The organism is Geodermatophilus sp. SYSU D00696 (genome assembly GCF_054050235.1).
This window is the reverse complement of the sequence record NZ_JBJGYY010000002.1, coordinates 169,374-282,256: the sequence shown is the minus strand read 5'-3', so window position 1 is coordinate 282,256 and position 112,883 is coordinate 169,374. Positions and strand designations below refer to the sequence as shown.

Sequence of the window (112,883 nt, the reverse complement as noted above, 5' to 3'; positions counted from 1 at the left end):
GTGAGCAGGGCGCCGAGCGCCGCACGGGCGCCGGGGCGCGGGCGGGGTGTCACGGGCCCGCGGACGGGACGCACGATGCGGCCAACGGACGGTGTCGCGCCGGTGTTCCGGCGGTGGCGGTGCGGTGTGTCGCGGTCGGGCGTCAGGGCCGCCACTCACCGGTGAGGACGACGACGAGGCCGGGGTCGGCCACGCCGGGGACGTCGAAGAAGCGCTCGGCGGGCCCGCCGACCACGCCGGGGAAGGCCTCCATGAGCTGCAGCGCCGACTGCCGCTGCTGCTCGTCGCCCGCGGTGACGAAGACGGTGGTGACGGCGACGCCGGGGCCGTCGTACTCGCCGACGCCGTTCGGCTGCCAGCCCTGGCCGCTGAAGGCCTCGGCGGCGTCCCCGGCCAGGCCGCCCACGTCCGTGGCGTTGAGCACGGTCACCGGAACACGGACCGGCGTGCTGGGCGCCCCGGCGACCGGGGGCAGCGGCTCCACCGACAGCGGCGGCAGGACGCCGGTGGGCGGGGCGACGGTCGCCGGGGGTGCGGCGGTGGTCTGCGGAGCCGTGCTGGTCGAGCCGGCCTCCTGCGTCGCCGAGGAGGTGAAGCTGTACACGCCGAGCACGACCAGCGCGACCACCACGACGGCGAGCAGTGCCGGCACGGCCCGGCCGCGGCGCGGTGGGGCGTCGTCCTGGGTGGCGGCGCGCAGGGCGGCCCGGGAGACGCCGGCCCGGCGCGCGGCCTTGCGGCGCTCGGACTCCATCGCCTGCCGCTCGGCCTCCCGCGCCTGGCGCTCGGCCCGCATCGCGGCGCGGTTGCCGACCACGCCGGTGGAGTCGCTCGGGGGCCCGGTGGGCGGCCCGGTCTCCGGCTCGGGCGCGCGGTCGCGGACCCGCTCGCGGCGGCCATCCCGGGCGACGTCCCGGTCGGGGATGGCCTCGGTCGACGGCGCCGCGGCGCGGCCCCGGACGACCTCCCGGTCGGGGATGGCCTCGGTCGACGGCGCCGCGGCCCGGCCCCGGCCGACCTCCCGGTCGGGGATGGCCTCGGTGGCAGGGGCGGCCGCGGCGCCCTTGGGGCGGGTCCAGTCGCGGTAGGGCGTGGCACCGGCGGCGTCCGGGGTCGCGGACGGGCCGGCCGGGCTGGGCCGGGCCGCGGCCGGCGGTGCCGCCGGGGGTGCCTGCGGCGTCCGGCTCCGGGCGGCGGGGCGGGCGGGCTGGTCCCACGGGTCCAGCGGCGCGACGGCCGGCTCGGCGACGTCGGCGTTCGGGGTCGGGACGGCCTGGAACGGCGCGACCGTGGTGAGCGGCGCCGCCGGCCGGACCGGGGCCGAGGCGACCGGCGGGCTCGCCGCCGGCGGAGCCGCGGGAGGGGCCACGGGCGGCGGCGCGGGCAGCCGCGCGGCGGTCGGCGGGACCAGCGGCGGGGCGGCCGACGGCGCGGGTGCGGGCTGCGCCGCCGCGGGGCGCGGGGCGGCGGCCGGCCGGCGGGTGGGTCGCTCCGCCGGCGCGGACGGCGTCGGAGGTGGGCTCTGCTGCGGGGCGGGCGCCTGGCGGGTGACGCCGTCGACCGGCGGGCGGGCCCACGACGTCGGCAGTTCCGGCTCGGCGGCCCGCGCGGGGACGTCGGGGCGACCCGGCCGGCCGGTCAGCCGGCGGCGCCGCTCGGTCTCGTCGCCGAGCAGGGCGTCGCGGCGGCGCTCGGCGCGGCTGCGCAGCGGCCCGGTGAGGGTCGGGGCGTCGCTCCAGTCGGTGCCGTCGGACGCGTCGGCACCGTCCGGGACGGGATGCCCGGGGGCAGGGTCGGTGCGCCGGCGTCCACCGGCCACCGGGGCGGACGGCCGGTCCGGTTGGTCACCACCTGACGCCGCGTGCCTGCCCACGGTGACCAAATCTAGATGGCGGACGAGCCCTTGCCCAGGAGCGACGGGGAACGCCGCTGGCGTCGCGCGCTGCGCAGGCGGCGCAGCCGGCGGACCAGCAGCGGGTCGGCCTCGAGTGCCGCAGGCCGGTCGACCAGGGCGTTCAGCACCTGGTAGTACCGGGTCGGCGGGAGGCCGAACTGCTCGCGGATGGCCGTCTCCTTGGCGCCGGGGTGGCGCCACCACTTGCGCTCGAAGGCCAGCATCTCGTGCTCGCGCCGGGTCAGGCCCGCAGGCTGCGCGGGATCCTCACCGGACACCGAGCCCCCCGGCGGGGAGACCGCGGGGTCGGGGTCGGGGGTCATGGTCGGGTCCGTTCGATCGGGGGGAAGCCGTCACCGATGACGGTATGCCCCGTCGCCGACCTTTTCCGCGTGTCGCGCCGCCGGTCTCAGGCCGGGGCGGCGACCTGCTCGGCCGCGGCGCGGCGACCGGCCGCCGCCCGGGCCGAGCGCAGGCTGTCGACGGTGAACACGGCCAGGGCGGCCCACACGATGGCGAAGCCGACCAGCCGGGCGGGCGGCATGGGCTCGTCGAAGACGAAGACCCCGAGCGCCAGCTGCATCAGCGGCGTCACGTACTGCAGCAGCCCGACCGTGGACAGCGGGATCCGCCGGGCGGCCGCGGCGAACAGCAGCAGCGGCACCGCCGTGGCGATGCCCGAGGCGAGGAGCAGGAGCAGGTGGCCGGTGCCGGCCTCCCCCGCCGTCCCCCGGCCGGTGGCGTGCAGCACCCCCAGGAACACGACCGCGGGGAGGAAGGTCACCGCCGTCTCGACGAACAGCCCCGGCGCGGCCTCCACCCGGACCAGCTTCTTGAGCAGGCCGTAGCCGCCGAAGGTGGCCGCCAGCGCCAGCGCGATCCACGGCGGCCGGCCGTAGTCCCAGGTCAGGACGGCGACGGCGACGGCCGCCAGCGCCACCGCCGTCCACTGCAGCGGGCGCAGCCGCTCGGCGAACACGACGACGCCGAGCAGCACGCTGACCAGCGGGTTGATGAAGTAGCCGAGCGAGGTCTCGACCACGTGGCCGGAGTTGACGCCGTAGACGAAGACCAGCCAGTTCGCGGCGATGAGCACCGAGGCGCCGGCCAGGACGAGCATGGTGCGCCGGTCGGTGACCGCGGCCCGGACCAGCGACCAGCGGCGCAGCACCGTCAGCAGCAGGGCGACGAACAGCAGCGACCAGACCACCCGGTGCGCGACGATCTCGACGCCGCCGGCGGGCTCGAGCAGCGGGAAGTACAGCGGGAAGCAGCCCCACAGCAGGTAGGCGGACAGGCCCGCCGCCGTCCCCAGCCGCCGCTCGTCCACGGCGGCACGGTACGCCGGGGGACCCTCCGGGCCGGGGCGCGACCCGAGACCCGTGGCTAGCCGGTCTGGATGTACTCGACGAGGTGGGCCCGCTCCTGCTCGAGCTCGTCGAGGCGGGCCTTGACGACGTCGCCGATCGAGACGATGCCCAGCAGCAGGCCGTCCTTGGTCACCGGGACGTGGCGGACCCGGTGGTCGGTCATCGTGCGGGCCAGGTCGTGCACCGAGGCGCTGGGCGGGCAGGTGTGGACGTCGGCGGTCATCAGCGCCGACACCGGGCCGTCGAGCACCGCCGGCCCCGACTCGTGCAGCCCGCGGACGACGTCGCGCTCGGAGACGATGCCGTCGACCGCGCCCCCGCCGGAGGAGACGACGAGCGCGCCGATCCGGTGGCGGACGAGCAGGCTGAGCGCGTCCCGGACGCTGGCGGCCGGGTCGACGGTGACCACGTCGGGACCCTTGTGGCGGAGCAGCTGGGAGATCTGCACGGACGTCCTCCTCACCTGGGGGCGGCGGCAGTGTCCTCCCGGACGGCGCCGGGGGGCAACGGTGCACGGCGCGGGACGGAACCGTCCGCCCGGTGGCCGGACGGGCCTACCGTGGACGCGTGCGCACCACGCGGCACGACGCCCGCCCGGCGTCCCCCTCGGTCCTCCAGTGGCTCCGCTACGCCTTCGGCGGGGGGCTGCCCCGCCGGCTCTCGCCCTGGGTGCTGTCGGACACCACCCGGCCCGGGTGGGTCCGCCGGCACGTGGCCCGCTCGCTGGTCCAGCTCTCGCCGCTCGTCGTGATCTGCCTGGTCGCCGTCCCGATGGCACTGGCCTACCGGGTGACCGCGGCCGCCGGCGGCCTCATGGTCGGGCTGGTGTACTCGCTGGCGTTCATGGTGGAGACCACCGAGCACCGCGTGGCGAAGGCCGGCTACCCCGCCGGCACCGCCGCCCGGCTGCGCGAGGAGCGCGCCGAGCGGCGCCGCGACGCCCGGGTCGAGGAGCGCTTCCCCTACCGGGTCGGCGGAGCCGGCAGCTTCGACTGAGCCGACGGGGGGACTCGAACCCCCAACCGCCCGATTACAAGTCGGGTGCGCTACCAGTTGCGCCACGCCGGCGGGACATGGGAACAAGTCCCGGGACGAGTCTAGGGACAACGCAGGGGACAACTCCGCGGCGTCCGCCGGCGATCCGGCTCGGCGGTCCCGCGCACCCGCGGGAACCGGACGCGCGCCGGGTGGGCCCCTACCGGTCGTCCGGCGAGCCCGGATCCGAGTTGACCCGGATGGCGCGGCGCGGACCGCGCACCAGCCATCCGAACACGGCGGGCCAGATCACCCACCACACCACCGCGTCCCAGGGGAACTCCCCCTCGCGCACGGTCATCCAGTACAGGCCGGCCGCGAGGACGCCGATCAGGCCGAGCAGCACGGCGACCCGTCCCGACCGGGAGCGGAGCCGACGGCGTGCCTCGGTCTGCTCGATGAGCTGTTGAGCCCACTGCACGGCGGCCCGGCGCAACCGCTCGTCCTCCAGCCGGCGCCCCCACGTCACCGCGGACTCGACCTGCGCCGCCTCCTGCGGCGTGAGGCCGAACTGGCGCATGGCGTCGCCCCACGGATCGGGATCGGCCCCCGGACGCAGCCGCGACCACACCCGACGGCTGCCGACCCACCAGGCCAGCAACGGCAGCCCCAGCAGGATCGTCACCACGGCGATCACCGCCCCGGTCACCGGCGCGGACTTCCACCGGCCGGCAGGTCCGCCTGCAGTCGTTGCGCGACCCGGAGCCGGCGCCCGGACCAGCGGACCGCGGCCAGGCTGACCACAGCCACGATGGTCGCGACGGCCCAGACGCCCCAGGCGTTGTCGTTCGCGACCACGGCCGCGAGGCCGATCAGGGAGGCGACGACGGCGCCGTAGACCGCGGCCAGCCACCGCAGGCCGTGCCACTGTCGGACCTCAGCGGCCAGCACGCGCCGCCACAGCTCCGGCTCGGCATCAGCCGGGAGCGCACCCGACCGCGTCGCCGGTGCGACGAACCTCCGCCGCGCGGGGCCGACCGGCGTGGCAGGGCTCTGTTGACGGAGGGAACGGTCGGCTGCTCGCCAGGCCAGCCACATGACCGGTGGCCCGAGCACCGCCCACCCCACGACGTACACGGCCATCTCGGCCCAGTTCCACGGCTCACCGCCCACGAGGCCGCGCACGGCCTGCTGGGAGCCCCCGACGACGATGCCCGCGGTGACCCCGAGGACCAGTGAGAGGCCCCACCACTGGCCCCGTCCCTCCTCGGTCACCCGGTGATCGTCGAGAGGACGCCACACGATCGCCACCGGCCGGCTGGGTGGTTCACCCGACCAGGCGTCCGAGCGGCGGCTGCACGAGCGGCGTCCGGGCCGGCCGGCCCGCTCCTGCGGTGTTGCCCGCCCTCTTGCGGCGTCACGGCACCGCAGGAGCGTCAGGGACACCGCAGGAGCACGAGGCAGCCTCCGCCCGGCTCAAGGCGCGCCCCCGGCGGCCGATGCTGACGGCGTGGCACCGACCGACGACGTCGCCGCCCTCCTGCCGCTGGACCGCTCGCAGCTCGACGCGCTGCGGGAGCACGTCGAGTCGCTGCTGGAGGCCGGGGCCTGCGACCAGACCCGCCGCGCCACCGACGCCTGGGCCGCCCGCCACGGCATCGCCCTCGACCGGCTGCACGAGGGCCTCGAGGAGTTCGGCGGGTTCTGCGACTGCGAGGTCGTGATGAACGTCGACCCCGCGGTGGTCTTCCCGGGGGCGGGTCAGGCGGCGCCGGTACCGGCGGAGGGTCCCTCGCTCAGGTAGCCGGCCGGGTCGCTGCGCGGGGACCCCTCGGCCAGCCAGCGGGCGAAGCCGGCGGGATCGCGCCGCTCGAGCTCGTCGAGCGTCTCCTGGCGGCGCCGCACGATCGACTGCCGCGCCGTCGGGTGCAGCTGCCCGGCCAGCGCCGTCGTCGTGCTCAGCCACTCGCGGCCCAGCGCCGCGGTGGTCATCGTCGTCACCGGCGGCAGGAAGGTCACCGTGCCGACGGTCTCCCCCGGCCGGCCACCGCCCGCCGGCCGCGGCACGGCGGCCGGCGTCCCGGCGGTCGACCCCGGAGGCGACGCGAGGGTGGCGTTGCGCCGCGGCGGGCGCCCGGTGTGCGCGAGCCACAGCCCGAGGCCGCCGACGGCCAGGACCGCGCCGGCGATCACGGTGAGCACCGGGCCGCCCAGCGCCGCCGTGCCGGACAGGAAGAGCAGCACCGCCATCGTGGCCGCGCCGACGCGCCAGGCGGCCTCGAGCGGCGAGTGGCGGTCGAGGACGCCCAGGTCGGCACCGGACCCGCCCCCCGACTCGCGGGCCACACCGGCGGCCAGGCAGGCGGTCACGACCGAGGCCAGCCCGATCGCCAGCAGCCCGGGAGGTCGCAGGGCCAGCCCGCCGACGACGGCCACCGCCGTCGCGGTGAGGGCGGCCAGCCCCAGGAGCAGGCGGGCGGGGACTCCGCGGTCGGACACGAGCAGCCTCCTGGAGGACAGGCCGGGCAGGGGGCCCCGTCCGCTCCGCGAGGACCGGCCGGGCTCCCCCTCTACCCCGCGACGGCCCGATCGCACACCGTGCACGGCGTGTCGCGGGTCGGCGGACCGCGCAGGGCAGGATCGCCGCGCGTGGGGACCTCCGTCGTCGAGCTCGGGCCGCGCCTGGCCGTCGTCCTGGTGCTGCTCACCGCCCTGGCGGCGGCCGTCGGCCGGCTGTCCGGGCTCGGCCAGGAGCGGCCGGTCGTGGTCGCCGCCCTGCGGGCCACGGTCCAGCTGGCCGCGGTGTCTGCGGTGGTGCTGCTGGTCGTGGGCTCGCTGTGGCTGTCGGCGGCGTTCGTCCTGCTGATGGTCGTCGTCGCGGCCGGGACCGCCGCCGGGCGGGCCACCGGACTGCCGCTGCGCGCCCCCGGGGCGGCGCGCCGGGTGGCGACGGCGGCGCTGCCGGTGGCCGGCGGCGCGGTGCCGGTCGTGGCGCTCGTCCTGGCCAGCGGGACGGTCCCGCTGCGCGGCGCGGCGGTCGTCCCCGTCGCCGGGATCCTCGTCGGCGGGGCGATGACCGCGACGTCGCTCGCCGGGCGGCGGCTGCGGGAGGAGCTGACCACCCGCCGGGGCGAGGTCGAGGCGGCGCTGGCGCTCGGCCTGCTGCCCCGCGACGCCGTCCTCGAGGTCGGCCGCCCGTCGGCCGCGACCGCCCTGCTCCCGGCGCTCGACCAGACCCGCACCGTGGGCCTGGTCACCCTGCCCGGCGCGTACGTCGGCGTCCTGCTCGGCGGCGGCAGCCCGCTGGCCGCCGGCGCCGCGCAGCTGCTCGTGCTGGTCGGCCTGCTGGCGGTGCAGGTGGCCGCGGTCTGGATCGTCACCGAGCTCGTCGCCCGCGGCCGGGTGCTCACCGGTCTCCCCCGCTGACCGCGCCGCCGGCGCCCAGAGACCTCACAGGCGCTCGGCAGCGCTCCGCCAGACGCCCGGCCGACAGTCGGTCCCGAGGCGGTGGAGCGCCGCCACGCGAGGAGGACCACGACGATGACCGGCACCCCGTACCCGACCCCCCAGCCGCCGCAGCAGCCGCCGCAGCAGCCGCCGCAGCAGCCGCCGGCCGGTGCGGCCCCGGGATGGACCCCGCCGCCCTCCGGCGGCACCTGGTACTCGCCGGCCCACACCGCGCCGCTGCCCCCGCCGACCTCCCCAGGGCCGGCGCCCCGCCGCGCCGGCCGGCTGCGGATCGGCGTCGCGGGCCTGCTGGCCGGCGCGCTGGTCGGCGGCGGGGCGGGCGCCGGCGTGGTCGCCCTGACCACCGACGGCGCCGGCACGGGAGGGACCGCCGCCACGGCCCAGCCGGTGGTGATCGAGGACCCGGAGAACGCCACTGCGGTGACCGCGGCCGCCGCCGCGGCGGCGCCCAGCGTGGTGACCGTGTACGTGTCCAGCGGCTCGGGCTCGGGCAGCGGCTCGGGGGTCGTCCTCTCCGAGGACGGCTACGTGCTGACCAACGACCACGTGGTGAGCCTCGACGGGGGCACCACCGGCGCGGCCGTCCAGGTGCGCACCGCCGACGGCGCGCTCCACGACGCCACCGTCGTCGGGACCGACCCGACCTCCGACCTGGCCGTGCTGCGGCTCGAGGACGCCGACGGGCTGACCCCGGCCACCTTCGCCGACTCCGACGAGGTGCAGGTCGGTGACCTGGCGGTGGCGATCGGCGCCCCGCTGGGCCTGTCCGACACCGTCACCGACGGGATCATCAGTGCGACCGACCGCGCGGTGACCACCGGCTCCACCCAGGACGACGCCACCGTCCTCGACGCGCTGCAGACCGACGCGGCGATCAACCCGGGCAACTCCGGCGGCGCGCTGGTCGACGCCTCGGGCGCCGTGATCGGCATCAACACCGCCATCGCCTCGGTCGCGTCGGGCCTGCCCGGCTCGTCCGCACAGAGCGGCAGCATCGGCGTCGGCTTCGCCATCCCGAGCAACGTCGCGCAGCGGATCGCCGAGGAGATCATCGAGACCGGGTCGGCCACCCACGCCGTCCTCGGGGTGCGGGCGCAGACCGCCGCCGACGACACCAACAGCGAGGTCGGCACCGGCGCGCGGCTCGCGGAGGTCGAGGCGGGCAGCGCCGCCGCGGACGCCGGGCTGCAGGCCGGTGACGTGGTGACCGCCGTGGGCGACCGCGTCGTGACGACGTCGGCCGAGCTCACCGCCGCCATCCGCAGCCACGCCCCCGGCGACGACGTCTCGCTCACCGTCGACCGCGGCGGGCGGACGACGACCGTCGAGGTCACGCTCGGCAGCAGTGCCGGCTGACCCGGCGACCCCGACGGGCACCCTCCTGCGCCACCTAGGCTCGGGAGGGTGTCGTCGTCGCGCAGACCGCCGGGCAGCATCCCGCTGACCTCCTCGCTCGACGACCCCGCCCGCGCCGAGGGCCTGCGGCGGATGAAGCGGCTGGCCACCGGGCTGTTCCTGCTGGCCGCGGCGGTCTTCCTCGCCTGCGTGCTGGTCGGTGAGGACGCCGGCCCCTGGGTGGGCTACGTGCGGGCCACCGCCGAGGCCTCGATGGTCGGGGCGCTGGCCGACTGGTTCGCCGTCACCGCGCTGTTCCGGCACCCGCTGGGGATACCGATCCCGCACACGGCGATCATCCCGCGCAAGAAGGACCAGATCGGCGCGAGCCTGGGCACCTTCGTCCAGGAGAACTTCCTGACCCGCGCCGTCGTCGAGGACAAGCTGGCCACCGTCGACGTCCCCGGCCGGCTCGGCGACTTCCTCGCCGCCCCCGGCCGTGCCCAGCGGCTGGCCGGCGACGCCGCCGTCGCGCTCAGCGGGGTGACCGACCTGCTCCGCGACGACGACATCAAGGACGCCGTCGCCGGGCTGGTCGACCGCAGGCTGCACGAGACGCCGGCCGCGCCGGTGCTCGCCCGTGTCCTGGAGCTGGTGGTCGACGGCGACCGGCACCAGGAGGTGCTCTCCGCGGCGCTGCGCTACCTCGGCCGCTTCCTGGAGGAGAACCGGGTCGTGTTCCGCGCCCAGCTCGGCGACGCCTCGCCGGCCTGGGTGCCCGACTGGGTCGACGACCGCGTGTTCGACCGGCTCTTCGCCGCGCTGCAGGGCTTCCTGCACGAGGTCGGCGCCGAGCGGGACCACGAGCTGCGGCGGGTCTACGACGCCCGGCTGCGCGCCTACGTGCACGCACTCCGCACCGACCCCGACACCGCGGCGAGCGTCGAGGCGTTCAAGAAGCAGCTGCTCGATCACCCAGCGGTGCGCACCTGGTCGTCGTCGCTGTGGACCAACGCCAAGACGGCGTTCCTCGCCGCGGCCGCCGACCCCGACTCCGAGCTGCGGGCCCGGGTGACCGGGCTGGTCCTCGACGCCGCCCGGCTGCTGCGGACCGACGAGCGGGTGCGCGAGCGGGTGCAGCGGCAGTCGGTGCGGGTGGCCGGCTACCTGGTCGAGCGGTTCGCCGGCGACGTCGCCGACGTCGTGGGCACCACCGTGGCGCGCTGGGACACCGAGGAGACCAGCCGGCGCATCGAGCTGCAGGTGGGCCGGGACCTGCAGTTCATCCGGATCAACGGCACCGTCGTCGGCGGGCTGGCCGGGCTGGTCATCTACACCGTCGCCCAGCTGCTGGGCTGAGGCGCGCAACGATCAGCCTCCCTGATCCCGGCGGAGGCGCTACCCCCGCGCGCGGGCGGCGGCGTACAGGGCGATGCCGGCGGCGACGCTGACGTTGAGCGACTCGGTGTCGCGGGCGATGGGGATGCGCAGGACGACGTCGCAGCGCTCGCGCACCAGCCGGGACAGGCCCGTGCCCTCGGCGCCCACCACGAGCGCCACCGGGTCGGCGAAACCGTCGTAGTCGTGCAGGTCCAGCTCGCCGTCACCGGCCAGGCCCACGGTCTGCAGGCCGGCGTCCTGGTAGGCCGCGAGCGCCCGGGCCAGGTTCACCGCGCGTGCCACCGGCAGCCGGGCGGCCGCTCCGGCGCTCGTGCGCCAGGCCGAGGCGGTCATCCCGACCGCGCGCCGCTGCGGCACGACCACGCCGTGCGCGGCGAACGCGGCCGCCGAGCGCACCACGGCTCCCAGATTGCGCGGGTCGGTGACGCCGTCCATGGCCACCACCAGCGGGGGGCGGCCGGAGTCGCGGGCGAGCTCGAGCAGGTCGTCGGGGTGCGCGTAGTCGTAGGGCGGGACCTGCAGGCCGATGCCCTGGTGCAGCGCACCGCCCGACATCCGGTCGAACTCGGCCCGGCCGACCTCGAGCAGCGGCAGGCCGCGGTCGGCGGCCAGCTGCACGGCCTCGGCGACCCGCTCGTCGGTGCGCGTGCTGTCGCCGGTGACGACGTACAGCGCGGTCGCCGGGATCTCCGCGCGCAGCGCCTCGACCACCGGGTTGCGCCCGAGCAGCAGCTCGGGGGCCTCCTCGGCGCGCTGGCGGCCGCGGTCGCGCTCGGCCCGCCGGCGGGCGTCGGCCTGCGCCCTGCGCTGCGCGGGGTGGCCCTTGCGCATCTCGGCCGGCGGGGTGGCCCCCCGGCCGGCCAGGGCCCGGCGGTTCTTGCCCCCCGTCCCGGCCGTGGCGGTCTTCTTGCCCGCACCGCTCGTGCGGCCGCGGCGCTGGCTGTTGCCGGCCATCAGCGGGTCAGCTCCCATCGGGGTCCCTGCGGGGTGTCCTCGACCTGCACGCCGAGGGCGGTGAGCTGGTCGCGGAGGGCGTCGGCCGCGGCGTAGTCCTTGCGGGCGCGGGCGGCCTGCCGCTGCTCGAGCGCGAGCCGCACCAGGCCGTCGGTGACCCCGGCGAGCCGGCCGTCGCTGCTGCCCTCGGCCCAGCGCGGGTCGAGCGGGTCCAGGCCGAGGACCTGCAGCATGCCGCGGACGGCACCCAGCGCGGCGGCCGCGGCGGCGTCGTCACCCTCGGCCAGGGCGGTGTTGCCCTGCCGGACGGTCTCGTGCAGGACGGCGACCGCGGCCGGGGTGCCCAGGTCGTCGTCCATGGCCGCCCGGAAGTCCTCGGGCAGGGAGGTCCCGCCGTCCGCCCCGACCCGCTCGGCGGCCCGGTGCACGAAGGACTCGACCCGCCGGAAGGCGGCGCCGGCCTCGGCCAGCGCGGCGTCGGTGAACTCGATCGTCGACCGGTAGTGCGGGGCGACCAGGTAATAGCGCAGCTCGATCGGCCGGACCCGGCGGACGACCTCGTCGACCAGCGCGGTGTTGCCCAGCGACTTGCTCATCTTCTCGCCGCCGAGGGTGACCCAGCCGTTGTGCACCCAGTACCGGGCGAAGCCGTGGCCGGCCGCGTGCGACTGCGCCTGCTCGTTCTCGTGGTGCGGGAAGCGCAGGTCCAGACCGCCGCCGTGGACGTCGAAGTCCGGCCCGAGGAATCGTTCGGCCATGGCCGAGCACTCCAGGTGCCAGCCGGGCCGGCCGCGGCCCCACGGTGTCGCCCAGCCGGCGGTGTCGGGCTCGCTGGGCTTGTGCGCCTTCCAGAGCGCGAAGTCGCGCGGGTCGCGCTTGCGCTCGTCGGTGGCGCTGTCGGCCGCTGGCTCCATCTCCTCCGGCTTCTGCCGGGTCAGCGCGCCGTAGCCGGGGAAGGAGCGCACGTCGAAGTAGACGTCGCCGTCGACGGCGTAGGCGTGGCCGCGCTCGATCAGCCGCGCGATGAACTCGACCATGTCGGGGATGTGCCCGGTGGCCCGCGGCTCGTAGGTGGGCGGTCGCACGCGCAGCGCCTCGTACGCGCGGGTGCTGGCCAGCTCGTTCTCGTAGGCCCAGGCCCACCAGGGGACGCCGTGCTCGGCGGCCCGGGTGAGGATCTTGTCGTCGATGTCGGTGATGTTGCGGACCAGCGTGACGTCGACGCCGTGGCCCCGCTCGAGCCAGTTGCGCAGCAGGTCGAAGACCAGGCCGGCGCGCACGTGCCCCAGGTGCGGCCGGCCCTGCACGGTGAGGCCGCAGACGTACATGGAGGCCTGTCCGGCACGCAGGGGCGTGAAGTCGCGGACCGCGCGGGCGGCCGTGTCGTACAGGCGGAGGCTCACCGCGCGGAGTCTACGGAGCCCGGCGCGCCGGTCTCCCGGACCACCAGCGCCGTGGCGACCGCCGCCCGGCCCTCGCCCCGGCCGACCAGCCCGAGCCCGTCGGTGGTGGTGGCCGTGACGCTCACCGGGGCACCCAGCGCCGCCGACAGGGCCGCCTCGGCCTCCGCCCGGCGCGGTCCGAGCTTCGGGGTGGGCGCCACCAGCTGCACGACGGCGTTGCCGACCCGCCAGCCGACGGCGGCCAGCGTGGCCCGGACGTGCTCGAGGACGGCGACGCCGCGGGCGCCGGCCCACCGGGGGTCGTCGGTGCCCAGCAGGCCGCCGATGTCGCCGAGCCCGGCCGCCGACAGCACGGCGTCGGTGAGGGCGTGGGCGACGACGTCGCCGTCGGAGTGCCCGGCGCAGCCGTCGGCACCGGGCCAGGACAGCCCGGCCAGCCAGCACTCGCGGCCGGCCTCGACCGGGTGCACGTCGACGCCGAGGCCGACCCGGGGCAGCGCGTCGCTCACCGGGCCACCTGGAGCTCGGCCAGGTGCAGGTCGTGCGGCACGGTGACCTTGGCGGCGCGCTCGTCGCCGTCGACCGTGCCGACCGGGATGCCGGCGGCGCGCACCACGGCGGCGTCGTCGGTGAGCTCGACGCCCTCGGGCAGCGCGGCGTAGGCGGCCACCAGCGTCGCCCGGTCGAAGCCCTGCGGCGTCTGCACCCGCCGCAGCGGGGCGCGGGGGACGGCGGAGGTGACCACGCCGGCCTCGTCGACGACCACGGTGGTGTCCACGACCGGCAGCACCGGGACGACGGCCGGGGCGCCGGCGGCGAGGGCGGCCAGCACCCGCGCGACCACCTCGGGCGGGGTGAGCGGGCGGGCCGCGTCGTGCACGAGGACGGCGTCGGCGTGCGGGCCCGCGACGGCCAGGCCGGCGCGCACCGAGGCGGTGCGGGTGGCCCCGCCGTCGACGAGCTGCACGGCGCCGGGCAGGACGGCGGCGAAGGCCGCCCGGTCGGCGGCCGGCACGGCGACGAGGACCTCGTCGACGCCACCGGCCAGCAGGACCTCCACCGCCCAGGCGACGAGCGGGCGTCCGGCCAGCGGCACCAGCGCCTTGGGTCGGTCGGCCCCCAGACGCGAACCACTCCCGGCCGCTGCGACGATGCCGACAGCGGACACGGGAGTGGTCGGGTGGAGCGGGTGCGCGGAGGTGGGAGTCAGTCGGCCCGGCTCAGCTCGCCAGGACCTCGTCGAGGAGGACCTCGGCCTTGTCCTCGTTGGTGCCCTCGGCGAGCGCCAGCTCGCTCACCAGGATCTGACGGGCCTTGGACAGCATCCGCTTCTCGCCGGCGGAGAGGCCACGGTCCTTGTCGCGGCGCCACAGGTCGCGGACGACCTCGGCCACCTTGTTGACGTCGCCGGAGGCCAGCTTCTCGAGGTTGGCCTTGTAGCGGCGCGACCAGTTGGTCGGCTCCTCGGTGTGCGGGGCCCGCAGGACCTCGAACACGCGGTTGAGCCCGTCCTGACCGACGACGTCGCGGACGCCGACGATCTCTGCGTTGTCGGCCGGCACGCGCACGGTCAGGTCGCCCTGGGCGACCTTCAGCACGAGGTAGGCCTTCTCTTCACCCTTGATGACCCGCGTCTCGATCGCCTCGATCAGAGCGGCACCGTGGTGCGGGTAGACGACGGTCTCGCCGACAGTGAAGCCCATGTGTGTGTGACCCCTTTCGCTGTACCCAGGTTAGCACGGCACACTGACCCCCGGAACGGCCTGATGGCGGATAAGCGCAGGTCAGCGGCCTGATGAAGTCCAGGAGAGGGGTTGACACGGGCGTGGTGGGTGTGCGTGCGCGGCCCGCCCGGGCGGCCTCGGTGGGCGCCCTGGTGCGCGCGACGCACGCCCCGCCGGCGGCCGCGGTGACCGTCGTCGCGACCCTGCTCGCGGTCGCCGCCGGGCTGTCCCCGGGCCGCGCCGCGCTCGTGGGAGCGGCCGTCCTCGCAGGTCAGGCGTCCATCGGGTGGAGCAACGACTGGCTCGACGCCGACCGCGACCGCGTCGTCGCGCGCGCGGACAAGCCGGTGGTGCAGGGGGCGGTCGACCCCGGCGTGCTGCGCGTCGCGGCCCTCGCGGCGGCCGCGGTGGCCGTCGTCCTGTCGCTCGCGCTGGGCTGGGTGCCCGGTCTCCTGCTCCTGCTGCTGGTGGCCAGCGGTTGGGCCTACAACGCGGGTCTCAAGCGCACGGTGATGTCGGGACTGCCCTACGTCACCGGCTTCGGTGCCCTGCCGGCCGGTGTGGTGGCGGCCGCGCCCGGTTCGCCCGCCGCGCCGTGGTGGCTGCCGGCGGCGGGGGCGGCCCTGGGGGCCGCGGCGCACCTGGCCAACGTGGCACCCGACATCGAGGAGGACCTCGCCACCGGGGTGCGGGGGCTGCCGCACCGCCTCGGCGCGCGGCTGTCGGCGGTCCTCGGCGCCCTCCTCCTCGGCGGGGCCTCGCTGGTGCTCGTCCTGGGCCCGCCCGGGCCGCCGGCGTGGTGGGGCTGGGCCGGGCTGGTGCTGGCGGTGCCGGCGGTCGCCGTCGCCGCGCTGGCGGGGACGCACCGCCTCCGCCGGCTGGCCTTCCCGGCGGTGCTGCTGCTGACCGTCCTCGACGTGGTGCTCCTGCTGCTCGGCGGGGCCGCGCTCACCTGAGCGCGGCCCCGCCGAGGGCGTCACTTCCGGCCGTTGCCGTTGCCGTTCCCGTTCCCGGGGGCGACGGGGGCCGGCGCCGGCGCGGGGGCCGCCTCCTCCACCACGGGCGCGACGGGCGCGATCACCGGCGGCTGCGCGGCCTGCTCGCGGGCGGCCTTGCGCTCGGCGTTGCGCTGGTGGGCCTGCCCGCTGACCCGCTCACCGGTCACCCAGCCGTTGCGGGCGCCCTCGCTCACCCAGTCGCCGTGGGACTGCCCGGCGGCCGGGCCCTCCGTCGCCCACTCCTCCTCGGTCCGCTCCGGGGCGGCCACCGGCGCCTCGACGACGGGCTCCTCGGCGACCGGCTCCTCGACGGGCGCCTCGGTCACGGGCTCCTCGACCACCGGCTCCTCGACCACCGGCTCCTCGACCACCGGCTCCTCGACGGGCGCCTCGGCCACCGGCTCCTGGCCGTCCTCGCCGTCGTCCACGGTCCCCTCGGCGGCACCGCCCTCGGCGGGGTCGAGCGGGTCGACGGCGGCCGGATCGCCGCTCTCGACGGACGCGGGGGGCTCCGCGGTGGAGAAGGTGCCGGTGGTGGCCGCACCGGTCAGGGCGACGGCGACGACGCCGGTGGCGGCGGCCGCCTTGGCGGCGATGCCGGCCGCGGCGAGCTTGGCGGTGAGGGTGGTCAGCAGCATGCGGGGTCTCTTCCGTGAGGCCCGGGCGGGGTGCCCGGCCGTCCGCGTGGACGGTTCCGACTGGTCGGTGAGCAGACCGGTCGCCAGCAGCTCGGCCAGGGCCGCGTTCGGCCGCCCGGGTGCGGTGGCGCAGGCCCGGACCGCGTCGGAGAACGCGGCCAGGGCCTGCTCGTCGGCACGGGCGTCGGCTGGCGTGGTCATCTCGCCCCCGTCATCGCCGGACGGGCCGGGAGGGGTGCGCGTGCATCCTCGATCTCACCCGCAGGGGTGGTGCCGGCCGGCTCGAGCTCCGCGCGCAGCCGGCGCAGGCCGCGCCGCTGCAGCGCCTTGACCGAGCCCACCGAGCGGCCCATGACCGCGGCCACCTGCTCGACGGTGAGGTCGGCGAGCACCCGCAGCAGCAACACCGAGCGCTGGTCGGCGGGCAGTCCCGCGCACAGCCGGTGCACGGCCTCGGTGCCCAGCCGCGTCAGGACGTCGTCCTCCACGTCCCCGCCGGAGGTCTCGGGCAGCAGGTCGCCGGCGTCGTCGGCCAGGTGCGGACGGCGGCTGCGCCGGCGCCAGTCGTCGACCAGCCGCCGGTGGGCGATGGTGAACACCCACGAGCGCAGCGCCTCCTCGTCCCCGCGGAAGCCGCCCAGGCCGCGGAAGACGGCGAGGAAGGTCTCGCTGGCCAGGTCGTCGGGCTCCAGCGCGCCGTGCAGCCGCAGGTAACCGGTGACCACCGGCGAGAGGTCCCGGTACAGGACCTCGAACCCCCACGCCGCGCCCGCCCGGGCCGCCGCGAGGACGTCGTCGAACGCCGGTCCGACCGCCATCCGCGCCTCCCTGCCGTGTCTCCGTGTACGGAGAGGGCATCGGCAGGGACGCCGCGGAACTGGACCGCCGTCCCCCGATCAGGGGCCTCTGTCAGGGGGCGCTGGTGCCGCGGGCGGTCTCCTGCTCGACGACCAGCGACAGGTCGCGCAGCCGGTCGAGGCCCTGCAGCGGACGGCGCATCCGCTGGTTGCCGGCCAGCCGCTCGCGGTTGCGGTCGAGGAAGGCCCAGTAGCCGGCGGTGTAGGGGCAGGCGTCGTCACCGAGGCGCTGCCGGGGGTCGTAGGGGCAGCGGCCGCAGTAGTCGCTCATCCGGTCGATGTAGGCGCCCCCGGCGGCGTAGGGCTTGGTGGCCAGCGCCCCGCCGTCGGCGTGCTGGCTCATGCCGACGACGTTGGCCACCATCACCCAGTCGTAGCCGTCGACGAAGGTCCGGTGGAACCAGTCGGTCAGCTCCCGCGGGTCGATGCCGCGCTGCAGCGCGTAGTTGCCCAGCACCATCAGCCGGGGGATGTGGTGCACCCAGCCGTCGCGGCGCAGGTCGCCCAGCACGCCGGACAGGCAGGCGGCGTCGACGGCGGAGTCGTCGAGCTCGGCCATCCACCCGGGCACCGGCTCGAGCGCCCGCAGCGCGTTGGCGTGCCGGTAGTGGCGGCCGAAGTGCCAGTAGGTGTGCCAGGTGTAGTCGCGCCAGCCCATGACCTGCCGGACGAAGCCCTCCACGGAGTTCAGCGGCAGCGGGTCGCCGTCGGCGGCGCGGGCGCGCGCGGTGGCCTCGGCGGCGCGCACGACCTCCAGCGGGTCGAGCAGGCCGAGGTTCATCGCCGGGGAGAGCAGCGAGTGGGCCAGCCAGCGCTCGTCGGCGAGCATCGCGTCCTCGTGCGGGCCGAAGGCGCCCAGCCGCGCGGCGAGGAAGTCGTGCAGCCGGGTGAGCGCCTCCTCGCGGGTGACCGGGAACAGCCGAGGGCCGTCGTCACCGACGAAGGAGACCTCGCCGTCGGCCTCCCAGCGGTCGAGGTCGGCGCGCACTTGCTCGTCGATCTCGTCCTCGGCGGGCCACCACGGCTCCGGCGCCGGCGAGCGGCCGTCCCGCGGCGGGGGCTCGCGGTTCTGGGCGTCGAGGTTCCACGTCCCGCCCAGCGGCTCGGCGCCGTCCATGAGGACGTCGAGGCGGCGGCGGGCATCGCGGTAGAAGTCCTCCATGACCAGGCGGCGACGGCCGCGCCCCTGCGCCCACCGCGCGAACTCGCCCTGCGAGCTGACGAACCCGCGGGCGGCCAGCACCTCGACGCCGGGGCGCGCGAGGACGAGGTCGCGGCCGCTCCAGGTGGTGGGCGCGCAGACGCTCAGCGGCTCGTCGTAGCGGTCCAGCGCCTCGGCGTAGGTGGCGACCCGGTGCAGGTGCGCCTGCTCCCCCAGCTCGGCGGCCCGGTGGCGCAGCGCGGAGAGCACCAGGTGCGCCTTCTGCCGGTGGAAGCGGCGCCGGGCGAACACGGCCTTCGACTCGACCAGCAGCACCGGCTGGTCGGGCCGGTCGAGGAAGTGGGGGCCGAGCTGGTCGGCGAACAGCCATCGTCGCGTCGCGGGCGACCGCTCGGGGAAGTCGGCGAGCGCGGGGTCGTGCTCCTCCGCGCCGGCGCCCGGTCCCGGGCCCCGCATCGGCCTCACCTCCCGGCGGACATGGTGGGTGGACCGTTACGCTCGGCGCGACTCGGGCCATCGAGACCCACGGTGGCCGGCACGTCTCTCGCTGGAGGTCGACCGCCGTGAACCGCGCGCTGCGCGCTGCCCTGACGGGTGCTCTCGTGATCAGCCCCGTCGCGCTCGGTGCGTGCAGCGCCGGGCAGGTCTCGCAGACCGGCACCCAGGACCGCGACAAGGTCGGGCCGCAGGCCCAGGTCGAGGACGTCCTCCTGCGCCAGGTGCTGATCGCCTACCCGGACGAGAACGCCTACGAGGAGGGCGACGACGCGGTGCTGGTCATGACCATCGTCAACGCCTCGAACGAGGACGAGACCCTCACCGGGATCGAGGGCGAGGGCTTCTCGGGCATCCGGGTCTCCGGCACCGGCCCGACCCCGTCGCCGTCGTCCCCGGCGGGCAACCAGCCCACCACCGCGCCCGCGCCCGGTACGACCGGCGCCACGGGCGGCTCGGACCTGTCGCTGGAGATCCCCGCCGACACGGCGCTCTACATCGGCCAGGACGGCGACGCGACCATCACGCTGCAGGACCTCGCCGAGCCGCTGACGCCGGGGCAGACGCTGCCCCTCACGCTGACCTTCGAGCAGGCCGGGGAGATCGAGATCGAGGCGCTCGTGGGCCAGCCCGAGGAGGAACTCGAGCGCGGTGAGGCCTTCGACTTCCACGAGGGCGAGGCCGGCGAGGCCGAGAACCCGGAGAGCGAGGAGGACACCCAGACGGAGTGAGGCGGGACTGTCGGTCCCCCCACCTACCGTGACGGGGTGCCCCCCTCCGGAGTGAAGCCCGCCCGTCCCGCCCACCGCTGCACCGAGTGCGGCTACGCGTCGGCGAAGTGGGTCGGCCGCTGCCCGGAGTGCCAGGCCTGGGGCACGCTCCAGGAGGTCGGCGCCACGGCGCCCGCGCTGCGGGCGGTCGCCGCCGGCCCGGTCACCGCGCCGGCCCGGCCGATCGCGCAGGTCGAGCTCACCGGCGCCCGCGCGGTGCCCACCGGCATCCCCGAGTTCGACCGCGTCCTCGGCGGCGGCCTGGTGCCCGGCGCGGTGGTGCTGGTGGCGGGCGAGCCCGGGGTGGGCAAGTCCACGCTGCTGCTCGAGGTCGCCCACCGGGTCGCGGCGGCAGGCGGCCCCACGCTGGTGGTGTCCGGCGAGGAGTCCGCGGCGCAGGTGCGGTTGCGCGCCGAGCGGATCGACGCGCTGCACGAGCGGCTCTACCTGGCCGCCGAGACCGAGCTGTCGGCCGTCCTCGCGCACGTGGAGCAGGTCGCCCCCTCGCTTCTGGTGCTCGACAGCGTGCAGACCGTCCGCTCCCCCGCCGTCGACGGCACCGACGGCGGCGCCTCTCAGGTCCGCGCGGTCGCCACGGCGCTGACCGCCGTCGCCAAGTCGCGCGGGATGACGACGATCCTGGTCGGGCACGTCACCAAGGACGGCGCGATCGCCGGCCCGCGGGCGCTCGAGCACCTGGTCGACGTGGTCGTCTCCTTCGACGGCGAGCGGCACTCCACGCTGCGCCTGGTCCGGGCCACGAAGAACCGCTTCGGCCCGGCCGACGAGATCGGCTGCTTCGAGATCGGCGACCGCGGCGTCGTCGGCGTCCCCGACCCGTCCCACCTGTTCGTCTCCCGCCGCACCGCGTCGGTGCCCGGCAGCTGCGTCACGGTGACGATGGAGGGCAGCCGGCCGCTGCTGGCCGAGGTGCAGGCGCTGGTGGCCACCAGCGCCGGCGGCGGCTCGCCCCGCCGGGCGGTGAGCGGGCTGGACTCCCAGCGGGTCGCGATGGTCAACGCCGTCGTCGAGCGCCGCGGCGGGGTGCGGCTGGCCGACGCCGACGTGTTCGCCGCCTCGGTCGGCGGGGTGAAGATCGCCGAGCCGGCGGCCGACCTCGCACTGGCGCTGGCCATCGCGTCGGCGTCGAAGGACACCCCGTTGCCCGAGGGGATGGTGGCGCTGGGCGAGGTGGGCCTGTCCGGCGAGATCCGCCGGGTCGGCGGCACCGGCCGGCGGCTGGCCGAGGCGGCCCGCCAGGGGTACCGGCTGGCGCTCGTGCCGCCGGACGCCGGGACGGCCCCCAAGGGGATGCGGCTGATGCAGGTCCCCGACCTCGGTGCGGCGCTGGCCGGGCTGTTCCCCGGATGAGGCCGGCTGTGCCGCTCGGCGTCCGGGCGCCCGCACCCCGCTCCCGACCCGCCGCGACGCGGGACCCGTAGACTCGGCGGTCGAACCGCGACGACGTCAGGAGCGCCCGTGCCCCCCGCTGTGGACTCCGAGGTCGCCCTGCGCGGACTCCTCGGCCGCATCGCCCCGGGCACGGCGCTGCGCGACGGGCTGGAGCGGATCCTGGCCGGCCGCACCGGTGCGCTGATCGTGCTGGGCTACGACCGGGTCGTGGAGTCCATCTGCACCGGCGGGTTCGCCCTCGACGTCGCGCTGTCGGCCACCCGGCTGCGCGAGCTGGCCAAGATGGACGGCGCGGTCATCCTCTCCTCCGACGGCCTGCGCATCGTGCGGGCGGGCGTGCACCTCATGCCCGACCCGACGGTCCCCACCGAGGAGTCGGGCACCCGCCACCGGACCGCCGAGCGGGTCGCCGTGCAGACCGGCTTCCCGGTGATCTCGGTGAGCCAGTCGATGCACATCATCAGCGTCTACGTCGCCGGCCGGCGGTACACCCTCGAGCACCCGACGACGATCCTCGCCCGCGCCAACCAGGCCCTGGCGGCGCTGGAGCGCTACAAGCTGCGGCTCGACGAGGTCGCCAGCACCCTGTCGGCGCTGGAGATCGAGGACCTGGTCACCGTCCGCGACGCGATGAGCGTCAGCCAGCGGCTGGAGATGGTCCGCCGGATCGCCGACGAGATCGAGGGTTTCGTCGTCGAGCTGGGCACCGACGGCCGGCTGCTCGCGCTGCAGCTCGACGAGATGCTCGCCGGCGTGGAGGAGGACCGCGCACTGCTGGTGCGCGACTACATGCCCGGCGGTGCCGCCCGCCGCCCGCGGACCATCGAGGACGTGCTGGCCGAGCTGCGCACGCTGTCGGCCACCGAGCTGCTGGACCTCTCCGCGGTCGCCCGCTGCTACGGCCTGCCCACCTCGGCCGACGCGCTGGACTCCCCCGTCAGCCCGCGCGGCTACCGGCTGCTGGCCCGGGTGCCGCGCCTGCCGGCCGCGATCATCGACCGGCTGGTCGAGCACTTCGGCGGGCTGCAGAAGCTGCTGGCGGCCACCATCGAGGACCTGCTGGCCGTCGACGGCGTCGGCGAGGCCCGGGCCCGCGGCATCCGCGAGGGGCTGTCCCGGCTGGCCGAGACCTCGATCCTCGACCGCTACAGCTGAACGAAGGCCCCCCGGGGGCCACAGGTCAGGTGACCTGCAGGGGGGCGTCCGGGCTGGTCTTGGTGTCCAGCCGCGCTCGCACCACGTAGGTCCCCGGCCCCACCGGCACGCGTGCCGCGGTGCAGGTCGGCTCGCTGGTCAGGCCGCTCCAGGTCAGCGGGAAGACGACCTGCTCGCCGGGTGCCAGCGTGCGGGTGTCGCTGCTGGTCTCGGGCCGGCAGTCGTTGCTGCCCCACAGCCGGGCGCCGGCGCCGTCGAGCAGCACCATCTCCTGCAGCTGCTTGTCCAGCACCCGGGTGCACGGCACGGGCGCGGTGTTGGTGACGACGAGCTCGAGCACCGGGGCGGACCCGGCGGGCACCGTGCCGGGCGTGCGGACCTCGAGGGCGATGACGTCGTCCCCGCACGGCGCGTCGGCCTGCTGCGCCGGCGGGGCGGGCTGCTGCGGTGGCGGCGGCGTGGTGCTGGGCGCCGGGGTCGGCGTCCGGACGCTGGCCAGCGAGGGGACCACCCGGTCGAGCGCGGGGGTGCCGGCCGGGGAGGACGACGAGCCGGCCGCCGCGGCGCTGTCCCCGGAGCCGGTCAGCAGCGAGACGCCGAGCCAGCCGCCACCGCCGAGCACGGCGAGCAGCACGGCCAGCACCAGCAGGCGCCGTCGCCAGTAGACGGCGGACGGCAGCGGTCCGACCGGGTGCAGCACGAGACGGACGGTAGTGCCCCCTCGTCCCGCCGCCGCACGGGGCACGCCGCCGACCGGGCCGGGCACACTGGACCCCCGTGAGCAGCACGGCCGGACTCGGGGACGCCCTCGTCGACTGGTACGACACCGCCGCCCGGGACCTGCCGTGGCGGCGTCCCGGTGTGGACCCGTGGGCGGTGCTGGTCAGCGAGGTGATGCTGCAGCAGACACCGGTGGCGCGGGTCGAGCCGGTGTGGACGGCGTGGATGGCGCGCTGGCCCACGCCGGCGGACCTGGCCGACGCCTCACCGGCGGAGGTCATCCGCGCCTGGGGCAAGCTCGGCTACCCGCGCCGGGCGCTGCGGCTGCGCGAGACCGCCGTCGCCCTGACCGAGCGGCACGGAGGGACCGTCCCGGCCGACGTGGCGGCCCTGGAGGCCCTGCCGGGCGTGGGGACCTACACGGCCCGGGCGGTGGCCTGCTTCGGCCACGGGCAGCCCCAGCCGGTCGTGGACACCAACGTGCGCCGGGTCGTGGCCCGGCTGGTGCACGGCCGCGCCGAGGCGGGCACCGCGCGGGCGTCCGACCTCGCCGACGTCGCGGCGCTGGCGCCGGCCGACCGGGAGCGGGCCTGCCGGTTCTCGGTGGCGGCGATGGAACTCGGCGCGCTGGTCTGCGTCGCCCGGACGCCGCGCTGCGCCGTCTGCCCGGTGCGCGAGCGCTGCGCCTGGCGGCTGGCGGGCTCTCCGGCCGCCGACGGGCCGCCGCGGCGGGTGCAGCGCTTCGCCGGGACCGACCGGCAGGTGCGCGGCCGGCTGCTCGACGTCCTGCGGGCCGCGGACGGCCCGGTGCCGGCCGAGGTCCTCGACGCCGCGTGGGACGACGCCGTGCAGCGCGCCCGCTGCCTGGACTCGCTGCTGGCCGACGGGCTGGTCGAGCAGTCCGCCGACGGGAGGTTCCGACTCCCCCACTGACCGGCCCGCGACACCTCGCGCCACCGAAACCGGTCGTGCGACGGCCCCGCGGCGCGGTTCACTGGGCCCGTGCAGCTGCCCGGGGAGCTCACCGCCCGACCCCTGACCGCGGGAGACGCCCGTGCGGTCTACGAGCTGATGGCCGCCCAGGAGCTGCACGACATCGGCACCGTCGAGATCGAGGAGGCCGACATCGTCGGGGACTGGCAGCGTCCCAGCTTCGACGTACCCGCCAGCACGCTCGGCGTCTTCGACGGCAGCCGGCTGGTCGCCTACGCCGAGGTCTCGGGCGAGGGACGTGGTGATGCCGCCGTGCACCTGCAGTACCGCGGACGGGGCATCGGCACGGCGCTGGCGGCCTGGACCCGGCAGCTGGCACGCGAACGCGGCGCCCCGGTCCTCGGCATGTCCGTGCCCCAGGGCTCCCCCGCGGACGTCCTGCTGGCGCACCTCGGCTACGACGTCCGGTGGACCTCGTGGCTGCTGGAGCTCCCCGAGGACACGCGGATCGAGGCCCAGCCCCTGCCGGACGGGTACTCCATCCGGACGGCGGCCGGCGAGGCGGACCACCGGGCCGCCTGGACGGTGGTCGAGGACGCCTTCCTCGAGTGGTCGCAGCGGGACCGGCGGTCGTTCGAGGACTTCGCCGCGACGACCGTGCGCCGCCCCGGTTTCGAGCCGTGGCACCTGCGGGTCGTCGCGGACCCGCACGGCGATGTGGTCGGTGCCTGCTTCCTGGTCACCGGTGGCCCGGACGGCTACGTCGACAAGCTCGCGGTGCGCCGGGACCGGCGCGGGCTCGGGCTGGCCCGGGCCCTCCTCGCGGACGCCTTCGCCAACGCCCGCCGGCACGGCGCCACGCGCTGCGAGCTGTCCACCGACTCCCGCACCGGCGCCCTCAGCCTCTACGAGCGGGTCGGGATGGTCGTCACCGGCACCTGGGTGCACCGCGCCGTGGACCTCGGCCCGGTCGCCGCCGCCCGCTGACCGGATCGCCGGGAGACGGAGACCACACCGGCCGGCGACGTCGTCGCGGGGTGGTCCGTGGCGGGCAGGTGGCCGATCGTGCGGGAGACGGTCACCGCTCCCGGCACCGTGGCCGGTCCACCCTCCCCGCCTGACCCCGCCGCCCGCCGTCCTCCCTCACCGCAGCGCGTCCTCCCTCACGTCCCACCGTGCGGGAGGACGCGCCACGATCAGGTCACCTGATCGTGGCGCCGACTCCGGACGCGGCGAGGGCCGCCCCCCGCGGTGCGGGAGACGGCCCTCGTCGGTGGTGCGGTGTGGGACTACTTCTTCTCCAGGGACGTGGGGCCGCCCTGGCCGTCCTCGTCGTCGCCGACGGTGAGCGCCACCGGGGGCGTGTCGGGCACGTCGATCGGCTTGGCCTCGCCGCGGAAGGTGAACTTCGCGGTCGGGCCCTCGCCCTCGACGTCCACCACGATGATCTGACCAGCGGTCAGCTCGCCGTAGAGGATCTTCTCCGACAGCGCGTCCTCGATCTCGCGCTGGATGGTCCGGCGCAGCGGCCGGGCGCCCAGCACCGGGTCGAACCCGCGGGCCGCCAGCAGCTTCTTGGCGTCCTGCGTGATCTCCAGCGACATGTCCTTGTTCGCCAGCTGGCTCTCCACACGGGCGACCATGAGGTCGACGATCTCGATGATCTCGTCCTCGGTCAGCTGGTGGAACACGACGATGTCGTCGATGCGGTTGAGGAACTCCGGCCGGAAGTGCTGCTTGAGCTCCTCGTTGACCTTGTTCTTCATCCGCTCGTAGTTGGACTGGGTGTCGTTGCCGACCTGGAAGCCCAGCCCCACCGCCTTGGAGATGTCGCGCGTCCCAAGGTTGGTCGTGAGGATCAGGATCGTGTTCTTGAAGTCCACGATCCGGCCCTGACCGTCGGTGAGCCGGCCGTCCTCCAGCACCTGCAGGAGCGTGTTGAACACGTCCGCGTGCGCCTTCTCGATCTCGTCGAAGAGGACCACCGAGAACGGCTTGCGCCGCACCTTCTCGGTCAGCTGGCCGCCCTCGTCGTAACCGACGTAGCCGGGAGGCGCACCGACCAGACGCGACACGGTGAACCGGTCGTGGAACTCGCCCATGTCGATCTGGATGAGAGCGTCGTCCTCACCGAAGAGGAACTGCGCGAGCGCCTTGGCCAGCTCGGTCTTACCGACACCCGAGGGGCCGGCGAAGATGAACGAGCCACCGGGGCGACGCGGGTCCTTGAGGCCCGCGCGGGTGCGCCGGATCGCCTGGCTGACGCTCTTGATGGCCTCTTCCTGGCCGATGATCCGCTTGTGGAGCTCCTCCTCCATGCGGAGCAGACGCGTGGTCTCCTCCTCGGTGAGCTTGAAGACGGGGATCCCGGTCCAGTTGGCCAGCACCTCGGCGATCTGCTCGTCGTCGACCTCGGCGACGACGTCCATGTCACCGGCCTTCCACGCCTTCTCGCGCTCGGCCTTCTCGCCCAGGAGCTGCTTCTCCTTGTCGCGCAGCGAGGCGGCCTTCTCGAAGTCCTGCGCGTCGATCGCGGACTCCTTCTCGCGCCGGATGCCGGCGATCCGCTCGTCGAACTCGCGCAGGTCCGGCGGCGCGGTCATCCGCTTGATCCGCATCCGGGCACCAGCCTCGTCGATCAGGTCGATCGCCTTGTCCGGCAGGAAGCGGTCGGAGATGTACCGGTCGGCCAGCGTGGCGGCGGCGACGAGTGCGCCGTCGGTGATGCTGATCCGGTGGTGCGCCTCGTAGCGGTCGCGCAGGCCCTTGAGGATCTCGATCGTGTGGGTGAGCGTCGGCTCGCCCACCTGGATCGGCTGGAAGCGGCGCTCGAGGGCGGCGTCCTTCTCCAGGTGCTTGCGGTACTCGTCGAGCGTGGTGGCACCGATCGTCTGCAGCTCACCACGGGCCAGCATCGGCTTGAGGATGCTGGCGGCGTCGATCGCGCCCTCGGCGGCACCGGCACCGACGAGGGTGTGGATCTCGTCGATGAACAGGATGATGTCGCCGCGGGTGCGGATCTCCTTGAGCACCTTCTTCAGGCGCTCCTCGAAGTCACCGCGGTAGCGCGACCCGGCGACCAGCGCGCCGAGGTCGAGGGTGTAGAGCTGCTTGTCCTTCAGCGTCTCGGGGACCTCGCCCTTGACGATGGCCTGCGCGAGGCCCTCGACGACGGCGGTCTTGCCGACGCCGGGCTCGCCGATGAGGACGGGGTTGTTCTTGGTCCGCCGCGAGAGGACCTGCATGACCCGCTCGATCTCCTTCGACCGGCCGATGACCGGGTCGAGCTTGGAGTCGCGGGCGGCCTGCGTCAGGTTGCGGCCGAACTGGTCGAGCACCAGCGACGTCGACGGGGTGCCCTCGGAGGGGCCGCCGGCCGCGGCCGGCTCCTTGCCCTGGTAGCCCGAGAGCAGCTGGATGACCTGCTGGCGGACGCGGTTGAGGTCGGCACCCAGCTTGACCAGGACCTGCGCGGCGACGCCCTCGCCCTCGCGGATCAGGCCGAGCAGGATGTGCTCGGTGCCGATGTAGTTGTGACCGAGCTGCAGGGCCTCGCGCAGGGACAGCTCGAGGACCTTCTTCGCCCGCGGCGTGAAGGGGATGTGCCCGGACGGGGCCTGCTGGCCCTGGCCGATGATCTCCTCGACCTGCTGGCGGACGCCCTCGAGCGAGATGCCGAGGGACTCGAGGGCCTTGGCAGCGACGCCCTCACCCTCGTGGATGAGGCCCAGGAGGATGTGCTCGGTGCCGATGTAGTTGTGGTTGAGCATCCTGGCCTCTTCCTGCGCCAGGACGACCACCCGTCGGGCTCGGTCGGTGAACCGTTCGAACATGCGCTGCTTCTCCTCTGACCGGCTGGTCCGGCACTGCCCTCCCCGCTCGTGGAGAGGAGCACCCGACGTCCGTCGGCGCGCTGGGGCACCGGTCTTTCCACTGTAGTCACGGACCACGCCGTCCTGTCGGCCTCGACCGGCGGGCGGTGGGTGGCTGTCCGGGTCAACCGATGGTGCACGGACGGTGTTCCGATCCGGTTTACGCCGACAGCGGACGGCGCGTCGCGGCAGGGACGCCGACGGCCCGGCACCCGAGTGGGTGCCGGGCCGTCGGTGACCTGCTGGATCAGCCCCTCGCAGGGGCCCACCCCGAGCGGGGTGACGTGCTGGAACGGCCCCCTCGCAGGGGCCCACCCCGAGCGGAGCGAGGGGTGGGGGGCGAGGGGGTCCTTCCTCAGTGGGCCGCTTCGTAGGCCTCGACGACGCTGGCGGGGATGCGGCCGCGGTCGCTGACCTCGTGGCCGTTCTTGCGGGCCCACTCGCGGATGGCGCCGGCCTGCTCGCGGTCCATGCGACCGCCGCCGGTGGCGCGGGAACGGCCGCCACCGGAGGCCCGGCCGCCGCTCCCGCGACCGACCTTGCGGGCGGCCTGCACGTAACGGGAGAACGCGTCACGCAGTTCCTTGGCGTTCTTCTCCGACAGGTCGATCTCGTAGTTCGTGCCGTCGAGGGAGAAGCTCACCGTCTCGTCGGCGGGGACGTCCTCGTCGAGGTCGTCGCTGAGGATCACCTGGACCTTGCGTGCCATTCCTTCTACCTCACTCCTTCTCGGCCCCCGTGGCCGGACGATTGGTCGCCGTCCTCGCGGACAACGCGGCCATTCCACCACACGACGGCACAATAGGACGAATTGCACACCGCGGTTCGCCCAATTCGGGGAGAAAGTGTCCGATCGGGACGCGCGGTTCAGGAAATCGGCCGCACCAAAGGGAACAGGATCGTCTCCCGGATACCGAGACCGGTGAGCGTCATCATCAGCCGGTCGATGCCCATCCCGACCCCGCCGCTGGGCGGCATGCCGTACTCGAGGGCCTCGAGGAAGTCCTCGTCGAGGACCATCGCCTCCGGGTCGCCCGCGGCGGCCAGCAGCGCCTGCTGGGTGAACCGCTCGCGCTGCACCACGGGGTCGACGAGCTCGGAGTAGCCGGTCCCGCGCTCGACGCCCCCGATGTAGAGGTCCCACTTCTCGGCCAGGCCCGGCGTCGTGCGGTGCGCGCGGGTCAGCGGCGAGGTGTCCACGGGGTAGTCGACGACGAAGGTCGGCGCCTGCAGGGAGTCCTGCACCAGCGCCTCGAACAGCTCCTCCACCACCTTGCCGGGGAGCCACGCCGGGTCCACGCCGACGTCGTGCCGCTCCGCGAGGGCCCGCAGGTGCTCGACCGGCGTCTCCGGGGTGACCTCCTCGCCGACGGCGTCGGACACCAGGGAGTACAGCGGCACCTGCGGCCACTCCCCCGACAGGTCGATCTCGGTGCCGTCGTGGTGGCGGGCGGTGTGGTCGCCGAACAGCGCCGCGCAGCTCTCCTGGACCAGCTCCCGGGTGGTGCGCGCGACGCCGGCGTAGTCGGTCCAGGCCTCGTAGAACTCGAGCATCGCGAACTCCGGCGAGTGCGAGCTGTCGGCGCCCTCGTTGCGGAAGTTGCGGTTGATCTCGAAGACCTTCTCCAGCCCGCCCACGATGCACCGCTTGAGGAACAGCTCCGGTGCGATCCGCAGGTACAGGTCGAGGTCGAAGGCGTTCATGTGGGTGCGGAACGGCCGGGCCGCGGCACCGCCGTGGACCGTCTGCAGCATCGGCGTCTCGACCTCGAGGAACCCGCGGGCGGTGAGGCCGGCCCGCAGCGCCGCCACCACCGCGGCCCGCTGGCGGACGGTCCGGCGCGCCTCGTCGCGGACGATGAGGTCGACGTAGCGGCGGCGGACCCGCAGCTCCTCGCTCATCGGCTTGTGCGCCACCGGCAGCGGCCGCAGCGCCTTGGCGGCCAGCCGCCAGGAGTCGGCGAACACCGACAGCTCGCCCCGCCGCGACGTCCCGACCTCGCCCTCGACGACGACGTGGTCGCCGAGGTCGACGTCGGCCTTCCAGGCGTCGAGCGCCTCCTCCCCGACCCGGTCGCGGGAGAGCATGACCTGCAGCTCGGCGTCGCCCTCGCGCAGCGTCGCGAAGCAGAGCTTGCCGGTGTTGCGGCTGAAGATGACCCGGCCGGTGACGCCGACCCGCTCACCGGTCATCGTGTCGGGCTCGAGGTCGGGGTGCTCGGCGCGGACGTCGGCCAGCGACGTCGTGCGCCCCACCGTGACCGGGTAGGGGTCGGTGCCGGCCTCGCGCAGCCGGTCGAGCTTGGCGCGCCGCACGCGCAGCTGCTCGGGGAGCTCGTCGTCCGGGGGGCCGGGAGGCAGGTCGCTCACGGCGCCCGAGCCTACGGGCGTGCGCCCCACCACCCCGGCGGCTACCGGCGGCCGGCCGCCTGCTGGCGCGCGAAGGCCAGCCGCAGCCCGTGCACCGTGAGGTCGGGCTCCCGGGCGCCGATGGACCGGCAGCTGTCGGCCACCAGGGGCGCCAGCCCGCCGGTGGCGACGACGACCGGCGCGCGGCCGAACTGCGCCTCCAGCTCGGCGCCGATCCGGTCGACCAGCCCGTCGACCAGCCCGGCGAAGCCGAGCACGACCCCCGACTGCAGCGCGGCGACCGTGTTCTTGCCGATGGCCTGCGCCGGGACGGTCAGCTCGACCGAGCGCAGCTGAGCGGCGCGGGAGGCGAGCGCCTCCAGGCTGACCTCGAGGCCCGGCGCCAGCGCGCCGCCGAGGAACTGCCCGTCCGGTCCGACGGCGTCCACGTTGGTCGAGGTGCCGAAGTCGACGACGACGACCGGCCGGGAGCGCCCGTCGGGCGCGGTGCCGAACAGCTCGTGGGCGGCCAGCGCGGTGACCACGCGGTCGGCGCCGACCTCGCGCGGGTTGTCCACGTGCAGCGGGACGCCGGTGCGCACGCCGGGGCCGATGAGCACGACCGGCACCTCGAGGGACTCCAGCAGCCCGCGCAGCGCCGGCAGCAGGGCCGGCACCGTCGAGCAGGCGGCGACGCCGGTGACCTCGGTGTCGCGCAGCAGGCCGCGCCAGAGCATCCGCAGCTCGTCGGAGGTGGCCCGCGGGTGGGTGGTCACCCGCCAGCAGCCGACCCGGCGGGCGCCGTCGAAGGTGGCCAGCACGGTCTGGCTGTTGCCGACGTCGACGGTGAGCAGCACGGCCGGTCAGCTCCGCAGGTCGAGGGCGAGGTCGAGGATCGGCGAGGAGTGCGTGAGCGCGCCCACCGACAGGAAGTCCACCCCGGTCGCGGCGACCTCGCGGGCGACGGCGAGGGTCAGTCCGCCGGTGGCCTCGAGCTCCGCGCGGCCCCCGACCAGCGCGACCACCTCGCGCAGCCGCGCGGGGGGCATGTTGTCCAGCAGCAGGAAATCGGCGCCGGCCTCGACCGCCTCGGCCGCCTGGGCCGGGGTGTCGGCCTCCACCTGCACCGGCACCCGCGGCGCCCGCTCGCGGACGGCGGCCACCGCGGCGCCCACCGAGCCGGCGGCGGCGACGTGGTTGTCCTTCACCATCGCGACGTCGTAGAGGCCCATGCGCTTGTTCGACCCGCCGCCGCAGCGCACGGCGTACTTCTCCAGCGGGCGCAGGCCGGGCGTGGTCTTGCGGGTGTCGAGGACGACCGCCCCGGTGCCCTCGACGGCGTCCACCCAGGCCCGGGTCGCGGTGGCGATGCCGCTGGCGCGGCTGGCGATGTTCAGCGCGCTCCGCTCGGCGGCCAGCAGCGCCCGCACCGGCCCGCGCACGGTCAGCAGCACGTCGCCCCGGGTCACCCGGTCGCCGTCGGCGGCCCCGGCGGTGAGCGTGGCGCCGGGGGCGAGCCTGGTGAACACCCGGGCCGCGACCGGCAGGCCTGCGACGACGCCGTCGGCGCGGGCGACCAGGTCGGCGGTGCCGTACTGCGCCGGGGGGACGGTGGCGGCGCTGGTGACGTCCAGGGCGACGGCGAGGTCCGGCTCGCTCGGCAGCACCGCGCCCCCGGCGAGGTCCTCGGCCAGCGTGCGCTCGACCAGCTCCTCGACCCACGCCTCCGACAGGCCCGTGCCCTCGAGCGAGCGCGGGTCTCCGCTCACCATGCCTCCCGTTCGCTCCCGCGGGGCGCTCCGCTCCTCGCTCGTTCCTCGCTGCGATGCTCACGCCCCTGTCCGCTCACCACGGGGACACCACCGGCGCGCCCACCGGGCGGCGGGTCAGCGACAGCCGTCCGTCCCCGCCGAGGCGGACGTCGAGGTGCACCCGCCACCGGTCCTCGCTGTCGGGGTGGTCCTCGCGCCAGTGGCAGCCGCGGGTCTCCTCCCGCGCGGTGGCCGCCGCGGTCAGCGCGCTCGCGACGGTGAGCAGCCCGGTGGCCTCCCAGCTGTCCACGCCGGGCGCCGCACCGGGCCCGCCGGCCAGCGAGGCGGCCAGCCCGGCCAGCGTGTGCGTGGCCTCGGCCAGCCCGGCGCCCGAGCGCAGCGCCGCGACGCGGCCCGACATCGTGTCGGTGACCACGCGGCGGCCGGCCGGGTCGAGCAGCCCGCCGGTCGCCGGCGCCGCGTCGACCGCGGGGGCCGACGGCGGCAGCGAGCGGGCCAGGTCCGCGCCGATGCGGGCGGCGAAGACCAGCCCCTCGAGCAGCGAGTTCGACGCCAGCCGGTTGGCCCCGTGCACGCCGGTGCAGGCCACCTCCCCGCACGCGTAGAGGCCCGCGACGGTGGTGCGCCCGGACAGGTCGGTGACCAGCCCGCCGGAGGCGTAGTGCGCCGCGGGCGTGACCGGCACCAGCTCGGTGACCGGGTCGACGTCGCCCGCCCGGCAGCGGGCGACGATCGTCGGGAACCGCTGCGCCAGGCCGTCGATGCCGCGGGCGTCGAGCCAGACGTGGTCCACCCCGTCGCGCAGCTGCACCCGGGTGATCGCCTTGGCGACCACGTCGCGCGGGGCGAGCTCGGCCAGCGGGTGGACGCCGAGCATGAACCGCTCCCCCGCGCCGTCGCGCAGCACCGCGCCCTCGCCGCGCAGCGCCTCGCTGACCAGCGGCTGCTGGCCGCGCACGCCCGGGCCCAGGTACAGCGACGTCGGGTGGAACTGCACGAACTCCAGGTCGGTGGCGACGGCCCCCGCCCGCAGGCCCAGCGCCACGCCGTCACCGGTGGACACCGGCGGGTTGGTGGTGGCGGCGTAGACCTGCCCCATCCCGCCGGTGGCGAGCACGACGGCGCGCGAGCGCACCGCGCCGACGCCGTCCTCGGTGCCCTCGCCGAGGACGTGCAGGGTGACCCCCGCCGCCCGCCCGGTGGCGTCGGTGAGCAGGTCGAGCACCATCGCGTGCTCGACGAGGGTGATGCCGGGGTCGGCGTGCACGGCCTCGCACAGCGCCCGCATGACCTCGGCCCCGGTGGCGTCGCCGCCGGCGTGCACGATCCGGTCGGCGGAGTGCCCGCCCTCGCGAGTGAGCAGGAGCCGGCCGGAGGGGTCGCGGTCGAAGCCGGCGCCCCAGTCGATGAGCTGGTGCAGCCGCGCCGGGCCCTCGGTCACCAGCGCGTGCACCGCGGCGGGCTCGCACAGCCCGACGCCGGCCACCTCGGTGTCGCGGGCGTGCGCCTCCGGGGTGTCGGCCGGGTCGAGGACCGCGGCGATGCCACCCTGCGCCCAGCGGGTCGAGCCGTCGTCGACCCGGACCTTGGTGACCACGGCGACCGACAGGCCCGCGGCACGGGCGTGCAGCGCGACGCACAGCCCGGCGACGCCGGAGCCGACGACGCAGACGTCGGCCGACAGCTCCCACCCGGGCGCCGGCGCGGCCAGCCGGGTGGGCAGCCCGACCACCGGGTCGGCCGCCAGCGTGGTCACCGGACCGGCACGCCCAGGTCGCTGCGCCGCTGGTCGGTGGCGCCGGGCACCGGGGCGGAGGGGTCGCCGCCGAGCTCGACGACGCGGTTGGCGCCGTCGACGTGCACGACCTTCGGGATGTACGCCTTGGCCTCGGTCTCGTCCATGAGGCCGTAGCTGATCAGGATGACCAGGTCGCCGGGGTGCACCAGGTGCGCGGCGGCGCCGTTGATGCCGATGACGCCGCTGCCCCGCTCGCCGGGGATGACGTAGGTCTCCAGCCGGGCGCCGTTGGTCACGTCGACGATCGCCACCTGCTCGCCGGGCAGCAGGTCGGCGGCGTCGAGCAGGTCCTCGTCGACGGTCACCGAGCCCACGTAGTGCAGGTCGGCCTGGGTCACCGTCGCCCGGTGGATCTTGGACTTGAGCATCGTGCGCATCATCGGGGGCCTCCCAGTCGGACGGCGGTGTTGTCGAGGAGTCGGGTGCTGCCGGCGCGGACGGCGACCAGCAGGCGGGCGGGGCCGGCCGTGGGGGCGCGGCCGAGGTCGGGGTCGGTGAGCTCGAGGTAGTCGGGCACCAGCTCGGGCGCGGTGGCGAGGACCTCCCGCGCGGCGGCGAGGACGGCGCCCGCGCCCCGCGGCCCGGCGTCCGCGCCGGCGCACAGCGCCCGGTGCACCGTCGCGGCGCGGGCCCGCTCGTCGGGCGCGAGGTAGCGGTTGCGGCTCGACAGCGCCAGGCCGTCGTCCTCGCGGGCGGTGGGGACGCCGACGACCTCCACCGGCAGTGCGAGCTCGCGCACCATCGCGCGCACGAGCGTGAGCTGCTGGTAGTCCTTCTCGCCGAAGAACGCCAGGTCGGGCCGGGCCAGGCCGAACAGCTTGGCGACGACGGTCAGCACGCCGGCGAAGTGCCCGGGCCGCACCGCGCCCTCGAGCACGCCGCCGAGCGGGCCGGGGTCGACGGTGACGCCGAGCGCACCGGACGGGTAGACCTCCCCGACCGGCGGGTGGAAGACGACGTCGGCGCGCTCCTCGGTGAGCGCGGCGAGGTCGGCGTCCCAGGTGCGGGGGTAGCGGTCGAGGTCCTCGCCGGGCCCGAACTGGGTCGGGTTGACGAACACCGAGACGACGACGCTGCCGGCCCGCTCCCGGGCGGCGCGCACCAGCGTCCGGTGCCCCTCGTGCAGCGCGCCCATGGTGGGCACCAGGGCGACCGGGCCGGGCAGGCCGGCGACCACCTCGCGCAGCTCCGCGGCGGTCCCGGCGACGGCCGGAGGAGAGGTCACCGGGAGCCCGCCGGGTCCGCGGCCTCGTAGAGCAGGTCGAGCAGGGGCGCACCCTCGTGCCGCTTGAGCCGGCCGGCCGCCAGCGCGCGCTCGGTGGTCCGCTGGGCCATCGCCACGTAGGCGGCCACCGACGCCGGGGCCCGGTCGGTGAGCGTCTCGAGGTGGTCGGCGACGGTACCGACGTCGCCGCGGCTGACCGGGCCGGTGAGCCCGCGGTCGCCGCGCCGCAGCCCGTTGTCCAGCGCGGCGGTGAGCAGCGGGGCGAGCACGCGGGCGGGGCTGTCGACGCCGGCGCTGCGCAGCAGGTCGGCCGCCTCGGCGACCAGGGTGACCAGGTGGTTCGCGCCGGTGACCAGCGCGGCGTGGTAGAGCCGCCGGTCGGCCTCGGCGACGAAGAACGGCTCGCCGCCCATCTCGAGCACCAGGGTCTCGGCGACCGCCCGGTGCAGGGGCCGGCTGGTGACGCCGAACGGCGCGCCGGTGAGCCGGTCGGCGTCCTCGGGGGCGCCGGTGAAGGTCATGGCCGGGTGCAGCGCGAGCGGCAGGACGCCGGCCTGCTCCGCGGGCCCGAGCACCGACAGGCCGTGCGCGCCGGAGGTGTGGAAGGCGATCTGGCCGGCCCGCCAGTGGCCCGTACCGGCCAGACCCGCGACCAGGCCGGCCAGCGTGTCGTCGGGGACGGCGAGGACGACGAGGTCGGAGGCGGCGACGACCTCGTCGGCGGGCAGCAGCGGGACACCTGGCAGCAGCCGGGCCGCGCGCTCGGCGGAGGCGGTGGACACACCGGAGGCGGCGACCACGTCGTGGCCGGCGGTGGCGAGGGCGGCGCCCAGGACCGACCCGACACGGCCGGCCCCGATGACCCCGACGCGGAGCCGGGCGGGAGCGCTGTCGGCGGGCGGGAGCCCGGCAGCGCGGGGGGTCCTGCGGGCAGCAGGCATCGCGGTCACCTCTCGTTCCAGTCCCTGGCGGGTACCGGACTCGGTGGCCGGGCCGACGTCGTCGTCCCGGGTGTGCGGGGTCGTGCGGGGTGGTGCCGGCGGGAGGCCTGCTGCGACCGGGTGTGTCACGCGGGCGACGCGCTGATGGCGAGTGTGTGACGGCCCGCCGTCGCCTGCAACGCGCCGGGCCTGTGGAGTGGGTCACTCCGCCTCCGGGGGTGGCGCGGGCGGTGGACGGGCCGGTCCTTACGGTGTGCGCGGCACCGGCGCCGACGCGGTGGCCGGCGGACACGAGGGGGTTCGGTGGGCACGTTCGAGGGACGCACCGCGCTGGTCACCGGCGGCAGCCGCGGCATCGGGCTGGCGATCGCCCGCAGCCTGGTCGACCGGGGGGCCCGGGTGGTGCTCACCGCCCGCAAGGCCGAGGCGCTGGAGGAGGCGGTCGCCGCGCTCGGCGGCCCCGAGGTGGCGGTGGGGGTGCCGGGCAATGCCGGCGACGCCGCGCACCGCGCCGAGGCCGTGCGCACCGCGGTCGAGCGCTTCGGCAGCCTCGACCACCTGGTCGGCAACGTCGGCATCAACCCGGTCTACGGCCCGCTGGTGGACCTCGACCTCGACGCCTTCCGCAAGATCCTCGACACCAACGTCGTCGGCACGCTGGGCCTGGTGCAGGAGGCCTGGCGGGCGTGGATGGGCGAGCACGGCGGCTCGGTGCTCGTGGTGGCCTCGGTGGCCGGGCTCAAGGCCTCCCCGAACATCGCCGGCTACGGGGTGAGCAAGGCGGCGCTGGTCAACCTGGTGACCCAGCTCGCCGTCGAGCTCGGCCCCACGGTGACGGTCAACGCGGTGGCCCCGGCCGTCGTGAAGACCCGGTTCGCCGGCGCGCTGTACGAGGGCCGCGAGGCGGAGGCCGCCCGCGCCTACCCCGTCGGCCGCCTCGGTGAGCCCGAGGACGTGGGCGAGGCCGCGGCCTACCTGCTCGGCGCGGGCTGGGTCACCGGCCAGACGCTGGTGCTCGACGGCGGCGCGCTCTCCCGCGGCCCGGCGTGACCGGCCGCTGCGCGGTGGCCTACTCGCGGTAGCGCCGGCGGCGGCCGCCGGGGGTCACGCCGCTCTCGGCGAGGATCCGCGCGAGCCGGGCGGCGCCGGGGTCGTCCGGGATGTCCGCGGCCCGGCCGGGCGACGGGGTGCTCGCACCGGCGTGGCCGGCCGCGACGGCGTGCACGGCGGGCCGCTGCACGGTGGGCCGCTCGGTGGTCACGGGGACGGGCAGGTCGACCGGCAGGTCGGTGCGGCGGCGGCCCAGCGGCGCCCGGTCGGCGGGCGCGGGGACGGCCGGGGCGTCGTCGAGCATCCCGCGCGCGGCCAGCCACTCGCGGGGCGAGTCGGCCGGCCGGGGCGGCGGCGGGGGGACGGCGGGCAGGGGGCGGGCGACCGGCGCGGGCGGCGGCGGGGGCGGGGGCGGCGGCTCAGGCCAGGGGTCCGGCCGGGGCTCGTCGCGGGCGGCCTCGACCGTGACGGTCGACGCGGGCACCGCGGGCCAGCTGCCCGACAGCCCCCGGGCCACGTCGGCCGACCACGCGGCGGCGGCCGGCTCCAGCGGTTCGAGGCCCGGCCCGGTGCGCACCGACTGGGCGTGCATCACCACCCGCTCGACCCGCATCTCCCCCGACAGCGGGCCGCCGAGCTGGCCGGTCAGCTCGGCGCGCAGCCGGCCGACGTCGGCCCGCAGTGCGCCGAGCCCGGAGAGTTCCGCGTGCAGCTCCCGCTGCAGGGCGCCGGCCGCGGTGACCTCGCGACGGAGGTCATCGAGCCCGGACAGCCCCTCCCGCAGGCCGGCGAGCTCGCCGCGCAGTGCATCGAGCTCGCGGCGCACGGCGGCCTCGGCGTCGCGGCGGGTCCGGTCGGTGCGCTCCCGCTCGGTGTCGCGGACGGCGGCGAGCTCCCGCTGGTGGGCGGCGTGCAGGTCGGCCCGGTCGGCGGCGGCCGCGGGCTCGTCGTCGTCGCGGGCGGGGCGGGCGGTGGCGAACGCGGCCAGCAGGCAGGCCCAGGCGACCGAGACGACGGCGATCCGCAGCACCTGCGGGTCCTCGCTCAGGAAGACCACGGCCGTGGCCGCGACGGCGGCGAGGCAGCCGAGGGCCAGGCCCGCGACCCGCCGGGACGACCCCGCTCCGCTCGCCGCGCGACGGGCTCTGCCGTCCTCTCCCGTCGTCCGCACGGCGCTCAGCGTAACGCTGCGCGAGCCCTCGACTGCGTCACGGAGTCGCCCCGTGTCCGCCCGCGCGCGGCACCCTCCCGACCCGAGTGGGCAGTTGCGGTCCACGACACGCGCCGGCACGTCGTGTCGCGGACCGTCGACTGCTCACTCGGCACCGCGAGTCGTCAGCCCTGCGCCAGGGCGCCGTCGGAGCTGAAGACCAGGCCCATGGAGACCTCGCCCTGCTGGATCGCGGCCTTGGTCAGCGGGCCGCCGGCGTCGAACTCGCGGAACTCGGCGAACTGCAGACCGTAGGTCTCTTCGAGGCCCGGCTGGCAGAACGGCCGGGTCGGGCACTCGGCCGGACCGCCCAGGACCAGCGACCCGTCGCCGCAGGCGTCGGCGAGCTCGGACAGCGTGCTCACGCCCAGCTGGTCGGCGAACTCCTGCGTGACGGCGAAGGCGTTCTGGTCGGCGGCCTCCGACGGCGTGCCGAAGGTCAGCCCGACCTGGTCGGCCAGCGGCTGGAGCGCGTCGCGGGTGGCCTGCGGGTCGCCGCTGGCGATCGGGGTGGGGTTGGGCCCGTTGACCTGCGCGTTGAGCGCCTCGGTGACGGTGGCCAGGTACTCCGGGAAGACCTGCAGGTCGGTTCCCGAGATCAGCGCCGGGAGGTAGGTGTCGCGGTTGCCGACCTCGCGGACCGAGGCGTCGAACCCGGCGGCGTCGAGGACCCCGGCGTAGACGTTGGCCAGGATCGTCGACTCGGTGAAGTTGCCGGCGCCGACGATGATCGGCCCGCTGCCCTGCTCGAGCCCGTCGGTGACCCCGCTCTCCTCGACCCACGCGGCGGCGACGTCCTCGGCGCTCTGGCGCTCGAGGTCGACCGCGGCGTTGAGCTCGATCAGCTGGTCGGTGGTCATCGCGGCGGAGACCGCGTCGAGCGCCGGTACCAGGGCCGGGTTGGCCGAGGCGGTGGCCGAGGTGATCGCCGGGACGATGTTGTCGGCGTTCTGCAGCTGCTGGTCGTCCTCGAGGACGACGAGCTGGTCGCCGGCCACCGGGGCGCAGGCGTCGCCGCTGGCCGCCGAACCGCTGGCGGTGGACCCACCGGTGCCGGACGACCCCGACTCGCCGCAGGCGGCGGTGAGCAGCAGCCCGGTGAGGAAGAGGGGGGCGAGTGCGCGTGGCTGACGCATGCTGTCCGCCTTCTGTGTCCCGTGCGGCGTGGCGCCGCGACGCGTGTCTGGCGGGGGTCCCCGCGCGCACATGCAACCGTCCGGCTCCGGTGCAGGGCAACGGTCGCGCCGATGTGTTGCCCGGTCGTTACACGGCCGACCCCGAGGACGGGGACCGGCTCACAGCGGGACGCCGCTGGCCGTCGGTTCCGGAACCCCACCGGCCCTCGACGACGTCCTGACGTGCAGGAACGGCAGCCGGCGCGGCCCGGGGGTGATCGCCCACGACAGGAGCGCCAGCACCGCCTCGGTCAGGAGCGCCAGCCCGGCGACGAGGATCGCGCCGGCGATCATGACCCCGTAGTCCTGCTGGCCGAAGCCGAGGTTGATCAGCCGGCCCAGCCCACCACCGCCCACCAGCGCGGCCAGCCCCGCCGTCGCCACCACCTGAACGGCGGCGGTGCGGATGCCGGTCATCACCAGCGGGAGGGCCAGCGGGAACTCCACCCGGGCGAGCACCTGCCCACGGCTCATGCCCATGCCGCGGGCGGCCTCTCGCAGCTCGGGGTCGACACCGCGGAACCCGACGAAGGTGTTGGTGAGGATCGGCGGGATGGCGAAGACGGCCAGGGCGATCGTCGTCGCTCGGTTGCCGAAGCCGATCGGGCTCACGGCGAAGAGGGTGAGCAGCGCCAGGGTGGGCACCGCGCGGCTGACGTTGGACAGCACGACGACCAGCCCGCCGCCCCGGCGGGCGGTGCCCAGGGCCGTGCCGATCGGCAGCGCGACCACCATCGCGGCCAGCACGGCCACGGCCGAGATGACCAGGTGCTCGACGGCGAGGTCGGCGATCCCGTTGGGGCGGGACCAGTTGTACGGGTCGTTGAGGTAGACCAGCGCCCGCTCGAAGTCGTTCATGCCCGCACCGCCCGGGTCCAGGGGGTGAGCGCCCGCTCCGCACCGGCCAGCAGGACGTCGGCCAGCAGGGCCAGCAGCACGCACCCGACCGCGCCGGTGACGATCTCGGCCCGGTAGAAGTTCGCGGCGAAGCCGCCGGTGATCAGCTGCCCGAGCCCGCCGTGGCCGACCAGGACACCCACCGTCGTCAGCGCCACGGTGGACACCGTCGCGATCCGCAGCCCGGCCATGAACGCCGGCAGCGCCAGGGGCAGGTCCACCCGCCGGAACGTCTGCGCGGCCGACATCCCCATCCCCCGCGCGGCCTCGCGGACCTCGGCGGGCACGCCCTGCAGCCCGGCCAGGAAGTTGCGCACCAGGATGACCAGCGAGTACGCGACCAGGCCGACCAGCACGGTGTTCGACGACAGCCCGGTGAAGGGGACCAGCAGCGCGAACATCGCCAGCGACGGGATGGTGTACACGACCGTGGACAGGCCCAGCACCGGCGCCGACAGGAAGCGGCTGCGCCGGGCGAGCAGCGCCAGCGGCAGCGCGAGCGCCGCCCCGATGACCACGGCGAGCACGGTGAGGCGGACGTGCTCGCCGGTGTAGGCCAGGATGGTGTCCCAGTTGTCGGTCACGTAGGACGGGTCGAACCAGGGGTTGGGGGCCTCGTCCACCGCGAGCAGCCCCGACCCCGGCCCACCCACCGCGTCCAGCACAGGGCGCGCACCCAGGGAGGTCACGCCGTGGACGCTACTGCCGGGAGGGGCCTGCGCAGCAGTGCCGCGGACGGCACCGCCCAGGAGATCCGGCTCGAGGGGGTGAGCAAGACCTACCCCGACGGCACGGTCGGCGTGGCCGAGCTGGACCTCACCTTCGCCGCCGGCGAGCTCAGCGTCCTGGTCGGGCCCTCCGGCTGCGGCAAGACCACCACGATGAAGATGATCAACCGGGTCATCGAGCCGACGACGGGGCGGATCCTGCTCGGCGGCGAGGACGTCACCCGGGTCGACGGCGACCGGCTGCGCCGCCGCATCGGCTACGTGATCCAGAACGTCGGGCTCTTCCCGCACCAGACGGTGCGGGCGAACGTGGCGACCGTACCGCGGCTGCTCGGCTGGGACAGGCGGCGCACCCGCGAGCGGGTCGACGAGCTGCTCGCCACGGTGGGTCTCGACCCCGCCGTCCACGGTGACCGCTACCCCGCCCAGCTCTCCGGCGGGCAGCGGCAGCGGGCCGGGGTGGCCCGGGCGCTGGCCGCCGACCCCGCCGTCCTGCTGCTGGACGAGCCCTTCTCCGCCGTGGACCCGGTCGTGCGCGAGCGGCTGCAGACGGAGTTCCTCCGGCTGCAGGAGACGGTGCGCAAGACGATCGTGTTCGTCACCCACGACATCGAGGAGGCCGTCCGCATCGGTGACCGGATCGCGGTGATGAGCACCCGCGGGCGGGTGGAGCAGTTCGCCCCGCCCGCCGACCTGCTGGGCCGGCCGGCCAACGAGTTCGTCGCCGACTTCGTCGGGGCCGACCGCGGGCTCAAGCGGCTGGCGGTCACCGGCATCTCGGTCGACGACCTGGAGCGGCCGCCGGTGGTGCACGTGGCCGACGGCCTGGCCGACGCGCGGGCCTCCATGGCCGCCGCGGGGGCCCGCTGGGCGGTGGTCCTCGACGACGAGGGCCGGCTGCACGGGTGGCTGTCGGCCGAGCGGGCCGGCGGCGCGGGCACCGTGGGCTCGGCCGCGCGCCGGATGGAGGCCTGGGTGCCGGTCGACGCGACGCTGAAGACGGCGTTCGCCACGATGCTGCAGCACGAGGCCGGCTGGGTGGCGGTGCTCCACGGCGACGTCTTCCTCGGGGTGCTCACGCCGGGGTCGCTGCACGCGGCGCTGCGCCGCTCGGTGGAGGGGACGGCGCCGGAGACGGCCGGCGCCGCGATCACCGCGGAGGGCTGACCCACCCGCGTCACGCCGCAGCGGCGAGCCCTCCCACGGCGACCGCGGCGGCGAACAGCAGCGATGCCCGGGGGACGCTCGCCGGCACCGTCCCGTCCCCCGCCGCCCGCCCCCGGAGCGCCTGCAGCCGGGCCCGCACCCGCTGACCGTGGGTCAGGCCCGCCGCGAGCAGCAGCAGGCAGGGCAGGCAGTAGACCAGCGCGTAGCCGGCCAGCAGCCCCACCGCCGGGAGGGCCGGGACCTCCGCGGCCAGCACCCGCTCGATCGCCACGAGGTAGGGGAAGGCGTTGGGGAGGTCGGCCGCGGTGACCAGCACCCCCGCCGGGACCGCCGTCCAGGGCCCGAACCACGACGGCAGCCGCACCTCGCGCCGGGGCCGGGTCCGCAACCGGCGGACGGCGGCCACGAGCAGCAGGACCGCGGCGAGGGCCAGCGCCGCGCGCCGGATCCACACCGTCCCGCCCTCCAGGGCACCCGCCAGTGCCCCGGCACCCAGGTAGAGCGCCGACCCGGCGGCGAGCACCGTGGCGTAGGCCCCGGCCACGTAGAGCAGCGCGACCCGGCCGGGGTGCGCCACCGGGGACAGCAGGATGACGGCGACCCCGAGGATCGTCGCGGGGTTGAGCGAGTCGAGGAGGGCCAGCCCGGCGAGCCCCGCGAGCAGTTCACCGCTCATGGCATGACGTCCATGCTGAGACTTTATCGTCTCATGTGAGACGCTGTCATCTCAGACTGGAAGGAGTACGCGTGCCCACGGACGACGAGACGATCGCCCGCGCCGCGGTCCGCCTGCTGGCCGGACGCCCGGGCGCCTCGATGGAGGAGATCGCCGCCGCCGCCGGGGTCAGCCGCGCCACCCTGTTCCGCCGCCACCCCTCCCGCGCGGCGCTGGTCGCCGACCTGTCCCGGCGGGCGGTGGAGGCCTACGCCGGGGCGGTCGACCGGGCGGAGCCGGAGTCCGGTCCGCCGCCGGAGGCGCTGCGGCGGGTGCTGTCCGGGCTGGCCGCGCTCGGACCCGAGCACGGCGCGCTCGCGGTGCAACCGCTGGCCGACCAGGTCGAGGCCGACCTGCTCGCGCGGGCGCGGGCCACCGACGACCGCATCCGCGCGCTCGTGCGGCGCGGGCAGGAGGCCGGCGACTTCCGCGTCGACCTGCCGGCCGACTGGGTCCTGATCACCGTGACCTGGCTGGTCGTCGGCGCCGCCGAGGGTCTGCGCACTGGCCGGGTGGCCGCCGCCGACCTCGACCGGCTGGTCACCGAGACGGTGCTGACCGCGCTCACCCGGCGCTGAGCGGCCACCCGCCGCAGCACCGCAGGATGCTGCGGGGTGCGGCCCTCCTGCAGGGGCCCGGCGCGAGCGTGCGAGCGGTGGGGGGCAGGAGGGTCCCTCGTCAGGCGCGGGCGGCGTCCTCCGGGCCCTCGCCGTCCCGGTCGGGCGGGACCCGGCAGACCGACTCCAGCCAGAGCGCCGCCGCGGTGAGCGCCGCGGCGCAGACGACCCCGACGACGGCGGTGACGGTGTCGCTGCCCGCGGCCGAGAGCCGGGACACCGACGGCGCGACGTGCAGCAGGACGCCGGCCCAGACGCCGGTGAACACCGCACCCACGTAGGCGCTGGCCTGGGCGAGCACCGCGAGGCGGGCGACCAGCATCGGCTCGACCGGGCGCACGAGCGGGGCGCCCGGCTCGTCGGGTCGGGCACCGCGGCGGGCGGCGCGCTCGGCGGCCAGGCGGGCGCGCAGGGTCCGGGCACCGAGCGCCTCGGCGACGGCGAGCACCGCCAGCGGCACGGGCAGCCACCAGCGCAGCGGCGGCAGCGCCCCGTAGGTGGCGCGGACGACCAGCCAGGTCGCCAGCGCGAGCCCGGCCGCGACGACGAGGAGGTCCCGCCGGCTGACCGGCCTCACTGCAGGTGCTCCCAGCGGCGGACCGCCGCGACGTCGTCGGGCGGCAGCGCGGCCACCAGGTCGGCGACCCGGCCGCGCCCGGGCAGGACGGCGGTGGGGTCCAGCGACAGCCACGGCACGAGGACGAAGGCCCGCTCGTGCGTGCGCGGGTGCGGCAGCGTGAGCGCCGGGTCGTCGGAGAGCACCGGGGTGCCGTCGTCGGCGGTCACCGTGACGACGTCGACGTCGAGGGTGCGCGCCCCCCAGCGCACCTCGCGGGTGCGACCGGCGGCCTGCTCGAGCTCGTGGGCGCGGGCCAGCCAGCCGGCAGCGTCCCGGTCGCCGCGGACGAACACCACCGCGTTGAGGTAGGGCGGCTGCTCGACCGGCCCCCACGGCGGCGTCTCGTACAGGGTGGAGCGGGCGACCAGGCCGTCGACCCGCAGCGCCTCGATCGCGGTGCGCAGCGCCCGGGCGCGGTCGCCGAGGTTGGCGCCGAGGGAGAGCACCGCGCGGGTCATGCCGCGCGCTCCCGGCGGATGGTCACGGTGACGTCGTCGAAGGGGACGCCGAGGTCGGCCTGCGGCTTGTGCACGGTGATCTCGACGGCCTGCACCAGCGGGTCGGCCAGGCACACGTCGGCCAGCCGTCGGCACAGCGTCTCGAGCAGGTCGACCGGCTCGCCGGTGAGGACGGCGTGCAGCCGCTGCGCGAGCTCGGCGTAGTTGACCGTCAGCGCGAGGTCGTCGGTGGCGGCGGCCGGGGCGGTGTCGACCTCGAGGACGGCATCGACGGAGAACGTCTGCCCCCGCTCCCGCTCGAAGCCGTACACGCCGTGGTGGGCGTGCGCGGTCAGGCCGCGGACGGCGATCCGGTCGGGCGTGCCCCGGCCCGGGGTGGGCGGCTCAGTCACGACGGGCCTCCTCGCGGGCGCGCTGGACGGCGGCCACGGTGGCGACGGCATCGGCCGAGGCCGCGGCGTCGTGCACCCGCACCCCCCAGGCGCCGGCCTCCGCGGCCAGGACGGTGGTGGCCAGCGTGGCCGCGTCCCGCCCGGCGGCCGGGCGCGGGGCGCCGTCGGGGCCGGCGAGCAGGCGGCCGAGGAAGGACTTGCGCGAGCTGCCGACCAGCACCGGCAGGCCGAGGGCGACCACCCGGGGCAGCGCGGCCAGCAGCGCCCAGTTGTGCCCCGCCTGCTTGGCGAAGCCCAGGCCCGGGTCGAGCACCAGCCGGCCGGCGTCGACCCCGGCGGTGATCGCGGCGTCGACCCGCGCGGACAGCTCCCCGCAGACCTCCGCGACGACGTCGCCGTACTCCGCGCGGGAGTACATCTCGCGGCTGTGCCCCCGCCAGTGCATGAGCACCCACGGCACCCCGGCGTCGGCGACCAGCGGGGCCATGCCGTCGTCGGCCAGGCCGCCGCTGATGTCGTTGACCAGCACCGCACCGGCCTCGATCGCGGCCGCGGCGACCTCGGTGCGGGTGGTGTCGATGCTGACCCGGACCCCGGCGGCGCTGAGGTCGCGCACGACGGGCACCACGCGCCGGCGCTCCTCGGCGGCGTCGACCCGGTCGGCGCCCGGCCGGGTGCTCTCCCCACCCACGTCCACGTAGTCGGCGCCGGCGGCGGCCATCGCCAGGCCGTGCGCGACCGCGGACTCCCGGTCGGCGAAGCAGCCGCCGTCGGAGAAGGAGTCGGGCGTGACGTTGAGGACACCCATCACCACGCACCGCCCGGGGTGCAGCAGCTGCGCTCCGGCCGCGCTCACCGGCCCAGGACGAGGCTCATCGCCTCGGCGCGGGTGGCGACGCTGTCGCGGAAGACGCCGCGCACGGCGGAGGTGACCGTCGTCGAGCCCGGCTTGCGGACTCCGCGCATGCCCATGCACAGGTGCTCGGCCTCGATGACGACGATGACGCCGCGCGGCTTGAGGTGCTCGGCGAGGGCGTCGGCGATCTGCCGGGTCATCCGCTCCTGCACCTGCGGCCGGCGGGCGTAGACGTCGACCAGCCGCGCGAGCTTCGACAGCCCGGTCACCCGGCCGTCCTCGCCCGGGATGTAGCCGACGTGCGCGGCGCCGTGGAAGGGCACCAGGTGGTGCTCGCAGGTCGAGTACATCGGGATGTCCTTGACCAGCACCAGCTCGTCGTGGTCCTCGTCGAACACCGTCGCGAGGATCTCGCCGGGGTCCTGCCAGATGCCGGCGAAGGTCTCCGCGTAGGCGCGCGCCACCCGGGCGGGGGTGTCGCGCAGACCGGGCCGGTCTGGGTCCTCCCCCACCGCGAGCAGCAGCTCCCGCACCGCCGCCTCGGCGCGCGCGTGGTCGATCCGGGCCGGGTCGGCGCGGACCTCGTCCTCCGGCTCCTCCGGGAGTGCGCTCACCGCTGTACGGGTGCGCCGACGTCCCCCACCGGGTTGGTCCCGCCCTTGACCAGACCGGTGCCGTTGCCGTTGGCCCCGACCGCGGTGGCGCCGTGGCCGGTGCCGTGGCCGTTCGCCGCGGCCGCGGCCTCGGCGGGGGTGAGCACCGGCGGCTGGTCCGACGGCGTCCGCTTGCCGAAGCCGTTGTAGGGCGCCATCGAGGGCCGCTTGGTGACCGGCGCGCAGATGCGGGCCATGTCCTCCTTCGAGAGGGTCTCCTTCTCGATGAGCTCGAGCACGAGCTGGTCGAGGACGGCCCGGTACTCCACCAGGATCTCCCACGCCTCGTCGTGCGCGGCCTCGATGAGCGCGCGGATCTCGGCGTCGATGTCGGCGGCGACGGCCTCGGAGTAGTCGGGCCGCGAGCCCATGTCCCGGCCGAGGAACGGCTCGGAGTCGGTGCTGCCGTACTTGACCGCGCCGAGCTTGGCGCTCATGCCGTACTGGGTCACCATCGCGCGGGCCATCGAGGTGGCCTTCTCGATGTCGTTGCCCGCGCCGGTGGTGGGCTCGTGGAAGACCAGTTCCTCCGCCGCCCGCCCGCCGAGCGCGTAGGCCAGGGTGTCGATCATCTCCGAGCGGGTCTGGGTGTACTTGTCCTCGGTGGGCAGCACGAGCGTGTGCCCCAGGGACCGCCCGCGCGGCAGGATCGTCACCTTGTGCACCGGGTCCAGGTTGGGCAGCGCGTGCGCCACCAGGGCGTGGCCGCCCTCGTGGTAGGCGGTCACCTTCTTCTCCTTCTCGCTCATCGCCCGCGTCTTGCGCTCGGGGCCGGCGATGACACGGTCGATCGCCTCCTCGAGGACGGCGTCGGTGATCACCGTGGCGTCGGTGCGGGCAGTGAGCAGCGCGCCCTCGTTGAGCACGTTGGCGAGGTCGGCACCGGTGAACCCGGGGGTGCGGCGGGCGACTGTCTCGAGGTCGACGTCGGGGGCGAGGGGCTTGCCCTTGGCGTGCACCTCGAGGATCCGCTTGCGGCCCTCCAGGTCGGGCCGGTCGACGGCGATCTGCCGGTCGAAGCGCCCGGGGCGCAGCAGCGCGGGGTCGAGGATGTCGGGCCGGTTGGTGGCGGCGATCATGATGACGCCGCCCTTGACGTCGAAGCCGTCCATCTCGACGAGCATCTGGTTGAGCGTCTGCTCGCGCTCGTCGTGACCGCCGCCCATGCCGGCGCCGCGGTGGCGGCCGACGGCGTCGATCTCGTCGACGAAGATGATCGCGGGGGCGTTGGCCTTGGCCTGCTCGAACAGGTCGCGCACCCGGCTCGCGCCGACACCGACGAACATCTCGACGAAGTCCGACCCGGAGATCGAGAAGAACGGCACGCCGGCCTCGCCGGCCACCGCGCGGGCGAGCAGGGTCTTGCCGGTGCCGGGCGGGCCGAACAGCAGCACGCCCTTGGGGATCTTGGCGCCCACGGCCTGGAACTTGACCGGGTTGGCGAGGAAGTCCTTGATCTCGTGCAGTTCCTCGATGGCCTCGTCGGCCCCGGCGACGTCGGCGAACGTCGTCTTCGGGGTGTCCTTGCTGACCACCTTGGCCTTGGACTTGCCGAAGGCCATGACCCCGCGGCCGCCGCCCTGCATGGAGTTGAACAGCCAGAACAGCAGCAGCAGGAGGATGAGGAAGGGCAGGAAGCTGATCAGGACGCTGACCAGCACGCTGTCCTGCGTGACGTTGGTCGTGAACTCGACCCCGTCACCGGTGCGCTGGCCGTCGGCGCCGATGCCGGAGACCAGGGCGAAGACGTCGTCGGACGCGCCGATCGGGTACGAGGCGCTGATCTGGTCGTTGCCGTCGACCGGGTCGCTCAGGTCGAGGTCGAGCGTCTGCTCCTTGTCGTTGATCGTGACGGACTCGACGTTGCCGTCCTCGATCTGCTGGAGCGCGACGGAGGTCTGGACCGGCTCGTACGCCGAGCCGCCGCTGAACACGGCGGACAGGCCGAGGGCCACCAGGACGACGAGCACGACCCAGAACCACACGGAGCGGAAGATCTTCTTGCGTTCCATACACCGATGCCGGGCGGCCGGGGCGCCGGCCTGGCCCGTCGACCCTCCTGATCGTCCGGGTGACGCTCCGCGCGACCCGGGCGGGCACCCTGGCGCTCGGTCAGGCGTCGTAGGCCTCGACGGTACACCGGGACGCCTGTGGATCCCCTGTGCGCGAACTGGGCGGACACCGTCCGCTCACCCCTCGGGAGGAGCCTCCGCCCGGCCGGCAGGCCGACGATCAGGCCTCGTAGACCTCCGGCTTGAGGGTCCCGATGTAGGGCAGGTCGCGGTAGCGCTCGGCGTAGTCGAGGCCGTAGCCGACGACGAACTCGTTGGGGATGTCGAACCCGACGTAGCGCACCGGCACCTCGACCTTGATCGCGTCGGGCTTGCGCAGCAGCGCGCACACCTCCAGCGACGCCGGCCGGCGGCTGCCGAGGTTCTTCAGCAGCCAGGAGAGGGTCAGCCCGCTGTCGATGATGTCCTCGAGGACGAGCACGTGCCGGTCGCTGATGTCGCGGTCGAGGTCCTTGAGGATCCGCACGACGCCCGAGGAGCTGGTGGAGCTGCCGTAGGAGGAGACCGCCATGAACTCCATCTGGGTGGGCAGCCGCAGCGCCCGGGCGAAGTCGCTCATGAACAGCACCGCGCCCTTGAGCACGCCGACCAGCAGCACCTCGCGGCCGGCGTAGTCCCGGGCGACCTGGTCGGCCAGCTCGGCGATCTTCGCCTGGATCTGCTCCTCGTGGAGCAGGACGTGGTCGATGTCGGGGCCGTAGCCGTGGTCGGGCCCCAGCACCGCAGGGGTCGACGCGGTCTCGCTCACGGGGTCTGCTCCTCCGGATCGGGTGCCGAGACAGCCCTCCCGCCCGGGGAGCCGGCGGGCCGCAGCACCAGCCTGCCAGACGCCCGCAGGGCCTCCGCACCGCCGGGGAGGGTCACCGGGCCCTGCCCGCGCCAGGCGGCCACGAGCGCGTCGACGGCGGCCAGGTGCACCGCCTGCAGGTCCGGGACGCCGCCGTCGCGCAGCCAGCCTCGCAGCACCCGTCGGCGCAGCGCGTCCGGCAGCCCGGCGAGGTCGGCCGCGGGGAGGCCCGCCGGGTCGGCCAGCCGCGCGAGGTGGCCGGCGGCCAGCCCGTCGAGGGCGTCGAGGTCCTCGCGCAGCAGGTCCGCGGTGCGGGCGAGGGCCTCGGCGACCCCGCCGCCGAGCACGTCCTCCAGCAGCGGCAGCACCTCGGCGCGCAGCCTGGCCCGCCGGTGGGCGGGGTCGGTGTTCCACGGGTCGTCCCACACCGGCAGGCCCAGCGCCGCGCACGCCGCCCGCGTGGTGGCGCGGCGGGTCCCCAGCAGCGGGCGCCAGTACGGCGGGCGCTGCGCCACCATGCCGGCGACCGAGCGCGGGCCCGAGCCGCGCCCCAGGCCCAGCAGCACCGTCTCGGCCTGGTCGTCGAGGGTGTGGCCCAGGGCGATGCGCGCGCCGTGCGCGGCGGCCTCCCGCGCCAGCGCGCCGTAGCGGGCGGTGCGGGCCGCGGCCTCGGGTCCGCCGCCGGTGCCGACGTTGACGGCGACGACCCGGACGGGGTCGAGCCCCAGGCACCGCAGCAGGTCCGCGGTCGCCGCGGCCCGCTGCGCCGACCCCGGCTGCAGGCGGTGGTCGACGGTGACCGCCCCGGCCGGCACACCGGCCCGCGGGGCCTCGAAGGCGACCGCCGCGGCCAGCGCGAGGGAGTCCGCTCCCCCGCTGACGGCGACCAGCACCGGCTGGGCGGAGGAGCGCAGGCCCGGCCGGACGGCGCTGCGGACGTGCGCGACCGCGGGTGGCGGGCCGCTCACCGCCGGACGGCTCAGGCGGGGACGGCGGGGCGCCCGTGCACCCGCTCCACCCAGCGGGCGGGGTCGGTGAGCTCCTCGACGAGGGGCAGGTTCTCCGGCCCGGCCCACACCCGGTTGAAGCCCTCCATGCCGACCAGGTCGACGACGCCGCCGACGAAGTGCCGCCCGTCGGCGTACTGCTTCATCTTCTGCTCGAGCCCGAGCAGGCGGCGCAGCACCCGGTCGAGCGGCCCGCGGCCCTTGCGCCGCTGCGCGAAGCGCTTGCGCAGGGTGCGCACCGATGGCACCACGTCGGGGCCGACGCCGTCCATCACGTACTCGGCGTGCCCCTCGACCAGGCTCATCACCGCGGTCACCCGGTCGAGCACGGCGCGCTGGGCGGGGTCGCGGACCAGCGCCATCAGGCCCTGCCCGCCCCCGCCGTCGTCCTCGCCGCGGACGGCGTCGGTGACCCCGCGGACCAGGTCGGCCAGCCGGTCGCGCAGCGCGTCGGGACTGAGGTCGGTGGCGTCGACGAACTCGGCGATCTGCGCCTCGAGGTGGGCGGTGAGCCACGGGTGGGCGGTGAACTGCAGCTGGTGGGTGACCTCGTGCAGGCAGACCCACAGCCGGAAGTCGGAGGGGTCCACCCCGAGCTTGCGCTCGGCGTCGACGATGTTGGGGGCGACGAGCAGCAGCCGGCCGCCGGTGCCGAAGACCTCGTACTGGCCCAGCACCCGCGAGGAGAGGAAGGCCAGCAAGCCGCCGGCCTGCACGCCGGTCGCGCGGGAGCCGATGGCGGTGGCCAGCGGCCCCGGGCGGTTCTCCTGGCGCTCGGTGAGCGCGGTGACCAGCGGGTCCATGAGCGCGGCCATGCCGGTGGTGTTGGCGTCGATCCAGCCCGGCCGGTCGACGACGGCCACCTCCGGCACCGGCCCGCCCTCGACCGGGCGCAGGCCGGTGAGCTCCTCGACGTGCGCGACGGCGGCCGCGGCGGCCTCGTGCAGCTCCCGGACGACGGCGGCGGCCTCCTCGCGGGTGGTCGCGGGCCCCGCACCGGACAGCCGGCGGGCGGTGCGGCCGGCGAGCTCCCAGTCGACCAGTGAGCTGCTCGTCATCGCCTCACCGTACGGGAAGGACCACCCCTCCCCCCACGCCTCGCCAGCTCGGCGCGGGCCCCTGAGGGGTGGCCGTTCCAGTTCCTCACCGGCAGCCGCAGGCGGCCAGGGTGGCGGCTGCGGCGTCCAGGGCCGCCTCCTCGGGCCCGCCGCCGCCGACGGTGCCGTTGGCGACCAGCGCGTAGGCCAGCAGCCGGCCGTCGGCGGTGACCACCGTGCCGGCCAGTCCGTGCACACCCAGCAGCGTGCCGGTCTTGGCGCGGACGGACCCCGGTGCGGTGGCGGGGTCGACGTCGCCCCGCTCGGCCAGGGTGCCGTCGTAGCCGGCCACCGCCAGTCCCGAGACCACCGCCGAGGTCCCCTCCAGCGACCCGTCGGCGACCCCGGCGACCAGGTCGGTGAGGACGGCGAGGGGGACGCGGTCCAGCCGGGACAGGCCGCTGCCGTCGTGCAGCTCGACCCCGGAGACGTCGACGCCGGCGTCGGCGAGCGCCGCGGTGACCGCCTGCGCCGCGCCCTCGAAGGAGGCCGGCAGGTCGCGGGCGCGGGCCACGTGGCGGGCCAGCGACTCGGCCAGCAGGTTGTCCGACAGCGACAGCGCCTGCTCGACCAGGCGGGCGACGGGCGCGGAGCGGACGGTGGCCAGCGTCCGCGCGCCGTCGGGGGCCTGCCCCAGCTCGACGATCGCGCCCGGAGCGCCGAGTGCGGCCGCCAGTGCCCGGCCGGCGTCGGTGCCGGGCGCGCCGCTGCGTGCGGTGTCCCCCGGCGTGACCCGCGCGCCGTCGACGGCGGTGGCGGTGACCGGCGAGGCGTAGGTGGACGGCGCGTCCTCCGCCGCCCACCCCTCCGCGGTGAGCGGGCCCTCGAACAGCGAGTTGTCCACGAGCACCCGGCTGACCGTGGTGCCCGGGGGCAGGGCGGCGCGGACCTGGGCGGCGAGGTCGGCGACCATCGCCGCGCCCGGGTAGGTCTGCGACGGCACGGTGGTCGACAGGGTGGGGTCGCCGCCGCCGACGAGCACCACCTCGTCGGGCGTGGCCCCCGCGACGACCGTGGTCTCCAGCGTGTCCTCGGGGTCGAGCGTGGTCAGGGCCGCGACGGCGGTCAGCAGTTTGGCCGTGGAGGCCGGCGTCACCGGCCGGTCGGCGCCCTCGTCGAGGAGGACGTCCCCGGTGGCGACGTCGACGACCTCCGCCGACACGCCCCCGGCGAGCGCGGGCGTGGCCAGCAGCGGGCGCAGCGCCGCGGCGAGCGCGTCGGGGTCGGGGGCCGGCGCGTCGGAGGACAGCGCCGCGAGCACCGGGCCGGGATCGCCGACCTCGGGCAGCTGCGCGGCGGGGACCGAGGGGTCGGCGGTGGCCGTGCCGTCGCCGTCGTCGCCCCCGAGGGCCACCGCGGCGCCGACGGCGAGCGCGGCCACGAGGACCACCGCCAGGAGGGTGACGAGGAGCCGTCGGCGCAGCCGCCGGTAGCTCGGCGTGATGGTGCTGGACCCGCTCGGCGTGATGGTGCGCTCCCCCCGGAAGAGGCCCCCGCGGACGCCCTGCGCCGGTGGACCCGATACCGGTGGGCCACACTACGTGCCGTGCAGTTCGACGTGACGGTAGAGATCCCCAAGGGCCAGCGGAACAAGTACGAGCTGGACCACGCCACCGGGCGCATCCGGCTCGACCGGATGCTGTTCACCTCGACCCGGTACCCGGCCGACTACGGGTACATCGAGAACACCCTGGGTCAGGACGGCGATCCGCTCGACGCCCTGGTGCTCCTCGACGAGCCCACCTTCCCCGGGTGCCTGATCACCTGCCGGGCCATCGGCATGTTCCGGATGACCGACGAGGCGGGCGGCGACGACAAGGTCCTCACCGTCCCGGCCACCGACCCGCGGATGGCCCACCTCCAGGACATCACCGACGTGTCGGAGTTCGACCGCCTGGAGATCCAGCACTTCTTCGAGACCTACAAGGACCTCGAGCCGGGCAAGTCGGTGGAGGGTGCGGAGTGGGTCGGCCGCGCCGCGGCGGAGGCCGAGATCGACGCCTCGATCAAGCGGGCCGCGGAGGCAGGCGACCACTGAGCCGCACCCGACCGGCCCCGGGCCGGCCCTGAGCGCACTCCGGACGACGGACGGCGGCGCACCCACAGGGGTGCGCCGCCGTCGTCGTCGTGGGCCCGGTGTCCGCGGTGCCGCCACTCAGCTCCCGGTGTCGTGCAGGACGGCGGTCAGGAAGCCCAGCTCGCCGCGGTAGCCCTCCAGCCACTGGCGCCGGTGCGTCCGCGCGGCCTCGAGGGCCTCCTCCCGCTCCCCGGGGGCGGCCTCGGTCAGCGCCCACTCGGTGACGGCGCCGGTCCAGCACCACTCGTACTCGTCCCACTCGGCCAGGGTGCTCACGTGCCCGTAGCCCGGCTCGAACCCGGCGCGCGCCACCTCCGCCAGCAGGCCCGGCAGGTCGGGCAGCTCGCCGGGCTCGGCGCCCAGGCCGGCCAGCGCCCGTTCGCTCGGCCCGGTCTCCCAGAACCCGTCACCGAAGAGCACGCGCCCACCGGGACGCAGGTGCCGGCGCACCGCGGCCAGCGCCCCGGCGGTGCCGCCGAAGGCGTGCGCGGCGCCGATGCACAGGACGACGTCGGCCGGCTCGCCCTCCCAGGTGGCGGCGTCGGCCTGCACGAACACGACGCGTCCCACGAGTCCGGCCATGGCGGCGCGGTCGCGGGCGGTGTCGAGCGCCGGCGCGGAGGTGTCGACCCCCACGCCCACCAGCGCCGGGTGCGCGGCGACCAGCGCCAGCAGCCAGGAGCCGGGGCCGCAGCCGAGGTCGAGGACGCGCCCGCTGCCGCCGGGGCGGCCGGGCGGGGCGGCCCGGTCGACCAGGCGGGCGAGGGCGTCGTCGGAGACGGGGCTGGCGACGGGGTGCCAGCGGTGGGCGATCGCGCTGAGCCGGGCTCGGTCCACGGAGGGGATCAGATCAGGCCGCGCGAGCGCAGGTCACGCAGCTCGGCGAAGACCCGGCGCCGGATGGCGTCCTCGCGCCGCTCCCCCAGGCCGACGAAGCGCAGGGACAGCTCGGTGTGGGCGTCCTCCCGCGGGTGCCGGCGGATCACCTCGGCCTTGGTGGCCACCCGGTCCCCGTCGAGGTCGACGACCACGGACACCACGGCACCGACCTCGATCTCGGGCCGCTCCGCCCCGGGCCTGCCGGTCAGCAGGCAGCGCGTGCCGCCCTCGCTGAGGTCGACGGTCGTCCCGGCCAGCAGCCGCTCCCCCACGGCGACCTCGATCGGCACCGACATCGGGGCGCGCACGGCGTTGCGCCGCTGCCCCCGCGACGCCGGCCCGACCGCCTTCAGCCGCCAGGTCGGCGGGTCCCCGGCGACCACCTCGACGAGCTCGGCGGGCAGCGACCGCAGCTCCTCCGGGCCGCGCCAGATCAGCTCCAGCTGCTCCCCGGTGTCGAGCCGCACGCGCCGCTTCTGGGCGTCCTCGCCGACGCTGACCACCAGCTCCGAGCCCGACACCCGCTCGACGAAGCTGGTCAGGACGTCGGCGCGGCTGGTCGCCTTGACGTCGAGCACCGCCTTCTCCTCGGGGTGGTCCACTCCCGGCGTCGTCATGCTCCGTCCTCCGTCTCCGCGTCCCGGTCCCGGGTCCGCTCCCGTCCAGAGGCATCGGCACGGACCGCGGTGAAGTGGAGCCGGGCGGAGCAGGAGACCCCTCTCACCCGCCCACGTAGGCCGCCAGGTGCTCGCCGGTGAGGGTGGACCGGGCGGCGACGAGGTCGGCGGGTGTGCCCTCGAACACCACGCGGCCGCCGTCGTGGCCGGCGCCGGGGCCGAGGTCGATGATCCAGTCGGCGTGCGCCATGACCGCCTGGTGGTGCTCGATGACGATCACCGACTTCCCCGAGTCGACCAGGCGGTCGAGCAGGCCGAGGAGGTTCTCGACGTCGGCGAGGTGCAGGCCGGTGGTCGGCTCGTCGAGGACGTAGACGCCGCCCTTCTCGGCCATGCGGGTGGCCAGCTTGAGCCGCTGCCGTTCGCCGCCGGACAGCGTGGTCAGGGGCTGGCCGATGCCGAGGTACCCGAGCCCGACGTCGGCGAGCCGGTCGAGGATCGCGTGCGCGGCCGGCGTGCGCGCCTCCCCGGCACCGAAGAACTCCTCCGCCTCGGTCACCGACATCGCGAGGACCTCGGCGATGTCGCGGCCGCCGAGCGTGTACTCCAGCACCGAGGCCTGGAAGCGCCGGCCCTCGCACTCCTCGCAGACCGACTCGACGGTGGCCATGACGCCCAGGTCGGTGTAGATGACGCCGGCGCCGTTGCAGGTGGGGCAGGCGCCCTCGGAGTTGGCGCTGAACAGCGCCGGCTTCACGCCGTTGGCCTTCGCGAACGCCTTGCGGATCGGCTCGAGCAGCCCGGTGTAGGTGGCCGGGTTGCTCCGCCGGGACCCGCGGATGGCGCCCTGGTCGACCACCACCACGCCGTCGCGCCCGGCGACCGAGCCGTGGACCAGGGAGCTCTTGCCGGACCCGGCCACACCGGTCAGCACCACCAGCACGCCGAGCGGGACGTCGACGTCGACGTCCCGCAGGTTGTGGGTGCGGGCGCCGCGGACCTCCAGGGCTCCCGACGGCGTCCGCACCGCCGGCTTCAGGGACGCCCGGTCGTCCAGGTGCCGCCCGGTCAGCGTGCCGCTGGCCCGCAGCCGCTCGACGGTGCCCTCGAAGACCACCTCGCCCCCGGCGGCGCCGGCGCCGGGGCCGAGGTCGACGACGTGGTCGGCGATCGCGATCGTCTCGGGCTTGTGCTCCACGACCAGCACCGTGTTGCCCTTGTCCCGCAGCTGCAGCAGCAGGTCGTTCATCCGCTCGATGTCGTGCGGGTGCAGCCCGATGGTCGGCTCGTCGAAGACGTAGGTGACGTCGGTGAGCGAGGACCCGAGGTGGCGGATCATCTTGGTGCGCTGCGCCTCGCCGCCGGAGAGCGTGCCCGCCGGCCGCTCGAGGGAGAGATAGCCCAGCCCGATCCTCGCGAACGAGTCGAGCAGGTGCTGCAGGCCGGCGAGCAGGGGCGCCACCGAGGGCTCGTCGAGGTCCCGGATCCACTCGGCGAGGTCGCTGATCTGCATCCGGCAGACGTCGGCGATGCTCGTGCCGCGGATCGTCGACGACCTGGCCTCCGGGGCCAGCCGGGTGCCGTCGCAGTCGGGACACGTGGTGAAGGTGATCACCCGCTCGACGAACGCGCGGACGTGCGGCTGGAGCGCGTCGACGTCCTTGGACAGGATCGACTTCTGGACCTTGGGGATGACGCCCTCGTAGGTGAGGTTGATCCCCTCCACCTTGATCTTCGTCGGCTCGCCGTACAGGAGCGTGTGCCGCTCCTTGTCGGTGAAGTCCCGGATCGGCTTGTCCATGGGCAGGCCGGCGCCGCTGAAGATGCGGCCGTACCAGCCGTCCATGCTGTAGCCGGGGACGGTCAGGGCGCCCTCGCTGAGCGACTTCGTCTCGTCGTAGAGCGCGGTCAGGTCGAAGTCGGTGACCGAGCCCATGCCCTCGCAGCGCGGGCACATGCCGCCGAGCCGGGTGAACGTCGCCTTCTCGGCCTTGGTCCTCGCGCCGCGCTCCACGGTGATGGCGCCGCTGGCCCGCACGGTGGGGATGTTGAACGAGTAGGCGTTGGGCGGGCCGATGTGCGGCTGCCCGAGCCGGCTGAACAGGATCCGCAGCATCGCGTTGGCGTCGGTGGCGGTGCCGACGGTGGAGCGGGGGTTGGCGCCCATCCGCTCCTGGTCGACGATGATCGCCGTCGTCAGGCCCTCCAGCAGGTCGACCTCCGGGCGCGACAGCGTCGGCATGAAGCCCTGCACGAAGGCGCTGTAGGTCTCGTTGATCATCCGCTGCGACTCGGCGGCGATCGTGTCGAACACCAGCGAGCTCTTGCCCGACCCGGAGACGCCGGTGAACACCGTGAGCCGGCGCTTGGGGATCTCGACGCTGACGTCCTTGAGGTTGTTCTCGCGGGCGCCCTGCACCCGGATCAGGTCGTGGCTGTCGGCGGCGTGCCGCGCGGAGACCCCGGGGTCGGTGCTGGTCGCGGTGCTCATCGTTCCTCCGTCCGGCGGGCGCCGCCGTCGTCGGCGCCCCCGTTGTCTACCGGGTGGGGGTGACGACCGGAACGGCGCGACGCCCGTCCGGCTGACGGAGCGCTCAGCCGGCCTGCTGGATGCGGACCAGGTTGCCGGCGGGGTCGCGGAAGGCGCAGTCGCGCACGCCGTAGGGCTGCTCGGTGGGCTCCTGGACGACCTCGGCGTCACCGGCCTGCAGCCGGTCGAAGGTGCCGTCGAGGTCCTTGGTCGCCAGCAGGATCCACCCGTAGGTGCCCTTGGCCATCATCTCGGCGATGGTGCGGCGCTCGTCGTCGGTGATGCCCGGGTCGACGGCCGGCGGCGCCAGGAGGACCGACGTGCCGGGCTGACCGGCGGGGCCGACGGTGATCCAGCGCATCGCGCCCCGCCCGACGTCGGTGCGCACCTCGAAGCCGAGGGTGTCGCGCCAGAACGCCAGCGAGGCGTCGGGGTCGGTGTGCGGGAGGACGGTGGTGTGGATGGTGAGGTCCATGGCGGTCACGCTAGGGACGGCTCACCGGCCCGTGCTTCTCGATTCCTGACCGGTCGGGTGACCTGCTTGGCGACGCACGCGGGGAGGCCCTGGGTGCCCTCCGCGGCGAGCCGCCGGTAGGTGCTCGGCGGCATCCCGACCAGCTCGGTGAAGCGGGTGCTGAAGGTGCCCAGCGACGAGCAGCCGACCGCGAAGCACACCTCGGTGACGCTGAGGTCGCCGCGGCGCAGCAGGGCCATCGCCCGCTCGATGCGCCGGGTCATCAGGTAGGAGTAGGGCGACTCCCCGTAGGCGCGTCGGAACTCGCGGCTCAGGTGCCCGGCCGAGACGTGGACGCCGCGGGCGAGGGCCTCGACGTCGAGCGGCTGGGCGTACTCGCGGTCGATCCGGTCGCGGACGCGGCGCAGCCGGGCGAGGTCGCGCAGGCGCTGCGCGTCGGCGGCTCCGCTGGTCACGGCCGGGATCGTGCCACGGCCGGGGGCCGGCGTCCGGGGACGGGAGCCTCGGGGAGGAGGAGAGCCGCCTGTCGGAATCGAACCGACGACCTTCTCATTACGAGTGAGATGCTCTACCGACTGAGCTAAGGCGGCGGGCGTGCGGCACACAGCGTACGTCACCGTCCCTGCGGTGCCGCGCAGGGTGGCCCTCCTGCAGGGACCCGCCGCGAGCGCGCGAGCGGTGGGGGCAGGAGGGTCCGTCGTCAGGCCGGCAGCCGCAGCGCCACGGTGAGCGCCTCGACGGCGACCTGCGGCTTGACGTTCTGCTCGAGCGCGGTGCGGCAGGCGAGCACCGCGTCGATGCGCCGCAGCGCGCCCTCCGCACCGATGCGCCGGGCCAGTTCCAAGGCGTCGGCCCGCCGGTCGGGGTGGTTGAGCGGCAGCCCCGCACCGGGAGCGGCGTGCAGGACGAGGGCGTCGCGGTAGAGCCCGGCGAGGTCGACCAGCGCTCGGTCGAGCGAGTCGCGGCCGATCCGGGTGGCGCGGCTCTTCTGCCGCCGCTCGAGCTCCTTGAGCTGGCCGGCGCCACCGCGGGAGGCGGCCACCCCCGGTCCCCGCGCGCCGACCCCGAGGCTGGTCTTGACCGCCTCGGTCTCCGGCGCGTCGAGCGCGGCGCTGGTGCGGTCGGACTCCTCCTTGGCGGCGCCCACCAGGTCGTCGGCGGCGGTCAGGCAGGCGGCCAGCGAGACCAGGGACAGCGGGATGTCGAGGACGGCCTTGCGCAGCAGCCGGGCGCTCTCGTCGCGGGCCAGGTGGCGCGCCCGCCCGACGTGCCCGCCGGCGGCGGCCGCGGCCCAGGCGGCCAGGGCCGGGTCGACGCCGTCGCGGCGCACCAGCACCTCGGCGACGGCGTCGACCGGCGGGGTGCGCAGGCCGACGACGCGGCAGCGGGACCGGATGGTGACCGGCACGTCCTCCGGGTGCAGGCTCGGCGCGCAGAGCATCACCACGGTGCGGGGCGGTGGCTCCTCGATCATCTTGAGCACCGCGTTGGCCGCGGCCTCGCTCATCCGGTCGGCGTCCTCGACGATGATCATCTGCCAGCGGCCCTGGGAGGGGGCCCGGCCGGCGATGCGCACCAGCTCGCGTGCCTCCAGGACGCCGATCGACAACCCCTCCGGGACGATGAGGTTGAGGTCGGCGTGGGTGCCGGCCAGCACGGTGCGGCACTCGTGGCACGTGCCGTCGCCGCCGTCGGGGCACTGCAGCGCCGCGGCGAAGGCCCGCGCGGCGACCGAGCGGCCCGACCCCGGCGGTCCGGTGAACAGCCACGCGTGGGTCATGGCGGCGGGGTCGGTGACCGCGGCGCGCAGCTCGGCGACGACGGCCGGCTGGCCGATCACCTGGGACCACACCCCGGCCGGCGCGGCTGTGCCTCCTGGCGACCTCGCGAGCTCGGTCATGCGACCCGCCCGGGCAGCAGGGCGGCGACCCGATCACGCACGGCGGCGGCGATCTCCTCGGCGGGGAGGCCGGCGTCGAGGACCAGGTAGCGGTGCGGCTCGGCGGCGGCCAGCGCCCGGAACGTGGCGCGGACCCGCTCGTGGAAATCCAGCGACTCGGACTCCAGCCGGTCGGCCGCGGCGCGGCCCAGCGCCCGCGCGAGCCCCGCGTCGGGCGGCAGGTCGAGCAGCACGGTGAGGTCGGGGACCAGCCCGCCGGTGGCCCACTCCGACAGCCGGCGGACCTCCTCCAGCGCCAGCGCCCGGCCGGCGCCCTGGTAGGCCAGCGAGCTGTCCACGTACCGGTCGGTGACCACGACCTCACCGGCCTCGAGCGCCGGGCGGACCACCGCGTGCACGTGGTGGGCGCGGTCGGCGGCGTAGAGCAGCGCCTCGGCCCGGGGCGCGAGGTCGCCGGTGGCGGGGTCGAGCAGCAGCGCGCGGATGCGGGCGCCGGGCCTGGTACCGCCCGGCTCGGAGGTCAGCCGGGCCGGGACCTCGTGCAGCCCCAGCCAGTCGAACAGCAGGCCGGCCTGGGTGGACTTGCCGGTGCCCTCCCCACCCTCGAAGGCGACGAACAGCCCGCGGCCGGGCAGGCGCGGATGGACGTCGATCGGGTGCTCCCGGGGATGGCGGGCGGAGTGGTCGAGGCCGGTCCACGGTACCGGCCGGGTGCGACGTCCCCGGCTCCGCCGCGGGCCTAGCGTCGCGGCCGTGGACACCGCCTGGGACCCCGCGACCTACCTGCGCTACGCCGGCGAGCGGGCGCGCCCCTTCGCCGACCTGCTGGCCCGCGTCGACGCGCGCGAGCCGCGGGTCGTCGTCGACCTCGGCTGCGGCGAGGGGGCGCTGACCGCCTCGCTCGCCGCACGGTGGCCGGAGGCGCAGGTGACCGGCGTCGACTCCTCCCCGGAGATGCTCGCCGCGGCCGCGGCGCACGCCGTCGACGGGCGGGTCGGCTTCGAGCTCGGCGACGTCCGCGACTGGCGTCCGGACGGGCCGGTCGACGTCGTCGTCTCCAACGCCGTCCTGCACTGGGTCCCCGGCCACGCCGGCCTGCTGGCGCGCTGGGCCGGGTACCTCGCGCCCGGCGGCCGGCTGGCGGTGCAGGTGCCCGGCAACCACCGCGCGCCGACGCACCGGCTGCTGGCCGACCTCTGCGCCGCCCCGGAGTGGTCCGGGCGGCTCGCGGCGGCCGCTCCCCCGCCGGAGCCGGTCCTCGACCCGGCCGCCTACCTCGACGTGCTGGTGGACGCCGGGCTGACGGCCGACGTGTGGGAGACCACCTACCTGCACGTGCTGCGCGGGCCCGACCCGGTGCTGACCTGGGTGCGGAGCACGGTGCTGCGGCCGGTGCTCGCCCGGCTCGACGACGACGCCGCCGCCGGGCTGACCGCCGCCTACGCCGCGGCGCTGCGCGAGGCGTACCCGGTGCGGCCCGACGGCACGACCGTGCTGCCGTTCCGGCGGGTGTTCGCGGTGGGCTCGCGACCGGTCAGCGCGGGGTGAGCCGGTAGGCGTCGGTCCGGTACGGCAGGTCCAGCAGGTCCCGGCCGGCCGTGTCCGGGTGGGTGGCCAGCAGGTCGCGCAGGCCGCCGAGGAAGGCCTCGCGGCGCTCGGCGGTCATGGTGGCCACGTAGCTGCGGGTGCCGATGCCGCGGACGACCTGCTCGGGCGTCACCCGCTGCACCGTGCCCGACCGGTGCGTGGCGACGTCGGCGGGCAGGACCCGCGCGAAGGCGGCGACGACGCCCTGGTCGGCCTCGTGGTCGCGGGCCTCGGCGGCCAGCGCGGCGCCCAGGGCGGCGACCCACGGCACGGACTCGTCGCGGGTGTTCCACACCAGGCCGACCACGCCGCCGGGCCGCAGGACGCGGCGCAGCTCGCGGGCCGCCGGGTCGGGGTCGAACCAGTGCGCGGCCTGGCCGGCGACCACGGCGTCGACGCTGCGGTCGGGCAGCGGGATCTCCTCCGCGCCGCCGACGTGCACCGGCACGCCGGAGTGGCGGGCGCGCAGTTGGTCGAGCATCCGCGCGGACAGGTCGACCGCCACCACCTCGTGCCCGGCGGCGAGCAGGACGTCGGTGAGCAGGCCGGTGCCGGCGCCCAGGTCGAGCACCCGCAGCGGCCGCCCGCCGAGCAGGAACCCCACGGCGTCGGGCGGGTAGCCCGGGCGCAGGGCGGCGTACTCGGCCGCGACCGACCCGAACGACGTCCGCCGCCGCTGGTGCTCGGCGGGGTCGAGGGGGCCGGTCACGGCCGCGGTCAGCTCGCGGGGACGGCGTCGGCGGGAGCGGCGGTCTTCTTCGCGGCGCTCTTCTTGGCCGTCGTCTTCTTGGCGGCGGTCTTCTTCGCGGTGGTCTTGGTGGCCGCCGTCGTCTTCTTGGTGGCCTTCTTCTTGGTCGCGGCCGGCCGGCTGCGGCGGTCGGCGAGCAGCTCGGCGGCCCGGTCGAGCGAGATCGTGTCGACCGCGTCGCCCTTGCGCAGGCTGGCGTTGGTCTCGCCGTCGGTGACGTAGGGACCGAAGCGGCCCTCGCGGACGGTGATCTGGCCCTGCGTCACCGGGTCGGGACCCAGCTCCTTGAGCGGCGCCGCCGCGGCCCGCCGTCCCCGCTGCTTGGGCTGGGCGAAGACCGCCAGCGCCTCGTCGAGGGTGACGGTGAACAGCCGGTCCTCGCTCTCCAGCGAGCGGGAGTCGCTGCCCTTCTTCAGGTAGGGCCCGTACCGGCCGTTGAGCGCCTGGATCTCCTCGCCGTCGGGCGCGGTGCCCACGGTGCGCGGCAGGGTGAGCAGCTGCAGGGCCTGCTCGAGGGTCACCGTCTCCGGGGACATCGACGAGAAGAGGCTGGCCGTGCGGGGGCTGTCCTTGCTGCCCTCGGGGACGACGGTGGTGACGTACGGGCCGTAGCGGCCGGCCTTGACCACCACCGGGTGGCCGGTCTCGGGGTCGGTGCCCAGCTGCCGGTCACCGGTGGGCGCGGCGAGCAGCTCGGCGACCTTCTCGCTGGTCAGCTCGTCGGGCGCGAGGTCCTCGGGGAGGCTGACGCGGGCGCCGTCCTCCCCGCCGGCCTGCAGGTAGGGGCCGTAGCGGCCGACGCGGACGACGACCGGGCCGCCGTCGGGGCCGGTGGCGCGCAGCGGGATGGAGTTCACGCCCCGGGCGTCGATCTCCTCCAACTGCTGGCCGATGACCTGCTTGAGCCCGCCGGAGGCCGCGATGCCGCCGGCGTGCCGACCCTCGCCGCCGAAGTAGAACTCGGTCAGCCAGTCGACCCGGCCCAGTTCGCCGCTGGCGATCTCGTCGAGCTCGTTCTCCAGCGACGCGGTGAAGTCGTAGTCGACCAGCGCGGCGAAGTGCTGCTCGAGCAGGTTGACCACCGCGAAGGCGGTGAAGGAGGGCACCAGCGCGGCGCCCTTCTTCCACACGTACCCGCGGTCCTGGATGGTCTGCATGATCGACGCGTAGGTCGACGGGCGGCCGATGCCCAGCTCCTCGAGCCGGGCGACCAGGCTCGGCTCGGTGTAGCGCGACGGCGGCGTCGTGGTGTGGCCCTTGGGCTCCAGCGACCGGGTGTCGAGCAGCTGGCCGCGCTCGACGCGGGGCAGCCGGCGCTCGGCGTCGTCGCTGCCGGGCTCGTCGTCGCCGCCGGTGGTGCCCTCGTCGCGGGACTCGACGTAGGCGCGCAGGAAGCCGGGGAAGGTGATGGTGCGGCCGCTGGCGGTGAACTCGACCCGCTCGTCGGTGGCGCTGCGGCCGGCCAGCCGGATGCTCACCGTCTGCCCGACCGCGTCGGCCATCTGGGAGGCGACGGTGCGCTGCCAGATCAGCTCGTAGAGGCGGAACTCGTCGCGGGCGAGCTGGCCGGCGAGCTGGCCGGGGGTGCGGAAGGAGTCGCCGGCGGGCCGGATCGCCTCGTGCGCCTCCTGCGCGCCCTTGGCCTTCTTGCTGTAGCGGCGGGCCTCGGCGGGGACGTAGGCGTCGCCGTAGAGCTGGCGGGCCTGGGTGCGGGCGGCGTTGATCGCCTCGTCGGAGAGGTTGGTCGAGTCGGTCCGCATGTAGGTGATGTGGCCGTTCTCGTACAGCCGCTGCGCGACCCGCATCACCTGCGCCGAGGACCAGCCCAGCTTGCGGCCGGCCTCCATCTGCAGCGTGGAGGTGGTGAACGGCGCGTAGGGGCGCCGCCGGTAGGGCTTCTCGTCGACCCGGCCGACCGTCACCTGCCGGCCCTCGAGCCGGGCGGCCAGGCCGCGGGCGCCGGCCTCGTCGAGGTGCACGACGTCGCCGGTGACCTGGCCGGTGGCCGGGTCGAAGTCGCGGCCGGTGGCCACGCGGCTGTCGTCGACGCTGACCAGGCGGGCGCGCAGCGTCGTGGGCTCGCCCGCGTCGGCGCCGGTGCGGCCGGGGACGGCGAAGACGCCGTCGAGGGACCAGTAGTCGGCGGCGGTGAACGCCATCCGCTCCCGCTCCCGCTCGACGACGATGCGGGTGGCCACCGACTGCACGCGGCCGGCCGAGAGCCGGGGCAGCACCTTCTTCCACAGCACCGGGCTGACCTCGTAGCCGTAGAGCCGGTCGAGGATGCGGCGGGTCTCCTGCGCGTCGACCAGCGCGGTGTCGAGGTCGCGCGGGTTGGCCACGGCGCGGGCGATCGCCTCGGGGGTGATCTCGTGGAAGACCATCCGGCGGACCGGGACCCGCGGCTTGAGGGTGTCGACCAGGTGCCAGGCGATGGCCTCGCCCTCACGGTCCTCGTCGGTCGCGAGGTAGACCTCGCTGGCGTCCTTGACCAGCTGCCTGAGCCGGCTCACCTGCTGCTTGCGGTCGGGGCTGATGACGTAGAGCGGCTCGAAGGCGTTGTCGACGTCGACGCCCAGCCGTGCCCAGGGCGCGCCCTTGTGCTCGGCCGGGACGTCGGCGGCGTTGCGGGGCAGGTCGCGGATGTGCCCCACGCTGGCCTCGACGACGTAGCCGTTGCCGAGGTAGCCGGCGATCTTCCCGGCCTTGGTCGGCGACTCCACGATGACCAGTGGGCGGCCGCCCCCGGTGGCGGCGGTCCGGCGGCGGGCGGGCGTGCTGGTGCCGCCGGCCGTCCGGCCGGCGCTCTCGCCGTTCTTGGTGGTCTTCGTGGGCACGGTGCTCCTGTCGGTGGTGCTCGGTCGGCGGCGGGTGCGGTGTCGGCACCCGGTGCGCCCCCTCGGCGGGCCACGGTAGGCCACGACCGCGGAACGCGACCGGCTGGCGACCCCGGGTGGGCGCGCCGTCACCGCGTCCAACGGCGCAGCACCGTGGCTGTTCCCGGAGGCCGGCGGGCGGGTCAGTCCGGCGCACGGGGGCCGGCGACCACCTCCCCGACGGCGGCGAGGGTCGGCCGGTCCGGTTCGAGGAACCAGGTGTGCCAGGTGTCCCAGTCCGCCGGCAGCGGCGTGGCACCGAAGTCCTCGTCGTCGGTCTCCGTGCCGTGGACGTCCACCAGCCACGTGACCGGGTCGAGCAGCGCGGAGGCCTCGTGGACCTCCGCCGCCTCGAGGTCCGACGCCGGGCCGTCCATGCCAGGGCTGCCGAGGAGGACCAGCGCGTCGGCCGCGAACTCCCCGCGCTCCTCCGCGGCGCGATCGACCACGACGGTCCCGTAGCTGTGCGCCACCACGGTGACGCGGGGCACGGCCGCCCCGGGCGCGGGACCGCCCGCGCGTGCGGCGCGCAGACCGGCCAGGTCCCCGGCGAGCGCCCTCCCGCCGGTTCCCGCCCGCCCCTCGACCCAGGCGGCGGGGTGGAGGACGTGGCCCGGGGGCCGGTAGCCCAGCCAGGCCACGGCGGCCACCGAGGCGGCGGAGCCGGCCGCCCGCGCCGCGTCGGCGACGGCCTGCGCGTCGTCGCCGAGGTCGTCGAGGTCGTCGACGCCGTTCCCGACCCCCGGCACCAGCACGGCGACGTCCTCGGCCGCGTCCAGGTCGCCGTAGGCGAGGGCCACCAGGTGGTCGTCGGCGTCGAAGGACCACAGCTGGACCGTCCGCCCGGCCGCTTCCTCGGCCGCGATCTCGTCGGCGGCCGCCCGCGCCGTCGCGTACCCCTCGGAGGTGGGGTCCTCCAGCGCCCGGGAGAGCAGCTGCCGGTTGGCCTGGTCCCGCGCCCAGGCGGGCAGGCCGTCCAGGCTCCCGACGAGCCGGGTCTCCACGTCGATCAGCTGGTCCCGGGCCGGCTCGGACAGCCCGGCCCACCACGCCGCCACCGACTCCGGCGCCGTCCCGGCGACCGGGAGGCACGACGGGATCCACACGCCGTCGGGCAGGACGGTCGCGGCGAGGCCGGCGAAACCGGCGGGCCGGAAGCCGAAGGGGGCGAGGGGCGCGACCGGAGCCGCGGAGTCCCCGGCCGCAGCAGCGGCGCGCGCGGCGGCACGCAGCGCCTGACGGGCGGTCCCGGCGACCCGCTCGGCCGCAGCCGCCTGCTCGGCGAGCCGGTCGTCGTGAGCGGCGAGGGCGTCGGGCGAGGCGTCGGCGGGCGGCGCGACAGGAGCGGGCGCGGCGACACCACCAGCCTCGTCCAGCGTCATCCCCGACGCCGCGGCGGCGGCCAGGGCCTGGGCCGCCAGCTCCTGGGCGGTGCGCGCCTCGCGGGCCGCCTCCTGGAGCCGGTCGAGGGAGGTGCCGAGCGCGCCGGTCACCTCCGTCACGACCCGGGACACGTCGTCGAGGGCGTCCGCGGCGGCCGATGCCGCCGGTCCCGACCAGCACCCGGCGTCGGCGAGGGAGCGCGCCACCGCCTCCATCCGTGCCCGCCACGGGGGCAGGCGCTCGGTCACCGTCTCGAGCGTGGCGACGGCGCCGTCGAGCAGGGGCGTGTCCCAGCCGGCGACGGCGGTCAGGCCGGGCGTGCTCACGCCCCGGCCCCGGCCCCGGTGACGGTCCGGGCGACCAGGACCCGGTCGGAGAGCGCGGCGTCGGTGAGGCGGTAGCCCTGGACCGCGGCCAGCAGCGCCCGCGCGGCCGCGTCGGCGCCGTCCGCGCAGTCGGCCACCACCCTGGCCCACGCCCGGCCGGTGAGACCGGCGGCGGCGGACACCTCCCCGGGCGCCGCGGTGTCCAGGGACACCGCGGTCGAGGCACACAGGTCGGCGTCGGCGGACAGCTCGCCGGCGAGTGCGGCCAGCTCCTCGCCCAGCGCCTGGACGGCGTCGAGCTGGATGGCGACGGATACGGACACGGCCCCTCCTGGCGTCGCTGCCGGCCCGGGACCGGGTCGGCGGAGCGGACGCTAGGACCGGGCGGCGACCGGTCCCGGCGAGCCGTCCACAACCCGGCCGGCCGTCCACAGGGCACGCCGCGGGCCTCCACCCGGCGGGTGTCCGGGCGGAGGCTCGCGGCGTGCGGTCAGGGAGCGGTGGTGGTCGGGGCGCTGGTCCCGGTCGGGGTCCCGGTCGGGGTCGTCGCGGCGGGAGGCGTCGCGTGCGGGTGCGTCGCGATCGGGTTCGTCGCGGTCGTGGGCAGCGTCCCGGCCGGTCCGCCCCCGCCGGCGTCGCCGACGACGACGGAGCGCCGCTTGGACACCACCACGGCACCGACGACGATCAGCGCGGCGACAGCCGCGATGAGCAGCCGGACCGCCGTGTTGGCGTCCTCGCCGACCGACAGGCTGACGACCGCCGGGGCGATCAGCAACGCCACCAGGTTCATCACCTTGATGAGCGGGTTGATCGCCGGGCCCGCGGTGTCCTTGAACGGGTCGCCGACGGTGTCCCCGATGACCGTGGCGGCGTGCGCCTCGGTCCCCTTCCCGCCGTACGCCCCGTCCTCGACCATCTTCTTGGCGTTGTCCCAGGCACCGCCGGAGTTGGCGAGGAACACGGCCATGAGCGTGCCCGTCGCGATGGCGCCGACGAGGTAGGCCGCCAGCGGACCGAAGCCGAGACCGAAACCGACCGCGACCGGCGCGAGGACGGCGAGCAGGCCGGGCGTCGCGAGCTCCCGCAGCGAGTCCTTCGTGCAGATGTCGACGACGGCGGAGTAGTCCGGCCGCTCGGTGTAGTCCATGATCCCGGGGCGCGTGCGGAACTGCTCGCGCACCTCGAACACGACCCGCCCGGCGGCCCGGGAGACGGCGTTGATCGCCAGGCCGGAGAAGAGGAAGACGACCGCGGCGCCGATCACCGCGCCGACGACGTTGTCCGGTTCGACCAGGCTGAACGACTGCGCGAGGTCGACGTCGCCCAGCGCGGTGCGGACCTGCTCGTTGTAGGACCCGAACAGCGCGGTCGCCGCCAGGACGGCGGTGGCGATGGCGATGCCCTTGGTGATCGCCTTGGTGGTGTTGCCCACCGCGTCGAGGTCGGTCAGCACGCGGGCGCCGGTCTCGTCGATGTCGCCGGACATCTCGGCGATGCCCTGCGCGTTGTCGCTGACCGGGCCGAAGGTGTCCATGGAGACGATCACGCCCGCGGTGGTGAGCAGGCCGCAGCCGGCGAGCGCGACGGCGTAGAGGGCCGCGCCGCCGCCGATGAGGAAGGCGCCGTAGACCGCGCCGCCGATGAGCAGGGCCGCGTAGACGGCCGACTCGAGGCCCAGGGAGATGCCCGACAGGACGACGGTGGCGGGCCCGGTGAGGGAGCTCTGGCCGACGTCGCGGACCGGCTTGCGGGAGGTCTCAGTGAAGTAGCCGGTGAGCTGCTGGATGGCCGCGGCCAGGACGATCCCGATGACGACCGAGACGAACCCGAGCACCTGCGGGTTGACCACCGAGTCGGGGACGTCGGCCACGCTGGGGAGGACGGTGAAGGCCGCCGCGGCGACGAGCACGAGGGAGACCACCGCGGAGGTGAAGAAGCCGCGGTTGATGGGCGCCAGGCCGCTGGAGTCGCCCTTGCCGGGGTTGCTGGCGAGGATGCCGACGACCGAGGCGAGCACGCCGATGCCGGCCACCACGATGGGGAAGACCATCCCGTCGGCGCCGAAGAAGACCTGGCCGAGGATGAGCGCGGCGACCAGGGTGACGGCGTAGGACTCGAAGAGGTCGGCGGCCATGCCCGCGCAGTCGCCGACGTTGTCGCCCACGTTGTCGGCGATGGTCGCGGCGTTGCGGGGGTCGTCCTCGGGGATCCCGGCCTCGACCTTGCCCACGAGGTCGGCGCCGACGTCGGCGGCCTTGGTGAAGATCCCGCCGCCGACACGCATGAACATGGCCAGCAGGGCCCCGCCGAAGGCGAAGCCCTCGAGGACCACCGGCGCGGTGTCGTCGAAGAGCAGCAGCGCCAGCGAGGCGCCGAACAGACCGAGCCCGACGGTGATCATCCCGCAGACCCCGCCGGTGCGGTACGCGATGCGGAAGGCCGGGCGGTAGCCACCGGCCTGGGCGGCGGCGGCGACCCGGACGTTGCCGCGGGTGGCCAGGGTCATGCCGATGAAGCCCACGGCGGCAGAGAAGAGCGCACCGACGAGGAAGAACACGGCCCGGGCGATGCGGGTCCCCCAGCCGCCCTCGGCGACCGGCAGGACGAGGAGCAGCAGGAAGACGACGACGGCGAAGACGCCGAGGGTCCTGAACTGGCGCCGCAGATAGGCGCCGGCTCCCTCCTGCACCGCGCGCGCGATGTCCCGCATCCGCGTCGTGCCCTGGTCGGCGCCCATCACGGCGCGGACCAGTGACGCGGCGAAGAGCAGCGCCGCGAGCGAGACGACGAGGGCAGCCGTCACGAGGACGACGTCCCCGCCGGAGAGAGAACTGTCCGGCATCTAGACCTCCCAGCGGTGGTTGCCGCCGGGCGGCCCCGCGTTCCCCGGTCGGCGGAGAGCATCCGCGGGCGGCGGGCCGTCCGCGGATGCCGCGCCACTGTAATGGAGATCACACACTGTGGTAGGTCCACTTCCGTAGTGCTCCGGTCGCTCACCGCGAGGGCGGGTCCGCGGTGGGTTGCCTCGGGGTGTGACAGTGGAGGGGTGACCGCGCTCCACCCGGTCCGGCCGGCTGCTCCCCCATCCGGCCGCGAGGGGCTCCCAGGGGGCGACGAGCGCCCGGGTGCCGCACCCGGCGCCGCGGAGGTGCACGGCGCCGCGGCAGGGCACGGCGCCGCGGCGCGGCCCGGCGGCGTCCTGCCCGGGGCCGAGCTGCTCGAGGACCTGCTCGCCGGCACGCCCGAAGAGGAGCAGCCGGTCACGCACGTGCACCACCTGCCGGTGCGTGCGTCCCGGACGCTGCCGTGGCCGGCGTGGGTCGACCCGGGCCTGCGGGCGCGGCTGGAGGAGCAGGGCGTTGCCCGGCCGTGGCGGCACCAGGTGGAGGCCGCGCAGCTCGCTCACGACGGCACCTCGGTGGTGGTCGCCACCGGCACGGCCTCGGGCAAGTCGCTGGCCTACCAGCTGCCCGCGCTGACCCGCCTGGCCGAGGACCCGCGGGCCTGCGTGCTCTACCTGGCGCCGACCAAGGCCCTGGCCCGCGACCAGCTGGCCTCGGTGGCCGCGCTGGCCGACCCGTCGGTGCGCCCGGCCGCCTACGACGGCGACACCCCGGCCGAGGAGCGGGACTGGGTGCGCCGTCACTCACGGTGGATCGTCACCAACCCGGACATGCTCCACAGGGGCGTGCTGCCGGCGCACCAGCGGTGGTCCTCGACGCTGCGCCGGCTGGCCTACGTCGTCATCGACGAGTGCCACGCCTACCGCGGGGTCTTCGGCTCGCACGTCGGTCACGTCCTGCGCCGGCTGCGCCGCATCTGCCGCCGCTACGGCGCCGACCCGGTGTTCGTCCTGGCCTCGGCCACGGTGGCCGAGCCCGCGGCGGCCGCCTCCCGGCTGGTCGGTGCGCCCGTCGCGGCGGTCACCGAGGACGGGTCGCCGCGCCCCGGTGCGACCTTCGCGCTGTGGGAGCCGCCGCTGACGGAGCGGACCGGCGAGCACGGCGCCCCCCTGCGCCGGTCGGCGGCAGCGGACGCCGCCGGGCTGCTGGCCGACCTGGTCGAGCGGGGCGCCCGGACGCTGGCGTTCGTGCGGTCGCGGCGCAGCGCCGAGTCGGTGGCCGAGCAGGCCCGGCGCCTGCTGCAGGACCGCGGCCGGGGTGACCTGGCCCGGCGGGTGGACTCCTACCGCGGCGGCTACCTCCCCGAGGAACGCCGGGAGCTCGAGCGGGCGCTGTCCTGCGGGGAGCTGCTGGGCGTGGCCACCACCAACGCCCTCGAGCTCGGCATCGACATCGCCGGCCTCGACGCGGTGGTGCTGGCCGGCTACCCCGGGACGCTGGCCTCGCTGTGGCAGCAGGCGGGCCGGGCCGGGCGCGCCCAGCGCGAGTCGCTGGTCGTCTTCGTCGCCCGCGACGACCCGCTGGACCACTACCTGGCCCACCACCCGCGGGCGGTGTTCGGCCGTCCGGTCGAGGCCACGGTCACCGACCCGGCCAACCCCTACGTCCTCGGCCCCCAGCTCTGCTGCGCGGCGGCCGAGCTCCCCCTCACGCCGGCCGACCTGTCGGACTTCGGGGGCGCGGTGGCCGAGGCCCAGCTCGACGAGCTGGTCGCGGCCGGTCAGCTGCGACGGCGACCGGCCGGCTGGTACTGGGCGGGGCGCGGGCGGCCCGACGTCGACATCCGCGGCAGCGGCGGGGAGCCGGTGGCCATCATCGAGGGCGGCACCGGCCGTCTCCTCGGCACCGTCGACGGCGGCGCCGCGCACGCGACGGTGCACACCGGCGCCCTCTACGTCCACCGCGGCGACACCTTCGTCGTCGACGAGCTCGACCTCGAGGACGCCTGCGCGGTCGTGCACGCCGAGAGCCCCGAGTGGACCACCGTGGCGCGGGACGTCACCGACCTGGGCATCGTCGGCACCGACCGCGTCCGGCGGCTGGGCACGGTCACGGCGCACACCGGCGTCGTCGACGTCACCAACCAGGTGGTCGCCTACCAACGGCGGCGGGCCGGGACCGGTGAGGTGCTCGCCGAGTTCCCGCTCGACCTGCCGGCCCGCCAGCTGCGCACCCGCGCCGTCTGGCTGACCCTGGACGCGGACGCCGTCGCGCGCGCCGCCGTCGACGACCTGTCGCTGCCCGGCTCGCTGCACGCCGCCGAGCACGCGGCGATCGGCATCCTGCCGCTGCTGGCCACCTGCGACCGCTGGGACCTCGGCGGGCTGTCGACGGCGCTGCACCCCGACACCGGCACCGCCACGGTGTTCGTCTACGACGGCCACCCCGGTGGCGCCGGGTTCGCCGAACGGGGGTTCGCGGCCCTGCGGCGCTGGCTCACCGCCACCCGGGCCACCGTGGCCAGCTGCGAGTGCGACAGCGGCTGCCCGTCCTGCGTCCAGTCGCCCAAGTGCGGCAACGGCAACGACCCGCTGGACAAGGCCGGTGCGGTGCGCGTGCTCGACGTGGTGCTCGACGAACTGGCCGCCGCGGACGAGGCGGGGACGGGGGCGGTGGAGGTCGCCACCGGGACACCGACCGACCCCGCGGCTCCGGCCGTGGGGAGCGACCGGACCGCCGACGATGCCGCCGAGGACGCCGTCGAGGACGCCGGGCGGGACGTCCGCCCCGTCGAGGACGACCTCGTCTTCTGACCCGGCGGGATCCCCCGGCGCGGGCACGTCGGGCGGGACGGGCCCGGCGCGGGCCGTGGCCTGCGCGCGCCGGACGCCGAGCGGTCCCAGCCGGACGCCCACCTCGGCGGTCACCTCGACCACCGCGCCCTCGTCGACCGCGCAGGCGACGAGCGCGGCGCCGTTGTCGCGGGCGACGTCGGCGGCCACGGTGCAGGCCGCGGGGTCCCCGGTCACCGCCGCGCCGGCCGCCGCCAGGGCCGCGAGGTCGGCCGCGGTGCCGGCGCGGTGGCGCGCGGTGGCCGCGGCTCCGAGCAGCACGGCGGCCATCCCCACGGCCGCCAGCACACCGGCCAGCGCGACGGTCCACACCGTCGCCGACCCCCGTTCGCCGTCGCTCACCCGACGACCCCGGGCTCGACCCGGGCGACCGCGGTGGCGCCGACGCCGATCCCGGGCGACACCGGCCCCAGCGGCGCGACCTCCGCGCGGACGGTCACCCGGACCTCGCCGCCGCCGACGCTGACGGCCGTGACCGCCGCGTCGGGCGCGATCCGCGCGACGAGGGCGCGGACGGTGGCCGGGTCCTCCCCGCGGGCGGCGGCCCGGGCGCCCTCGCGCGCGGCGTCCACGCAGCGCAGCTGCGCCCCGACCACCAGCACCGCCGCGACGACCGCCGCCAGGACCAACAGGAGCACGGGCAGCACCACGGCCGTCTCGGCGGTGACCATCCCGGCCTCGCCGCCCGCCCCGCCCCTCGTCCGTCTGTCGCGCCGCCGTGCCCGGCGGGTCAGGACAGCACCTGCAGCGCGGACGAGACGAGGTCCCCGAGCGCGGTGACGACCGACCCGCCGGTGACCACCCGGTAGAGCACGGCGGCGAAGGCGCACGCGGCGACCGTGCCGACCGCGTACTCGGCGGTGCTCATGCCGGCCTCGGCGTCGGCGTGCAGGCGGGCCCACCGCGCGGCCAGGCCGCGGCGGCGCGGTGCGTCGTCGGCAGGCGCGGCGGTCTCGGGCGGGGTGGCGGTCATCGCAGGTCCTCCTCGGGTCGGCGGCCCCGCACGGGGCGCGGCACCGACCCTCGCCGCGCCCGCCGCACGCGATCCAGGCCCGGAGCGGACCTGTGGACGGCCGGGCGGCCTGTGGACGGCGCACGCGGCGCCGTCGGTGCGTCCGCTTCCACTTCAGGACGGCAGCACGACTGCCGATCCAGCCATGAGGTGGCGCAGCCGCACCGCCGGGCACGACGCGGGAGGAGGATCTGTGGCACACGGCACCGGCCGCCCCGAGGGCCGCCCGCTCGTCCTCGTCGCCTACGTCCTCGCCCTGGCCGCGGCGGTCGCACTGTTCGGCCTCGACCCGACCCTCGGGGTCCTCGCCGGCGCGCTCAACGTCGTCTTCGGCGTCTACTTCTGCCGGCACCTCGCCTTCGCGGTCGCCGCGGCGCGGTGGGCCGAGCGCGACCTGCTGGCCGCCGACGTGGGCCTGGACGCCTACACCCCGCCGGTCGCCGTCCTCGTCGGCTGCAAGGACGAGGAGCTCGTCGTCGACGGGATGGTGACAGCACTGCTGGCCCTGGACTACCCGGCCGACCGGCTCACGCTCGTCGTCGTCGACGACGGCTCGGCCGACGCGACCGGCGCGAAGCTCGACGCCTGGGCCGCCCGGGAGCCGCGGCTGCGCGTGCTGCACCGGCTCCCTGGCGCCGGCGGCGGCAAGTCCGGCGCCCTGAACGAGGCACTGGCCCTCGTCGACGCCGAGATCGTGCTCGTCTTCGACGCCGACCACGAGCCGGAGCCGACGGCGCTGCGGCGGCTGGTGCGGCACTTCCGCGACCCCGTCGTCGGCGCGGTGATGGGCCGGTGCGTCATCCGCAACGGCCAGGACTCCTCGATGGCCGGCACCGTCTTCCTCGACTACCTCTCCGGCTACCTCGTCAACGAGTACGGCCGGCAGGCGCTGTTCGAGCTGCCCGCCTACGGCGGCGCCAACTGCGCCGTCCGGACCTCGACGCTGCGGGCGCTCGGCGGCTGGAACCCCGAGACGGTCACCGAGGACACCGACCTGACCCTGCGCATCCTGCTGCGGGGCCAGCGGGTCCGCTACGACGTCTCGGCCATCGACTTCGAGGAGGCGGTGGTCAGCGCCCAGCGGTTCTGGAAGCAGCGCTACCGCTGGGCCCGCGGCCACCAGAAGTGCCTGCGCGACTACTGGCGCCCGCTGATGCGCTCGCCGCACCTGTCGCCGCTGGAGAAGGTCGAGACGACGTTGTTCCTCGGCGTCTACCACGTCCCGGTGCTCAGCGGCCTGGGCCTCCTGCTCACCGTCCTGCGCGCCGCGGGGGTGGGCGACCTCCCGGTCGTCGGGCTGCTGCCGCTGTCGATGCTGCTGTTCATCGGCCCGCTGGCCGAGCTGTGCGTCGGCCTGCTGGTCGGCCGCGTGGAGCGCCGCTCGGCCTGGCGGCTGCTGGGCTTCCTGCCGGCCTTCGCGCTGTCGATCTGGATCACCTCGCGCGCCTACCTCGACGGGATGCTCGGCCGGCCCTACAGCTGGGTGAAGACCTCACGCTCCGGCGCCACCTCGACGGTGCCGCGCCCCGCCGCGGCTCCCCCCGCCCCGGCCGTGGCCGCGCCGCCGGCGCGCCCGCGGTCGTTCGCCCTGCCCTCGGAGGACCGGTGACCACCGCACCCGCGCTCGGACGGCGACGGCTCTCCCGCGGGACGCGGGAACGGATGCTGCCGGTCCTGCTGGACCTCGCGCTGGCCGCGGTGATCTGCGTCGCCGGCTTCGCCACCCTCTCGGGGTCGCTGCAGGTCCTCGAGGCCCGTGCCGTCGCCGTCATGCTCGGGTGGCTGGACCCCACCTGGTCCTCGGGCGTCCTGCCCGGTCACGTCCTGCTCTTCCGCGGCGAAGGCGAGGTGATCGACGCGGTCGTCACGGCGTCGTGCTCGTCGGTCCTGTCGGTCCTCGGGCTGGTCGCCCTGACCGCGGTGGTCCTGCGCAGCCGCGGGCTGCACGCCCTCGGCGGCCTGGTCGTCGCCGTCCTCGCCGTGGTGGTGCTCAACCACGGCCGGCTGCTGCTGTCGGCCCTGGCGGGCCTGCGGTGGGGCGAGGGCGCACTGGTCCTGTTCCACGACTGGGTGGGCACCGTGTGGAACCTCGTCGCCACCCTCGGCGGCTTCCTGGTGATGGTCTGGGTCACCCTCCCCGCCGCCGAGCGGGCCGAGCAGGACGTCGAGGGCCGGCACACCGCCCGCCGCCCCGACAGCTGGGCGCGGCCCGGTCTGGGCTACCGCACCGCCGACGCCGAGGACGTCGAGGCCCGCCGCCGGCGGACGACCGTCACCGGCCTGCTGCACCGGCACGTGCTGCCCCGGCGGCTCTCCGCCTGGCTGGCCGCGCGCCGCGAGGCCTCCCGCGTCGACTACCGGCTCGGCCACCTGCCGGCCGCCCAGCGGGTCGAGCGGGTGCACGCCCTGGCCGCTGACGGGCTCGGCGCGCACGCCGCCACGCTCGTGGCCGTCGCGACCTACGAGTCCGACCCCCTCGTCCTCGACGCCCTCGCCGACGCGGTCGCCGCGCGGCAGTGGGAGCCGGTGACCGACCACCGGGTGGCCGCGCTGCGGCTGTGGGCCCGCGGCTGGCTGCTGGCCCGGCCCGCGGCACCCCCGTCCGCCCTCGGCGGCCCGTCCGCGGACGACGGCGCCCCGGTCGTGGTGGCCCGGATCCCCGTGCCGCCGGCCACGCCCGGACGTGGCCCCGCGCCGCCGCCGGACGGTTCCGCGCACCCTGCCGGGTCCGCGGCGCCCCGCAGCTTCGCCCGCCCGTCCGCCCCGCACCCCCCGGAGACGCCCCGGTGACCTCGACCCTGCCGACCCGGCCGCCCGCTCCTGTCCCCCCACCCGCCGGCGAGCACGAGCGGCGCGGCGCGCCCGCGGTGATCGTCACCGGCGCCGGCGGCCCGGCCGGCGTCGCCGTCGTCCGCCGGCTGACGGCGCTGGGCCACCGCGTGGTCGGGGTGGACGCCGACGCGACCGCCGCGGGAGCGGCGCTGGCCACCGTCGGCGCCGTCGTCCCCCGCGCCGACCACGTCCGCTTCGTCGACGCCCTCGTGGCCCTGGCCGGCGCGCACGGCGCCGACGCGCTCATCGGCACGGTCGCCGAGGAGCTGCCCGCCCTCGCCGCGGGCGCCGACCGGCTGGCCGCGGCCGGCGTGGCCACCTGGCTGCCCGACGTATCCGCGGTCGAGGTCTGCTGCGACAAGGCCGCCTTCGCCCGCGCGCTGCGCGCCGCGGGCGTGCCGCACCCCGCGACCACCGACACCCCCGCCGGGCTGGTCACCGTCCCCGGGCCCTGGGTGGTCAAGCCCCGCGCCGGGCGCGGCAGCCGCGGGGTCCGGCTGCTCGACGTGCGCTCCGACGTCGTCGAGGCCATGCGCGCCGACGCGGCGCTGATCGCCCAGACCCGGCTGTCGGGGCGCGAGTTCACCGCCGACGCCCTCGTCGGCCGCGACGGGGAGCTGGTCACCGTGGTGCCGCGCTGGCGCGACGACACCCGCGCGGGCATCTCGGTGAAGGGCACCACCTTCGACTCCGCCGAGGTGACCGCGGTGGTGGCCGCCGCCCTCGAGGCCGTGCGGCTCACCGGCCCGGCGAACGTGCAGGGCTTCGTGGCCGACGACGGCCGGGCGACGGTGGTGGAGGTCAACCCCCGCTTCTCCGGCGGGCTGCCGCTGACCCTGGCCGCCGGCGCCGACGTGGTCAGCGCCCACCTGACCGGCATCCGCGAACCCGGTGCCGTGCTCCCGCACCTGTGGTTCACCCCCGGCGTCCGGATGAGCCGCTACTTCGCCGAGACCTACACCGCCGACGACGGCACCCCGGTGACCGACCCGTGCACCGCCGCGGCGGTCCGGGCGTGACCCGCGCCCGGCACGTGCTGGTGCCGTTCGGGACCCGGCCGGAGGTGGTCAAGCTCGCGCCCGTGGTGCGGGCGCTGACCGCCGCGGGGCACCGGGTCGACGTGGTCGACACCGGCCAGCACGCCGACCCGGACCTGTCCACGCGCCTGCAGAAGACCCTCGGGCTGGCGCCGACCTGCCGGTTCGACCTGCCCCCCGGCGACCCGGCCGCGCGGTACGGCGCCCTGCACGCCGACGCGGCGCGCGCGGTGGCCCGGTTCCGGCCCGACGTCGTGTTGGCCCTCGGTGACACGAACACCGTCCCCGCCTACGCCCTGGCCGCACGCGGCGCCGGTGTGCCCTTCGCGCACCTCGAGGCCGGGCTGCGCAGCCTCAACCCGCGCAGCGTGGAGGAGGTCAACCGGCGGGTGGCCGCGGCGGTCGCCGCGCTGCACCTGGCGCCCACCCGGCGCGCGGCGGCGTTCCTGGCCGCCGAGGGGGTGCCCGCCGAGCGGGTGTTCGTAGTGGGCAACCCGGTGGTCGACACGCTGGTGGCCCGGGGCGTGCGGCCGGTGCCCGTGGCGGAGCGCGAGGGGGTCCTGGTCACCGCCCACCGCCCCACCAACGTCGACGACCCCGTGCGGCTGAAGCGGCTGGTCGGCGTCGTCCGGGCGCTGGCCGACGACGTCGGGCCGGTGACCTTCCCGGTGCACCCGCGGACCGCGGCCCGGCTGGCGGTCGCCGGCCTGGACGCCGAGCTCGAGCACCCGGCGATCACCCGGACCGGCCCGGTCGGCTACGACACGCTGCTGGCCGCCCTCGCCTCGGCGCGGCTGGCGGTCACCGACTCCGGCGGCATCCAGGAGGAGGCGGCGTTCCTGGGCGTGCCCGTCGTCGTCCTCCGCGGCTCGACCCCGCGGTGGGAGGGCGTGGAGGCCGGGACGACGACGCTGGCGGGGCTGGCCGACGACTCGGCCGCCGACGCCGTGCTCGCCGCCGCGGCCCGGCACACCGGCGCGGAGGGACAGGCCCGCGCGGCAGCCCACCCCTGCCCCTACGGCGACGGCACCACCGGCGCGCAGGTGGCCGCCCTCCTCGCCGACGAGGCGACCGACGCCCTGCTGACCCTCGAGGAGCCCGACTTCACCGACGGCCGGCTGCCGTGGTGACCGCGGCGCCGTCCTGGCACGGGCCGCCGCCGCTGGCGGTCGTGGTCGACCTCGACGACACGCTCTACCCCCAGGCGGCCCACCTGGCCGGTGCGGCGGCCGACGTCGGGGCCGCCGCTGCCGCGGCCGGGCTGGACGGCGCGCGGGTGCACGCTGCCCTGCTCCGGGAGCTGGCGGCAGGGTCCGACCGCGGCGGGACGATCGACCGCGCGCTGCTGGCCGTGGGGGTGCCCGCCGCCGACCTCCCCGGGCTGGTCCCGGCGCTGGTGGCCGCCTTCACCGCACACGCGCCCGTGTCCCTGGCCCCCTACCCGGGCGTCACCCCGGCGCTGGCCGAGCTCGGCCGCGCGGTCCCGGTGGGGTGCCTGACCGACGGCAACCCGGTCATCCAGGCGGCCAAGCTCGCCGCGACGGGCCTGACGTCCCTGCTGTCCGAGGTGCTGGTCACCGACACCCTCGGCGGCCGGGCGGCCCGCAAGCCGGCTCCCGAGGGACTGCGGGTGCTGGCCGGCCGACTCGGCGTGCCCGCGGAGCGCGTCCTGGTCGTCGGGGACCGCCCGGGCAAGGACGTCGCGGTCGCGGCCGCGGTCGGCGCCCGGGCCATCCGGGTGCGCCAGGGGGAGTACGCGTCGGCTCCCGACCGGCCCTCCGCCTGGGCGGTCACGGACGACTTCCCCGCCGCGGCCGCCCTGGCCCTCACCGTCCTCGGCGCGGGTGCGGTCGTCGCGGGCTGACCCGTTCCGCCGCGGGCCGATCCGTCGTGCACGACCGGATCTCCCCCTGACGGGGGAGGAGCCGCCGGCCGGGATGGAGGGCACAGCCGGGTCCGCCGATGCAGAGACGTCGGGCGGGGAACCGCCCCGGACGGACAGGACGGCGGACGATGGACGGCGCGGGCACGCGGAGCACGGGACGCAGCGTCCTGGCCATCGGGGCACACCCCGACGACGTCGAGCTGGGTTGCGGAGGCGCCCTCCTGGCGCACGTCGCGGCCGGTGACACGGTGACGGTGCTGGTCATGACGGGCGGTGAGAACGGCCCGGGCAACGGGCCGCAGGTCGCCGGTCGCCGGGCCGAGCAGGAGCGGGCGGCCCGGGTGCTCGGCGCCGACCTGGTCTGGGGCGGCCTGCACGACTGCGAGGTGGTCGCGGACTCGGCGGCGATCCGCCGGATCGAGCAGGTCCTGGAGGCCACCGCGGCCGACCTGGTCTACGTGCACGCTCCCGACGACAGCCACCAGGACCACCGCGCCGTCGCGGCCGCCACGCTCGGCGCGGCCCGCCGCCTGCCGCGGGTGCTGCACTACCAGAGCCCGTCGACGCTGACCTTCGCGCCGACCGTCTACGTCGACGTGACCGCCCACCTCACCGGCAAGCTCGCCGCGCTGGCCGCCCACGCCTCGCAGGTGGAGCGGTCGGCGATGGTCGAGCCCGACGCGGTCGTCGCCTCCGCCCGCCACTGGGGCGCGCAGGCGCGGATCGGCTACGCGGAGGCCTTCCAGCCCACCCGCATGGTGCTCGACCTGGCGCCGGCCGGCGGCGCGGCGCCCCGGTCGATCCCGGCCTCCTGGTCGCTGGCCCCCTCATTCGTCCCGCACGCCACCTCGTCGTTCGCCGCCGGGCGGCGCTGAGCGCCACCGGCCGCCGACCGGGTTCCGCGACGGCCCAGTCACCCGAAGACCTGCCCGGCGATGCCGATGACCATCGGCGCGATGCCGAGGCAGACGAAGGCCGGCAGGAAGCAGGCGCCCAGCGGCGCGAGCACCCACACACCGGCCCGCCGCACCGCGGCGTCGGCGTCGCTGCGGGCGGTCTGACGGGCCTCGGCGGCCAGCACGCGCAGGGCGGGGACCGCCGCCGCCCCCGACTCCCCGGCGCGCACCAGCACGCGGCCCAGCCCGGCCAGCCCGGCGGGGGCGCCGGCCCAGGCCGCGTGCGACGCGGCGCCCAGCCGCATCCGGCCCGCGACCGCCGCGAGGGCGCCTCCCGTGGGCCCGGGCAGCGCCGTCGCCACCGCGCCCAGCGCGCCGCCGACCGGCAGCCCGGCCGCGAGGCAGACGGCGAGCAGGTCACAGGCCACCGGCAGCTCGGCTCCTCCCCCGCCGCCCGGGGTGTCGACCGGCCCGCTCCGCCGCAGCACCCGGTCGGCGAACACCCCGGCCACCACGCCCAGCGCCGCCCCCGGCGGTCCCCCGACCAGCAGCGCGACGGCCACCCCGGCCGTCCCGGGCAGCAGCAGGCGGCGCACCGCCCCCGGCCGCGGCGGCCTCGCCTCCGGGCCCGCGGGAGGACGGGCGGCCACGGCCCGCACCCGGGCCGCCCGCCGGGCGGCCGGCGACGGCCACAGCAGCAGCGCCGCGGACAGCAGGACCAGGCTCGCGCTCACGCCGTCGCGTCCCCCGCCGCCCGGCGGACCAGCCGCGCCGACCAGGCCAGTCCGGCTCCCTCCAGGGCGATGCCCGCGACGAGCAGCACCTGCCCGGCCGCGGTCGTGGTGAGCACCGCCCACGGATCGGCGCCGATGCCGCTGCCCATCGCCAGCGCGAGCAGCGGCAGCCCGGCGAGCAGCGCGGCGCTGGCCCGCGGGCCGGCGGTCGCCGACCGCAGCTCCTGCCGCTGCCGCCGGCGGGCGCGCAGGTCGTCCTCGACCGCCGCCACGACCGCGGCCAGCGAGCAGCCGGTGCGCTCGCTGAGCAGCACGGCCGCGGCCACCCGTGTCAGCGCCCGGTCGAGGTCGGTCCCGGGGACCGCCGGGGCGCCGGCCGCCGCCGGTGCCCGCAGCGCCCCGGCGAGGCCACGCGCGAGGTCGCCGTCGGGGCAACCGGCCAGGGCCGACGCGGTGGCCGCCGCGAGCGGCCGGCCGGCGCGCAGCTCCGCGGCCACGGCACCGAGCGCGTCGGTGAGCGCGTCGACCCGGGCCTCCTGCGTCCGGCGGGCCCGCGTCCGGACGAAGCCCCTCGCCGCGAGCGCTGCGGCTGCGCCGGCCAGGACCGCGACCAGCGGCGTGCCCACCGCGGCACCCGCGAGCACGCCGAGCACGGCCGCCGGCACCGGCCACGCCGACGCCGGGACCGCGGTGGCCCGCGCCCGCAGCCCCGGCCGCGGCCGGACCAGCCGGCGCAGCCGGTGCCGGCGCTCCGCCACCCGGCCGGGCCACAGCAGCAGCGCGACCGCGACCAGGACCAGCGCCGCGCTCATCCCGCGCCACCGCCCGCGAGGAGTGCGGCCAGCCGCCCGGCGCCCGGGCACGGGCCGCCGTCGGCGCGCCAGCCGGGCTCCACCACCACCCAGTCACCGTCGCGGCGCACCACCCCGATCTCCTCGACCCGCCGGCCCTCCGGGGTGCGGCGGAGGTGGACGAGCACGGCCAGCGCGGCCGCCGCCTGGCTGTGCACCGCCCGCCGGTCCAGGCCCGCCGCCACGCCGAGCGCCTCCAGTCGCGCGGGCACCTCGCCGGGCCGGTTGGCGTGCAGGGTGCCGCAGCCGCCGTCGTGACCGGTGTTGAGGGCCGCGAGCAGGTCGGTGACCTCGGCGCCGCGCACCTCGCCGACGACCAGCCGGTCGGGCCGCATCCGCAGCGCCTGGCGCACCAGGTCGCGCAGGGTCACCCGGCCCGCGCCCTCGACGTTGGCCGGGCGGGTGAGCAGCCGGACGACGTGCGGGTGCGCGGGCGCGAGCTCGGGCGCGTCCTCGCACAGCACCAGCCGCTCCGCCGCCGGCAGCTCGCCGAGCAGGGCCGCGAGCAGGGTGGTCTTGCCCGACCCGGTACCGCCGGTGACGAGGAAGGCCAACCGGGCCCGCAACACGGCACGCAGCAGTCCCGCCGACTCCCCGGGCAGCGTGCCGCGGGCGGCGAGGTCGTCGAGGTCGAGGCGGGCGCGGCGCAGGACCCGCAGCGACAGGCAGGTGCCCCCGCCCGACACCGGCGGGAGCACCGCGTGCAGGCGGGTGCCGTCGGGCAGGCCGGCGTCCACCCAGGGCGCGGCGTCGTCGAGCCGGCGTCCGGCGCTGGCCGCCAGCCGCACCGCCAGCCGCCGGACGGCGTCCTCGTCGGGGAAGCGGACCAGGGAGCGCTCGAGCCCGCCGCCCCGGTCGACGTAGACCGCCGCGGGGCCGTTGACCAGGACGTCGGTGACGCCGGGCTCGCGCAGCAGCGGCTCCAGCGGTCCGGCCCCGGCCAGCTCGGCCACGGCGTCCCGCACCGCGTCGAGGACCTCGGCGTCGCCGACCAGCCCGGCCTCGTCGCGGACCAGCGCGGCGACCGCGGCGCGGCTGGGCGGGCCCGGCTCCAGCGCCAGCCGGGCGCGGACCCGCTCGACCAGCGGCAGCCCGCTCACGCCGCCCGCTCCGCCCGCACGAGCTCGCCGAGCAGCCGCCGGGCGACCGAGCCCAGGGGACTGCGCGGTGTCACCGAGGGCGGCTCGCCCCGCTCGCCGCGGGCCAGGGCACCGCGGTCGTGTGCCAGGCCGGCCAGCACCGGCCGGCCGGTCACCGCGGCCACCTCGGCCGCGGACAGGCCACCGGGGACCTCCCGGACCACCACCCGGGCCGCACCCCACGGGGCCGGCTCCTCCGGCGCACCGGTCAGCAGCAGCCGGGCCGCGGAGACCGCCCGGAGTCGGGCGGGCACGAGCAGCGCCGCGAGGTCGGCCTCGGCGAGCACCGCGGCCGCCGTCGCGTCGGCGGGACCGGTCGGCCGCGGCAGGTCGACCACCACCGGCCGGCCGCACCCGCGGGCCGCCTCGACGACCGCCGTCAGCGCCGCGGCGGACACCGGTGCGGCATCGTCGCGCGCCGCGGCCAGCACCGTGACGCCCCCGACCTCGGGCAGCGCGGCCAGCAGCGCCTCGCCGGCGACCCGCCCGCGGAGCCCGGCGAGCGCTGGCCAGCGCAGGCCGTCGGCGTCCTCGGCGCCCAGCAGCAGGTCCAGCCCACCACCGCAGGCGTCGGCGTCGACGAGCAGGACGCCGTCGGTGGACTCCGCGGCGGTGAGCGCCAGTGCGGTCGCCAGGGTGCTGGCGCCGGCCCCGCCGCAGCTGCCGCCGACCACGGCCAGCCATCCGCGCTCGACCGGCGAGCGGACGGCGTCAGCGGCGCGGGCGGCCAGCCACGCCTCGTCGTCGGGCAGCACCACCACCCGCTCGGCCCCGAGCTCGACCGCCGCCGCCCAGACCGGCGCGGCCGGCACCCCGGCCGCGACGACCACCACGCCGGGACGCCGGGGCAGCGCCCGCACCGCGGGGAGCCCGAGCGCGTCGGCGCCGAGCAGGACCAGCCCGGCGTCCCGGACGGCGCGCCGCAGCGCGGGACCGCCGGTGGCGACCTCCGGCTCGGTGCCGGCCGCGGCGAGGACGCGCAGCACGTCGTCGAGCAGGTCCTCGTCGGAGCTGACGACGAGCGGGCGGGAGGAGGGCGGCGGGGCGGGACGCGGGGACACGCGGCCGAGCCCAGCGCACGGCGGAGCCCCGCGGGCCCCGGCCGGGTGACCTGTGGACGACCCGTTGGGGTGTGGACGGCGTGAGGCGGGTCGTCACCGGCCCCCGCTCCCCTACAGTCGTGAACCGTGACCCGCGCTGCGGCGTTCTTCGACCTGGACAAGACGGTCATCGCCAAGTCCAGCACCCTGGCCTTCGGCCGGCCCTTCTTCGCCGGCGGCCTGATCAACCGTCGTGCCGTGCTCAAGGGCGCCTACGCGCAGCTGGTCTTCTCCCGCGCCGGCGCCGACGCGCAGCAGATGGAGCGGCTGCGCGCGCAGATCACCCGGATGGCCACCGGCTGGGACGTCGCCACCGTGCACGAGATCGTCAGCGAGACGCTGCACGAGGTGGTCGACCCGCTGGTCTACGCCGAGGCCGCCGACCTGATCGAGTCCCACCGGGCGGCCGGTCGGGAGATCGTCATCGTCTCCAGCAGTGGCGCGGAGATGGTGGGACCGATCGGCGAGATGCTCGGCGCCGGCCGCGTCGTGGCCACCCGCATGGTGCGGGCCGAGGGCCGCTACACCGGGGAGATCGAGTTCTACGCCTACGGCGAGAACAAGGCCGAGGCGATGCGGCAGGTGGCCGCCGAGAGCGGCTACGACCTGGCCGACTGCTACGCCTACAGCGACTCGGTCACCGACCTGCCGATGCTGTCGGCCGTCGGGCACCCCACGGCGGTCAACCCCGACCGGGCACTGCGCCGGGTCGCCGCCGAGCGCGGCTGGCCGGTCCTGCAGTTCACCCGGCCGGTGTCCATGCGCAGCCGCTTCGGCGCACCGCCGGTCCCGGTGGTCACCGGCGCGGCGGCGATGGGCGCGGCGGTCGTGGGGCTCGCCTGGTACGCCCGGCGGCGGGCCCTGCGCGTCGTCCCGGCCGCGTCCGCGGTGCCGTCAGCCGTGCCGGCTGCGCGCCGGCGACGGCGCGGGGCCTGAGCTCAGACCCCGAGACGCTCCCGGACGCCGTCCACGAGGCTGCGCGCGGCCGAGACCGGCGTGAACGCCCGCGCCGCCTCGGTCAGCGCCGCCACCTCGTCCGCGCGCAGCTCCAGGTCGCCGGCCGCCGCGTTGGCCTCCACCTGCGCCACGCTCGAGGCGCCCGGGATCACCACGACCCGCGGCAGCGAGACCAGCCAGGCAAGCGCCACCGTCCCGGGCTGCACCCCGTGGGCGCCGGCGACCTCGCGCAGCACGTCGAGCAGCGGCCGGGCGCGGCGCAGGTTCTCGGTGCCGAACAGCGGGTTGGCCGCCCGCACCCCGCCGGGCCGGTGGTCGGCGTCGTACCGCCCGCCGAGCAGGCCCTGCGCCAGCGGGCTGTAGGCGATCACCACGCGGCCCTCGCGCTCGGCGAAGGGCACCAGGTCGTCGAGCGCGGCGGGCCGGGCCAGCGAGAAGTGCACCTGGTTGCTGATCACCGGCCGGCCCAGCGCCGCGTCGGCGGCCCGCCACCGCCGCAGCGAGTAGTTGGAGACGCCGACGGCGCCGATGCGGCCCTCGTCGAGCAGCCCGCGCAGGCCCGGCATGGTCACGGTGTCGGGCACGACCGGGTTGGGCTGGTGCACCTGGTAGAGCGGCACCGTGCGCAGGCCGAGCCGCCGGGCGCTGCCCTCGAGCCGGTGGCGCACCACCGGCGGGAACGGCGCCACCGGCAGGAGCTTCGAGGCCACGACGACGTCGCCGCGCCGGTCGCCCAGGGCCTGGCCGAGGATCCGCTCGCTGCGGCCGAACCCGTAGACCTCGGCGGTGTCGAAGAGGGTGACGCCGAGGTCGAGCGCGCGGCGCACGATGTCGCGCGCGGCACCGGAGGCGTAGCCCTCGCCGTAGCCCCACTCGCGGGAGCCGAACTGCCACGTGCCCAGGCCGACGCGGCTGACGCGGCCGAGCCCGTCGACGTCGAGGGAGCGCATGCGGCCACTGTCCCCCGGGCCGCGGCCGGGTGCAGGAGGAGCCGAGCCGCCGGACCCCGGCCGAGCTCAGCCGCGCAGGATGGCCTCGGCGATGGCCAGGCCCTCGCGGGCGCCGAGCTCGGTGGCCCGGCAGCAGTGCACCAGCCAGGCGGCCACGCCCTCGGGGGCGCCGGAGCCGTAACCGGTCAGCCGCTCGCGGTAGGCCTCGACCCCGAGCTCCAGGAACCCGACCTCGGGGACCGACACCGCCTTCGGGTCCAGGCCCCGCCCGATGACGGTCAGCCGGCCGGCCGCGCGGGCGACCACGCCGTCGGCGGTGCCGAAGGGCGCCAGCGCGGCGAGCTCGCCGTGCACCAGCCCGGCGACGAGCACCGCCGGCACGGTCGAGGTGCCGGTGACGACTTGGAACAGCCCGCCCAGGCGCGGGCCGGCGTGCGGCGCGGGACGGCCGAGGTCGCCGCGGTCGACGAGATCGGCGGCGGCGAGGACGTGCAGCCGGGCGAGCACCTGACCCGGCGCCCTCGACCACGTGTCGACCATGGCGCCCAGCCCGACCGAGACGCGCAGCGACCCCTGGACGACCGGGTCCTCGACCGAGCCCGCGCGCAGGTCGGCCAGCGCGACGTCGACCCCGTCGAGCGCGGCCGACGCGCGGGCGCCCCGCAGCGCCGACTCGGTGCTGACCTCCGCCGACCGGTTGCGCATGAGTCGGTGGGCCAGCAGCCGGTCGATGCCGCCACGCGCGGACTCGGCGGCCTCGCGGACGCCGGGCAGGTCGAGCAGCGGGGTGAGCGGGTCGGGGCCGGCGGGCCGGGCCGCGGCCCGCGGAGCAGTGCGGCCGGCACCGGGACGGACGGGGATGGTCACGCCCCGACGGTACGAGCACCGGCGCGGGCGGCCGCGGTGGCCTGTCCTACGCTCGGCGACCACCATGGCCCGCCCGCTCACCCTCCTCCTCGTCCGGCACGGCCAGAGCGAGTGGAACGCCGCGGGGCTGATGCAGGGCCAGACCGCGCACGTGCCGCTCACCGCGCTCGGGCACGAGCAGGCCGCCTCCGCCGCCCGCGAGCTGGGCCGGCTGCGCCCCGGCGCGATGCTGTCGAGCGACCTGCGCCGCGCGGTGCAGACCGCCGAGCACTGCGCCCGCGCCACCGGGCTGCCGTTCACGACCACCCCGGCGCTGCGCGAGCAGGGGTACGGCGTCCTGGAGGGGCGGCCGTCGCGGGAGCTGTGGGACGTCGTCGACTGGACCGATCCGCACTGGTCGGCCGAGGGCGGCGAGAGCCTGGCCGAGCTGCACGCCCGGGTCGCGGGCCTCCTGGCGGAGCTGGCCGCGCGGCCCCCGGCCGACGTGGTCGCGCTGGTCACCCACGGCGACACGATCCGGGCGGCGCAGGCGGTGGCCGCCGGGCTCGGTCCGGCCGCGATGCCGGCGGTGACCCCGCACAACGGCACGGTGACCCGGCTGGAGCTCGCGGCGGCGGCCGTCTGATGGCGCGGGTGCTGGTGCTCGGCGGCTCGCGGTCGGGCAAGTCGGCGCACGCCGAGTCGCTGGTGGCCGGGCGCGCCGACGTCGTCTACCTGGCCACCTCGGCACCGGCGCCGGACGACGCCGAGTGGACCCGCCGGGTCGCGGCCCACCGCGCCCGCCGGCCGGCCGGTTGGACGACGCTGGAGACCACCGCGCCCAGCGACCTGCTGCGCGGCGGCACGGTGCTCGTCGACAGCGTGACCACGTGGGTGGCCGCGCTGATGGACGAGACCGGGGTGTGGGCCGAGGAGCCCGGCGCGCTCGACCGGCTGGCCGGGCGGGTCGACGCCCTGGTCAACGCGTGGGCGATGACGCCGGCGCACGTGGTGGCGGTCAGCGACGAGGTGGGCCTGGGCGTGGTGCCCGAGTCCCGCGCGGGCCGGCTGTTCCGCGACACCCTCGGCGAGGTCAACCAGCGGCTGGCCGGCACCGCCGACGAGGTGTGGTTCGTCGTCGCCGGGCTGCCGCAGCGGCTGCGGTGAGCAGGCGGGGGACGGAGGGGCGGCGCGCGTGGTGGGCCGGTCCGCTGGAGTCGGTCGCGCTGCTCACCGTGGTCCGGGTGCCCGCCGCCGGGACGACGTCGACCCGCGGGGTGCTGCCGTGGGCGCCGCTGGTCGGGCTGGCCCTGGGTGGGGTGGCGGCCGGTGTCGGCGTGCTCGGCGCCCGGCTGGTGTCCCCGGCGGCCGGGGCGGTGCTGGCGCTGGCGGTGCTGGCCTGGCTCACGCGGGCGCTGCACCTCGACGGGCTGGCCGACACCGCTGACGGCCTCGGTCCGCTGCGTGGCCGGGAGCGGGCGCTGCAGGTCATGCACCGCGGCGACGTCGGCCCGTTCGGCGTGGTGACCCTCGTCCTGGTGCTGCTGCTCCAGGCGGCGGCAGCAGCGGCCCTGCTGGCCGACGGCGGCGGCTGGACCGCGCTGTGGACGGCGGTGGTCGTGGCCCGGCTGGCGATGGCCCGGACCGGGCTCGCGCGCGTCCGGGTCGCGGAGGGCTCGGCGCTCGGCCGGGCGGTGGCCGGGACGGTGTCGGCGCCGTGGCTGGCCGGGTGGGTCGTCCTCGTGCTGGCCGGCGCCGCGGCGGCGGGGTGGGCCACGGCGGGCCCCGCGGCCGCGGCGGCGCTCACCGGCGCCGCAGTGGCAGGGCTGGTCGCGGCCGAGCTCGTCCGCGCCCGCGCGACGGCGCGCCTCGGCGGCGTCACCGGGGACGTGATGGGGGCGATGGGCGAGGCGGCGGCGACCGTCGTGCTGCTGGTCGCCGCCGCCTCGGTGCCCTAGCTGCTGGAACGGCCCCGCTGCAGGGGCCCGCCGCGAGCGAGCGGCGGGGCAGCGGGGTCCCTCCTCAGCGGCGGCGGGTCAGCGAGCCGAGCAGGCGGCCCAGCCCGCCGGAGGCCGCGGTGGTCGGTGCGCCACGCCCGTAGCGACGGGTCGGGGTGCCGCTCGCCATCCGCGTGCGGCCCATGCCGCGGCCGGTCGCCATGCCCCGGCCGGCCATCCCCCGTCCGGTGGTGGCGCGGCCGGCGGCGGCTCGGCCTCCGGCCGCCCCGCGGCGAGCCGTGGTCTCAGCAGTGCCCAGGAGTCGGTTCAGGATGCCCATGCGGCATGGGGTACCCCTTCATCCACCGCGTGAACCTGGACCTCGGCCCTCCTGCAGGGGCCCGCCGCGAGCGTGCGAGCGGTGGGGGGCCGGGGGGTCCTTCCTCAGGCGGTCGCGCCCGACCGGTCCGGGGTCTCGCCGCCCTCCAGGTCGCCCTCGGTGTCGAGGTAGGCCTGCCGCAGCCCGGCCAGCAGCGCCGGGTCCGGCTCGGCCCACATCCCCCGGTCGACCGCCTCGAGCAGCCGCTCGGCGATGCCGTGCAGCGCCCAGGGGTTCGACCGCTCCATGAACTCGCGGTTCTCCGGGTCGAGCACGTAGGTCTCGGTGAGCTTCTCGTACATCCAGTCGGCCACGACGCCGGTCGTGGCGTCGTAGCCGAACAGGTAGTCGACGGTCGCGGCCAGCTCGAACGCGCCCTTGTAGCCGTGCCGGCGCATCGCGGCCAGCCACCGCGGGTTGACCACCCGCGCCCGGAACACCCGCGAGGTCTCCTCGGTCAGCGACCGGGTGCGTACCTGCTCGGGCCGGGTCGAGTCACCGACGTAGGCCCGTGGCGCCGCGCCGGTCAGCGCCCGGACGGTGGCCACCATCCCGCCGTGGTACTGGAAGTAGTCGTCGGAGTCGGCGATGTCGTGCTCGCGGGTGTCGACGTTCTTCGCCGCCACCGCGATCCGCCGGTACGCCGCCTCCATGTCCGGGCGGGCCTGCACGCCGTCGAGGTCGCGGCCGTAGGCGTAGCCGCCCCACACCGCGTACACCTCGGCGAGGTCGGCGTCGCCGCGCCAGTCCCGCGAGTCGATCAGCGACAGCAGCCCGGCCCCGTAGGCGCCGGGCTTGGACCCGAACACCCGGGTGGTCGCCCGCCGCCGGTCCCCGTGCCCGGCGACGTCGGCGTCGACGTGGGCCCGCACGAAGTTCTCCGACGCGGGCTCGTCGAGCGCGGCCACCAGGGTCACCGCGTCGTCGAGCATGGTCACCACGTGCGGGAAGGCGTCCCGGAAGAAGCCGGAGATCCGCACCGTGACGTCGATCCGCGGCCGGCCCAGCTCCGCCGGCGGCACCGGCTCCAGCGAGGTCACCCGCCGCGAGGCGTCGTCCCACACCGGCCGCACGCCCAGCAGCGCGAGCACCTCGGCGACGTCGTCGCCGGAGGTCCGCATCGCGGAGGTCCCCCACACCGACAGGCCCACCGACCGCGGCCACTCCCCCGTGTCGGCCCGGTAGCGCTCCAGCAGCGAGTCGGCCATCGCCTGCCCGGTCTCCCACGCCAGCCGCGACGGGATCGCCCGCGGGTCGACGGAGTAGAAGTTGCGCCCGGTCGGCAGCACGTTGACCAGCCCGCGCAGCGGCGAGCCCGACGGTCCGGCCGGCACGTAGCCGCCGTCGAGGGCGTGCAGCGTGGCGTCGAGCTCGTCGGTGGTGCGCTCCAGCCGCGGCACCACCTCGTCGACGGCGAACCGCAGCACGTCGGCGACGGCGTCGTCCTCCCGCCCGAGCACCTCCCGCACGACCGGGCCGACGGCGCCGGTCGTCCAGCCGGCGTCCTCCATGCCGGAGACCAGCGCGGCCGCCTGCGACTCGACGAGGTCGGTCGCCCTCAGGCCCGCCGACCCGTCCTCGGCCAGGCCCAGCGCCTCGCGCAGCCCCGGGAGCGCGACCGAGCCGCCCCAGATCTGGCGGGCCCGCAGCACCGCCAGCACCAGGTCCACCCGGTCCTGACCCGACGGCGGGACGCCGAGCACGTGCAGGCCGTCGCGGATCTGGGAGTCCTTGATCTCGCAGAGCCAGCCGTCGACGTGCAGGATCATCTCGTCGAAGTGGTCGTCGTCGGGCCGGTCGGCCAGCCCGAGGTCGTGGTCGAGCTTCGCCGCCTGCAGCAGCGTCCAGATCTGCGCGCGCACCGCCGGCAGCTTGGCCGGGTCCATCGCCGCCACGTTGGCGTGCTCGTCGAGCAGCTGCTCGAGCCGCGCGATGTCGCCGTAGGTGTCCGCGCGCGCCATCGGCGGCACCATGTGGTCGACCAGCGTGGCGTGCGCCCGGCGCTTGGCCTGCGAGCCCTCGCCCGGGTCGTTGACCAGGAACGGGTAGACCAGCGGCAGGTCGCCGATCGCCGCGTCGGGCCCGCACGAGGCCGACAGCCCCACCGTCTTGCCCGGCAGCCACTCCAGGTTGCCGTGCTTGCCGACGTGCACCAGCGCGTGCGCGCCGAACACCGACCGCAGCCACCAGTAGGCGGCCAGGTAGTGGTGCGAGGGCGGCAGGTCGGGGTCGTGGTAGATCGCGATCGGGTTCTCCCCGAAGCCGCGCGGCGGCTGCACCATCACCACGACGTTGCCGGCCCGCAGTGCGGCGAAGACGATGGCGGGGCCGTCGGGTCCGGAGTCGTCCACGAACAGCGACCCGGGCGGCTCGCCCCAGTGCCGCACCACCGCGTCCCTCAGGTCGGCCGGCAGCGTCTCGAAGAAGCGCCGGTACTCGGCGGCCGGGATGCGCACCGGGTTGCCCGACAGCTGCTCCTCGGTCAGCCAGTCGGCGTCCTGCCCGCCGGCGGCGATGAGCGCGTGCACCAGCGCGTCGCCGTCGAGGTCGGCCACGCCGGGCAGCGCGCCGGGCCCGTCGAACGGGCCGATGTCGTAGCCGGCGCCGTGCATGGCGGCCAGCAGCCGCACCACCGACGCCGGGGTGTCCAGGCCGACGGCGTTGCCGATCCGCGCGTGCTTGGTCGGGTAGGCGCTCAGCATCACCACGATCCGGCGGTCCCGGGGCGCCACCGACCGCAGCCGGGCGTGCGCCACAGCCGTCCCCGCCACGCGGGCCGCGCGCTCTGGGTCCGCGACGTAGCGCGTGAGGCCGTCGTCGTCGGTCTCCTTGAAGGAGAACGGCACGCTGACCAGCCGGCCGTCGAACTCGGGGATCGCGACCTGGTTGCCGACGTCGAGCGGCGAGAGGCCGTCGTCGTCGGCCAGCCAGTCGGCCCGCGAGCGGGTCAGGCAGAGACCCTGGACCACCGGCACGTCGAGCGCGGCCAGCCGGCCGACGTCCCAGGCGCCGTCGTCCTCGCCGGCCGACGCGGTGGCCGGCCGGGAGCCGCCGGCGGCGAGCACCGTGACGACCAGCGCGTCGGCGGTGCGGAGCACCTCGAGCAGGTCGTCGGGGACGCTGCGCAGCGAGCTGACGAACACCGGCAGCGCCTGCCCGCCGGCGTCCTCGACCGCCGTGCAGAGCGCCTCGACGAACGCGGTGTTCCCGGCCAGGTGGTGGGCCCGGTAGTAGAGGACGGCGACCCGCGGGCCGTCGGAGGTGCGCGCGGCGCGTTCCAGCACGCCCCAGTCCGGCGCCACCGACGGCGGCTCGAATCCCTCGCCGGTGAGCAGCACCGTGTCGGAGAGGAAGCGGTGCAGCTGCACGAGGTTGTCCGGACCGCCCTGCGCGAGGTAGCCGTGCGCCTCGGTGGCCACGCCCATCGGGACGGTGGACAGCTCCATCAGCTCGGCGTCGGGCACCTGCTCCCCGCCGAGGACGACGACCGGCGCCGGCCCGGCCAGCAGCGGCGCGAGCATCTCCTCGTACTGCCGCCGCACGCCGAGGATGCGGACGACGACGAGCGCGGCGCCCTCGGTCAGCGCCGCGATGCCGTCGCCACCGAGGCGGACCGGGTTGCCCGGGCGCCAGTCGGCGCCGCTGGCGCGGGCGGAGAGCAGGTCGGTGTCGCTCGTGGAGAGCAGGACGAACACGCGGTCAGACGCTACCCGGGAGCCCTCGCTCGGCCGCCGAGCCTGCCGAGCACCGCCGCGCGCAGCCGCAGGTACTGGTCGCGGTTGCGGCGGGGCAGCCCCGGAGGGCGGACGACGACCCGCGGCTCCTGGACGACCTCGGTGGGCGCGAACTGCCCGCGGGTGAGGTCGACCTCGCGGCCGTCGGGCAGCCGGTTCCACCAGTGCACCCCCTGCCGCGACCCGTCGGGCAGCAGCACCTCGGCCAGCAGCAGGTCCCCGCCGAGCAGGTCGTGCAGGACCAGCGCGGTGGCGCCGCACTGGCCGCGGGCCGGGTTCTGCGGGGACCAGTCGGCGAGGTCGCTGCCGTCGCAGGTCTCGCGGCACCAGGCGGCGCGGACGGCCGCGACGACATCGTCGGGAACGGACACGGACGGCACCCTGCCCGCCGGCACCGACGGTCCCGGCCGGGCAACGACCGGCCGACGGTCGGGTCGTGGAATGGCCCCGTCCCGCCATCTCCCCTACGGTCGGCCCACATCGACTCCGAGGCCGGGGGTACGCCCGTGTCCGCATCCATCGTCGTGGGTCTGGACGGCAGCGAGGCCAGCAACAGGGCTGCGGACGCGGCCCTGGAGGCCGCGCGCCGCCACTCCCTGCGCCTGGTGCTCGCCTGTGTCGTCCCCTGGTCGCCGTACTCCCTCACGCCGGCGGAGGAGAACGAGCGGCGCCACATCGACAAGGAGCGCGAGGCCGCGGCGGCCCGGGAGAAGGTGCTGCAACCGGTGGTCACACGGCTGTCCGGGGCCGGTGACGTGCCCGTCGAGGGGGTCGTCCGGCACGGCCACCCCGCGGAGACGCTGGTCGCCATCGCCCGGGAGAACGACGCCGCCTGGATCACCGTCGGCCGCGTCGGTCAGAGCCGGGTGCGCACGCTGCTCTTCGGCTCCACGCCCAGTCACCTCATCCAACTCTCCCCCGTACCCGTCCTGGTGGTGCCGTGATGGACGACTCCGCAGTTCTCGCCGCGAGCTTCGACGACCGGGTCAACGACTTCTTCACCCCGATCTCGGACTTCATCTCGGGCATCGTCTTCTACGCCGTCCCGTTGGACTTCCTCGGTGACGGGGTCGAGCTGCCACTGATCGTGGTGTGGCTGGTCGTCGCCGGGATCTTCTTCACGATCTACCTCAGGGGCTTCCAGTTCTGGGCCTTCAAGCAGGCACTCCGACTGGTCCGTGGTGACTACAACGACCCGCGCGACGCCGGCGAGGTGACGCACTTCCAGGCACTGGCCACCGCGGTCTCCGGCACCGTCGGCCTGGGCAACATCGCCGGCGTGGCCGTGGCGATCTCCCTCGGCGGCCCAGGTGCCACCTTCTGGATGGTCATCGCCGGGCTCGTCGGCATGTGCACCAAGGGCGTCGAGTGCACGCTCGGTGTCAAGTACCGGAACGAGTACCCGGACGGACGGGTCTCCGGCGGCCCGATGTACTACCTGAGCAAGGGCCTCAAGGAGAAGAGCCCCCGGCTCGGCACGCTGGGCAAGGTCCTCGCGGTCCTCTTCTGCGTCTTCACCCTCGGCGGGGCCGTCGGCGGCGGCAACATGTTCCAGTCCAACCAGGCGTTCGCCCAGGCCCAGTCGGTGACCGGCGGCGAGGACGGCCCGCTCGGCGGTGGCGCGGCCGGCGCGGTCTTCGGGCTCGTCCTCGCCCTGCTCGTCGGCGCCGTGATCATCGGCGGCATCCGGAGCATCGCCCGGGTCACCGACAAGATCGTCCCGTTCATGGCGGTCTTCTACGTGGTCGCCTGCCTGCTGGTGCTGTTCGCCAACCTCAGCGCGGTGCCCGGCGCGCTGTGGGACATCATCACCCAGGCGTTCAGCCCGGAGGCCGGCTACGGCGGCCTCGTCGGGGTCCTCATCCAGGGCTTCCGTCGCGCGGCGTTCAGCAACGAGGCCGGCCTGGGGTCCGCCGCGATCGCCCACTCCGCGGTCAAGACCAAGGAGCCCGCCACCGAGGGCCACGTCGCCGTCCTCGAGCCCTTCATCGACACCGTCGTCATCTGCACGATGACCGCCCTGGCGATCGTCATCACCGGCACCTACGCCGACGAGTCGAGCGCACCCGGTGTCGAGACGACGTCGGCGGCCTTCGAGACGGTGGCCTCGTGGTTCCCGTTCGTGCTGGCCATCGCGGTGATCCTGTTCGCCTACTCCACGATGCTCGCCTGGAGCTACTACGGCCTGAAGGCGGCGACCTACCTCTTCGGCGAGTCGATGCTGGTCGACCGCACCTGGAAGGTCGTCTTCTGCCTCTTCGTGATCATCGGCGCCGCGTCGACGCTGGACGCGGTGATCGGGTTCTCCGACAGCATGATCTTCGCGATGTCGCTGGCGAACATCGTCGGCCTCTACATCATGGCCGGGGTCGTGAAGCGGGAGCTCTTCGGCTACCGGCGCCGACTGGCCGACGGCGAGATCCGGCCGGTGAGCGAGCGCGCCTGACCGCCTGCGCGCAGCGCACCGCTCGGCCGGCCGCCGGCGACCGTCGGCGTTCCGGCAGGACCGACGTCAGCGCAGCAGCAGCCGGTCGAGGGTGTCGGCCACCCAGTCGGCGAAACGCGCGGCCGGCCAGCCGCACCCCACCATGAGCCGGGACTGCGTCGAGGGCGAGAAGACCGCCCAGGCGACGTCGGTCGCCGCGTCGAGGTCGAGGTCCTCGCGCAGGTCGGGCGCGAAGGCGCCGAGGAGGGCGGCGGTGTCGGCACGCCGCCGGCGCTCGTACTCCTCGTAGGCGGGCCGCACGTCCGGGTCGGCCGCCGCGGCCGCGGCGAAGACGTCCTGCATCGCCCGGGACCCGGGGGCGGCCTCGAGCACCAGCTCCCGCAGCGCCGCGAGCCGGCCGGCGCGGTCCGGCGCGGCGAGCAGCTGCGCGAACGGGCCTAGCTCCCGCACCGCGCGCTCCTCGTCGGAGCCGACCAGCGCCCGGTCCACGCACGCGAGCAGCAGCACCGCCTTGCCGCCCTGCGCGAACACCGTCGGCACCGACACCCCGGCGGCGGCCGCGACGTCGCGCATCGTCGTCGCGGCGTAGCCCTGCTCGACGAAGCAGCGGGTGGCGGCGTCGAGCACCTGCACGCGGGTGCGCCGGGCCTGCTCCTGCCGCAACTGCGAGCGGTAGACCCTCTTGCCCTCGGACACGGTTCCACCCTACCGTTCCTCTATTCGTTTGAGCGTTACTCAGCCGAAAGAGGTCGCCGTGACCACCGCCCCTCCCCACCCCGTCCAGCTCCTCCTGCCCGGCCAGGCCGCCGCACCCGACGGCCCGGTCGACGTGGCCGCGATGTACGTCATGCACCGGGCGTTCCGGCGCGACCTCGACGCCTTCGCCGCGGTCGTCCCGACGGTCGGCGTGGGCGACCGGGCCCGCTGGCGGGCCCTCGCCCGGCGCTTCGGGCTGTTCGCGCGGTTCCTGCACAAGCACCACGCCGGCGAGGACGCCCACCTGTGGCCGCTGCTGCGGGAGCGCGGCGCCGACCCCGTCGTCCTCGACCGGCTCGAGGCCGAGCACGCCGGCATCGACCCGCTGCTGGCCTCCTGCGCGGCCGGGCTGGCGGACCTGGCCGCCGGCCGGGGCGGCGCGGACACCCGGCAGCGGCTGGCCGCCACCCTCGCCCGGACCTGCGACGCCCTGGGCGCCCACCTGGCGCACGAGGAGCGCGACGGGATGGCGCTCGTCCAGCAGCACCTCACCCCCGAGGACTGGGCCCGCCAGGACGCCGCGTTCGCGCGGGAGTACGGCCCCCGCGACACCGTGGCCGCGCTCGGCTGGGTCGTCTCGGCGATCCCGCCGGAGGCCGCGGCCCGGATCCTCGGCGGGCAGCCGGTCCTGTCCGCGCTGGGCCGGCTGCTCGGCCGGCGCGCCGCCCGGGCCGACGCGCGCCTGTTCGGGACCGCCCGGTGACCGCCGCCCTGTCCCGCGGGGACCGGGTCCTGACGGCCGTCTCGCGGCGGCTGGCCGCGGGCCACACCGTGCTGCTGCGGCGCACCGGCGGGCGGGTCGGCAACCGCTTCCGCGGCGGCGACGTCGTGCTGCTCACCTGCCGCGGGCGGGTGTCCGGGCAGGAGCGCTGCACCCCCCTGCTGCACGTGCGCGACGGCGAGGACGTCGTGGTCGCGGCGTCCAACGGCGGGATCGACGCCGAGCCGCAGTGGTGGCTGAACCTGCAGGCCGACCCGCGCGCCGCGGTCGAGGTGCGCGGCCGGCGGTGGCCCGTGGTGGCCACCGAGGTCGAGGAGCCGGAGCGGGCCCGGCTGTGGGCGGCGCTCATGGCCCGGTTCGACGGCTACGACGGCTACCAGGCCCGGGTGTCGCGGCGGATCGCCGTGGTCCGGCTGACGCCTCAGGCGGGGACCGGCTGCCCGAGCGAGGTGCGGTACAGCTCGGCGTAGCGGCCGCCGAGGGCGAGGAGCTCCTCGTGCCGGCCGCGCTCGACCACCCGGCCGCCCTCGAGCACGAGGATGCAGTCGGCCGCGCGCACGGTCGAGAGCCGGTGCGCGATGACGATCGCCGTCCGGCCCTCGAGCGCCTCGTCCAGGGCCTCCTGCACCGCGGCCTCCGACGTCGCGTCGAGGTGCGCGGTGGCCTCGTCGAGCAGCACAACCCGCGGGCGGGCGAGCAGCAGACGGGCGATGGTCAGCCGCTGCCGCTCCCCGCCGGAGAAGCGGTAGCCGCGCTCGCCGACGACGGTGTCCAGGCCGTCGGGCAGCCCGCGCACCAGGTCGGCCAGCCGCGCCCGGGTGAGCACGTCCCACAGCTGCGCGTCGGTGGCACCGGGGTCGGCGAGCAGCAGGTTGTCCCGCAGCGACTCGTGGAACAGGTGGCCGTCCTGCGTGACCAGCCCGACGGTGCGGCGGATCGAGTCGGCGGTCAGGTCGCGCACGTCGACGCCGCCGAGGCGGACGGCGCCGGCGTCGACGTCGTAGAGGCGCGGCAGCAGCGCGGCGATCGTGGACTTGCCCGCACCCGACGAGCCGACGACGGCCAGCACCTCCCCGGGCCGCACGGTGAACGAGACGTCGTGCAGGACGTCGACGCCGCCGCGGCCGTCGAGCCGGGCGACGTCCTCCAGCGAGGCCAGCGAGACCCGGTCGGCCGAGGGATAGGCGAAGGTGACGCCGTCCAGCTCGACCGACACCGGCCCGTCGGGGACCTCGCGGGCGCCGGGCCGCTCGCGGACGAGCGGCACCAGGTCGAGTACCTCGAACACCCGCTCGAAGCTGACCAGGGCCGAGGCGACGTCGACCCGGGCACTGGCCAGCGCGGTCAGCGGCGCGTACAGGCGGGTGAGCAGCAGGGCGAGCGCCACGACGGCGCCGGGCTCGAGCGCCCCGGCCAGCGCGGAGGTGCCGCCCACGCCGTAGACCAGTGCGAGCGCGAGCGCCGACACCAGGGTGAGCGCGCTGACGAACGTCCACTGCACCATCGCCGTCCGCACGCCGACGTCGCGCACCGCCCGCGCCCGGGCGGCGAAGCGGGCCGACTCCGCGTCGGGACGGCCGTAGAGCTTGACCAGCGTGGCGCCGGGCGCGGAGAAGCGCTCCGTCGTCTGCCCGGTCATGGCCGCGTTGGACTCCGCGGCGACCCGGCGCAGGCCGGCCAGCTGGCGGCCGATCCGGCGGGCGGGCAGCAGGAACACCGGCAGCAGGAGCAGCGCCAGCAGCGTCACCTGCCACGACAGCGTCAGCATCGCGGCGAGCGCGAGCAGCAGCGTGACGGTGTTGGTGACGATCCCCGACAGGGTGTCGCTGAAGGCGCGCTGGGCCCCGAGGACGTCGTTGTCGAGCCGGGACACCAGCGCGCCGGTGCGCGTGCGGGTGAAGAAGGCCACCGGCATCTGCTGCACGTGGTCGAACACGGCGGTGCGCAGGTCGAGGATGAGCCCCTCGCCGAGCGTGGCCGACAGCCACCGGCCGAGCAGGCCGAGCGCGGTCCCGGCGAGGGCCACCGCGGCGATGACGACGGCGAGGCGGACGACGGTGCCGGTGCTCCCGCCACCGACGATCTCGTCGACCACCCGGCCGGCCAGCAGGGGCGTGGCGACGGCGAGCACCGCCTCGACGACGCCCACTGAGACGAAGGCGCCGATGCGGGCGCGGTGCGGCCGGGCGTGGGTCAGCACCCGCCGCAGGGTCGCGCGGGAGATCGCCCGCCGGTCGGTGCGGGCCTGCGTGGCCCGCGAGAGCGCCGACCACGCCGTCATCTCCATGCTCACGGCCGGGACGCTAGGACCTCGAGCCGACTCGAGGTCAACGTCCGTGCCGGAACCGCAAGAACGGTCGGTGGGCTACTCGGCGCCGAGCGCGTCGGCCATGCGGTGGTGGGGTGCGGCCTCGTCGCGGCGGCTCTGCCGCTCCAGCGTGCGGGCCAGGGCGCGGCGCGCCCACCCGTTGGCGGGCGCCAGCTCGACCAGCCGGCGCAGCGCGTCCTCCGCCCGCTGCAGCTGGGCCGAGCCGAAGTAGCTGCGCGCCAGGAGCTCCAGCGCGGCCTCGTTGCCCGGCTCGGCCGCCACGAGCGGCTCCAGGACGCGCGCGGCCTCGACCGGCTGCCCCATGGAGAAGAAGAGGTCGGCGCGCAGGTACTCGGAGTGCAGATCGGTCTCGAAGGGCTGGTTCACGTCGACGGAACGACGGCGGGCGGGCCGCTCTTCCCGGACCGCGACACGCCCGGGCGCGCACGGCACGAGGAAGTCCGGAACGAGGTGCATCCGTGCGCCATCGAGTTGGGAACAACCGTTGCCAGCAGTCCTCCGGCTCGAGGAGCACACCATGGCCCTGTCGCTGCACCGCCACCGGACGGCCGGCCGCTCGCCAGCCCCTCCCCGTCGGCAGCCCGATGCCCCGCCCGCGGCGGAGCGCAACCGCGTCTACACCGTGCAGCGCATCGGCGCGTTCGTCGTCGCCGGGGTGATCGCGGTCTTCGGCGTGCTCGGGTTCGCCAACGGGCTGGCCTACTTCTCCACCGACGGCGAGCGCGTCCTCGGCCTGTCGTCGAACGGCCTGCTGTCGACCATCTCGATCGTGACGGCGGTCGTGCTGGTCTTCTCCGCGCTGCGCAGCCCGCGCACCGCCTCGACGGTCATGATCGTCATCGGCGTGCTGTTCCTCGTGTCGGCGCTGGCCAACCTGGCCGTGCTCAACACCGACCTCAACATCCTCGCGTTCGGCATCAGCAACGTGGTCTTCTCCGTCGTCGCCGGCCTGGTGCTGCTGGTGCTCGGCGCCTACGGCCGGGTGAGCGGCAACCTGCCGCCCGACAGCCCCTACGCGCGCGAGCGCGGCGACGAGGTGCCCCCGGTCCCGGCCGACGAGTACCCGTCGACGCCGGCCGAGTTCGCCGCCGAGCGGGCCATGCGCGAGGCCGAGATCGCCGTCGTCCAGCACATCGCCTCCTTCGACCAGCGCCGCCGCGTCGCCGCCATGGCGCAGGTGACCACCCGCAAGGAGCGCCGCGAGGTCTGGATGTCGTTCGACCGCGCCCGCCGGGACGCCTGACGCCGGGTGGTCGTGGCGCCCGCGTCGTACCGTCGCGGGCGCCATGACCACTGCCCGAACCCGCGCCGACGCCTGCCCGGGTGCGCTGCAGACGCACGCCGCCGCCGACGGCGAGCTGGCCCGCGTGCGGGTGCCGGGCGGGCTGCTGAGCGCCGCCCAGCTGCGGACGCTCGCCGCCGCGGCGCGCGACCTCGGCGACGGCGGCCTGGAGATGACCAGCCGCGGCAACCTGCAGCTGCGCGGGCTCGCGTCCGGAGCCACCCGCGAGCTCGGCGACCGGCTGGCCGCGGCCGGCCTGCTGCCCAGCGAGACCCACGAGCGGGTGCGCAACGTGCTGGCCAGCACCCTCACCGGCCGCGCCGGGGGGCTGCTCGACGCCCGCCCGTGGGTCGCCGCGCTGGACGCCGGCCTGTGCGCCGACCCGGCGCTGGCCGGGCTGCCGGGCCGCTACCTGGCCACCCTCGACGACGGCCGCGGCGACGTGAGCGGGCTCGGCGGCGACGCCGGCCTGCTCGCCCTCCCCGGCGGCGACGTGGCACTGCTGCTCGCCGGGGCCGACAGCGGGCTGCGCGCCACACCGGACGTCGCCGTGGACCTGCTGCTCGCCGCCACGCGCGCCCTCCTCGCCGAGCGCGACGCCCAAGGCGGCACCGCGTGGCGGCTGGCCGAGCTCGACGACGGCCCGGCGCGGGTGCGGGCGCGCCTCCCCGGCTCCCCGGTGTCGCCGGTCCCCGTCCCGGCCGCGCCGCCGGTGGGACCAGTGGGCGCCGACACGCAGGCGGACGGGCGGACGGCGCTCGTCGGCGTCGTCCCGCTGGGCCGGCTCTCCGCGGGTCAGGCCGACCTGCTGGCCTCGCTCACCGCGGAGGTCCAGCTGACGCCGTGGCGCAGCGTCGTCGTGCCCGACCTGCCCGAGGACCGCGTCGACGACGCCGCCGTCGACCTGCACCGGACCGGCGTCGTCTTCGACGCCGAGAACCCGTGGACGCGGGTGACCGCCTGCGCCGGCCGGCCCGGGTGCGCGCGGTCGCTGGCCGACGTCCGCGCCGACGCCGCGGCGGCCGTCGTGTCCGGCACGGTGCCCGAGAGGGTGCGCGTGCACTGGGCGGGGTGCGGACGCCGGTGCGGCCGGCCGCGCGGGGACGTGCTGGACGTCGTCGCGACGCCGGCGGGCTACGAGGTCTCCTCCGGGTCGGGGTAGCGGGCGCCGGCGGGGACCTCCGTGCCCTCCTCGAGCCGCGCCCGCAGGCCGACGAGGGTGATGTCCCCGTCGCCGCCCACCGTGCAGCCGCGGCCGACGTCGACGGCGTCGTCGACCACCGAGCGCGTCACCGTGGCACCCGAGCGCACCCGCACGCCGGGCAGCAGCACCGAGTCGACGACGGTGGCGCCGGGCTCCACCACCACCCCGGGCGAGAGCACCGAGCCGCGCACGTCGCCCGAGACGCGGGTGCCGCCGGAGAGCAGGCTGTTCTCGATCCGGCCGTCGTCGAGGACCCGGGCGGCGCTGCGCCGGCCGCCGCGGGTGTGGATCGGCCAGTCCGGGGCGTCGAGGTCGATCGGCGGCTCCTCCGACAGGAACTCCTGGTGCGCCTCCCAGTAGGACTCCACCGTGCCGACGTCGCGCCAGTACCCCTTGAGCGGGTGGGCCCGCGCGAGGCCGTCGCGCGTCTGCGCCGGCAGCAGGTGGGAGCCGAGGTCCTCCAGCCCCTCCTCGCCCACCTCGGAGCGCAGCTGCTCGAGCCGGTCGAGCGTCGGCTCCGGGTCGAAGACGAAGACCTCGTTGGTGGCGGTGGTCGTGGCCGGCTCGTCGGGCTTGTAGGCGTAGCCGGTCACCCGGTCGCCGTCGACCTCGACGATCCCGTAGCGGGCGGCGTCGTCGGCGTCGACCTCGGTGGTCACCATGGTCACCTCCGCGCCCGACTGCAGGTGCGCGTCGGCCACCTCCCGGTAGTCGAGCTCGTAGACGGCGTCGGCACTGACCACGACCAGCGCGTCGGCGCCGAACCCGCGGATGAGCTCGGCCTGGCGCCACAGCGAGTTGGCGGTGCCGGTGTTCCACCCGCCCCGCTCGGTCCCCTGGAACGGCGGCAGGGTCATCAGCCCGCCGTGCGTGCGGTCGAGGTCCCACGGCCGGCCGTTGGCCAGGTGGTCGGCGAGCGAGGTCGGGTGCTGCTGGATCGACACCCACACGTCGGCGACGTGCGAGTGCTGGCAGTTGCTCAGTGGGAAGTCGATGAGCCGGTAGACGCCCGCGAACGGGACGGCCGGCTTGGCCCGGTGCTGGGTGAGCAGCTGCAGGCGGCCACCGGCACCGCCGGCCAGGACGAGGACGAGCAGACGGGGAAGGGCCATGCCCCCGGCTACCCGCCTGCGCCCGCGGCTACCCGGCGGGCGCGGCTACCCGGCGGGCACGGCTACTCGGCGGGCGCGCCCGGCGACCGGCCGGCGAGGTCCTCGGCGAGCTCGTCCAGCGCGCGCTCCACGCGCCGCGCCAGACCGGGCCGGGCGGGGCCGGTCAGCCAGGCGCGGTAGGCGGTCCGGAACGCGGCCGCGCCGGCCCCGGCGAGGGCCCGGGCCCGCCCCAGGGGCAGATCCCGGGCGGCCAGCACGTCGGCCAGCGCCTCGATCCAGCGCGCCTGCTTGGCCAGGTCGCGGCCGACCAGGGCCGGGTCGCTGGCGACCACCTCCGCGCGCCGCCGCTGGGCCTCCCGCCCGTCGTGCAGCCGGTCGGCCAGCGAGCCGAGGGCGGCGCGCACGACGGCGACCGGCGCGGCGTCGTCCGGGAGCGACCGCACTCCCTGCAGCAGCGCCCCGAGCAGGGCGTCGTCCTCGGCGAAGAGCACCTCCTCCTTGTCCCGGAAGTGCCGGAAGAACGTGCGCTGCGTGACCCCGGCTGCGGCCGCGATCTGCTCGGTGGTGGTCGAGCCGTAGCCCTGGGCGGCGAACAGCCCGACGGCGGCCTCCTGCAACCGCCCGCGGGTGCCCTCCTGCCAGCGCGCCACGCGACGACCGTAGCCGGGGGCACTTGCGTCAGTCACTGACATCACCCACGATGGTGAGCATGACAGTTCCTGACATCACCGACTGCATCGTCGTCACCGGACCGACCCGCGGCCTGGGTCGCGCGCTGGTTCCCGCGCTCGCGGCCGCCCGGCCCTCCGCCGCCCTCGTGCTCGTGGGGCGTCCCGGCGCCGCCCTCGAGGCGGCGGCGGAGGACGCGGCCCGCTCCGGCGCCCGCGTGGTGACCGTCCCCTGCGACCTCGCCTCCCTGGACCAGGTGCGGGCCGCCGCGACGACCGTCCGCGACACCGTCGCCGCCGGCGACCTGCCCCCGGTGACGGCCCTGGTGTCCAACGCCGGCGTCCAGACGGCCGACCGCCGGCAGGTCACCGCCGACGGCCACGAGCTCACCTTCGGCGTCAACGTGCTCGCGCCGCACGTGCTGGTGGAGTCGCTGCGGCCGGCGATGGCCGACGGAGCGCACGTCGTCCTGCTGGGCAGCGGAACCCACCACGGCGACCGCTCGATGGGCCTGGTCGACCCGCCGCGGTGGGAGCACCCGCGCGACCTGGCCCGCCCGGACGGCCCCGACGGCGATCCCAGGGCCGGGTCGCGCGCGTATGCGACCAGCAAACTAGCGGTCGTGTACCAGGCGCACGAGTGGGACCGCCGCCACGGCGGGGCCGCCCCGGCGCTGCGGGTCAACGTCTACGACCCGGGCCTGATGCCGGGCACCGGGCTGGCCCGGCGGCGCACCGCGCTGGAGCGGTGGGCCTGGTCCTGGCTGCTCCCGGTGCTGCGGGTGCTGCCGGGGGTGACCACCCCCCGGCGCTCGGCCCGGGCCCTCGCCGACCTGGTCCTGGGCCGCACGCACGCCGGCCTGCGCGGGGGGTACGTGGAGATCGGCGCGGTGACCCGGCCGTCGGCCGCGTCGTTCGACCCGCGGCGGGAGCGCGAGCTGTGGGAGGTCTGCACCGAGCTGACCGGCGTGCCGGCGGTGGCCGCGCCGGCCTGAGGAGCGCGGCCGGCCTCCGGCGTCCCGGCACGCGGGCGGGGACGACGCCGCGGCGGGCCGTAGCCTCGCGGGCGATGTACGAGTACGAGAAGGACGGCGCCGAGATCTACCGGCAGTCGTTCGCGACGATCCGGGCCGAGGCCGACCTCACCGGCCTGCCCGACGACGTCGCCCGCGCCGTCGTGCGGATGATCCACGCCTGCGGCCAGGTCGACCTGGTGGCCGACGTCGCCTACAGCCCCGACGTCGTCCGGCGTGCCCGCGAGGCGCTCGACGCCGGCGCGCCCGTGCTCTGCGACGCCCGGATGGTCGCCTCCGGCATCACCCGGCGGCGGCTGCCGAAGGACAACGACGTCGTCTGCACCCTCGACGACCCGCGGGTGCCGGCGCTGGCCGCCGAGCTCGGCACCACCCGCACCGCCGCCGCGCTGGAGCTGTGGGGCGAGCGCCTCGACGGCGCCGTCGTCGCGATCGGCAACGCCCCCACCGCGCTGTTCCACCTGCTCGAGATGGTCGCCGCCGGCGCCCCGCGCCCGGCCGCCGTGCTCGGCATCCCGGTCGGCTTCATCGGCGCGGCCGAGTCGAAGGAGGCGCTGGCCGCCTCGGACCTGGAGTTCCTCGTCGTCCGCGGCCGCCGCGGCGGCAGCGCGATCACCGCCGCGGCCGTGAACGCGATCGCGAGCGACGTGGAATGACCGGCCGCCTCTACGGCGTCGGGCTGGGTCCCGGCGACCCCGAGCTGGTCACCGTCAAGGCCGCCCGGCTGATCGCCGCCGCCGACGTCGTCGCCTTCCACGCCGCGCGGCACGGCCGTTCGGTCGCCCGCGCGCTGGCCGCCCCGTACCTGCGGGAGGGGCAGGTCGAGGAGCTGCTGGTCTACCCGGTCACCACCGAGGGCACCGACCACCCCGGCGGCTACCAGGGCGCCATCGACGAGTTCTACGAGGACGCCGCCGGCCGGCTCGCCGCCCACCTCGACGCCGGCCGCGACGTCGTCGTGCTCGCCGAGGGCGACCCGTTCTTCTACGGGTCCTACATGCACATGCACAAGCGGCTCGCGCACCGGTACCCGACCGAGGTGGTGCCCGGCGTGACCAGCGTCAGCGGCGCCGCCGCGGTGGTCGGCCGGCCGCTGGTGGAGCGGGACGAGGTGCTCACCGTGCTGCCCGGCACGCTGCCCGCCGACGAGCTCGCCGAGTGGCTGGCCACCACCGACTCCGCGGTCGTGATGAAGCTCGGCCGCACGTTCCCGCAGGTGCGGGAGGCGTTCGAGGCCGCCGGCGTGCTCGACCGCGCGCTCTACGTCGAGCGGGCCACCACCGACCGGCAGCGCACGCTGCCCCTCGCCGGCGTCGACCCGGCGACGGTGCCCTACTTCTCCCTCGCGCTGCTGCCCAGCCCCCTCACCGCGGCCTCCTCCGCGCCGCCCGACGCCCAGGACGCCGGACCGCGGGCCGGTGAGGTGGTCGTCGTCGGCCTCGGCCCCGGCGCGCGCGGCTGGACGACGCCCGAGGCCGCCGACGCGGTGGCGTCCGCCGACGACCTGGTCGGCTACGGGCCCTACCTCGACCGCGTGCCGGCCAACCCGCGGCAGACCCGGCACCCCAGCGACAACCGGGTGGAGGCCGAACGGGCCGCGCACGCCCTGGAGCTGGCCCGGTCGGGACGGCGGGTCGCGGTGGTCTCCAGCGGCGACCCGGGCGTGTTCGCCATGGCCGCCGCGGTGCTCGAGGTGGCCGCCCGTCCCGAGCACGCCGGCGTCCGCGTCCGGGTGCTGCCCGGCCTGACCGCCGCGCAGGCCGTGGCCTCCCGTGTCGGCGCCCCGCTGGGCCACGACTTCGCCGTCATCAGCCTCTCCGACGTGCTCAAGCCGCTCGACGTGGTGCTCGACCGGCTGCGCGCGGCCGCGGCCGCCGACCTGGTCCTCGCGCTCTACAACCCGCGCTCGCGGGCGCGGCCGCACCAGCTCGGCGAGGCGCTGACCGCGCTGCTGGAGGTGCGCAAGCCGGAGACGGTGGTCGTCGTCGGCCGCGACGTCGGCGGGCCGGGGGAGGAGGTCCGGGTGACGACGCTCGGCGAGCTCGACCCGGAGACCGTCGACATGCGCTGCCTGGTGCTCGTCGGCTCCTCGCAGACCCGGGTGACGCCGTCGGGGCAGGTCTACACACCGCGCCGCTACCCCTCCTGACGCCGACACGCCGTTGCGGGGAACAACCAGCTCGCGGTCCCGCTTGTCCCCCGGCGTGCCCCGCCTCTCCCGCCCCGCCGCGTTCTGGTCGGTGGCCGGACTGCTCGTGCTGGTGCTGGCCGCCTCCGGGGTCCCGACGCCGCTCTACCGCGTCTACCAGGAGCAGTTCGGCTTCGGCGCCGGCGTCCTGACCCTGGTCTTCGGCATCTACGCCTTCGCGCTGCTGGCCGCGCTGCTGGTGGTCGGGAGCCTGTCCGACCACGTCGGGCGGCGGCCGGTGCTCGCCGGCGGGCTGCTGCTGCAGGCGGTGGCCATGGCCGTCTTCCTCGCCGCCGACGGCGTGGGCTGGCTGCTGGCCGCACGGGTGCTGCAGGGGCTGTCCACCGGCGCGCTGACCGGGTCGCTCGGCGCCACCCTGCTCGACCTGCAGCGCCCGGGCCGGCGGCCGATCGGTGCGCTGCTCAACAGCGTCTCCCCCGGCCTGGGCCTGTCCCTCGGCGCCGTCGGCGCGGGTCTGGCGATCGAGTCCGTCGCCAGCCCGACGCCGTGGGTGTTCGGCGTGCTCACCGTCGTCTTCGTGCTCGGCGCCGCGCTGGTCCTGGTGCTGCCGGAGTCCTCACCGCGGCTGCCCGGAGCGCTGGCCTCGCTGCGCCCGAGGGTCGAGGTGCCCCGGCCGCAGCGCCGGGCGTTCGCCGTCGCCGTCCCCGCCCTGGTGGCGCTGTGGGCGATGGGCGGGCTGGTGCTCTCCCTCGGCCCGTCGCTGGTCGCCGGCGTCTTCGGCGTCGCCGACCACGTCGTCGGCAGCCTGCTCATCCTGTGCATGCAGGGCGCCGGTGTCGTCGGCAGCCTGCTCGCCCGCGACCTGCCGCCGCGCCGGTCGATGGGCGGCGGCTGCCTGGTGTTCGCCGTCGCGGTCGGTGTCCTGCTGGTCTCGCTGGTCACCGGCTCGCTGTGGCTGTTCCTCCTGTCGGCCGCGGTGTCCGGCGTGGGCTTCGGCGCGGCGTTCCTCGGCGCGGTGGCCCTGGTGACCGCCGGCGTCGAGCCCGGCCACCGCGCGGGGCTGCTGTCGAGCGTCTTCGTCGTCGGCTACCTGGCCTTCAGCATCCCGGCCATCGTCGCGGGCGTCGCCGCGGGCGCCGTGGGGCTGCGACCGGTCGCCGAGGTCTACGGCGGCGTCGTCGTCCTGCTGGCGGTGGGGGCGGCGGCCGGCCTGCGGCTGTCGGACCGCCGGGACGCCGCTCCGGACCGCGTCGAGGAGCCGGCCGAGCCGCTGGCGGCCTGACCCGCTCCGCGACCGCCGCCCACGAGGCGGACCGGCGCCCGGGCCGGCGGACGACCCAGTCCCCCTCCGCGGGCAGCCACCGGCCATACGTTGACGGCCATGACCAGCGACGTGTCCGGCCCGGTCGTCGAGGACCCGCCCGGCGCGCGCCGGTTGTCCGTGGCCGGGTGGATCGCGCTGCTGATCGTCTACCTGGTCCTCCTCCAGGGTCTGGCGGTGCTGCTGACCCGAGGCACCGACGCCGGCTACGCCTCCCCGACGACTCCGGACGAGGTGTGGCGCAGCATCACCGCCCCGGTCGGCGTCTCGCTGGCGTTCGTCCTCGCCGCCGTGGCCCTCCTGCGGTGGTGGCGGCCCGTGCTGGTGGACGCCCGGCCGGTGCAGCGCTGGGTGGTCGTCGTCCCGGTCCTCATGGGGGCCGGCACCGTCGCGGCGGTCAACTACGGCGGCCTGGCCGACCGCGGGCTCGGCTTCACCCTCCTGCTGCTGCTCAGCTGCCTGCTCGTCGGGTCCGCCGAGGAGGGCATGTTCCGCGGCCTGGGCGTCACGGTGTTCCGCACCAACGGGTTCAGCGAGGGCCGGGTCGCACTGTGGTCCACCCTGGTCTTCGGCCTGGCCCATGCGACCAACCTGGTCAGCGAGGGGGTGGGGGCCTTCGTCCAGGTGTTCGTCACCGCGGTCGCCGGCTACTTCTTCTACCTGGTCCGCAGGCGCGCGGGCGGGTTGCTCGCACCGGCTCTGCTCCACGGGCTGTGGGACTTCGCCCTGGTCTCCAGCGCGGTCGTCCCCGGCCGCACCCATGCCGGGTTCCTCGTCGCGGTGCTGGTGATGGTCGTCCTCGGCGTCCTCCTGTGGGTGCGCCGGCACCGCATCGAGCCGGCCCCCACGGGTTGAGGTGTCCTGCGGCCGGTCCAGGACACCGGACTCCCCGGTCCGCCGGCCACGCGAGGTCCCGAGGCCCGTCTGCAGGTAGAAGCACGTCCCGGCGGGTACGGACTCCCAGCGTGACCGACGACCCGTCCCGCGAGGACCGTGAGCGGCTGCGCCAGCAGCTCGCCGCCTCCCGGGAGGACCGCCTCGCCGACGTCCGCCTCTGGCTGCTGAGGAGGATCGAGGACCTGAACCCGAACTGATCCCGGCCGCCGCCGGGTGGCTCAGACGAGCGGCCGCTCGAAGGTGACCAGGACGCCCTCCACACCGCCGGGCCCGATACGGCCCTTCACCTCGACGGACGTGATCGCCCGGAGCTGCCAGCCCTCGCGGGCGTACGAGTTCAGGACCTTCTCGAGCTTGCCGCCGGACATCTTGCCGCCGATCATGCCCTCGCGGATCTCCTCGACCTTGTACTCGTAGCGCGCGACCATCGACCGCTCCCCTCACCGGTGCCGAGAGGCCAGCCTGTCCGGTCCGGCACCCGGTGTCCACGCCCGCCGGTGCCGCGCGTCAGGAGCGCGCGCGACCCACCGCGGCGCAGTAGCGGTCGTGCTCGGCGCGCACTTCCGCCACCGGGGCCAGCACCTCCTCCTCGGCCACCTCGGCCACCCGTGCGGTCAACCGGCGCCGAGCCGTCCGCGCCCGGCGCCGGGCCCCCGCGGCCACCAGCGGCCGGCACACCAGGGCCAGCAGCAACCCGGCGAGCAGCCCGAGGACCAGCAGCACCGTGGGCAGCGGGATCCCCTGCACCCGGGGCAGCGGCACGACGTCGTCGAGCTGCAGCAGCCCCAGTCCGACCAGGCCGATCAGCCACAGCGCCCCGGCCAGCGCCACCAGCGCGAGCAGCCACTGCAGGCCGCCGACCGCGCGCTGCCACAGCGGCGTGCGGTCCGGGCCCAGGTCGGTACCGGCGACGGCACGGTCGAGCCGGTCGGGCAGCCGCTCGGCGGTGTCCTCGGTGGTGCGGCGCAGCTCGTCGCGCCAGGCCGGCGGCAGCCCGCGGCCGGCGTCGTCGCGGGCCCGGCGCAGCGCGGCGTCCATGCCGGCCCGCTGCACCGACCCGGCCTGCGGCAGCGAGGTGCGCGACCGCTCGTCGCCCAGGTTGAGCCGGGCCAGCGGGTCGGCGCGCAGCTTGCGCGTCCACCGCAGCAGCGGCCAGCCGGTGTGCGCGGTGCCGTTGCGGCGGGCCGAGCGCTCGACCGCGCCGACGACGGCGGGCACCCCGGCGGCGTCGGCCAGCGCGGCGGTGAGCTCCTCGCGGGCGGCGCGACCGGGTCCGCGGTCGCGGCCGAGGTCGGGCGCGCAGTGCTCGGCCAGCGCGCCGGCCGCGGCGCGGGCGTCGGCGGTGAGCCGGTCGGTCGCCGCCTTCCGCGCACCGACCCGGCGGGCCAGCTCGGCGCGCAGCTCCGGCAGGCCCAGGCCGGTGCGGGCCGCGGTGGGCAGCACCGGCGTCCCGGTCAGCCCCTCCTCGTCGAGCAGCCGGCGCAGGTCGGTCAGGCACGCGACGGCCGCGGCCTCGTCGAGCCGGTCGACCTGGTTGAGCACCACCAGCAGCACGCCCGCGTGCCCGGCCAGCGGCGCGAGGTAGCGGGTGTGCACCGCGTCGTCGGCGTACTTCTGCGGGTCGAGCACCCACACCAGGACGTCGACCAGCTGCACCAGCCGGTCGACCTCCAGCCGGTTCTCCAGCCGCACGCTGTCGTGGTCGGGCAGGTCCAGCAGCACCAGCCCGTCGAGGGCGGGGTCGGGGTCGGCCACCCGGTGCCGGCGGGGCACCTCCAGCCAGTCGAGCAGCCGGTCCGCGCCCTGCTCGCCCCAGACGCTCGCATGCGCGACGCCGGTGGTGGGCCGCCGCACCCCCGGCGTGCTCACCTCCGCCCCGGACAGGGCGTTGAACAGCGTGGACTTGCCGCTGCCGGTGGCCCCGGCCAGCGCGACGACGGTGGCGTCGCCCAGCGCCTCGCGGGCGCCGGCCTTGGCCAGCAGCTGCCGCGCGGCGCCGATCTCGGGGACCTCCAGCCGCCCCTCGGCCACCCCCACCGCCTCGCGCAGCGCGGCCAGCCGGTCGGCCAGCGGCGTCTCCCGAGCCCTCACGCGGCCACGCCCCGGGCCGCGGCCAGCGCGGCGACGGCGGCCCGCAGCCGCCCGGCCGCGTCGGGGGCGTCGGCGACGACGTCCAGCAGCTCGTCGAAGCGCTCCTGCTCGACGCGCAGCAGCCGGTCGGCGCGGGCGTCGAGGTCGGCGCGGGCCCGGGCCGCCAGCTCGCGCACCGCGGCGTCGCCGAACACCGCCTCGAGCACCCGCTGCCCCACGGCGGTGGTGCCGCCGGCGACCGCGAGCTCCGCGCCGGTCAGCCCCGCCGTCGAGGCGAACACGGCGACCATCACCACCGCCCCGGCGCCGTTGACCCCCCAGGACAGCAGCCGCGCCCGCGAGCGCCGGCTCGCCCCCTCCTCGCGGACCAGGTCGAGCACGAAGCCCTGCCAGTCGCGCACCTCGTCGGCGGCGGCCGGCGCGAACTCCGGCGAGGCGGCGCCCAGCGCCTCCTCGCGCCCGGCCACCAGCGGCCCGCCGCCGGGCAGCGACCGCCACGCGGTCACCGTGCGGTCGGCGGCGCGGTCGGCCTCGGACCGCATCAGCGTCTCGACGCCGGACTCCAGCGCCCCCGACAGCGAGTCGGCCGTCGTCGGCCGGCCGCTCAGCGCGGCCCCGAGGCGGTCGCGCAGCCGGCCCACCTGGTTCTGCAGCGAGCGCATCCACTCGCCGGTGCCGACGAAGTCCTGCCAGCGGGCGAGCACCTCGCCGCGCAGCAGGCTGCCGTTGCCCACGCCCTCGGCGACGGCGTCGCGCGCGCCGTCGTAGGCGGCCTCGGCGGCGTCGGCCAGGGCGGTGGCCGCCGCGGCCTGCTCGTCGACCCCCGCGGCCACCGCGGCGACCCGCCCGTCGAGGCTCTCCAGCGCACCGGCCAGCGTCTGCCGGACCACGGCGGCGCGCTGCTCCTGGTCGGCGGCCAGGCCGCGCAGCCAGTCGCGCAGCGGGGCGACCTGGTCCTCGGGCAGGAACCCGTCGGCCAGCGGCCGCTCCTCGACGACGAACAGCCGCGCGCCGCCCAGCCCGCCGCGCTGCAGCATCCCGGCCAGGTCGTCGGCGACCTCGGTCACCGCCTCGGGCGGCGTCCGGTCGAGGACGACGGCCAGCGCGGTGCCCCGCTCCTGCGCCGTCCGCAGCAGGTCCCACGGGACCGCGTCGGCGTAGCGCGCCGCCGTCGTCACGAAGACCCACAGGTCGGCGGCCGACAGCAGCTGCCCGGCGAGGTCGCGGTTGGCCTCCACCACGGAGTCGACGTCGGGGGCGTCGATCAGCGCCAGCCCCGGCGGGAGCGCGTCGCTGGGCACCAGCCGCAGCCCGCCGGCGACGTCGCGGACGCTGTCGCCCGCGCCGGTGGTGCGCGGCAGGTGCGGGAGCACCCGGTCGCCGGAGAACGCGGCGAGGTCGGCCGGCGAGCACACCAGCACCGGTGCCCGGGTGGTGGGGCGCAGCACGCCGGGCGTGGTGACCCGCGCCCCGAGCACGCTGTTGACCAGCGTGGACTTGCCCGCGCCGGTGGAACCGCCGACCACCGCCAGCAGCGGGGCGTCGAGGTCGCGCAGCCGGGGCAGCAGGTAGTCGTCGACCTGGTCGACGACGGCCCGCGCGGTGCGGACGGTGGCCTCGCGGCCGGGCGTGGCCAGGCCGAGCGGGGCATGCGCCACGGCGTCGCGGAGCTCCTGCAGCGCGTCGGTCAGCGGAACGGGTCCGGTCACCCCCGGTAGGTAGCCCGCGGAGCCCTCCGCTACCCGTTGCCGCCGGTGGACGGCCCGTCCGGGTGAGCGGGGGCCCGGACCCGGGCGGGCCGGCGGCTCACCCCAGGACGGCGTCGACGAACTCCGCCACCCGTCCGCGCAGCTCCGCGACCCGCTCCTCGCCCACGAGGAGCGGGTCGCGGTCACGCAGCCACGGCGGGATCTCGCTGCGGGCGCGGACGGCGCAGCCGAGGTCGGCGCAGACGTAGGTGCCCACCGTGTTGCCGTTGCGCCCGGCCTCACCGGCGCGCCGGGCGGTGAACAGCGAGACCGCGTCGCCGGCGTGCGTCGACCGGCAGAGCAGGCACATCACGCTGCGGCGGACCGACATCCGGGTGTCGGCGGCCCGCAGCGCCACGCCCACCGGCCGGCCCTCCCGCTGGACGACGAGGTAGCCGCGCAGCGGCGCCTTCGCGTCCCGCCAGCCGAGCACCTCGAGCTCGTCCCACGGCAGGTCGGCCAGGTCGCGCGGCAGGGTCGCCGAGTTCGCCTCGCCCTTCGAGCAGTTCACGAAGGAGCGGCGCACCTGGGCCTCGATCATCGGTTCCACGAGGAGCCATCCTCCGATCCGGAACCGGCCGGTCTCAAGCGGTTTCCCGCACCCAGCGCAGCGCCTCC

113 protein-coding genes, 2 tRNA genes and 1 pseudogene (2 of these 116 cut by a window edge) are annotated in these 112,883 nt (G+C 76.5%); 39 read left to right on the top strand and 77 right to left on the bottom strand.

Translation table 11 applies throughout. From position 1 onward, the window contains the following. The 5 genes from ACI79O_RS03060 to ACI79O_RS03040 all read right to left on the bottom strand — a co-directional run. On the bottom strand, positions 1-53 hold the start of the coding sequence (locus tag ACI79O_RS03060; protein ID WP_456913337.1) for an alpha/beta fold hydrolase. Its footprint begins 2,887 nt before the window's first position; 53 of the gene's 2,940 nt are visible here — the first part of the coding sequence; its start codon is at positions 51-53; its stop codon lies off the left edge, out of view. Positions 54-142: 89 nt separating this feature from the next. After that, positions 143-1,819 (bottom strand): LytR C-terminal domain-containing protein, encoded by a 1,677-nt coding sequence (locus ACI79O_RS03055; protein ID WP_456913336.1) that lies wholly within the window; start codon positions 1,817-1,819, stop codon positions 143-145. A gap of 65 nt (positions 1,820-1,884) precedes the next feature. After that, positions 1,885-2,217, bottom strand: a complete 333-nt coding sequence (locus ACI79O_RS03050; protein ID WP_456893027.1) for a DUF3263 domain-containing protein — start codon at positions 2,215-2,217, stop codon at positions 1,885-1,887. 86 nt (positions 2,218-2,303) lie between these two features. Next, positions 2,304-3,224, bottom strand: coding sequence for an EamA family transporter RarD (gene rarD / locus ACI79O_RS03045; protein ID WP_456913335.1), 921 nt, complete (start codon positions 3,222-3,224; stop codon positions 2,304-2,306). A 56-nt stretch (positions 3,225-3,280) separates the two neighbouring features. After that, positions 3,281-3,712: a CBS domain-containing protein gene (locus ACI79O_RS03040; protein ID WP_456893030.1), complete on the bottom strand. Its 432-nt coding sequence runs from the start codon at positions 3,710-3,712 to the stop codon at positions 3,281-3,283. A 119-nt stretch (positions 3,713-3,831) separates the two neighbouring features. Between ACI79O_RS03040 and ACI79O_RS03035 the strand changes: the two genes are divergently transcribed. After that, entirely contained in the window at positions 3,832-4,260 is a 429-nt protein-coding gene (locus tag ACI79O_RS03035; RefSeq protein ID WP_456893032.1) for a DUF5313 family protein, read from the top strand. Here ACI79O_RS03035 and ACI79O_RS03030 read toward each other — a convergent pair. The 3 genes from ACI79O_RS03030 to ACI79O_RS03020 form a co-directional block, all read right to left on the bottom strand. Next, positions 4,260-4,332, bottom strand: a tRNA-Thr gene (locus tag ACI79O_RS03030). The two genes, ACI79O_RS03035 and ACI79O_RS03030, sit on opposite strands and share 1 nt — an antisense overlap. Positions 4,333-4,459: 127 nt before the next feature. After that, a complete protein-coding gene (locus ACI79O_RS03025; RefSeq protein ID WP_456913334.1) occupies positions 4,460-4,948 on the bottom strand; it encodes a hypothetical protein in 489 nt (162 codons plus the stop codon). Continuing rightward, a complete protein-coding gene (locus ACI79O_RS03020) occupies positions 4,945-5,514 on the bottom strand; it encodes a hypothetical protein (protein ID WP_456913333.1) in 570 nt (189 codons plus the stop codon). The genes ACI79O_RS03025 and ACI79O_RS03020 overlap by 4 nt, the downstream gene beginning before the upstream one ends. Positions 5,515-5,749: 235 nt before the next feature. Here ACI79O_RS03020 and ACI79O_RS03015 point away from each other — a divergent pair, with 235 nt between their 5' ends. Further along, positions 5,750-6,043 (top strand): DUF2695 domain-containing protein, encoded by a 294-nt coding sequence (locus ACI79O_RS03015; RefSeq protein ID WP_456913332.1) that lies wholly within the window; start codon positions 5,750-5,752, stop codon positions 6,041-6,043. Here ACI79O_RS03015 and ACI79O_RS03010 read toward each other — a convergent pair. Beyond that, positions 6,001-6,738, bottom strand: coding sequence for a hypothetical protein (locus tag ACI79O_RS03010; RefSeq protein ID WP_456893038.1), 738 nt, complete (start codon positions 6,736-6,738; stop codon positions 6,001-6,003). The genes ACI79O_RS03015 and ACI79O_RS03010 overlap by 43 nt on opposite strands. 150 nt (positions 6,739-6,888) lie before the next feature. Here ACI79O_RS03010 and ACI79O_RS03005 point away from each other — a divergent pair, with 150 nt between their 5' ends. From ACI79O_RS03005 to ACI79O_RS02995, 3 genes are all read left to right on the top strand, one after another. After that, positions 6,889-7,665, top strand: coding sequence for an ABC transporter permease (locus ACI79O_RS03005; protein ID WP_456893040.1), 777 nt, complete (start codon positions 6,889-6,891; stop codon positions 7,663-7,665). A gap of 114 nt (positions 7,666-7,779) precedes the next feature. Beyond that, positions 7,780-9,063 (top strand): S1C family serine protease, encoded by a 1,284-nt coding sequence (locus ACI79O_RS03000; protein ID WP_456913331.1) that lies wholly within the window; start codon positions 7,780-7,782, stop codon positions 9,061-9,063. A 48-nt stretch (positions 9,064-9,111) separates the two neighbouring features. Then, on the top strand, positions 9,112-10,401 hold the full coding sequence (locus ACI79O_RS02995; protein ID WP_456893044.1) for a DUF445 domain-containing protein: 1,290 nt from the start codon (positions 9,112-9,114) through the stop codon (positions 10,399-10,401). 39 nt (positions 10,402-10,440) lie between these two features. On the opposite strand, the gene rlmB is transcribed toward ACI79O_RS02995, so the two are convergent. Genes rlmB through ACI79O_RS02970 form a run of 5 tightly spaced genes read right to left on the bottom strand, consistent with a single transcriptional unit; the run spans position 10,441 to position 14,503 of the window. Further along, on the bottom strand, positions 10,441-11,415 hold the full coding sequence (gene rlmB / locus ACI79O_RS02990) for a 23S rRNA (guanosine(2251)-2'-O)-methyltransferase RlmB (RefSeq protein ID WP_456893046.1): 975 nt from the start codon (positions 11,413-11,415) through the stop codon (positions 10,441-10,443). Beyond that, the gene (cysS, locus tag ACI79O_RS02985) at positions 11,397-12,800 is read right to left on the bottom strand and encodes a cysteine--tRNA ligase (RefSeq protein ID WP_456893048.1); all 1,404 of its coding nucleotides are present in this window, start codon (positions 12,798-12,800) and stop codon (positions 11,397-11,399) included. The genes rlmB and cysS overlap by 19 nt, the downstream gene beginning before the upstream one ends. Continuing rightward, positions 12,797-13,309, bottom strand: coding sequence for a 2-C-methyl-D-erythritol 2,4-cyclodiphosphate synthase (gene ispF, locus ACI79O_RS02980; RefSeq protein ID WP_456893050.1), 513 nt, complete (start codon positions 13,307-13,309; stop codon positions 12,797-12,799). Before ispF ends, cysS begins: the two co-directional genes overlap by 4 nt. Continuing rightward, a complete protein-coding gene (gene ispD / locus ACI79O_RS02975; RefSeq protein WP_456893052.1) occupies positions 13,306-13,968 on the bottom strand; it encodes a 2-C-methyl-D-erythritol 4-phosphate cytidylyltransferase in 663 nt (220 codons plus the stop codon). Before ispD ends, ispF begins: the two co-directional genes overlap by 4 nt. Before the next feature lie 52 nt (positions 13,969-14,020). Then, positions 14,021-14,503 carry a CarD family transcriptional regulator gene (locus ACI79O_RS02970; RefSeq protein ID WP_073418385.1) on the bottom strand — a complete coding sequence of 161 codons (483 nt, stop codon included), beginning with the start codon at positions 14,501-14,503 and terminating at the stop codon, positions 14,021-14,023. A gap of 131 nt (positions 14,504-14,634) precedes the next feature. Here ACI79O_RS02970 and ACI79O_RS02965 point away from each other — a divergent pair, with 131 nt between their 5' ends. Further along, entirely contained in the window at positions 14,635-15,480 is an 846-nt protein-coding gene (locus tag ACI79O_RS02965) for a UbiA family prenyltransferase (protein ID WP_456913330.1), read from the top strand. Between the two features lie 20 nt (positions 15,481-15,500). Here the strand turns inward: ACI79O_RS02965 and ACI79O_RS02960 are convergent, their stop codons facing one another. The 3 genes from ACI79O_RS02960 to ACI79O_RS02950 form a co-directional block, all read right to left on the bottom strand. Continuing rightward, positions 15,501-16,361, bottom strand: a complete 861-nt coding sequence (locus ACI79O_RS02960) for a hypothetical protein (RefSeq protein WP_456913329.1) — start codon at positions 16,359-16,361, stop codon at positions 15,501-15,503. After that, positions 16,358-16,978 carry an RNA polymerase sigma factor gene (locus ACI79O_RS02955; protein WP_456893101.1) on the bottom strand — a complete coding sequence of 207 codons (621 nt, stop codon included), beginning with the start codon at positions 16,976-16,978 and terminating at the stop codon, positions 16,358-16,360. The genes ACI79O_RS02960 and ACI79O_RS02955 overlap by 4 nt, the downstream gene beginning before the upstream one ends. Before the next feature lie 91 nt (positions 16,979-17,069). Next, positions 17,070-18,635: a cryptochrome/photolyase family protein gene (locus tag ACI79O_RS02950; protein ID WP_456913328.1), complete on the bottom strand. Its 1,566-nt coding sequence runs from the start codon at positions 18,633-18,635 to the stop codon at positions 17,070-17,072. A gap of 146 nt (positions 18,636-18,781) precedes the next feature. Here ACI79O_RS02950 and ACI79O_RS02945 point away from each other — a divergent pair, with 146 nt between their 5' ends. The 3 genes from ACI79O_RS02945 (at position 18,782) to disA (ending at position 22,012) form a co-directional block, all read left to right on the top strand. Then, positions 18,782-19,405 carry a hypothetical protein gene (locus ACI79O_RS02945; protein WP_456893105.1) on the top strand — a complete coding sequence of 208 codons (624 nt, stop codon included), beginning with the start codon at positions 18,782-18,784 and terminating at the stop codon, positions 19,403-19,405. Between the two features lie 36 nt (positions 19,406-19,441). Further along, positions 19,442-20,815 (top strand): DNA repair protein RadA, encoded by a 1,374-nt coding sequence (gene radA / locus ACI79O_RS02940; RefSeq protein WP_456913327.1) that lies wholly within the window; start codon positions 19,442-19,444, stop codon positions 20,813-20,815. 108 nt (positions 20,816-20,923) lie between these two features. Then, positions 20,924-22,012 (top strand): DNA integrity scanning diadenylate cyclase DisA, encoded by a 1,089-nt coding sequence (gene disA / locus ACI79O_RS02935; RefSeq protein ID WP_456913326.1) that lies wholly within the window; start codon positions 20,924-20,926, stop codon positions 22,010-22,012. 25 nt (positions 22,013-22,037) lie between these two features. Here disA and ACI79O_RS02930 read toward each other — a convergent pair whose 3' ends face one another. Next, on the bottom strand, positions 22,038-22,712 hold the full coding sequence (locus tag ACI79O_RS02930) for a MucR family transcriptional regulator (RefSeq protein ID WP_456913325.1): 675 nt from the start codon (positions 22,710-22,712) through the stop codon (positions 22,038-22,040). A 77-nt stretch (positions 22,713-22,789) separates the two neighbouring features. On the opposite strand from ACI79O_RS02930, the gene ACI79O_RS02925 reads away from it, so the two are divergent. Further along, entirely contained in the window at positions 22,790-23,665 is an 876-nt protein-coding gene (locus ACI79O_RS02925; protein ID WP_456913324.1) for an A/G-specific adenine glycosylase, read from the top strand. A 69-nt stretch (positions 23,666-23,734) separates the two neighbouring features. Continuing rightward, positions 23,735-24,652, top strand: a complete 918-nt coding sequence (locus ACI79O_RS02920; protein WP_456913323.1) for a GNAT family N-acetyltransferase — start codon at positions 23,735-23,737, stop codon at positions 24,650-24,652. A gap of 302 nt (positions 24,653-24,954) precedes the next feature. On the opposite strand, the gene ACI79O_RS02915 is transcribed toward ACI79O_RS02920, so the two are convergent. The 9 genes from ACI79O_RS02915 to ACI79O_RS02875 form a co-directional block, all read right to left on the bottom strand. Continuing rightward, entirely contained in the window at positions 24,955-27,498 is a 2,544-nt protein-coding gene (locus ACI79O_RS02915; protein WP_456893115.1) for an ATP-dependent Clp protease ATP-binding subunit, read from the bottom strand. Positions 27,499-27,892: 394 nt separating this feature from the next. Then, positions 27,893-28,246: a histone-like nucleoid-structuring protein Lsr2 gene (locus ACI79O_RS02910; protein WP_456875113.1), complete on the bottom strand. Its 354-nt coding sequence runs from the start codon at positions 28,244-28,246 to the stop codon at positions 27,893-27,895. A gap of 158 nt (positions 28,247-28,404) precedes the next feature. Continuing rightward, the gene (gene lysS / locus ACI79O_RS02905; RefSeq protein ID WP_456893117.1) at positions 28,405-29,907 is read right to left on the bottom strand and encodes a lysine--tRNA ligase; all 1,503 of its coding nucleotides are present in this window, start codon (positions 29,905-29,907) and stop codon (positions 28,405-28,407) included. 41 nt (positions 29,908-29,948) lie between these two features. Beyond that, entirely contained in the window at positions 29,949-30,743 is a 795-nt protein-coding gene (locus tag ACI79O_RS02900) for a type III pantothenate kinase (RefSeq protein WP_456875115.1), read from the bottom strand. Between the two features lie 6 nt (positions 30,744-30,749). Beyond that, positions 30,750-31,655 (bottom strand): carboxylating nicotinate-nucleotide diphosphorylase, encoded by a 906-nt coding sequence (gene nadC, locus ACI79O_RS02895; protein ID WP_456913322.1) that lies wholly within the window; start codon positions 31,653-31,655, stop codon positions 30,750-30,752. Between the two features lie 76 nt (positions 31,656-31,731). After that, positions 31,732-33,414 (bottom strand): L-aspartate oxidase, encoded by a 1,683-nt coding sequence (locus ACI79O_RS02890; RefSeq protein WP_456893121.1) that lies wholly within the window; start codon positions 33,412-33,414, stop codon positions 31,732-31,734. Next, on the bottom strand, positions 33,411-33,836 hold the full coding sequence (gene panD / locus ACI79O_RS02885; RefSeq protein WP_456893123.1) for an aspartate 1-decarboxylase: 426 nt from the start codon (positions 33,834-33,836) through the stop codon (positions 33,411-33,413). Before panD ends, ACI79O_RS02890 begins: the two co-directional genes overlap by 4 nt. Beyond that, positions 33,833-34,681, bottom strand: coding sequence for a pantoate--beta-alanine ligase (panC, locus tag ACI79O_RS02880; protein WP_456913321.1), 849 nt, complete (start codon positions 34,679-34,681; stop codon positions 33,833-33,835). Before panC ends, panD begins: the two co-directional genes overlap by 4 nt. Next, the gene (locus ACI79O_RS02875; RefSeq protein WP_456875120.1) at positions 34,678-35,622 is read right to left on the bottom strand and encodes a Rossmann-like and DUF2520 domain-containing protein; all 945 of its coding nucleotides are present in this window, start codon (positions 35,620-35,622) and stop codon (positions 34,678-34,680) included. Before ACI79O_RS02875 ends, panC begins: the two co-directional genes overlap by 4 nt. Positions 35,623-35,925: 303 nt before the next feature. Here ACI79O_RS02875 and ACI79O_RS02870 point away from each other — a divergent pair, with 303 nt between their 5' ends. Beyond that, complete coding sequence (locus tag ACI79O_RS02870) at positions 35,926-36,672, top strand: SDR family oxidoreductase (protein ID WP_456893129.1); 747 nt, start codon at positions 35,926-35,928, stop codon at positions 36,670-36,672. A gap of 19 nt (positions 36,673-36,691) precedes the next feature. On the opposite strand, the gene ACI79O_RS02865 is transcribed toward ACI79O_RS02870, so the two are convergent. The 4 genes from ACI79O_RS02865 to ACI79O_RS02850 form a co-directional block, all read right to left on the bottom strand. Then, positions 36,692-37,843 carry a DUF6779 domain-containing protein gene (locus tag ACI79O_RS02865; RefSeq protein WP_456913320.1) on the bottom strand — a complete coding sequence of 384 codons (1,152 nt, stop codon included), beginning with the start codon at positions 37,841-37,843 and terminating at the stop codon, positions 36,692-36,694. Positions 37,844-38,007: 164 nt separating this feature from the next. After that, positions 38,008-39,018, bottom strand: a complete 1,011-nt coding sequence (locus tag ACI79O_RS02860; RefSeq protein WP_456913319.1) for a glycine betaine ABC transporter substrate-binding protein — start codon at positions 39,016-39,018, stop codon at positions 38,008-38,010. 159 nt (positions 39,019-39,177) lie between these two features. Continuing rightward, complete coding sequence (locus ACI79O_RS02855; protein ID WP_456890134.1) at positions 39,178-39,915, bottom strand: ABC transporter permease; 738 nt, start codon at positions 39,913-39,915, stop codon at positions 39,178-39,180. Further along, positions 39,912-40,643, bottom strand: a complete 732-nt coding sequence (locus ACI79O_RS02850; RefSeq protein WP_456890132.1) for an ABC transporter permease — start codon at positions 40,641-40,643, stop codon at positions 39,912-39,914. The genes ACI79O_RS02855 and ACI79O_RS02850 overlap by 4 nt, the downstream gene beginning before the upstream one ends. A gap of 3 nt (positions 40,644-40,646) precedes the next feature. Here ACI79O_RS02850 and ACI79O_RS02845 point away from each other — a divergent pair, with 3 nt between their 5' ends. Beyond that, positions 40,647-41,849: an ABC transporter ATP-binding protein gene (locus ACI79O_RS02845; RefSeq protein WP_456890130.1), complete on the top strand. Its 1,203-nt coding sequence runs from the start codon at positions 40,647-40,649 to the stop codon at positions 41,847-41,849. 10 nt (positions 41,850-41,859) lie between these two features. On the opposite strand, the gene ACI79O_RS02840 is transcribed toward ACI79O_RS02845, so the two are convergent. Next, a complete protein-coding gene (locus ACI79O_RS02840; RefSeq protein ID WP_456890127.1) occupies positions 41,860-42,525 on the bottom strand; it encodes a GAP family protein in 666 nt (221 codons plus the stop codon). 71 nt (positions 42,526-42,596) lie between these two features. Here ACI79O_RS02840 and ACI79O_RS02835 point away from each other — a divergent pair, with 71 nt between their 5' ends. Continuing rightward, positions 42,597-43,142 (top strand): TetR/AcrR family transcriptional regulator, encoded by a 546-nt coding sequence (locus tag ACI79O_RS02835; RefSeq protein WP_456890125.1) that lies wholly within the window; start codon positions 42,597-42,599, stop codon positions 43,140-43,142. 100 nt (positions 43,143-43,242) lie between these two features. Here ACI79O_RS02835 and ACI79O_RS02830 read toward each other — a convergent pair whose 3' ends face one another. The 10 genes from ACI79O_RS02830 to dacB form a co-directional block, all read right to left on the bottom strand. Beyond that, the gene (locus ACI79O_RS02830) at positions 43,243-43,758 is read right to left on the bottom strand and encodes a DUF3180 domain-containing protein (RefSeq protein ID WP_456890124.1); all 516 of its coding nucleotides are present in this window, start codon (positions 43,756-43,758) and stop codon (positions 43,243-43,245) included. Then, entirely contained in the window at positions 43,755-44,258 is a 504-nt protein-coding gene (gene folK / locus ACI79O_RS02825) for a 2-amino-4-hydroxy-6-hydroxymethyldihydropteridine diphosphokinase (RefSeq protein ID WP_456913318.1), read from the bottom strand. Before folK ends, ACI79O_RS02830 begins: the two co-directional genes overlap by 4 nt. Next, positions 44,255-44,650, bottom strand: a complete 396-nt coding sequence (folB, locus tag ACI79O_RS02820) for a dihydroneopterin aldolase (RefSeq protein WP_456875131.1) — start codon at positions 44,648-44,650, stop codon at positions 44,255-44,257. Before folB ends, folK begins: the two co-directional genes overlap by 4 nt. Next, entirely contained in the window at positions 44,643-45,506 is an 864-nt protein-coding gene (gene folP, locus ACI79O_RS02815; RefSeq protein ID WP_456890118.1) for a dihydropteroate synthase, read from the bottom strand. Before folP ends, folB begins: the two co-directional genes overlap by 8 nt. Beyond that, complete coding sequence (folE, locus tag ACI79O_RS02810; RefSeq protein ID WP_456875133.1) at positions 45,503-46,120, bottom strand: GTP cyclohydrolase I FolE; 618 nt, start codon at positions 46,118-46,120, stop codon at positions 45,503-45,505. The genes folP and folE overlap by 4 nt, the downstream gene beginning before the upstream one ends. Continuing rightward, complete coding sequence (ftsH, locus tag ACI79O_RS02805; RefSeq protein ID WP_456890116.1) at positions 46,117-48,171, bottom strand: ATP-dependent zinc metalloprotease FtsH; 2,055 nt, start codon at positions 48,169-48,171, stop codon at positions 46,117-46,119. Before ftsH ends, folE begins: the two co-directional genes overlap by 4 nt. A 220-nt stretch (positions 48,172-48,391) precedes the next feature. Beyond that, a complete protein-coding gene (gene hpt, locus ACI79O_RS02800) occupies positions 48,392-48,979 on the bottom strand; it encodes a hypoxanthine phosphoribosyltransferase (RefSeq protein WP_456875135.1) in 588 nt (195 codons plus the stop codon). Then, positions 48,976-49,986, bottom strand: a complete 1,011-nt coding sequence (gene tilS / locus ACI79O_RS02795; protein ID WP_456913317.1) for a tRNA lysidine(34) synthetase TilS — start codon at positions 49,984-49,986, stop codon at positions 48,976-48,978. The genes hpt and tilS overlap by 4 nt, the downstream gene beginning before the upstream one ends. A gap of 11 nt (positions 49,987-49,997) precedes the next feature. Beyond that, complete coding sequence (locus ACI79O_RS02790) at positions 49,998-51,083, bottom strand: zinc-dependent metalloprotease (RefSeq protein WP_456890109.1); 1,086 nt, start codon at positions 51,081-51,083, stop codon at positions 49,998-50,000. Between the two features lie 85 nt (positions 51,084-51,168). Next, positions 51,169-52,512, bottom strand: a complete 1,344-nt coding sequence (dacB, locus tag ACI79O_RS02785; protein WP_456913316.1) for a D-alanyl-D-alanine carboxypeptidase/D-alanyl-D-alanine endopeptidase — start codon at positions 52,510-52,512, stop codon at positions 51,169-51,171. Between the two features lie 156 nt (positions 52,513-52,668). On the opposite strand from dacB, the gene ACI79O_RS02780 reads away from it, so the two are divergent. After that, entirely contained in the window at positions 52,669-53,160 is a 492-nt protein-coding gene (locus ACI79O_RS02780; protein ID WP_456875139.1) for an inorganic diphosphatase, read from the top strand. A gap of 117 nt (positions 53,161-53,277) precedes the next feature. Here the strand turns inward: ACI79O_RS02780 and ACI79O_RS02775 are convergent, their stop codons facing one another. From ACI79O_RS02775 to tmk, 8 genes are all read right to left on the bottom strand, one after another. Continuing rightward, positions 53,278-54,036, bottom strand: a complete 759-nt coding sequence (locus tag ACI79O_RS02775) for an SAM-dependent methyltransferase (RefSeq protein ID WP_456875140.1) — start codon at positions 54,034-54,036, stop codon at positions 53,278-53,280. 8 nt (positions 54,037-54,044) lie between these two features. After that, positions 54,045-54,695, bottom strand: a complete 651-nt coding sequence (locus tag ACI79O_RS02770; RefSeq protein WP_456890103.1) for a PilZ domain-containing protein — start codon at positions 54,693-54,695, stop codon at positions 54,045-54,047. Between the two features lie 103 nt (positions 54,696-54,798). Further along, positions 54,799-57,186, bottom strand: coding sequence for an ATP-binding cassette domain-containing protein (locus ACI79O_RS02765; protein ID WP_456913315.1), 2,388 nt, complete (start codon positions 57,184-57,186; stop codon positions 54,799-54,801). 103 nt (positions 57,187-57,289) lie between these two features. Then, positions 57,290-57,700 carry a VOC family protein gene (locus tag ACI79O_RS02760; protein ID WP_456913314.1) on the bottom strand — a complete coding sequence of 137 codons (411 nt, stop codon included), beginning with the start codon at positions 57,698-57,700 and terminating at the stop codon, positions 57,290-57,292. Positions 57,701-57,705: 5 nt separating this feature from the next. Further along, positions 57,706-58,155 carry a helix-turn-helix transcriptional regulator gene (locus ACI79O_RS02755; protein ID WP_456913313.1) on the bottom strand — a complete coding sequence of 150 codons (450 nt, stop codon included), beginning with the start codon at positions 58,153-58,155 and terminating at the stop codon, positions 57,706-57,708. A 62-nt stretch (positions 58,156-58,217) separates the two neighbouring features. Next, a tRNA-Thr gene (locus ACI79O_RS02750) sits at positions 58,218-58,290 on the bottom strand. A gap of 110 nt (positions 58,291-58,400) precedes the next feature. Beyond that, a complete protein-coding gene (locus ACI79O_RS02745) occupies positions 58,401-59,600 on the bottom strand; it encodes a DNA polymerase III subunit delta' (RefSeq protein WP_456913312.1) in 1,200 nt (399 codons plus the stop codon). Next, positions 59,597-60,361 carry a dTMP kinase gene (gene tmk / locus ACI79O_RS02740; protein WP_456913311.1) on the bottom strand — a complete coding sequence of 255 codons (765 nt, stop codon included), beginning with the start codon at positions 60,359-60,361 and terminating at the stop codon, positions 59,597-59,599. The genes ACI79O_RS02745 and tmk overlap by 4 nt, the downstream gene beginning before the upstream one ends. Between tmk and ACI79O_RS02735 the strand changes: the two genes are divergently transcribed. Continuing rightward, a complete protein-coding gene (locus ACI79O_RS02735) occupies positions 60,354-61,148 on the top strand; it encodes a trans-aconitate 2-methyltransferase (protein ID WP_456913310.1) in 795 nt (264 codons plus the stop codon). The two genes, tmk and ACI79O_RS02735, sit on opposite strands and share 8 nt — an antisense overlap. Here ACI79O_RS02735 and ACI79O_RS02730 read toward each other — a convergent pair. The 5 genes from ACI79O_RS02730 to ACI79O_RS02710 form a co-directional block, all read right to left on the bottom strand. After that, on the bottom strand, positions 61,135-61,896 hold the full coding sequence (locus ACI79O_RS02730; protein ID WP_456913309.1) for a class I SAM-dependent methyltransferase: 762 nt from the start codon (positions 61,894-61,896) through the stop codon (positions 61,135-61,137). The genes ACI79O_RS02735 and ACI79O_RS02730 overlap by 14 nt on opposite strands. A gap of 8 nt (positions 61,897-61,904) precedes the next feature. After that, entirely contained in the window at positions 61,905-64,772 is a 2,868-nt protein-coding gene (gene topA, locus ACI79O_RS02725) for a type I DNA topoisomerase (protein ID WP_456913308.1), read from the bottom strand. A gap of 182 nt (positions 64,773-64,954) precedes the next feature. Further along, positions 64,955-66,520 carry an alpha/beta hydrolase gene (locus ACI79O_RS02720; protein ID WP_456913307.1) on the bottom strand — a complete coding sequence of 522 codons (1,566 nt, stop codon included), beginning with the start codon at positions 66,518-66,520 and terminating at the stop codon, positions 64,955-64,957. After that, a complete protein-coding gene (locus ACI79O_RS02715; protein WP_456913306.1) occupies positions 66,517-66,843 on the bottom strand; it encodes a hypothetical protein in 327 nt (108 codons plus the stop codon). Before ACI79O_RS02715 ends, ACI79O_RS02720 begins: the two co-directional genes overlap by 4 nt. 167 nt (positions 66,844-67,010) lie before the next feature. After that, a complete protein-coding gene (locus ACI79O_RS02710; RefSeq protein ID WP_456890080.1) occupies positions 67,011-69,365 on the bottom strand; it encodes a sodium-translocating pyrophosphatase in 2,355 nt (784 codons plus the stop codon). A 204-nt stretch (positions 69,366-69,569) separates the two neighbouring features. Here ACI79O_RS02710 and ACI79O_RS02705 point away from each other — a divergent pair, with 204 nt between their 5' ends. Then, on the top strand, positions 69,570-72,179 hold the full coding sequence (locus ACI79O_RS02705; protein WP_456913305.1) for a DEAD/DEAH box helicase: 2,610 nt from the start codon (positions 69,570-69,572) through the stop codon (positions 72,177-72,179). 51 nt (positions 72,180-72,230) lie between these two features. Here the strand turns inward: ACI79O_RS02705 and ACI79O_RS02700 are convergent. From ACI79O_RS02700 to ACI79O_RS02690, 3 genes and pseudogenes are all read right to left on the bottom strand, one after another. After that, a pseudogene (locus ACI79O_RS02700) lies at positions 72,231-72,560 on the bottom strand (Rv3654c family TadE-like protein); the annotation flags it as partial. Beyond that, positions 72,557-72,889, bottom strand: coding sequence for a TadE family type IV pilus minor pilin (locus ACI79O_RS02695; protein WP_456890074.1), 333 nt, complete (start codon positions 72,887-72,889; stop codon positions 72,557-72,559). The pseudogene ACI79O_RS02700 and the gene ACI79O_RS02695, both read right to left, overlap by 4 nt. Positions 72,890-72,948: 59 nt before the next feature. Beyond that, positions 72,949-73,191, bottom strand: coding sequence for a DUF4244 domain-containing protein (locus ACI79O_RS02690; protein WP_456890072.1), 243 nt, complete (start codon positions 73,189-73,191; stop codon positions 72,949-72,951). Positions 73,192-73,423: 232 nt separating this feature from the next. Here ACI79O_RS02690 and ACI79O_RS02685 point away from each other — a divergent pair, with 232 nt between their 5' ends. The 6 genes from ACI79O_RS02685 to ACI79O_RS02660 all read left to right on the top strand — a co-directional run bounded on the left by ACI79O_RS02685 (position 73,424) and on the right by ACI79O_RS02660 (position 79,859). Continuing rightward, positions 73,424-74,839 (top strand): glycosyltransferase, encoded by a 1,416-nt coding sequence (locus tag ACI79O_RS02685; protein WP_456913304.1) that lies wholly within the window; start codon positions 73,424-73,426, stop codon positions 74,837-74,839. Beyond that, positions 74,836-76,020, top strand: a complete 1,185-nt coding sequence (locus ACI79O_RS02680; protein WP_456913303.1) for a hypothetical protein — start codon at positions 74,836-74,838, stop codon at positions 76,018-76,020. The genes ACI79O_RS02685 and ACI79O_RS02680 overlap by 4 nt, the downstream gene beginning before the upstream one ends. Further along, positions 76,017-77,081, top strand: coding sequence for an ATP-grasp domain-containing protein (locus ACI79O_RS02675; RefSeq protein WP_456913302.1), 1,065 nt, complete (start codon positions 76,017-76,019; stop codon positions 77,079-77,081). Before ACI79O_RS02680 ends, ACI79O_RS02675 begins: the two co-directional genes overlap by 4 nt. Then, the gene (gene wecB / locus ACI79O_RS02670; protein ID WP_456913301.1) at positions 77,078-78,229 is read left to right on the top strand and encodes a non-hydrolyzing UDP-N-acetylglucosamine 2-epimerase; all 1,152 of its coding nucleotides are present in this window, start codon (positions 77,078-77,080) and stop codon (positions 78,227-78,229) included. The genes ACI79O_RS02675 and wecB overlap by 4 nt, the downstream gene beginning before the upstream one ends. Continuing rightward, complete coding sequence (locus ACI79O_RS02665; protein ID WP_456913300.1) at positions 78,226-78,963, top strand: HAD family hydrolase; 738 nt, start codon at positions 78,226-78,228, stop codon at positions 78,961-78,963. Before wecB ends, ACI79O_RS02665 begins: the two co-directional genes overlap by 4 nt. A 149-nt stretch (positions 78,964-79,112) precedes the next feature. Then, positions 79,113-79,859 carry a PIG-L deacetylase family protein gene (locus ACI79O_RS02660; RefSeq protein WP_456913299.1) on the top strand — a complete coding sequence of 249 codons (747 nt, stop codon included), beginning with the start codon at positions 79,113-79,115 and terminating at the stop codon, positions 79,857-79,859. A gap of 38 nt (positions 79,860-79,897) precedes the next feature. Here the strand turns inward: ACI79O_RS02660 and ACI79O_RS02655 are convergent, their stop codons facing one another. From ACI79O_RS02655 to ssd, 4 genes are read right to left on the bottom strand one after another with little or no spacing between them, the layout of a single operon-like run. After that, a complete protein-coding gene (locus tag ACI79O_RS02655; protein ID WP_456913298.1) occupies positions 79,898-80,614 on the bottom strand; it encodes a type II secretion system F family protein in 717 nt (238 codons plus the stop codon). Further along, complete coding sequence (locus ACI79O_RS02650; RefSeq protein ID WP_456913297.1) at positions 80,611-81,426, bottom strand: type II secretion system F family protein; 816 nt, start codon at positions 81,424-81,426, stop codon at positions 80,611-80,613. Before ACI79O_RS02650 ends, ACI79O_RS02655 begins: the two co-directional genes overlap by 4 nt. Then, a complete protein-coding gene (locus ACI79O_RS02645; RefSeq protein ID WP_456913296.1) occupies positions 81,423-82,565 on the bottom strand; it encodes a TadA family conjugal transfer-associated ATPase in 1,143 nt (380 codons plus the stop codon). The genes ACI79O_RS02650 and ACI79O_RS02645 overlap by 4 nt, the downstream gene beginning before the upstream one ends. Beyond that, on the bottom strand, positions 82,562-83,665 hold the full coding sequence (gene ssd, locus ACI79O_RS02640) for a septum site-determining protein Ssd (protein WP_456913295.1): 1,104 nt from the start codon (positions 83,663-83,665) through the stop codon (positions 82,562-82,564). The genes ACI79O_RS02645 and ssd overlap by 4 nt, the downstream gene beginning before the upstream one ends. Positions 83,666-83,791: 126 nt before the next feature. On the opposite strand from ssd, the gene ACI79O_RS02635 reads away from it, so the two are divergent. Beyond that, complete coding sequence (locus ACI79O_RS02635; protein ID WP_456913294.1) at positions 83,792-84,640, top strand: HAD family hydrolase; 849 nt, start codon at positions 83,792-83,794, stop codon at positions 84,638-84,640. Positions 84,641-84,642: 2 nt separating this feature from the next. On the opposite strand, the gene ACI79O_RS02630 is transcribed toward ACI79O_RS02635, so the two are convergent. Both ACI79O_RS02630 and ACI79O_RS02625 read right to left on the bottom strand, forming a co-directional pair. Continuing rightward, complete coding sequence (locus tag ACI79O_RS02630; RefSeq protein ID WP_456913293.1) at positions 84,643-85,611, bottom strand: aldo/keto reductase; 969 nt, start codon at positions 85,609-85,611, stop codon at positions 84,643-84,645. A gap of 66 nt (positions 85,612-85,677) precedes the next feature. Continuing rightward, positions 85,678-86,478 (bottom strand): oxidoreductase, encoded by an 801-nt coding sequence (locus ACI79O_RS02625; protein ID WP_456890043.1) that lies wholly within the window; start codon positions 86,476-86,478, stop codon positions 85,678-85,680. Between the two features lie 64 nt (positions 86,479-86,542). Here ACI79O_RS02625 and ACI79O_RS02620 point away from each other — a divergent pair, with 64 nt between their 5' ends. Genes ACI79O_RS02620 through ACI79O_RS02610 form a run of 3 tightly spaced genes read left to right on the top strand, consistent with a single transcriptional unit; the run spans position 86,543 to position 88,415 of the window. Continuing rightward, positions 86,543-87,103 (top strand): histidine phosphatase family protein, encoded by a 561-nt coding sequence (locus tag ACI79O_RS02620; RefSeq protein WP_456890042.1) that lies wholly within the window; start codon positions 86,543-86,545, stop codon positions 87,101-87,103. Continuing rightward, on the top strand, positions 87,103-87,624 hold the full coding sequence (gene cobU, locus ACI79O_RS02615; RefSeq protein WP_456890039.1) for a bifunctional adenosylcobinamide kinase/adenosylcobinamide-phosphate guanylyltransferase: 522 nt from the start codon (positions 87,103-87,105) through the stop codon (positions 87,622-87,624). The genes ACI79O_RS02620 and cobU overlap by 1 nt, the downstream gene beginning before the upstream one ends. Next, a complete protein-coding gene (locus ACI79O_RS02610; RefSeq protein WP_456913292.1) occupies positions 87,621-88,415 on the top strand; it encodes an adenosylcobinamide-GDP ribazoletransferase in 795 nt (264 codons plus the stop codon). The genes cobU and ACI79O_RS02610 overlap by 4 nt, the downstream gene beginning before the upstream one ends. 64 nt (positions 88,416-88,479) lie before the next feature. On the opposite strand, the gene ACI79O_RS02605 is transcribed toward ACI79O_RS02610, so the two are convergent. From ACI79O_RS02605 to ACI79O_RS02595, 3 genes are all read right to left on the bottom strand, one after another. After that, positions 88,480-88,734, bottom strand: a complete 255-nt coding sequence (locus ACI79O_RS02605; protein WP_456890035.1) for a hypothetical protein — start codon at positions 88,732-88,734, stop codon at positions 88,480-88,482. A 104-nt stretch (positions 88,735-88,838) separates the two neighbouring features. Next, on the bottom strand, positions 88,839-92,468 hold the full coding sequence (cobN, locus tag ACI79O_RS02600) for a cobaltochelatase subunit CobN (RefSeq protein WP_456913291.1): 3,630 nt from the start codon (positions 92,466-92,468) through the stop codon (positions 88,839-88,841). An 11-nt stretch (positions 92,469-92,479) separates the two neighbouring features. Beyond that, positions 92,480-92,878 carry a YunG family protein gene (locus ACI79O_RS02595; protein ID WP_456913290.1) on the bottom strand — a complete coding sequence of 133 codons (399 nt, stop codon included), beginning with the start codon at positions 92,876-92,878 and terminating at the stop codon, positions 92,480-92,482. A gap of 135 nt (positions 92,879-93,013) precedes the next feature. Here ACI79O_RS02595 and ACI79O_RS02590 point away from each other — a divergent pair, with 135 nt between their 5' ends. Further along, positions 93,014-93,451, top strand: a complete 438-nt coding sequence (locus ACI79O_RS02590; RefSeq protein WP_456913289.1) for a universal stress protein — start codon at positions 93,014-93,016, stop codon at positions 93,449-93,451. Beyond that, on the top strand, positions 93,451-94,953 hold the full coding sequence (locus tag ACI79O_RS02585) for an alanine/glycine:cation symporter family protein (protein WP_456875176.1): 1,503 nt from the start codon (positions 93,451-93,453) through the stop codon (positions 94,951-94,953). The genes ACI79O_RS02590 and ACI79O_RS02585 overlap by 1 nt, the downstream gene beginning before the upstream one ends. Before the next feature lie 66 nt (positions 94,954-95,019). Here the strand turns inward: ACI79O_RS02585 and ACI79O_RS02580 are convergent, their stop codons facing one another. Beyond that, positions 95,020-95,649: a TetR/AcrR family transcriptional regulator gene (locus ACI79O_RS02580; RefSeq protein WP_456913288.1), complete on the bottom strand. Its 630-nt coding sequence runs from the start codon at positions 95,647-95,649 to the stop codon at positions 95,020-95,022. 58 nt (positions 95,650-95,707) lie between these two features. Here ACI79O_RS02580 and ACI79O_RS02575 point away from each other — a divergent pair, with 58 nt between their 5' ends. Both ACI79O_RS02575 and ACI79O_RS02570 read left to right on the top strand, forming a co-directional pair. Then, positions 95,708-96,412: a hemerythrin domain-containing protein gene (locus tag ACI79O_RS02575; RefSeq protein WP_456890023.1), complete on the top strand. Its 705-nt coding sequence runs from the start codon at positions 95,708-95,710 to the stop codon at positions 96,410-96,412. Beyond that, positions 96,409-96,900: a nitroreductase family deazaflavin-dependent oxidoreductase gene (locus ACI79O_RS02570; protein ID WP_456913287.1), complete on the top strand. Its 492-nt coding sequence runs from the start codon at positions 96,409-96,411 to the stop codon at positions 96,898-96,900. Before ACI79O_RS02575 ends, ACI79O_RS02570 begins: the two co-directional genes overlap by 4 nt. Here the strand turns inward: ACI79O_RS02570 and ACI79O_RS02565 are convergent. Together ACI79O_RS02565 and ACI79O_RS02560 are read right to left on the bottom strand one after the other, a co-directional pair. Next, complete coding sequence (locus tag ACI79O_RS02565; protein ID WP_456913345.1) at positions 96,852-98,717, bottom strand: ABC transporter ATP-binding protein; 1,866 nt, start codon at positions 98,715-98,717, stop codon at positions 96,852-96,854. The two genes, ACI79O_RS02570 and ACI79O_RS02565, sit on opposite strands and share 49 nt — an antisense overlap. A 78-nt stretch (positions 98,718-98,795) precedes the next feature. Beyond that, a complete protein-coding gene (locus ACI79O_RS02560; protein ID WP_456890019.1) occupies positions 98,796-99,125 on the bottom strand; it encodes a tetratricopeptide repeat protein in 330 nt (109 codons plus the stop codon). 151 nt (positions 99,126-99,276) lie between these two features. Between ACI79O_RS02560 and ACI79O_RS02555 the strand changes: the two genes are divergently transcribed. Both ACI79O_RS02555 and cobG read left to right on the top strand, forming a co-directional pair. Then, entirely contained in the window at positions 99,277-100,002 is a 726-nt protein-coding gene (locus ACI79O_RS02555; protein ID WP_456890017.1) for a DUF4383 domain-containing protein, read from the top strand. A 43-nt stretch (positions 100,003-100,045) separates the two neighbouring features. Further along, positions 100,046-101,203: a precorrin-3B synthase gene (gene cobG / locus ACI79O_RS02550; RefSeq protein WP_456913286.1), complete on the top strand. Its 1,158-nt coding sequence runs from the start codon at positions 100,046-100,048 to the stop codon at positions 101,201-101,203. Here cobG and ACI79O_RS02545 read toward each other — a convergent pair. Both ACI79O_RS02545 and ACI79O_RS02540 read right to left on the bottom strand, forming a co-directional pair. Further along, positions 101,176-102,357: a glucose-1-phosphate adenylyltransferase family protein gene (locus tag ACI79O_RS02545; protein WP_456890014.1), complete on the bottom strand. Its 1,182-nt coding sequence runs from the start codon at positions 102,355-102,357 to the stop codon at positions 101,176-101,178. The two genes, cobG and ACI79O_RS02545, sit on opposite strands and share 28 nt — an antisense overlap. A 62-nt stretch (positions 102,358-102,419) precedes the next feature. Continuing rightward, entirely contained in the window at positions 102,420-103,007 is a 588-nt protein-coding gene (locus ACI79O_RS02540; protein WP_456913285.1) for a TetR/AcrR family transcriptional regulator, read from the bottom strand. A gap of 59 nt (positions 103,008-103,066) precedes the next feature. Here ACI79O_RS02540 and ACI79O_RS02535 point away from each other — a divergent pair, with 59 nt between their 5' ends. The 6 genes from ACI79O_RS02535 (at position 103,067) to ACI79O_RS02510 (ending at position 108,623) form a co-directional block, all read left to right on the top strand. Next, a complete protein-coding gene (locus ACI79O_RS02535; RefSeq protein WP_456890007.1) occupies positions 103,067-104,020 on the top strand; it encodes an SDR family NAD(P)-dependent oxidoreductase in 954 nt (317 codons plus the stop codon). A gap of 74 nt (positions 104,021-104,094) precedes the next feature. Further along, positions 104,095-104,715 (top strand): precorrin-8X methylmutase, encoded by a 621-nt coding sequence (locus ACI79O_RS02530; RefSeq protein WP_456913284.1) that lies wholly within the window; start codon positions 104,095-104,097, stop codon positions 104,713-104,715. After that, a complete protein-coding gene (locus tag ACI79O_RS02525; RefSeq protein WP_456913283.1) occupies positions 104,712-106,208 on the top strand; it encodes a precorrin-2 C(20)-methyltransferase in 1,497 nt (498 codons plus the stop codon). The genes ACI79O_RS02530 and ACI79O_RS02525 overlap by 4 nt, the downstream gene beginning before the upstream one ends. Positions 106,209-106,263: 55 nt before the next feature. Continuing rightward, positions 106,264-107,490, top strand: a complete 1,227-nt coding sequence (locus tag ACI79O_RS02520; RefSeq protein ID WP_456913282.1) for an MFS transporter — start codon at positions 106,264-106,266, stop codon at positions 107,488-107,490. Positions 107,491-107,589: 99 nt separating this feature from the next. After that, complete coding sequence (locus ACI79O_RS02515; protein WP_456913281.1) at positions 107,590-108,384, top strand: CPBP family intramembrane glutamic endopeptidase; 795 nt, start codon at positions 107,590-107,592, stop codon at positions 108,382-108,384. Between the two features lie 110 nt (positions 108,385-108,494). Beyond that, complete coding sequence (locus ACI79O_RS02510) at positions 108,495-108,623, top strand: hypothetical protein (protein ID WP_456875190.1); 129 nt, start codon at positions 108,495-108,497, stop codon at positions 108,621-108,623. 21 nt (positions 108,624-108,644) lie between these two features. Here ACI79O_RS02510 and ACI79O_RS02505 read toward each other — a convergent pair whose 3' ends face one another. From ACI79O_RS02505 to ACI79O_RS02485, 5 genes are all read right to left on the bottom strand, one after another. Next, the gene (locus ACI79O_RS02505) at positions 108,645-108,854 is read right to left on the bottom strand and encodes a DUF4177 domain-containing protein (protein ID WP_456875191.1); all 210 of its coding nucleotides are present in this window, start codon (positions 108,852-108,854) and stop codon (positions 108,645-108,647) included. 79 nt (positions 108,855-108,933) lie between these two features. Then, positions 108,934-110,517, bottom strand: coding sequence for a YfjP family GTPase (locus ACI79O_RS02500; RefSeq protein WP_456913280.1), 1,584 nt, complete (start codon positions 110,515-110,517; stop codon positions 108,934-108,936). Next, a complete protein-coding gene (locus tag ACI79O_RS02495; RefSeq protein WP_456875193.1) occupies positions 110,514-112,226 on the bottom strand; it encodes an ABC transporter in 1,713 nt (570 codons plus the stop codon). The genes ACI79O_RS02500 and ACI79O_RS02495 overlap by 4 nt, the downstream gene beginning before the upstream one ends. A 97-nt stretch (positions 112,227-112,323) precedes the next feature. Further along, positions 112,324-112,806, bottom strand: coding sequence for an FBP domain-containing protein (locus ACI79O_RS02490; protein WP_456913344.1), 483 nt, complete (start codon positions 112,804-112,806; stop codon positions 112,324-112,326). A 43-nt stretch (positions 112,807-112,849) separates the two neighbouring features. Beyond that, positions 112,850-112,883: the final stretch of a cobalt-precorrin-6A reductase gene (locus ACI79O_RS02485; RefSeq protein ID WP_456889994.1), read on the bottom strand. 701 nt of this gene lie beyond the right edge of the window; 34 of the gene's 735 nt are visible here — the last part of the coding sequence; its start codon lies beyond the right edge, outside the window; the stop codon is at positions 112,850-112,852.

Bases quoted from the DNA above. Each gene is read 5' to 3' on its own strand.
- ACI79O_RS03050 (WP_456893027.1), bottom strand. From the start codon at position 2,217: ATGACCCCCGACCCCGACCCCGCGGTCTCCCCGCCGGGGGGCTCGGTG.
- ACI79O_RS03000 (WP_456913331.1), top strand. From the start codon at position 7,780: ATGACCGGCACCCCGTACCCGACCCCCCAGCCGCCGCAGCAGCCGCCG.
- rlmB (WP_456893046.1), bottom strand. From the start codon at position 11,415: ATGGGAGCTGACCCGCTGATGGCCGGCAACAGCCAGCGCCGCGGCCGC.
- ACI79O_RS02970 (WP_073418385.1), bottom strand. From the start codon at position 14,503: ATGGGCTTCACTGTCGGCGAGACCGTCGTCTACCCGCACCACGGTGCC.
- ACI79O_RS02960 (WP_456913329.1), bottom strand. From the start codon at position 16,361: ATGACCACGCCAGCCGACGCCCGTGCCGACGAGCAGGCCCTGGCCGCG.
- ACI79O_RS02955 (WP_456893101.1), bottom strand. From the start codon at position 16,978: ATGGCGGTCGGACCGGCGTTCGACGACGTCCTCGCGGCGGCCCGGGCG.
- ACI79O_RS02950 (WP_456913328.1), bottom strand. From the start codon at position 18,635: ATGCGGGGCCCGGGACCGGGCGCCGGCGCGGAGGAGCACGACCCCGCG.
- ACI79O_RS02915 (WP_456893115.1), bottom strand. From the start codon at position 27,498: ATGTTCGAACGGTTCACCGACCGAGCCCGACGGGTGGTCGTCCTGGCG.
- ACI79O_RS02910 (WP_456875113.1), bottom strand. From the start codon at position 28,246: ATGGCACGCAAGGTCCAGGTGATCCTCAGCGACGACCTCGACGAGGAC.
- panD (WP_456893123.1), bottom strand. From the start codon at position 33,836: ATGATGCGCACGATGCTCAAGTCCAAGATCCACCGGGCGACGGTGACC.
- ACI79O_RS02875 (WP_456875120.1), bottom strand. From the start codon at position 35,622: ATGCCTGCTGCCCGCAGGACCCCCCGCGCTGCCGGGCTCCCGCCCGCC.
- ACI79O_RS02860 (WP_456913319.1), bottom strand. From the start codon at position 39,018: ATGCGTCAGCCACGCGCACTCGCCCCCCTCTTCCTCACCGGGCTGCTG.
- ACI79O_RS02855 (WP_456890134.1), bottom strand. From the start codon at position 39,915: ATGAACGACTTCGAGCGGGCGCTGGTCTACCTCAACGACCCGTACAAC.
- ACI79O_RS02840 (WP_456890127.1), bottom strand. From the start codon at position 42,525: ATGAGCGGTGAACTGCTCGCGGGGCTCGCCGGGCTGGCCCTCCTCGAC.
- folK (WP_456913318.1), bottom strand. From the start codon at position 44,258: ATGACCCGCGCGGTGCTCTCCCTCGGCGCCAACCTCGGCGACCGCGCC.
- ftsH (WP_456890116.1), bottom strand. From the start codon at position 48,171: ATGGAACGCAAGAAGATCTTCCGCTCCGTGTGGTTCTGGGTCGTGCTC.
- ACI79O_RS02790 (WP_456890109.1), bottom strand. From the start codon at position 51,083: ATGACGAGCAGCTCACTGGTCGACTGGGAGCTCGCCGGCCGCACCGCC.
- ACI79O_RS02770 (WP_456890103.1), bottom strand. From the start codon at position 54,695: ATGACGACGCCGGGAGTGGACCACCCCGAGGAGAAGGCGGTGCTCGAC.
- ACI79O_RS02765 (WP_456913315.1), bottom strand. From the start codon at position 57,186: ATGAGCACCGCGACCAGCACCGACCCCGGGGTCTCCGCGCGGCACGCC.
- ACI79O_RS02760 (WP_456913314.1), bottom strand. From the start codon at position 57,700: ATGGACCTCACCATCCACACCACCGTCCTCCCGCACACCGACCCCGAC.
- ACI79O_RS02745 (WP_456913312.1), bottom strand. From the start codon at position 59,600: ATGACCGAGCTCGCGAGGTCGCCAGGAGGCACAGCCGCGCCGGCCGGG.
- ACI79O_RS02710 (WP_456890080.1), bottom strand. From the start codon at position 69,365: ATGCCGGACAGTTCTCTCTCCGGCGGGGACGTCGTCCTCGTGACGGCT.
- ACI79O_RS02695 (WP_456890074.1), bottom strand. From the start codon at position 72,889: ATGGTCACCGCCGAGACGGCCGTGGTGCTGCCCGTGCTCCTGTTGGTC.
- ACI79O_RS02690 (WP_456890072.1), bottom strand. From the start codon at position 73,191: ATGACCGCCACCCCGCCCGAGACCGCCGCGCCTGCCGACGACGCACCG.
- ACI79O_RS02660 (WP_456913299.1), top strand. From the start codon at position 79,113: ATGGACGGCGCGGGCACGCGGAGCACGGGACGCAGCGTCCTGGCCATC.
- ACI79O_RS02650 (WP_456913297.1), bottom strand. From the start codon at position 81,426: ATGAGCGCGGCGCTGGTCCTGGTCGCGGTCGCGCTGCTGCTGTGGCCC.
- ACI79O_RS02630 (WP_456913293.1), bottom strand. From the start codon at position 85,611: ATGCGCTCCCTCGACGTCGACGGGCTCGGCCGCGTCAGCCGCGTCGGC.
- ACI79O_RS02620 (WP_456890042.1), top strand. From the start codon at position 86,543: ATGGCCCGCCCGCTCACCCTCCTCCTCGTCCGGCACGGCCAGAGCGAG.
- cobU (WP_456890039.1), top strand. From the start codon at position 87,103: ATGGCGCGGGTGCTGGTGCTCGGCGGCTCGCGGTCGGGCAAGTCGGCG.
- ACI79O_RS02605 (WP_456890035.1), bottom strand. From the start codon at position 88,734: ATGGGCATCCTGAACCGACTCCTGGGCACTGCTGAGACCACGGCTCGC.
- ACI79O_RS02585 (WP_456875176.1), top strand. From the start codon at position 93,451: ATGGACGACTCCGCAGTTCTCGCCGCGAGCTTCGACGACCGGGTCAAC.
- ACI79O_RS02565 (WP_456913345.1), bottom strand. From the start codon at position 98,717: ATGGAGATGACGGCGTGGTCGGCGCTCTCGCGGGCCACGCAGGCCCGC.
- ACI79O_RS02555 (WP_456890017.1), top strand. From the start codon at position 99,277: ATGGCCCTGTCGCTGCACCGCCACCGGACGGCCGGCCGCTCGCCAGCC.
- cobG (WP_456913286.1), top strand. From the start codon at position 100,046: ATGACCACTGCCCGAACCCGCGCCGACGCCTGCCCGGGTGCGCTGCAG.
- ACI79O_RS02545 (WP_456890014.1), bottom strand. From the start codon at position 102,357: ATGGCCCTTCCCCGTCTGCTCGTCCTCGTCCTGGCCGGCGGTGCCGGT.
- ACI79O_RS02535 (WP_456890007.1), top strand. From the start codon at position 103,067: ATGACAGTTCCTGACATCACCGACTGCATCGTCGTCACCGGACCGACC.
- ACI79O_RS02530 (WP_456913284.1), top strand. From the start codon at position 104,095: ATGTACGAGTACGAGAAGGACGGCGCCGAGATCTACCGGCAGTCGTTC.
- ACI79O_RS02525 (WP_456913283.1), top strand. From the start codon at position 104,712: ATGACCGGCCGCCTCTACGGCGTCGGGCTGGGTCCCGGCGACCCCGAG.
- ACI79O_RS02515 (WP_456913281.1), top strand. From the start codon at position 107,590: ATGACCAGCGACGTGTCCGGCCCGGTCGTCGAGGACCCGCCCGGCGCG.
- ACI79O_RS02505 (WP_456875191.1), bottom strand. From the start codon at position 108,854: ATGGTCGCGCGCTACGAGTACAAGGTCGAGGAGATCCGCGAGGGCATG.
- ACI79O_RS02490 (WP_456913344.1), bottom strand. From the start codon at position 112,806: ATGATCGAGGCCCAGGTGCGCCGCTCCTTCGTGAACTGCTCGAAGGGC.